The organism is Pseudomonas sp. MB-090624 (genome assembly GCF_003205245.1).
GTDB classification, from domain to species: Bacteria; Pseudomonadota; Gammaproteobacteria; order Pseudomonadales; family Pseudomonadaceae; genus Aquipseudomonas; species Aquipseudomonas juntendi.
This window is the reverse complement of sequence record NZ_QJRK01000025.1, coordinates 1-94,808: the sequence shown is the minus strand read 5'-3', so window position 1 is coordinate 94,808 and position 94,808 is coordinate 1. Positions and strand designations below refer to the sequence as shown.

General features: G+C 64.1%; 94 protein-coding genes and 1 pseudogene. 42 read left to right on the top strand and 53 right to left on the bottom strand.

Features of this window, described 5'->3' with window-relative positions; translation table 11 throughout:
• Positions 1–232: 232 nt before the first annotated feature.
• The 5 genes and pseudogenes from DMX12_RS15635 to ribBA all read right to left on the bottom strand — a co-directional run bounded on the left by DMX12_RS15635 (position 233) and on the right by ribBA (position 5,538).
• Positions 233–1,381: pseudogene (locus DMX12_RS15635) on the bottom strand (ABC transporter ATP-binding protein).
• Positions 1,382–1,398: 17 nt separating this feature from the next.
• Positions 1,399–2,205 carry an ABC transporter permease gene (locus tag DMX12_RS15630; protein WP_009686434.1) on the bottom strand — a complete coding sequence of 269 codons (807 nt, stop codon included), beginning with the start codon at positions 2,203–2,205 and terminating at the stop codon, positions 1,399–1,401.
• Positions 2,206–2,211: 6 nt separating this feature from the next.
• Positions 2,212–3,129: an ABC transporter permease gene (locus DMX12_RS15625; RefSeq protein WP_177411269.1), complete on the bottom strand. Its 918-nt coding sequence runs from the start codon at positions 3,127–3,129 to the stop codon at positions 2,212–2,214.
• Positions 3,126–4,151 (bottom strand): ABC transporter substrate-binding protein, encoded by a 1,026-nt coding sequence (locus DMX12_RS15620; RefSeq protein WP_009686436.1) that lies wholly within the window; start codon positions 4,149–4,151, stop codon positions 3,126–3,128. The genes DMX12_RS15625 and DMX12_RS15620 overlap by 4 nt, the downstream gene beginning before the upstream one ends.
• A 265-nt stretch (positions 4,152–4,416) precedes the next feature.
• Complete coding sequence (ribBA, locus tag DMX12_RS15615) at positions 4,417–5,538, bottom strand: bifunctional 3,4-dihydroxy-2-butanone-4-phosphate synthase/GTP cyclohydrolase II (protein WP_029887298.1); 1,122 nt, start codon at positions 5,536–5,538, stop codon at positions 4,417–4,419.
• Between the two features lie 77 nt (positions 5,539–5,615).
• Between ribBA and DMX12_RS15610 the strand changes: the two genes are divergently transcribed.
• Complete coding sequence (locus DMX12_RS15610) at positions 5,616–5,909, top strand: DUF1330 domain-containing protein (RefSeq protein WP_110678535.1); 294 nt, start codon at positions 5,616–5,618, stop codon at positions 5,907–5,909.
• 64 nt (positions 5,910–5,973) lie between these two features.
• Here the strand turns inward: DMX12_RS15610 and DMX12_RS15605 are convergent, their stop codons facing one another.
• Both DMX12_RS15605 and DMX12_RS15600 read right to left on the bottom strand, forming a co-directional pair.
• Positions 5,974–7,209: a hypothetical protein gene (locus DMX12_RS15605; RefSeq protein ID WP_174824171.1), complete on the bottom strand. Its 1,236-nt coding sequence runs from the start codon at positions 7,207–7,209 to the stop codon at positions 5,974–5,976.
• Positions 7,210–7,530: 321 nt separating this feature from the next.
• Positions 7,531–8,550: an alpha/beta hydrolase gene (locus DMX12_RS15600; RefSeq protein WP_029887295.1), complete on the bottom strand. Its 1,020-nt coding sequence runs from the start codon at positions 8,548–8,550 to the stop codon at positions 7,531–7,533.
• Between the two features lie 146 nt (positions 8,551–8,696).
• On the opposite strand from DMX12_RS15600, the gene DMX12_RS15595 reads away from it, so the two are divergent.
• The 6 genes from DMX12_RS15595 (at position 8,697) to DMX12_RS15570 (ending at position 12,767) form a co-directional block, all read left to right on the top strand.
• Complete coding sequence (locus DMX12_RS15595; RefSeq protein WP_047149663.1) at positions 8,697–9,581, top strand: LysR family transcriptional regulator; 885 nt, start codon at positions 8,697–8,699, stop codon at positions 9,579–9,581.
• A 66-nt stretch (positions 9,582–9,647) separates the two neighbouring features.
• Entirely contained in the window at positions 9,648–10,049 is a 402-nt protein-coding gene (locus tag DMX12_RS15590; RefSeq protein ID WP_033691107.1) for a hypothetical protein, read from the top strand.
• A 92-nt stretch (positions 10,050–10,141) separates the two neighbouring features.
• Positions 10,142–10,363 carry an MbtH family protein gene (locus tag DMX12_RS15585; protein ID WP_110678531.1) on the top strand — a complete coding sequence of 74 codons (222 nt, stop codon included), beginning with the start codon at positions 10,142–10,144 and terminating at the stop codon, positions 10,361–10,363.
• Positions 10,360–11,079 (top strand): thioesterase II family protein, encoded by a 720-nt coding sequence (locus tag DMX12_RS15580; protein WP_110678529.1) that lies wholly within the window; start codon positions 10,360–10,362, stop codon positions 11,077–11,079. The genes DMX12_RS15585 and DMX12_RS15580 overlap by 4 nt, the downstream gene beginning before the upstream one ends.
• Before the next feature lie 57 nt (positions 11,080–11,136).
• The gene (locus tag DMX12_RS15575; RefSeq protein WP_110678527.1) at positions 11,137–11,688 is read left to right on the top strand and encodes a hydrolase; all 552 of its coding nucleotides are present in this window, start codon (positions 11,137–11,139) and stop codon (positions 11,686–11,688) included.
• Positions 11,689–11,711: 23 nt separating this feature from the next.
• The gene (locus tag DMX12_RS15570; protein ID WP_282961915.1) at positions 11,712–12,767 is read left to right on the top strand and encodes a DUF1615 domain-containing protein; all 1,056 of its coding nucleotides are present in this window, start codon (positions 11,712–11,714) and stop codon (positions 12,765–12,767) included.
• 100 nt (positions 12,768–12,867) lie between these two features.
• On the opposite strand, the gene DMX12_RS15565 is transcribed toward DMX12_RS15570, so the two are convergent.
• From DMX12_RS15565 to DMX12_RS15530, 8 genes are read right to left on the bottom strand one after another with little or no spacing between them, the layout of a single operon-like run.
• Entirely contained in the window at positions 12,868–13,731 is an 864-nt protein-coding gene (locus tag DMX12_RS15565; RefSeq protein ID WP_110678525.1) for a metal ABC transporter solute-binding protein, Zn/Mn family, read from the bottom strand.
• The gene (locus DMX12_RS15560) at positions 13,728–14,627 is read right to left on the bottom strand and encodes a metal ABC transporter permease (RefSeq protein WP_110678523.1); all 900 of its coding nucleotides are present in this window, start codon (positions 14,625–14,627) and stop codon (positions 13,728–13,730) included. Before DMX12_RS15560 ends, DMX12_RS15565 begins: the two co-directional genes overlap by 4 nt.
• Entirely contained in the window at positions 14,627–15,373 is a 747-nt protein-coding gene (locus DMX12_RS15555; RefSeq protein ID WP_054905050.1) for a metal ABC transporter ATP-binding protein, read from the bottom strand. Before DMX12_RS15555 ends, DMX12_RS15560 begins: the two co-directional genes overlap by 1 nt.
• A complete protein-coding gene (locus tag DMX12_RS15550) occupies positions 15,370–16,272 on the bottom strand; it encodes a metal ABC transporter substrate-binding protein (protein WP_110678520.1) in 903 nt (300 codons plus the stop codon). Before DMX12_RS15550 ends, DMX12_RS15555 begins: the two co-directional genes overlap by 4 nt.
• Before the next feature lie 16 nt (positions 16,273–16,288).
• Positions 16,289–16,858 carry a DUF6162 family protein gene (locus DMX12_RS15545; RefSeq protein WP_110678518.1) on the bottom strand — a complete coding sequence of 190 codons (570 nt, stop codon included), beginning with the start codon at positions 16,856–16,858 and terminating at the stop codon, positions 16,289–16,291.
• The gene (locus tag DMX12_RS15540) at positions 16,855–17,175 is read right to left on the bottom strand and encodes a hypothetical protein (protein ID WP_054911725.1); all 321 of its coding nucleotides are present in this window, start codon (positions 17,173–17,175) and stop codon (positions 16,855–16,857) included. Before DMX12_RS15540 ends, DMX12_RS15545 begins: the two co-directional genes overlap by 4 nt.
• Positions 17,172–17,711: a hypothetical protein gene (locus DMX12_RS15535; RefSeq protein WP_054911726.1), complete on the bottom strand. Its 540-nt coding sequence runs from the start codon at positions 17,709–17,711 to the stop codon at positions 17,172–17,174. Before DMX12_RS15535 ends, DMX12_RS15540 begins: the two co-directional genes overlap by 4 nt.
• Positions 17,708–18,901 (bottom strand): PepSY domain-containing protein, encoded by a 1,194-nt coding sequence (locus DMX12_RS15530; protein ID WP_110678516.1) that lies wholly within the window; start codon positions 18,899–18,901, stop codon positions 17,708–17,710. The genes DMX12_RS15535 and DMX12_RS15530 overlap by 4 nt, the downstream gene beginning before the upstream one ends.
• 277 nt (positions 18,902–19,178) lie before the next feature.
• Between DMX12_RS15530 and DMX12_RS15525 the strand changes: the two genes are divergently transcribed.
• On the top strand, positions 19,179–19,625 hold the full coding sequence (locus tag DMX12_RS15525) for a hypothetical protein (RefSeq protein ID WP_110678514.1): 447 nt from the start codon (positions 19,179–19,181) through the stop codon (positions 19,623–19,625).
• A 30-nt stretch (positions 19,626–19,655) separates the two neighbouring features.
• Here DMX12_RS15525 and pbpG read toward each other — a convergent pair whose 3' ends face one another.
• On the bottom strand, positions 19,656–20,582 hold the full coding sequence (gene pbpG, locus DMX12_RS15520; protein WP_029887028.1) for a D-alanyl-D-alanine endopeptidase: 927 nt from the start codon (positions 20,580–20,582) through the stop codon (positions 19,656–19,658).
• A 281-nt stretch (positions 20,583–20,863) separates the two neighbouring features.
• A complete protein-coding gene (locus DMX12_RS15515) occupies positions 20,864–21,538 on the bottom strand; it encodes a polysaccharide lyase family 7 protein (protein ID WP_110678512.1) in 675 nt (224 codons plus the stop codon).
• Between the two features lie 227 nt (positions 21,539–21,765).
• Here DMX12_RS15515 and DMX12_RS15510 point away from each other — a divergent pair, with 227 nt between their 5' ends.
• Positions 21,766–22,086, top strand: coding sequence for a DUF1654 domain-containing protein (locus DMX12_RS15510; protein WP_177411268.1), 321 nt, complete (start codon positions 21,766–21,768; stop codon positions 22,084–22,086).
• A gap of 38 nt (positions 22,087–22,124) precedes the next feature.
• On the opposite strand, the gene DMX12_RS15505 is transcribed toward DMX12_RS15510, so the two are convergent.
• Positions 22,125–22,949 carry a S24 family peptidase gene (locus DMX12_RS15505; RefSeq protein WP_054905059.1) on the bottom strand — a complete coding sequence of 275 codons (825 nt, stop codon included), beginning with the start codon at positions 22,947–22,949 and terminating at the stop codon, positions 22,125–22,127.
• A gap of 159 nt (positions 22,950–23,108) precedes the next feature.
• Between DMX12_RS15505 and DMX12_RS15500 the strand changes: the two genes are divergently transcribed.
• Positions 23,109–23,420 (top strand): chemotaxis protein, encoded by a 312-nt coding sequence (locus DMX12_RS15500; protein ID WP_110678509.1) that lies wholly within the window; start codon positions 23,109–23,111, stop codon positions 23,418–23,420.
• Positions 23,421–23,517: 97 nt separating this feature from the next.
• On the opposite strand, the gene DMX12_RS15495 is transcribed toward DMX12_RS15500, so the two are convergent.
• Positions 23,518–23,700, bottom strand: a complete 183-nt coding sequence (locus tag DMX12_RS15495) for a hypothetical protein (RefSeq protein WP_110678507.1) — start codon at positions 23,698–23,700, stop codon at positions 23,518–23,520.
• Between the two features lie 94 nt (positions 23,701–23,794).
• On the bottom strand, positions 23,795–24,142 hold the full coding sequence (locus tag DMX12_RS15490; RefSeq protein ID WP_110678505.1) for a hypothetical protein: 348 nt from the start codon (positions 24,140–24,142) through the stop codon (positions 23,795–23,797).
• 159 nt (positions 24,143–24,301) lie between these two features.
• Between DMX12_RS15490 and DMX12_RS15485 the strand changes: the two genes are divergently transcribed.
• The gene (locus DMX12_RS15485; protein ID WP_009686468.1) at positions 24,302–25,123 is read left to right on the top strand and encodes a shikimate 5-dehydrogenase; all 822 of its coding nucleotides are present in this window, start codon (positions 24,302–24,304) and stop codon (positions 25,121–25,123) included.
• 73 nt (positions 25,124–25,196) lie between these two features.
• Here the strand turns inward: DMX12_RS15485 and DMX12_RS15480 are convergent, their stop codons facing one another.
• The 3 genes from DMX12_RS15480 to DMX12_RS15470 all read right to left on the bottom strand — a co-directional run bounded on the left by DMX12_RS15480 (position 25,197) and on the right by DMX12_RS15470 (position 26,637).
• Complete coding sequence (locus tag DMX12_RS15480; protein ID WP_009686469.1) at positions 25,197–25,439, bottom strand: hypothetical protein; 243 nt, start codon at positions 25,437–25,439, stop codon at positions 25,197–25,199.
• An 84-nt stretch (positions 25,440–25,523) separates the two neighbouring features.
• Positions 25,524–26,051, bottom strand: a complete 528-nt coding sequence (gene gloA / locus DMX12_RS15475) for a lactoylglutathione lyase (protein ID WP_110678503.1) — start codon at positions 26,049–26,051, stop codon at positions 25,524–25,526.
• Between the two features lie 226 nt (positions 26,052–26,277).
• Positions 26,278–26,637 carry a histone-like nucleoid-structuring protein, MvaT/MvaU family gene (locus DMX12_RS15470; RefSeq protein WP_110678501.1) on the bottom strand — a complete coding sequence of 120 codons (360 nt, stop codon included), beginning with the start codon at positions 26,635–26,637 and terminating at the stop codon, positions 26,278–26,280.
• A gap of 360 nt (positions 26,638–26,997) precedes the next feature.
• Here DMX12_RS15470 and DMX12_RS15465 point away from each other — a divergent pair, with 360 nt between their 5' ends.
• Positions 26,998–28,287 carry an OprD family porin gene (locus DMX12_RS15465; RefSeq protein ID WP_110678499.1) on the top strand — a complete coding sequence of 430 codons (1,290 nt, stop codon included), beginning with the start codon at positions 26,998–27,000 and terminating at the stop codon, positions 28,285–28,287.
• Between the two features lie 68 nt (positions 28,288–28,355).
• Positions 28,356–29,105 carry a precorrin-6A synthase (deacetylating) gene (cobF, locus tag DMX12_RS15460; protein ID WP_110678497.1) on the top strand — a complete coding sequence of 250 codons (750 nt, stop codon included), beginning with the start codon at positions 28,356–28,358 and terminating at the stop codon, positions 29,103–29,105.
• 61 nt (positions 29,106–29,166) lie between these two features.
• On the opposite strand, the gene DMX12_RS15455 is transcribed toward cobF, so the two are convergent.
• The gene (locus tag DMX12_RS15455; protein ID WP_110678495.1) at positions 29,167–29,517 is read right to left on the bottom strand and encodes a response regulator; all 351 of its coding nucleotides are present in this window, start codon (positions 29,515–29,517) and stop codon (positions 29,167–29,169) included.
• 82 nt (positions 29,518–29,599) lie between these two features.
• Complete coding sequence (locus tag DMX12_RS29300) at positions 29,600–29,767, bottom strand: hypothetical protein (protein ID WP_154211004.1); 168 nt, start codon at positions 29,765–29,767, stop codon at positions 29,600–29,602.
• Between DMX12_RS29300 and DMX12_RS15450 the strand changes: the two genes are divergently transcribed.
• The 5 genes from DMX12_RS15450 to DMX12_RS15430 are packed head-to-tail and all read left to right on the top strand — an operon-like array spanning position 29,766 to position 36,266.
• The gene (locus tag DMX12_RS15450) at positions 29,766–33,233 is read left to right on the top strand and encodes a response regulator (protein ID WP_047149658.1); all 3,468 of its coding nucleotides are present in this window, start codon (positions 29,766–29,768) and stop codon (positions 33,231–33,233) included. The two genes, DMX12_RS29300 and DMX12_RS15450, sit on opposite strands and share 2 nt — an antisense overlap.
• Positions 33,230–34,051, top strand: coding sequence for a protein-glutamate O-methyltransferase CheR (locus DMX12_RS15445; RefSeq protein WP_009686478.1), 822 nt, complete (start codon positions 33,230–33,232; stop codon positions 34,049–34,051). The genes DMX12_RS15450 and DMX12_RS15445 overlap by 4 nt, the downstream gene beginning before the upstream one ends.
• Positions 34,048–34,623, top strand: a complete 576-nt coding sequence (locus DMX12_RS15440) for a chemotaxis protein CheB (RefSeq protein WP_110678493.1) — start codon at positions 34,048–34,050, stop codon at positions 34,621–34,623. The genes DMX12_RS15445 and DMX12_RS15440 overlap by 4 nt, the downstream gene beginning before the upstream one ends.
• Entirely contained in the window at positions 34,617–35,843 is a 1,227-nt protein-coding gene (locus tag DMX12_RS15435; RefSeq protein ID WP_110678491.1) for a hybrid sensor histidine kinase/response regulator, read from the top strand. The genes DMX12_RS15440 and DMX12_RS15435 overlap by 7 nt, the downstream gene beginning before the upstream one ends.
• Before the next feature lie 45 nt (positions 35,844–35,888).
• Positions 35,889–36,266 carry a response regulator gene (locus DMX12_RS15430; RefSeq protein WP_009686481.1) on the top strand — a complete coding sequence of 126 codons (378 nt, stop codon included), beginning with the start codon at positions 35,889–35,891 and terminating at the stop codon, positions 36,264–36,266.
• A gap of 48 nt (positions 36,267–36,314) precedes the next feature.
• On the opposite strand, the gene DMX12_RS15425 is transcribed toward DMX12_RS15430, so the two are convergent.
• Genes DMX12_RS15425 through DMX12_RS15415 form a run of 3 tightly spaced genes read right to left on the bottom strand, consistent with a single transcriptional unit; the run spans position 36,315 to position 38,954 of the window.
• Entirely contained in the window at positions 36,315–36,896 is a 582-nt protein-coding gene (locus DMX12_RS15425) for a TetR/AcrR family transcriptional regulator (RefSeq protein WP_110678489.1), read from the bottom strand.
• A gap of 12 nt (positions 36,897–36,908) precedes the next feature.
• Positions 36,909–37,757, bottom strand: a complete 849-nt coding sequence (locus DMX12_RS15420; protein ID WP_110678487.1) for a 3-hydroxybutyryl-CoA dehydrogenase — start codon at positions 37,755–37,757, stop codon at positions 36,909–36,911.
• A 12-nt stretch (positions 37,758–37,769) separates the two neighbouring features.
• On the bottom strand, positions 37,770–38,954 hold the full coding sequence (locus DMX12_RS15415; RefSeq protein ID WP_110678485.1) for an acetyl-CoA C-acyltransferase family protein: 1,185 nt from the start codon (positions 38,952–38,954) through the stop codon (positions 37,770–37,772).
• A 170-nt stretch (positions 38,955–39,124) separates the two neighbouring features.
• Between DMX12_RS15415 and DMX12_RS15410 the strand changes: the two genes are divergently transcribed.
• Complete coding sequence (locus DMX12_RS15410; protein WP_110678483.1) at positions 39,125–40,135, top strand: AraC family transcriptional regulator; 1,011 nt, start codon at positions 39,125–39,127, stop codon at positions 40,133–40,135.
• 45 nt (positions 40,136–40,180) lie between these two features.
• Here the strand turns inward: DMX12_RS15410 and DMX12_RS15405 are convergent, their stop codons facing one another.
• Positions 40,181–40,621 carry a carboxymuconolactone decarboxylase family protein gene (locus DMX12_RS15405; protein WP_029887041.1) on the bottom strand — a complete coding sequence of 147 codons (441 nt, stop codon included), beginning with the start codon at positions 40,619–40,621 and terminating at the stop codon, positions 40,181–40,183.
• 200 nt (positions 40,622–40,821) lie between these two features.
• Between DMX12_RS15405 and DMX12_RS15400 the strand changes: the two genes are divergently transcribed.
• Positions 40,822–42,015, top strand: a complete 1,194-nt coding sequence (locus tag DMX12_RS15400; protein ID WP_110678481.1) for a CynX/NimT family MFS transporter — start codon at positions 40,822–40,824, stop codon at positions 42,013–42,015.
• Here DMX12_RS15400 and DMX12_RS15395 read toward each other — a convergent pair.
• From DMX12_RS15395 to glcD, 6 genes are all read right to left on the bottom strand, one after another.
• A complete protein-coding gene (locus DMX12_RS15395; protein WP_110678479.1) occupies positions 42,008–43,441 on the bottom strand; it encodes a PLP-dependent aminotransferase family protein in 1,434 nt (477 codons plus the stop codon). The two genes, DMX12_RS15400 and DMX12_RS15395, sit on opposite strands and share 8 nt — an antisense overlap.
• 84 nt (positions 43,442–43,525) lie before the next feature.
• Positions 43,526–43,864, bottom strand: coding sequence for a hypothetical protein (locus tag DMX12_RS15390; protein WP_033691133.1), 339 nt, complete (start codon positions 43,862–43,864; stop codon positions 43,526–43,528).
• Positions 43,865–43,995: 131 nt separating this feature from the next.
• The gene (locus tag DMX12_RS15385; protein ID WP_054905076.1) at positions 43,996–44,394 is read right to left on the bottom strand and encodes a heme-binding protein; all 399 of its coding nucleotides are present in this window, start codon (positions 44,392–44,394) and stop codon (positions 43,996–43,998) included.
• A complete protein-coding gene (gene glcF / locus DMX12_RS15380) occupies positions 44,387–45,622 on the bottom strand; it encodes a glycolate oxidase subunit GlcF (protein WP_110678477.1) in 1,236 nt (411 codons plus the stop codon). Before glcF ends, DMX12_RS15385 begins: the two co-directional genes overlap by 8 nt.
• Before the next feature lie 9 nt (positions 45,623–45,631).
• Positions 45,632–46,684, bottom strand: coding sequence for a glycolate oxidase subunit GlcE (gene glcE, locus DMX12_RS15375; RefSeq protein ID WP_110678475.1), 1,053 nt, complete (start codon positions 46,682–46,684; stop codon positions 45,632–45,634).
• Entirely contained in the window at positions 46,684–48,183 is a 1,500-nt protein-coding gene (gene glcD, locus DMX12_RS15370; RefSeq protein ID WP_110678473.1) for a glycolate oxidase subunit GlcD, read from the bottom strand. Before glcD ends, glcE begins: the two co-directional genes overlap by 1 nt.
• 195 nt (positions 48,184–48,378) lie before the next feature.
• On the opposite strand from glcD, the gene glcC reads away from it, so the two are divergent.
• Positions 48,379–49,143, top strand: a complete 765-nt coding sequence (glcC, locus tag DMX12_RS15365) for a transcriptional regulator GlcC (protein WP_110678471.1) — start codon at positions 48,379–48,381, stop codon at positions 49,141–49,143.
• Positions 49,144–49,203: 60 nt separating this feature from the next.
• On the opposite strand, the gene DMX12_RS15360 is transcribed toward glcC, so the two are convergent.
• Positions 49,204–49,521, bottom strand: a complete 318-nt coding sequence (locus DMX12_RS15360) for a DUF2388 domain-containing protein (protein WP_009686497.1) — start codon at positions 49,519–49,521, stop codon at positions 49,204–49,206.
• A 189-nt stretch (positions 49,522–49,710) separates the two neighbouring features.
• On the opposite strand from DMX12_RS15360, the gene DMX12_RS15355 reads away from it, so the two are divergent.
• Complete coding sequence (locus tag DMX12_RS15355; RefSeq protein ID WP_009686498.1) at positions 49,711–50,343, top strand: glutathione S-transferase family protein; 633 nt, start codon at positions 49,711–49,713, stop codon at positions 50,341–50,343.
• A 61-nt stretch (positions 50,344–50,404) separates the two neighbouring features.
• Here DMX12_RS15355 and mrdA read toward each other — a convergent pair whose 3' ends face one another.
• A complete protein-coding gene (gene mrdA / locus DMX12_RS15350) occupies positions 50,405–52,300 on the bottom strand; it encodes a penicillin-binding protein 2 (protein ID WP_110678469.1) in 1,896 nt (631 codons plus the stop codon).
• A 562-nt stretch (positions 52,301–52,862) separates the two neighbouring features.
• Here mrdA and DMX12_RS15345 point away from each other — a divergent pair.
• Together DMX12_RS15345 and DMX12_RS15340 are read left to right on the top strand one after the other, a co-directional pair.
• The gene (locus DMX12_RS15345; protein ID WP_110678467.1) at positions 52,863–54,200 is read left to right on the top strand and encodes an MFS transporter; all 1,338 of its coding nucleotides are present in this window, start codon (positions 52,863–52,865) and stop codon (positions 54,198–54,200) included.
• Between the two features lie 56 nt (positions 54,201–54,256).
• Positions 54,257–54,997 (top strand): GntR family transcriptional regulator, encoded by a 741-nt coding sequence (locus DMX12_RS15340; protein WP_110678465.1) that lies wholly within the window; start codon positions 54,257–54,259, stop codon positions 54,995–54,997.
• Here DMX12_RS15340 and DMX12_RS15335 read toward each other — a convergent pair.
• Together DMX12_RS15335 and DMX12_RS15330 are read right to left on the bottom strand one after the other, a co-directional pair.
• Positions 54,977–55,927, bottom strand: coding sequence for a PDR/VanB family oxidoreductase (locus DMX12_RS15335; RefSeq protein WP_110678463.1), 951 nt, complete (start codon positions 55,925–55,927; stop codon positions 54,977–54,979). The genes DMX12_RS15340 and DMX12_RS15335 overlap by 21 nt on opposite strands.
• 12 nt (positions 55,928–55,939) lie before the next feature.
• The gene (locus tag DMX12_RS15330; protein WP_110678461.1) at positions 55,940–57,007 is read right to left on the bottom strand and encodes an aromatic ring-hydroxylating dioxygenase subunit alpha; all 1,068 of its coding nucleotides are present in this window, start codon (positions 57,005–57,007) and stop codon (positions 55,940–55,942) included.
• A 204-nt stretch (positions 57,008–57,211) separates the two neighbouring features.
• Here DMX12_RS15330 and DMX12_RS15325 point away from each other — a divergent pair, with 204 nt between their 5' ends.
• From DMX12_RS15325 to DMX12_RS15305, 5 genes are all read left to right on the top strand, one after another.
• The gene (locus DMX12_RS15325; RefSeq protein ID WP_110678459.1) at positions 57,212–57,880 is read left to right on the top strand and encodes an ABC transporter ATP-binding protein; all 669 of its coding nucleotides are present in this window, start codon (positions 57,212–57,214) and stop codon (positions 57,878–57,880) included.
• On the top strand, positions 57,877–60,339 hold the full coding sequence (locus tag DMX12_RS15320; protein ID WP_110678457.1) for an FtsX-like permease family protein: 2,463 nt from the start codon (positions 57,877–57,879) through the stop codon (positions 60,337–60,339). Before DMX12_RS15325 ends, DMX12_RS15320 begins: the two co-directional genes overlap by 4 nt.
• Entirely contained in the window at positions 60,329–61,384 is a 1,056-nt protein-coding gene (locus DMX12_RS15315; RefSeq protein ID WP_110678455.1) for a lipocalin-like domain-containing protein, read from the top strand. Before DMX12_RS15320 ends, DMX12_RS15315 begins: the two co-directional genes overlap by 11 nt.
• A 184-nt stretch (positions 61,385–61,568) precedes the next feature.
• The gene (eutH, locus tag DMX12_RS15310; protein WP_110678453.1) at positions 61,569–62,801 is read left to right on the top strand and encodes an ethanolamine utilization protein EutH; all 1,233 of its coding nucleotides are present in this window, start codon (positions 61,569–61,571) and stop codon (positions 62,799–62,801) included.
• Between the two features lie 114 nt (positions 62,802–62,915).
• A complete protein-coding gene (locus DMX12_RS15305) occupies positions 62,916–63,713 on the top strand; it encodes a helix-turn-helix transcriptional regulator (RefSeq protein ID WP_110678451.1) in 798 nt (265 codons plus the stop codon).
• 90 nt (positions 63,714–63,803) lie between these two features.
• On the opposite strand, the gene DMX12_RS15300 is transcribed toward DMX12_RS15305, so the two are convergent.
• The 3 genes from DMX12_RS15300 to DMX12_RS15290 all read right to left on the bottom strand — a co-directional run bounded on the left by DMX12_RS15300 (position 63,804) and on the right by DMX12_RS15290 (position 66,879).
• Positions 63,804–65,075, bottom strand: coding sequence for a D-arabinono-1,4-lactone oxidase (locus DMX12_RS15300; RefSeq protein ID WP_110678449.1), 1,272 nt, complete (start codon positions 65,073–65,075; stop codon positions 63,804–63,806).
• 28 nt (positions 65,076–65,103) lie between these two features.
• Positions 65,104–65,871, bottom strand: a complete 768-nt coding sequence (locus DMX12_RS15295) for an SDR family NAD(P)-dependent oxidoreductase (RefSeq protein WP_110678447.1) — start codon at positions 65,869–65,871, stop codon at positions 65,104–65,106.
• Positions 65,872–66,006: 135 nt separating this feature from the next.
• Entirely contained in the window at positions 66,007–66,879 is an 873-nt protein-coding gene (locus tag DMX12_RS15290; RefSeq protein WP_110678445.1) for a LysR family transcriptional regulator, read from the bottom strand.
• A gap of 135 nt (positions 66,880–67,014) precedes the next feature.
• On the opposite strand from DMX12_RS15290, the gene DMX12_RS15285 reads away from it, so the two are divergent.
• From DMX12_RS15285 to DMX12_RS15270, 4 genes are all read left to right on the top strand, one after another.
• Entirely contained in the window at positions 67,015–68,136 is a 1,122-nt protein-coding gene (locus DMX12_RS15285) for a muconate cycloisomerase family protein (protein ID WP_009686515.1), read from the top strand.
• Between the two features lie 98 nt (positions 68,137–68,234).
• Complete coding sequence (catC, locus tag DMX12_RS15280) at positions 68,235–68,525, top strand: muconolactone Delta-isomerase (RefSeq protein WP_110678443.1); 291 nt, start codon at positions 68,235–68,237, stop codon at positions 68,523–68,525.
• A 35-nt stretch (positions 68,526–68,560) separates the two neighbouring features.
• On the top strand, positions 68,561–69,493 hold the full coding sequence (catA, locus tag DMX12_RS15275; RefSeq protein WP_110678441.1) for a catechol 1,2-dioxygenase: 933 nt from the start codon (positions 68,561–68,563) through the stop codon (positions 69,491–69,493).
• A gap of 173 nt (positions 69,494–69,666) precedes the next feature.
• A complete protein-coding gene (locus DMX12_RS15270; RefSeq protein ID WP_110678440.1) occupies positions 69,667–71,757 on the top strand; it encodes a bifunctional diguanylate cyclase/phosphodiesterase in 2,091 nt (696 codons plus the stop codon).
• Here DMX12_RS15270 and DMX12_RS15265 read toward each other — a convergent pair.
• Together DMX12_RS15265 and DMX12_RS15260 are read right to left on the bottom strand one after the other, a co-directional pair.
• Complete coding sequence (locus DMX12_RS15265; RefSeq protein WP_009686520.1) at positions 71,754–72,014, bottom strand: DUF1652 domain-containing protein; 261 nt, start codon at positions 72,012–72,014, stop codon at positions 71,754–71,756. The genes DMX12_RS15270 and DMX12_RS15265 overlap by 4 nt on opposite strands.
• Positions 72,015–72,288: 274 nt before the next feature.
• Positions 72,289–72,936, bottom strand: coding sequence for a DUF1345 domain-containing protein (locus DMX12_RS15260; RefSeq protein WP_110678438.1), 648 nt, complete (start codon positions 72,934–72,936; stop codon positions 72,289–72,291).
• 204 nt (positions 72,937–73,140) lie between these two features.
• Between DMX12_RS15260 and pgm the strand changes: the two genes are divergently transcribed.
• From pgm to DMX12_RS15240, 4 genes are all read left to right on the top strand, one after another.
• Positions 73,141–74,778: a phosphoglucomutase (alpha-D-glucose-1,6-bisphosphate-dependent) gene (gene pgm, locus DMX12_RS15255; RefSeq protein ID WP_054912736.1), complete on the top strand. Its 1,638-nt coding sequence runs from the start codon at positions 73,141–73,143 to the stop codon at positions 74,776–74,778.
• Between the two features lie 77 nt (positions 74,779–74,855).
• Positions 74,856–75,368 carry a sigma-70 family RNA polymerase sigma factor gene (locus DMX12_RS15250; protein WP_009686523.1) on the top strand — a complete coding sequence of 171 codons (513 nt, stop codon included), beginning with the start codon at positions 74,856–74,858 and terminating at the stop codon, positions 75,366–75,368.
• Positions 75,365–76,309, top strand: a complete 945-nt coding sequence (locus tag DMX12_RS15245) for a FecR domain-containing protein (protein ID WP_110678436.1) — start codon at positions 75,365–75,367, stop codon at positions 76,307–76,309. The genes DMX12_RS15250 and DMX12_RS15245 overlap by 4 nt, the downstream gene beginning before the upstream one ends.
• A 66-nt stretch (positions 76,310–76,375) precedes the next feature.
• Positions 76,376–78,781, top strand: coding sequence for a TonB-dependent receptor (locus tag DMX12_RS15240; protein WP_110678434.1), 2,406 nt, complete (start codon positions 76,376–76,378; stop codon positions 78,779–78,781).
• Positions 78,782–78,952: 171 nt separating this feature from the next.
• Here the strand turns inward: DMX12_RS15240 and DMX12_RS15235 are convergent, their stop codons facing one another.
• Positions 78,953–79,369 (bottom strand): RidA family protein, encoded by a 417-nt coding sequence (locus DMX12_RS15235; RefSeq protein WP_029887064.1) that lies wholly within the window; start codon positions 79,367–79,369, stop codon positions 78,953–78,955.
• Positions 79,369–80,688: an NAD(P)/FAD-dependent oxidoreductase gene (locus DMX12_RS15230; protein ID WP_054912739.1), complete on the bottom strand. Its 1,320-nt coding sequence runs from the start codon at positions 80,686–80,688 to the stop codon at positions 79,369–79,371. Before DMX12_RS15230 ends, DMX12_RS15235 begins: the two co-directional genes overlap by 1 nt.
• 386 nt (positions 80,689–81,074) lie before the next feature.
• On the opposite strand from DMX12_RS15230, the gene DMX12_RS15220 reads away from it, so the two are divergent.
• Positions 81,075–81,752, top strand: a complete 678-nt coding sequence (locus DMX12_RS15220; RefSeq protein WP_029887066.1) for a DUF1028 domain-containing protein — start codon at positions 81,075–81,077, stop codon at positions 81,750–81,752.
• A complete protein-coding gene (gene argE / locus DMX12_RS15215) occupies positions 81,745–82,905 on the top strand; it encodes an acetylornithine deacetylase (RefSeq protein WP_110678430.1) in 1,161 nt (386 codons plus the stop codon). The genes DMX12_RS15220 and argE overlap by 8 nt, the downstream gene beginning before the upstream one ends.
• Positions 82,906–82,975: 70 nt before the next feature.
• On the opposite strand, the gene DMX12_RS15210 is transcribed toward argE, so the two are convergent.
• Positions 82,976–84,244 (bottom strand): carbohydrate porin, encoded by a 1,269-nt coding sequence (locus tag DMX12_RS15210; protein WP_009686532.1) that lies wholly within the window; start codon positions 84,242–84,244, stop codon positions 82,976–82,978.
• Positions 84,245–84,372: 128 nt separating this feature from the next.
• Positions 84,373–86,790 carry a glucose/quinate/shikimate family membrane-bound PQQ-dependent dehydrogenase gene (locus DMX12_RS15205; protein ID WP_110678427.1) on the bottom strand — a complete coding sequence of 806 codons (2,418 nt, stop codon included), beginning with the start codon at positions 86,788–86,790 and terminating at the stop codon, positions 84,373–84,375.
• Positions 86,791–87,107: 317 nt separating this feature from the next.
• On the opposite strand from DMX12_RS15205, the gene DMX12_RS15200 reads away from it, so the two are divergent.
• Both DMX12_RS15200 and DMX12_RS15195 read left to right on the top strand, forming a co-directional pair.
• The gene (locus DMX12_RS15200; RefSeq protein WP_110678425.1) at positions 87,108–88,013 is read left to right on the top strand and encodes a LysR family transcriptional regulator; all 906 of its coding nucleotides are present in this window, start codon (positions 87,108–87,110) and stop codon (positions 88,011–88,013) included.
• Between the two features lie 104 nt (positions 88,014–88,117).
• Positions 88,118–89,320: an MFS transporter gene (locus tag DMX12_RS15195; protein WP_110678423.1), complete on the top strand. Its 1,203-nt coding sequence runs from the start codon at positions 88,118–88,120 to the stop codon at positions 89,318–89,320.
• Positions 89,321–89,361: 41 nt separating this feature from the next.
• Here DMX12_RS15195 and DMX12_RS15190 read toward each other — a convergent pair whose 3' ends face one another.
• Positions 89,362–89,973, bottom strand: coding sequence for a LysE family translocator (locus DMX12_RS15190; protein ID WP_054912745.1), 612 nt, complete (start codon positions 89,971–89,973; stop codon positions 89,362–89,364).
• Positions 89,974–90,078: 105 nt separating this feature from the next.
• Between DMX12_RS15190 and DMX12_RS15185 the strand changes: the two genes are divergently transcribed.
• A complete protein-coding gene (locus DMX12_RS15185; RefSeq protein WP_110678537.1) occupies positions 90,079–91,053 on the top strand; it encodes a GlxA family transcriptional regulator in 975 nt (324 codons plus the stop codon).
• Positions 91,054–91,087: 34 nt separating this feature from the next.
• Here the strand turns inward: DMX12_RS15185 and DMX12_RS15180 are convergent, their stop codons facing one another.
• The 4 genes from DMX12_RS15180 to DMX12_RS15165 form a co-directional block, all read right to left on the bottom strand.
• Positions 91,088–91,939: a CAP domain-containing protein gene (locus tag DMX12_RS15180; RefSeq protein WP_110678421.1), complete on the bottom strand. Its 852-nt coding sequence runs from the start codon at positions 91,937–91,939 to the stop codon at positions 91,088–91,090.
• Positions 91,940–92,170: 231 nt separating this feature from the next.
• A complete protein-coding gene (locus DMX12_RS15175) occupies positions 92,171–92,782 on the bottom strand; it encodes a cell wall hydrolase (protein ID WP_110678418.1) in 612 nt (203 codons plus the stop codon).
• A gap of 32 nt (positions 92,783–92,814) precedes the next feature.
• Positions 92,815–93,732, bottom strand: coding sequence for an AEC family transporter (locus tag DMX12_RS15170; RefSeq protein WP_054903942.1), 918 nt, complete (start codon positions 93,730–93,732; stop codon positions 92,815–92,817).
• A gap of 124 nt (positions 93,733–93,856) precedes the next feature.
• Positions 93,857–94,555, bottom strand: coding sequence for a pirin family protein (locus DMX12_RS15165; protein WP_110678417.1), 699 nt, complete (start codon positions 94,553–94,555; stop codon positions 93,857–93,859).
• Positions 94,556–94,808 lie beyond the last annotated feature (253 nt).

Sequence of the window (94,808 nt, the reverse complement as noted above, 5' to 3'; positions counted from 1 at the left end):
CCTTCAGGAGCGATCGGCCTCCCCGGAAGTGCTTCTTCAGCCTGACGAGAATAACTTCTCCCGCCAGGCCAGTCACAACATACAAGGAGCGAGCGCAGCTCGCGATGCGCCGCGCGGGCGGCGCTCGCTCTAACAGGCGCTGCATACCTTGTGGCAAACACATGTCAGCCCTGATGCGATCCCTGTGGGAGCCGGCTTGCCGGCGATGGGCCGCAAGGCGGCCCTGGCGGTCTCAATGCGCGCCGGCCGATTTGCTCAGGTCGCTCTCGGCCCATTCGGTGTAGATGCAGGCATCTGCCACTGCCCAGCGCACCTTCACGCTGTCCCCTGGCTGCATCGGCATACCCGCTGCAGACAGTGCCTTGACCGTCAGTTCGGTACCACCAGCAGTGACCACATGGCAGGTTTGGCTTTCCCCCAGGAACAGTACCTCGCCAACCTTGGCGCTGACCTCGTTCCAGCCTGCCGGCAGCGGCTGGCGCGCGGCTTGTTCGGCAGTCAGGGCCAGGGCTTTTTCCGGGCGGACCATGATCAGCGCATCCTACGAGGCTGCCAGCCCCGGGGTCAGGCGGATGGCCACCGGCTGGCCTTCGAAGCTGGCTGCGCCGTTGCTGCTGGCCTTGATCCGCAGGAAGTTGGAGTTGCCCAGGAACGACGCCACAAACGCATTCGGCGGGTTCTGGTACAGGTCGTAGCCGGTGCCCAGGCCAACGATCTTGCCGTGGCTGAAAATGGCAATGCGCTGCGACAGGCGCATGGCCTCTTCCTGGTCGTGGGTCACGTAGACAATGGTGATGCCGAGGCGGCGGTGCAGTTGACGCAGCTCGTCCTGCAGGTCTTCTCGCAGCTTCTTGTCCAAGGCCCCGAGCGGCTCGTCCATCAGCAGAATGCGTGGCTCGTACACCAACGCGCGGGCAATCGCCACACGTTGCTGCTGGCCGCCGGACATCTGCGCCGGCTTGCGGTGGGCGAACTGTTCCAGTTGCACCAGCTTGAGCATGGCATCGACGCGCTTGCTGGTTTCGCCCGCATTGAGTTTGCGAATGGCCAGCGGAAAGGCGATGTTGTCGCGCACGTTCAGGTGCGGGAACAACGAGTAACGCTGGAACACCATGCCGATATCACGCTTGTGCGGCGGCACGTTGACCAGCGACTGGCCGTCGACCAGGATCTCGCCGCTGCTCGGCGTTTCGAAACCGGCCAGCATCGACAGGGTGGTGGACTTGCCCGAGCCGCTGGAGCCGAGGAAGGTCAGAAACTCGCCGTCCTGGATCTCCAGGTCGAGGTTGTCCACGGCGGTGAAGTCGCCGTAGTGCTTGTTCAGGCCACGCAGGCTGACCAAGGTTTTGCCGTGCGCGTTGTCTTTGATCACTGCACTCATTGTTGTTATCTCCGCGCTCAGGCGTTTTCGGTGCGCCGGCGCAAGGCGGCGGCAATGAACATGACCAGCAGCGAAAGGCCGATCAGCAAGGTCGAGGCCACGGCGATCACCGGGCTCAGGTCCTGGCGCAGGGTGGTCCACATCTTCACTGGCAAGGTCTGCAGGTCGGGGCTGGCCATCATCACGCTCAGTACCACTTCATCCCAGGACACCAGGAAGGCGAACAGGCCCCCGGCAATCATCCCCGGGCGAATGGCCGGGAAGGTGACCTTGAAGATTGCCTGCAGGCGCGACGCGCCGCAGATCACGGCGGCATCCTCGATCGACTGGTCGAACAGCTTCAGCGAGTTGATGATCGAAATGATGGTGAAGGGCAGGGCAACGATCACATGGCTGACCACGAACGCGAACAGCGTGCCGGTATAGCCCAGCTTGAGGAACAGCGCGTACACCGCCACCGCAATGATCACCAGCGGCACGATCATTGGCATGGTGAACAGCCCGTACAGCAGTTCACGGCCCGGGAAGCGGCCACGCACCAGGGCGAACGCGCTGGGTAACCCCAGCAGCACCGCTGCAACGGTGGTCAGCACGGCCACCTTGAAGCTGGCCAGTGCAGCCTCCATCCACTCAGGGTTGGAAAAGAACTGGCCGTACCACTTGAGCGTCCAGCCGGGCGGCGGGAAGACCAGCCACTGCGACGACCCGAACGACAGCAACACGATGAACACTACCGGCAGCAGCAGGAAGGCTGCGATCACCCCGGTGGTCAGGTACAGGCCTGTGCGCAGCGGGCGGCCCATGGCATTGGGGGAAAGGAGCATGGCGGTTTACCTCGGGTTGCCAACCGGGGACTCCGGCTGCAGCTTCAGGTACAGGTAGAAGAGCACCAGGGTGATCAACACCAGCAGTGCGGCGGCGGCGCTGGCCAGGCCCCAGTTGAGGAACGACTGCACCTGCTGGATGATGAATTCCGGCAGCATCATGTTCTGCGCCCCGCCCAGCAGTGCCGGGGTGACGTAGTAACCGAGCGACATCACGAACACCATCAGCGCCCCGGAAAACAGCCCCGAGCGGCACAGTGGCAGGAACACCTTCCAGAAGTTGGTCCACGGGCTGGCGCCACAGATCGAGCCTGCCTGCAGCACCATCGGGTCGATGGCGTGCATGGTCGCCTGCAGCGGCAGCACGATGAACGGGATCATGATGTAGCTCATGCCGATCACTACACCGGTCAGGTTATGCACCATCTCCAGCGGGGCATCGATGATGCCCATGGCCATCAACGCCTTGTTGATTACCCCCGAACTCTGCAGCAGCACCAGCCACGAGTAGGTGCGTGCCAGCAGGCTGGTCCACATCGACAGCAGCACGATGTTCAGCAGCCAGCGGCCCCAGCCTTTGGGCACCAGGGTGATGGCCCACGCCAGCGGGAACCCCAGCAGCACGCTGATCAGGGTGACCACACCGGCCACCGAGAAGGTGTTGAACAGCACCCGTGCGTAAGCCGAGTTGGCGAACAGCTGCTCGTAGTTGCCCAGCCCGGGCGTTGGCTCCAGTACCCCGCGCAGCAACAGGCCGATCAGCGGCGCGAAGAAGAACAGACCCAGGAACAGCAAGGCCGGCAGCAGGTTGCGGCTGCCTTTCCAGCGCTGGCTCAGGCCCACGCGGCGCGGTACGGTGCCCGGAGCGCCGGCTCCCGTGGGGGCAACTTGCGCGTTATGCAGGGCGTTGATGGCGACTTTCATTTGACCAACCACTCATTCCAGCGCGCGGCGATGGCCTGGCCGTTCTTGGCCCAGTAGGCGAAGTCGAGGGTGACCTGGTCCTGGGCATGGGCGGTAGGCAGGTTGGGTGCAAGGTCCTTGTCCAGCTTGGCCACGCTGTCGACGTTGACCGGCGCGTAGGCGGTCTTGTTGGCGAACTCGGCCTGGCCTTCGGCGCTGCTGGCGTTGGCCAGGAACTTCATGGCCGCGTCCTTGTTCTTGGCGCCCTTGGGGATGACCAGGAAATCGGCCATGACCAGGTTCTGCTTCCAGCTCACACCCACCGGGGCACCGTCTTGCTGCAGGGCGTAGACGCGACCGTTCCAGAACTGGCCCAGCGCAGCTTCACCAGAGGCCAGCAATTGCTGCGACTGAGCGCCACCGCCCCACCAGACGATATCCTTCTTGATGGTGTCGAGCTTTTTGAAGGCGCGGTCCAGGTCCAGGGGGTAGAGCTTGTCGGGGGCTACACCGTCGGCCAGCAGGGCCAGTTCCAGCACGCCTGGGCTGGGCCATTTGTACAAGGCGCGTTTGCCAGGGTAGGTCTTGGTGTCGAACAGCGCGGCCCAGTCGACTGGCTTGTTGGCACCGAGCTTGCCTTCGTTGTAACCGAGCACGAAGGAGAAGAAGAACGAGCCGACACCGTGGTCGGACACAAAGCGTGGGTCGATCTTGTCGCGCTTGATCTGGGTGAAATCGAGGGGTTCGAGCAAGCCTTCGCTGGCGGCGCGCAGGGCAAAGTCGGCTTCCACGTCGACCACGTCCCATTGCACGTTACCGCTCTCGACCATGGCCTTGAGCTTGCCATAGTCGGTCGGGCCGTCCTGGACTACCTTGATGTCGGTCGCTTTGGTGAAAGGAACGGCCCACGCTTCTTTCTGGGCGTCCTGGGTGGTCCCGCCCCAGCTGACGAAGTTGAGGCTGTCGGCGGCTTGGGCGGCCTGACATGCCAGGGTCAGCAGGCTGGCAGACAGCACTGCGGTTACACGTTTGCTCAACAGCATGGTTACGCCCTCGTTGCTTTTGTTATTCGAGGCTGGGCTTGTGGTGCGCCCGCCAATAGTGTTCGGGGAGCAGCTAAAACAAAGTGTCGATGGCCATCTGGCGTTGTGGATGCCGGCCAGCAGATTTAAGGTCTACGGGATATCATATTATGGTATTCCAAACTTTTGGCAAGAGGTACGAGGCGACCGGCCATCACTCTGTCCTCTGCATGCTTGCGCGAACCCCTGTAGGCGCGACGCAAGGCCGCGCCTACAAGGCACTGCGTCAGCCCACCAGGCCTGGCTCAAAGGGAATGCTCTGCACCACCTCCAGCTCATAACCCGCCAGCCCCGCATATTTCAGCGGCGGCCCCAGGTGGCGCAGCTTGCCCACCCCCAGGTCCTGCAGAATTTGTGCTCCGGTGCCCACTTCCGAGTACACCTTGGACTGCCCGCGCTGGTAAGGCCGCACCGGTTGGGTCAGCTGTGGTACCCGCTCCAGCAATGCCTGCGAGGATTCATGGTTGGCCAGGACCACCACCACGCCGCTGCCTTCCTCGGCCACCTTCTGCAGTGCCGCCCACAGGGTCCAGTTGGCGGGGCCGGCGTACTCGGCACCAACCAGGTCGCGCAGGGGGTCGATCACATGCACCCTGACCAGGGTTGGCTGCTCGCGGCGGATGTCGCCCATTACCATGGCCATGTGCACGCCACCTTCGATACGGTCTTCATAGGTAACCAGGCGGAAGGTGCCATGCACGGTCGGCAGTTCACGTTCGCCGATGCGCTTGATGGTCTGCTCGGTGCTCAGGCGGTAGTGGATCAGGTCGGCGATGGTACCGATCTTGATGCCATGCCGTGCAGCGAACACCTCTAGGTCCGGGCGACGCGCCATGGTGCCGTCGTCGTTGAGCACTTCGACGATCACCGAGGCCGGGCTGAAGCCGGCCAGGCGCGCAAGGTCGCAACCCGCTTCGGTGTGGCCGGCGCGGGTCAGCACGCCGCCTTCGCGGGCACGCAGGGGGAATATATGGCCGGGTTGGACCAGGTCTTCGGGGCGGGCCGTGGGGGCCATGGCGGCGGCCACGGTACGTGCCCGGTCGGCGGCAGAGATGCCCGTAGTGACGCCCGTGGCAGCTTCGATCGACACGGTGAACGCGGTGCTGAACACACTGCCGTTGGCCGGTACCATCTGCTCCAGCCCCAGGCGTTGGCAGTGATCGTCGGTCAGGGTCAGGCAGATCAGGCCCCGCGCTTCGCGGGCCATGAAGTTGATGGCCTGGGCGTCGCAACGCTCGGCGGCGATCAGCAGGTCGCCTTCGTTTTCGCGGTCCTCGTCATCCACCAGCAGGACCATCTTGCCTTGCCGGTAGTCCTCGAGAAGTTCCTCGATGGTGTTGAAAGCCATGTTGCACGCTCGCTGTGGTGGTGTCATTTTTATGGTATACCATCATACACAAGTATCGGCTAATCAGGAGAAGGCGCATGAAGGCCTATTGGATCGCCCATGTGGACGTGACCGACCCGGAGCAGTACCAGCAATACACCCAACGCGCCCCGGCTGCCTTCCAGGCGTTCGGTGGCCGCTTTCTGGCCCGTGGCGGGCGCAGCGAGGCGCTGGAAGGGCGGCCCACACCTCAGCGTAGCGTGGTGATCGAATTCGATTCCTACGCGCAGGCGGTGGCGTGTTACCGGTCTGAGCTGTACCAGGAGGCGTGCAGCCATCGCCAAGGGGTAGCGAAGGCCGACGTGATCATCGTTGAAGGGGTGGGGCCGTGAGTGTTGGTTGATGCCCCTGACGCCGGCGAGCCGGCGATAGGGCCACTACTGGCAAAACAGAAGCTCAAGGCGCTTGCGTAACGTGCACGTTGTCGATGACCATGCGCGGATTTTCGCCGTCTTCAACCATGTGAAGGTGCAGGATTTCAGGGCCGTTCACCGTTAGCTCATCGGACCCATAATGCATACCTTCACGGTCACTGAGCCGTTTGTGGTTGTCCGTGAAGGTGAGATCTCTGGTACATAGATCACTGCACCCCCAGTCGTAACTTACGCGGCGGGTACCTGTGCCAGGCAGCAGAATTTCGGTTGAACCGTCGAACGTAAGATGTTTTGCCTTTATGGCGCTTCCATCGCCGCTGTGCGAATCGTCGCTGACCCCACCCGTGCCATGTAGTTTGAATGTCGTCTGGTCAACCTTGAATTCCTTGCGGTCACCGACCTGCTCGGACTCGAAATCGACCTCCGAAGTCACGATGGGGCGACCTACCGCTTGGTCTTGCTCATCGTAGGTTAGCTGCATAACCTGATCCTTCGCCGTGGGCAGCTTGATTCGGATTACAGGCACCGCCTGGCCATACGCTGCGTGATACCGGAACTGGTCGAACTGCGCCAGCAAGCCAGCCTGCGTCTGACCCTCGACATAGAAAAATGCAACAACAGGCAAGTTGGCGCCCACGCCGACTTGCCAGGCTGGAAGCAAAATCTCGTTGTAGCCCATCCACGCATCGGCGCTCAAACCTGCCCTGACTTTTATCGGCATCTCGAACCACCGGGCCCTCATGTTCGCGGGTGCTTCGCGAAGGTCCCACCCGCAGACTCTTGATTTTCTGATGTCATCTTCGCTGTACGTTGCCAACCACGCTTCGGCATCCTTCACGCCGACCTTCTGGCACGCATCCGTGGTGCTCTCAAACCCATCATGCGGGCCGCACCCCTGCGCGGTTTCGCGGTTGTCCGTGCCACCATCGATGGGGAAGGTGCACAGTACTTCGAGCTCGCGCAGCTTGCCGTGCGGGATGGCCTGCAGCGGCGGGAACAAATAACCATTGAAGCGTTCCGCCGCCCTGCCGAAGTTGGTGTCACGGCGCACCCAGGAAAACGCTATGGCGCCTTTATCCAAGTGCTTGCGGCTCGGGTCCCAAGGTAGCGATTCTGGGCTGAAACCGGTGGCACGCATTTCAAAACCGCTGCACAGGTAGCTGGGTTTGTCAGGCCCACCACAGTCTTCGGTGACCGAGTCGTACCAGACTTTCAGTTGCGTAACCGCCTGTTCACCCCGCTTGTTCAATTCGATCAACTGCTGTGACTTGGCTGTTGCGCTTGTGAGTGCCTGAGTCTGCGCGGGCGGACGGGCAGGCAGCACAGGGGACGTGTGCGACACGCAACCGATCAAACTTGCCTGGGTTAGAAGCGACAGGGCTATTCGTGTCCACATTGGCGAGCACCTTTTTCTGAGTGGAGTAGCACAGCCGCACGCATAGCTATCGTGGGCTTTGGTGCAATTTGCGCACAGGAAAAAAGTGGCGGCTACTGGCAGTTTTATCAGCATTCGGGCCAAGCCCAGGTGACCGAGCGCCAACATCTCGATTGGGCCTGGGCAGGTCTTCCGGGCATGGGCTCAGTTCAGGTGCGCTTTGAGTTCGGCGCCAGCCTGGCGCATTGCCGCCTTGACCGCCGGTACCTGGCTCAGCGGGTTGAGCAGCCCATAGTCATGGATCATGCCGTTGTAGCGCACCGAGGTCACCGGCACGCCGGCGGCATTCAGCTTGCGGGCATAGGCCTCACCTTCATCACGCAGCACGTCGAACTCGGCTGTTTGCACCAGCGCTGGCGGCAAGCCTTGCAACTGTTCGGTGGTAGCTCGCAGCGGCGCGGCGTAGATCTGTTCCCGCGCCTTGGCATCCGTGGTGTAGTTGTCCCAGAACCACTTCATCATGCCGGTGGTCAGGAAGTGCCCTTCGGCAAACTGTTTGTACGAAGCGGTTTCGAAGCTGGCGTCCGTCACCGGCCACAGCAACAGCTGGAAGCGCAGGGCCGGGGTGCCAGCTTCTTTGGCCTTCAGCGCCACGACCGCCGCCATGTTGCCACCGACGCTGTTGCCAGCCACGCCCAGCCGCTTGCCATCCACGCCGATCTGCTGGCCGTGCTCGGCCACCCAGCGGGTCGCGGCATAGGCCTGGTTGATCGCGGTCGGGTAGTGCGCCTCCGGCGACGGGGTGTAGTCGACATACACCGCCACTGCCCCAGAGCCAACCACCAGGTCACGGATCAGCCGCTGGTGGGTCGGGAAGTCGCCGAGCACCCAGCCACCGCCGTGGAAGAACATGAATACCGGCAACGCCCCTTTGACATTGGCCGGGCGAACCACCTGTAGCTTGATCGACTGGCCGTCGGCCTCGATGGTGCGTTCCTTCACCTCGATCCCGGAGAGGTCAACCTTGACCGAGGCCTGGGCGCCGGTCAGCACCGCGCGGGCATCTTTCGGGCTGAGTTGCTCCAGTGGCTTGCCGCCGCCTTGCTCCAGGGCTTCGAGGAAGGCCTGGGTGCGTTGCTCCACGCCGGGGCTCCCCGCTGCGAACGCGCTGGAAACGGACAGCGCCAGAAGCGAGGCGGTGAGTGTTTTGTGGACAATATTCATGGGCGAATCCTTTTCTGTGCAAGTGTCGGGGGTGGGCGTCTTGCCTGGCCTGCTGGGCCATCGCTGCGACCTGTGCGTAGATTAGGCAGGTGCGCTCGTGGGAAAAAGCCGCTATAAAGCGTTTTACTGTCACCAAGAGCGAGACAATGAACCCCTACGAAGACATGCGAATCTTTGCCCAGGTGATGGAGGCCGGCAGTTTCACCGCCGCCGCCGACCGCCTGGGGATGTCCAAGCAATCGGTGAGCCGGCGCCTGATGCAACTCGAAGCGCGCCTGGGCGTGCGCCTGCTCAACCGCTCCACCCGGCGCCTGGACGCCACGCCGCTGGGCCAGCAGTACTACCAGTCGGCCATGCGCCTGCTCGGTGAAGTGCAGCAGGTGGAGCACGACATCAGCGGCCAGGCCCAGGCCTTGCGCGGCACCTTGCGCCTGAGCGCGCCATTGTCGTTCGCCATGGCGCACCTGGGCTGTTTGCTGACCGAGTTCCTGCAGTTGCATGCGCAGGTGGATGTGGAGGTGGACCTCAGTGATCGGGCGGTGGACCTGATCGGCGAAGGCTATGACCTGGCGTTGCGGATTGGCGCGCTGGAGGACTCCAGCCTGATCGCCCGGCGCATCGCCGATGTGCAGCGGGTGTACTGCGCGAGCCCGGCCTACCTGGCGGCGCGCGGTGTGCCGGCCAGGCCGGAGGACCTGGCCGGGCATGACTGCCTGCCGTATGGGCATTCGCGGCAGGTGCAGTGGCAGTTTCGGCAGGCTGGCAAGGCCCAGGCGATTCAGGTGGCCGGGCGCATGCGCGCGAACAATGGTGAAATCCTAAGGGACGCGGCGATTGCCGGCATGGGTGTGACTTACCTGCCGACCTTCATCGTAGGCCAAGCGCTGGCCGATGGGCGCCTGGTCACGGTGCTGGATGACTGGCGGCCGCCAGCTTTGCAGCTGTCGGCAGTGTACCCGCAGCACCGGCAGGTGGCGCGGCCGGTGCAAGGGTTCGTGAACTTCCTGCGTGAGCGCTTGCTGCAGTTGTAAAGCCAGGGCACGGGCGACAAAAGACCGCTTCTACAAGCACCCGCAAAAACTGGCTATGCTTGGCCCATGACCAGCTCTCCACCGTTGCGCCAGCCTTGCCCCCCTGGCGCCTGCATTTGTGGCCGCGAACAACTGGCCGACCACCCGCAGACCGCCCAGCGCATCCTCCTGCTGACCCGCCAGGAAGAAAAGCGCCTGCTCGAGCGCCTGGAAAACCTGAAAGACCTTGAAGACCTGCAGCGCCTGCAACAACGCCTGTTCGACAATCTCGGCATTCGCGTGCACATCGCCCCGGGCTTCAATGAAGTGCGGACCATGCGCGGCATCGTCATCGAACTGGATAACCAGCCCGGGCTGTGCCGCAAGACCCGGCAGGCGATCCCGGCGGCGATCCGCCGCGGGCTGGAACGCAATCCCGAGGTTGCGTTCCGCCTGCTCGATACCCACGACCTGCTGCGCGATGCATGAGATGAAGTTAATTTTCCGCCGGCTTGCTACGTCTACTTGAAAGCCTCCTGCGCCAAGCGCGCAGCGGTACTCATCATTCAAGGAGACAGGCAATGACTTCTGTATTCGACCGCGAAGATATCCAGTTCCAGGTAGTGGTCAACCACGAAGAGCAATACTCGATCTGGCCCGACTACAAAGCCATCCCCAACGGCTGGCGTGCAGTGGGCAAAAGTGGCCTGAAAAAGGACTGCCTGGCGTACATCGACGAGGTGTGGACCGACATGCGCCCCCTCAGCCTGCGCCAGAAAATGGCCGAAGCCGCCGCCCAGTGACCGCACTGAACCTGCTGTGCCTGCCTTACTCGGGCGCCAGCGCCATGGTCTACAGCCGCTGGCGGCGCAAGCTGCCGTCGTGGGTGCAGGTACGCCCGGTGGAGCTGCCCGGGCGCGGCGCACGCATGGCCGAGCCGCTGCACACCGACATGCAGGCGCTGGCCCGGCAACTGGCCAGCGAGCAGCACCTGGCCGCCAATGCACCCTATGCGTTGCTGGGCCACAGCCTGGGTGCCTTGCTGGCCTTCGAGCTGGCGCATGAGCTGCAAGCGCTGGGCTGCCCGGCGCCGCTGGCGTTGTTTGCCTGCGGCACGGCGGCCCCGACCCGGCGCGAAGATTACGATGGCAGGCACTGGCGCGAGCCAAAAACCGACGCCGAGCTGATCAGCGAGCTGCGTGAGCTGCAAGGTACGCCCGAGGAAGTGCTGGCCAATGCCGAGTTGATGAGCCTGACCTTGCCGACACTGCGCGCCGATTTCCTGCTGTGCGGCACCTACGCCTACCGTCAGCGGCCGGCCCTGAGCTGCCCGCTGCATGTGCTGGCCGGCACTGATGACCGGGCCAATGACGAGCAACTACGGGCCTGGGGCAAAGAAACCCACGGCGAGTTTTCGCTGCAGATGTTCCCCGGCGGGCACTTCTTCATCCACGAGCATGAAGACCGTGTGCTCGACGCCCTCACTGCCTTGCTGCAACCGTTGCGCCTGTCCGCCTGATTGACGTCACCGCTTGCCTGGGGGAGGCTAGGCCTTTTCCCAGACAAGGGGCAGAGCATGCTGATCGATCCACACAAGGCCACGCTGCTGGTCGTCGACATCCAGGAAAAGCTCATCGGCGCCATGAGCGACGCCGAAGGCACCCGGGCGCGGGCCCGCTGGCTGCTGGCGGCGACCGCCGAGCTGGAGCTGCCGGTGGTGATTTCCGAACAGTACCCCAAGGGTCTGGGCCACACCCTGGCCGAGTTGCTGGCGTCGGCACCGGCCGCCCAGGTGGTGGAGAAAAGCCATTTTTCCTGCGTTGCCGCCCAATGCTTGCCCGACAGCCTGATGGCCCGTGAACAGGTGATCGTGTGTGGCATGGAAACCCATGTCTGCGTGCTGCAGACCGTGCTCGGCCTGCTGGCGCTGGGCAAGCAGGTGTTCGTGGTCGAAGATGCCTGTGACAGCCGCACGGCGGCCAGCAAGGCGGCGGGCCTGGCGCGCATGCGCGAAGCCGGTGCGCAGGTAGTGACCCGGGAAATGGTGCTGTTCGAACTGATGGGGAGTGCGGCGCATCCGTTGTTCCGCCACATCAGCAAGACCTACCTGGTCGGTGAACAGCCCTGAACGGCTGGTTATGGGCGGCAGGCATGATGGCCCTTGTACTGCTGCAAGGTTGCGCTGGGCGCCGCGAAGAATTGCCCGCAGCGGACCCGGCCGAGGTTCGCGCCCAACTGCTGCGGTTGCTGCCCACGCAAGCCCGCGACCGCGAGGGCTGGGCCAAGGACATCCAGGTGGCCTTCGAGGCCCAGCGCATCACCCCCAGCAAGAGCAACCTGTGTGCGGTGTTGGCGGTCACCGAGCAGGAGTCGACCTTCACGGCCGACCCACAGGTGCCCAACCTGGGGCGTATCGCCCGAGAAGAAATCGACCGCCGCGCCGCGCGCCTGCACATCCCCAGGCTGCTGATCGATGGTGCGTTGAAAACGCCGTCTGGCAACGGCCAAAGCTACCAGCAGCGGCTACAGGCAGTGCGCAGCGAGAAACAGTTGAGCGAATTGTACGACGAGGTCATTGCCCGGCTCCCGTTGGGCAGGACCTTGCTTGGCGGGCTGAACCCGGTGCATACCGGCGGGCCGATGCAGGTCAGCATCGACTTTGCCGAACAGCATGCGCAGGGGTACCCCTACAGCCATGACGGCAGCATTCGCCAGGAGGTGTTCACCCGGCGCGGTGGCATGTACTTCGGTATCGCCCACTTGTTGGGTTACCCAGCCAGCTACGAACGCCCGCTCTACCGCTTCGCCGATTTCAATGCCGGCTGGTACGCCAGCCGCAATGCGGCGTTTCAAGCGGCGCTGAGCAAGGTCACGGGTGTGCGCCTGGCGCTGGACGGCGACCTGATCGCACCGGGGTCGATCATGCCGGGCGCGACCGAAACGGCGGCGCGCAAAGTGGGCGGGAAGCTGGGGCTGCGCAACCCGCAGATTCGCCGCCAACTGGAGGACGGCGACAGCCTGGCGTTCGAGGACAGCAAGCTGTACGCCGGGGTATTTGCCCTGGCCGACGCCGCCGCTGGCAAGCCGCTACCGCGAGCGGTGCTGCCGGGAATCGAACTGAAGAGCCCGAAGATTACCCGCAAGCTGACCACGGCGTGGTTTGCAGGGCGGGTGGACGAGCGTTATCAACGGTGCATGAAGCGCTAGCGCCCAGGTGCACTGTCAATGTCGCCCCTGCCGAGGCAGGCGCGGCCTTGCAGCGCGAAAGGGCCGCATAGCGGCCCCAGGATTTGCGACGGACTGTTGATCAGCTTTCGCCAAGTGCCCCGACGACTTGTTCGACACTGGCCTTCAACCCGGCAAACGCATCATCCGGGTCGCTGTCCACCACCACCAGTTTCGCGCCGGCCGCCTGGATCGCTGCGGCCAGCGCCGGCTCCGGTTGGCGATGGTCCAGCACCAACGCCACATCCTGTGCCTTCAGGTTGGCCTCCAGCGCCTTCAGCGCGGCAGCATCCCACGCCGTTGGCAGCGGCTGCTGCACCACATCCAGGTTCAGGCCGCTGGCCAGGTAACCCAACCGCGGCGACAGGCTGACCACTGTGAGATTGTCGACCTTGGCCAACTGCGTCTGGCTGCTGGCGGCAAGTTCCAACAGCTGGCGCTTGAGGGCGGCCAGGTTGCCCTGGATTTTCGTTCTTTCGCTCGGCGCAAGGCGTTCCAGGTCGTTGGCCACGACGTCGGCCATGCGCCCCAGATTGGTCGGGTTCAGCCACGGGTAGGCGTTGTAGGCATCGTCGCCACTCACCGCGATACCTGGCAAGGCGCCGTCCACCGGTCGTGCGGCATCGATCTCGACAATGCGGATATTGCTGCGCCGGGCCATCGGGTACAGCGGGTCGTCGCGCCAGATCGAACGTACGCCGATCACCGCATCGGCCTGTTGCGCAGCCTTGTCCAGGCTGGCGCCACCACGGCCGCTGAAGTACGACGGCTGGCGACTGGCCGGCAGGTTGGCCGGGGCTGCGCGCTTGAGTTGTACGCCGGTCCCCTCGAGCAGGGCGCTGGCCAGGCTGTGGGTGATCGGCAAGGTGGTCAGCACCTGCGTGGCGAAAGACAGCGACGGCAGGCTGGCCAGGGCCAGTGCCAGGGTCAGGTGTTTCAGGTTCATGCCGGGTTTCCTTGCAGGCGGGGAACGAGGGCGCGGGCGAGCGCAGCGAGGGCGAAGCAGAGACCGGCAACCAGGATGATCGCGGCACCCGACGGCACCGGCAGGTCGAACACGATCGGTAGCAGGATGCCGAACAACGTGCTGATGGTGGCGATGAGCACCGAGAGGAAGAAAAAGCCCTTCAGTGACTGGCTGACCAGGCGCGCGGCGGCAGCCGGGATCACCAGCAACGCACCGACCAGAATGGCCCCGATCACCTTCACTGCAGCCACGGTGACCAGGGTCACCAGCACCACGAACAGGTAGTCCAGTGTTTTCACCGCCACGCCGCGTACAGCAGCCAACTGCGGGTTGAAGCTGGCCAGCATGATGCGGTTGTACAGCGGCAGCGCCAAGGCCAGCACCAGTACGGCGACGATGCCCAGTACCACCAGGTCCTGCCCGCTCACGGTCAGCACCGAACCGAACAGCACGTTCTCGAGGATGTGCACATTGATCTTGCCCGCCAGCATCAGCAGCAGGCTGGCGCCCAGCGCCAGCGACACCGAGAGGAATACGCCGATCAGTGTGTCCGGTGACAACCCGGTGCGGTTACGCAGGAAGTTCAGCAGGATGCCGAACAGCAGGCAGTAACCGAACAGGCTGCCATAAGGCCCGGTGTAGGGCTCGCCCAGCAGGATGCCGATAGCCACGCCGGTCAGTGCGGCATGGCCGACCGCTTCGGAAAAGAATGCAAAGCGCTTGACCACCACCAGGGTGCCCAGGCCACCCAGCACCGGGCCAATCATCAGGCCGGCGAGCAAGGCATTGACCACGAAGCCATAGGCCAGCGCCTCGGGCAGGTAGCCGGCAGTGGCCCAGTCCTGGACCGTTTGGCGAAAGGTTTCGAAACTCATCAGGCAATGCTCTCGCTACGCGGGTGGACGGAAAACAGGCCCAGCAGGCGCTCCGGCGTCAGGGCCTGGGCTGGCGGGGCGTCGAACAGTACCTGGCGGCTCAGCCCGGTAACCCGGTCGGCCAGGCGCAGCACCGCTTCCAGGTCGTGTTCGATCCACAACACAGTGGTCCCCGCCTGGCGCCAGGCCAGCAGCAGTTGTTCGAACACCTGAATGCCGGCTTCATCGAGCGCCGACATCGGCTCGTCCAGCACCAGCAGTTGTGGTTCGGGGATGAGCCCCTGGGCCAGCAGCACCCGCTGGCGCTCACCGCCCGACAAGGCCCCCATGCGCCGCTTGCGCTTTTCCAGCATGCCAACCCGCGCCAACGCAGCATCGATGGCAGGCTGCACCCTGCGCGACAAACCCAGGAAGGCCGGGCGCCGCTGGCACATGGCGGCCATGAAATCATCCACGGTCATTGGCAGCCCGCGGTCGAACTCCAGCGCCTGCGGGACGTAGCCGATCACCTCGCCTTGCCCTGGCCAGTGCAGGGTCAGTTCACCATGGTGGGGCATTTGCCCGAGCAGGGTCTTGATCAGCGAACTCTTGCCGCCGCCGTTGGGGCCGACGATGGCGTGCACGCTGCCCGGGGCAACGGTGAAGCTGACCTGTTCGAGGATACGGGTGCGGCCCAGGGTCAGGTCGATATCGGCAAAGGTGATGCGCGGCCCGCAGGCCGTTGCCAGGTTGGCAGCGGCGGTCATGCGCGGTTCTCCTGAATGGCGCGGACCACGGTGTCGAGGTTGCGCTTCATTTCCACTTCGTACTTGTCCTTGGTGTATTCGCCATAGGAAATGTGGGTAAGGGGGTAAAGGCGCACACCAGACTCACGCTGGATGGTTTCGACATAGGCTGAGGGGAAGTCCATTTCCGAGAAGATCACCCTCACGTCCAGTGCCTTGAGCTGGTCGATGGTCTTCTTCAGCTGCGCCGGGCTCGGCTCGATACCATGGGCGGGTTCGACCACGGCGGTCACTTCCAGGCCGAAGTCGCGGACCAGGTAGTCGTAGGCAGCGTGGATGGTGGCCACGCGGAAGGTAGCGCTGGGGGCCTCGGTGACCTTGGCCAGTGCCTGGGCACGCAAGCCACGCAGGCGTTTGGCGTAGGCCCGGGCGTTCTGCGTGTAGAACCGGGCATTGTCCGGGTCGAGCCTGCCCAGCTCGCGGGCAATGTTGTTGACCTGGGCAATGGTCGTGCTGATCGACAGGAAAGTGTGCGGGTTGACCACCTTGCCGGCACCGCGTGCGGCAATGCCGGTAGCTGCCAGCAGCGGTACGTTCTGGTTGGCCTCGATCGTGGCGATATCAGGTTTTTCACTGGCAGCGATCATGCGGTCGGCAAAGTCGTCATGGCCAACGCCATTGAGCACCACCACGTCCAGGGTGCCGATGCGCTTGATGTCTTCGGCCCGGGGCTCGTAGGCGTGCGGGTTGAAGCCCGCCGGAATCAGCGGCACCACCTCGGCCTTGTCGCCAACGATGTTGCTCACGTAGCTGTAGTAGGGGTGCAAGGTGATGCCGATACGCAGCGGCTTGCCGTTATCGGCCAGAGCCATTGCCGGCAGGGCCAGGGCCAGGAGCAGGGCGAGGGCGGAGCGAAACATGGGCGAGTCCTTCGGTTCAGTGGCGGTGTTCGCGGGTAACCCCGGCGTCGTAGTGGCTGACCACCTGTTGCCAGCCAGCGGCGATCAGTGCCGCCTGGCCGAGGTCATCCGGGATGATTGCGGCGCTGTCGCGGCGCAACCAGATATCGGCCTGGCCGGTGCTGTCGGGTGGCAGGATCAGCAGCAGGCTGCCGGCAATTTCGGGTGCCTGGCTGCGGCCCAGGTAGGCGCCAGCCTCCAGCCAGGTCCATTGGTGGCTGCCCCGGCTCTGGCTGCCGGCGTCGACCACGAATGGTGGCAGGCCTTCATCGGCCAGGGCCTGTACCCCAGGTGCAGCGGCGTTTTCTTCACGCAGCAACTGGATCTCGTCGAATGCCACCCGCAGGTCGGTGTAGAGGCCTTGCTCGGCCGCAGTGAGGTCGCGGCGGGCGTCGATCTGGTGGCTGGCGATGGCCTGTTCGTCCTCGCGCTCGCCGCGCAGCGACACCACGCCAGCCGCCAACGCCACTATCAGCAAGCTGGCCAACAGCACGTACAGGGTTTCGTGCCCGGCCCCGGCCGGGCGAATCACGTGAGCGCGGCTCATGGCTGGGCGATGTCGGCGTAGTCGACTTCCACCACGTGCCCGGGGCCGGCGTCGAACAGTACGTAGAATTCGCCGTCCGGGCGCTTGAAGGTCAGGGTCGAATCGTCGCCAAGCTTGCCGCCGACCAGCACTTGCTCGTCATAGCCGATCACATCCAGGGTTACCCCGGGGGCGCCACTGCCGTCCGAGAAACCACCGGTGCACTTGACTTGGCCGCTGGCCAGTTCTTCGCATTCGCACATGGGGTTGTGGGCCAATGCCGGGCTTGCGGCCAGTGCCAGCAAGGGCAGGGCGAGGGTGCGCAGCAGGTAGTTCATTTCTTGCCTCCTTTGTTCTCGAGCCAGGCCACGGTGGCTGGCGATGCCTTGGCCAGCGGGACAGACGCCTGGTGCATGCTGCCGTCCCAGCCTTCCACGGTGATCCAGATCTGGGCGTCGGGTTTGGTGCGCGGAGGGACCGGCAGGTTGGTGGCCATGGCGTAGGGCGCGCCGAAGAAAATCGTGCCCGCCGCCCGCAGGCTGCGCGGTTTGCCGATGCGCAGGTAAACGGCCTTCACGTCGTTGAGGCACGCCTTGCACAGCGCTGCCCTGAATACTTTGAAGTCGCCTGCCGGGCCGTCTCTGCGGGGCGCTTCGTCACGCAGTTCCGCCAGGTCCAGGGTGTAGGGGCCGGCCTGGATGCCGGTGATCACATTCGCCCCCAGCCCTGCCTCGCCGCGGAACAGCTTGGCGTCGCTGAAATACTTGGGCATGAAACCCAGGGGGATCAGGATCAGCAGGATGTTCAAATGGAAGCGCCACTTCAACCACCACTGTTTAAGCGGGCTGACGGGCACGGCCTGGGTGGGGCTCATCGTTGCATCTCCAGCGAGGTCCGGGTGGGCACAGTGCGGGGGGCGCGTTCGCTGCGCTTCAGCGCGGCAGCGGTGGCTTGTGCGGTACGTTTGGTCCAGATCAGCAAGCCGCTGAACACCATCAGGGTGAGCACCAGGCCGAAGAAGAACCAGATCAGCTTGATCGGCAGGCCGCCGAAGTCACCGGTGTGCAGGGGGCGCATGGACTCGGTGACGAACTCCAGGGCGGAGCGGTCGCCCAGCAGGAACTGGCTGTCCACCTTGCGCGTGTAGGGGTTGACCTCGGCGCTTTGGAACATCAGTGGATACCAACCCCGCCCGCCCATGGAAATATGGCTGTAAGCGGTGGCAGGCAACGCAATGAAGTTGATTTCCAGCCCTGGAATCGCCAGGCCAGCGATGCGTGCCGCTTCATCGAGGTCGATCCGTGGGGCTGGGCTGCCATCGGCGGTCTGGGGCACTTCGTCGCGAGCGATGACCGGCACGATCGGCTCGCTGGAAATGCTGATGTGGTTGTCGAACAGAATTGCCTGGATCAGGAACCAGGTACCGGTGATGGAAATGACCGCGATGAACCAGATCGACCAGACACCGGCCAGGCGGTGCAGGTCGCCCCAGAAGATGCGCGAACCGTGCCCTGTACGTACCGGTTTGAAGAAGCCTTTCCAGAACTTCTTGTACACCACCAGCCCGGTTACCAGTGAAGCGAGCATGGGCAGACCGAGGATCGACACCAGGTACCAGCCCCAGCTGAACCCGTTGGTGAAGGGCACCAGCCACCAGCCGTGCAGGGCGCGGGTGAAGGCTTCGAAGTTGAAGTCAGGGGATTTGCCCTGAATCGCACCGGTGTAGGGATTGACGTAAAGGGTCGGGGTGGTGCCGTCCGGGAAGGTCACATTGGCCGTGAGGGCGAAGTGTGAGCCGTCGGGCTGGATGATGGACTGCACGACCATATCCGGCTCTGCGTTGTGCAGGGCGTTCAGCACCTGCTGGAAGCTGAGGCGTTCGGCGTCGGTGTCCGGCTTGCTGGCACGTACATCCGGGTTGGCCAGCCAGACGATTTCCTGGCTGACCACCGCGAGCATGCCCGTGAAGCAGACGATCAATACAAAGAACCAGATCGGCAAGGCAAGCCAGCTGTGCACCAGGAACCACAGCCTGGATTTGGATTTTTTCAAGGGTTTGGCCATCAGACGGTCTTCTGCAATGGGTGGTCGAGCGTGCGCCCAACCAAAGAGGGCTGTACTGATAAGGACGAATGAGAATCGAAATCCTGCCGATTAAAATGAAAGCAAATGTTTCAAGCGATAAAGCCGACCTGCGCGGAGGGCGGCAGGTCGGCCAGGGGGGGGCTCATGATGAGGTGTAACGAAACAGCCGGCAGGGAATTTAATTGGGCTAAAGCGCGGCGCGAAGTGGCCGATAGGATGGTTAGCGCAAAGACCGATCTTTCAGAAAGGGACCGACATGGCCGTCATCACAGCTGGCAACCTCATGATCAATGGCGTCTCGGCGCAGGCGCGCAGCGCCAATGCCGCCGCTGAACGCGACCAGGCCAAGCAGGCCGGCGAAGCGGTGGGCCCGCTGCAAATCAGCAGCGACAGCCTGAAGGTATCCGCGGGTAGCCAGGCACAGGCAACGGATACAGCGGGCAGTGGCGGGTCGGAGGCGGTAAGCGCCCTGCAACAGTTGATCAAGGACTTGCAGAAGCAACTGGCCGAGCAGCAGAAGCAGCTTGCCGCGTTGCAGAACAGCAAGATGGATGAGACATCCAAGGCGGCTGCGGTCGGTGCCAAACAGGCAAGCATCGCCACCCTCAACGGTCAGATCATGGCCGCTACCGCGCAATTGCTGGCGCTGCTGCAGCAAGAGGGTGGCAGCAGCTCCGGCTCAATGGTCAGCGCCACGGCCTGACGGCGCCATGGCCTGTAAGTTCGGGCCAGCTTACTCGGCCGCTACTCGCCCTTTGCCCTGGCGATCTGCCTTGTACTGCATGGCCACCGCCGGCGCTGGCTTGGCTGCACCGGTTTCCAGCCATTGGCGCAGGCGGCTGGCATCGGCGAAATGGGTGTACTTGCCGAAGGCATCCAGGATGACCATCGCCACAGGGCGGTTATCCATTCGGGTCAACAGCACCAGGCAGTGCCCGGCTTCGTTGGTAAAACCGGTCTTGGTCAGCTTGATGTCCCAGTTGCTCTTGTTCACCAGGTGGTCGGTGTTACGGAAACCCAGGGTGTAATTGGGCTTGCGGAAGGCCACGGTCTTCTCGCGGGTGGTCGACAGCTCGCTCAGCATCGGGTATTTGCGCGAGGCCATCAGCAGCTTGGACAGGTCGCGCGCAGTCGACACGTTCTGCGTCGAAAGCCCGGTAGGTTCTACGTAGCGGGTATGGGCCATGCCCAGGCTGCGGGCTTTGGCGTTCATCGCCTTGATGAATGCCGGGTAGCCACCGGGGTAGGCATTGGCCAAGCTATTGGCTGCACGGTTTTCCGAAGACATCAAGGTAATCAGCAGGGTCTCGCGGCGATTCAGCTGGCTGCCGGGGCGTACCCGTGAATACACGCCCTTCATCTCCGGGTTGTTGGCGATGGTCATGGTGAGCATCTCATCCATGGGCAGCTTGGCGTCCAGCACCACCATCGCGGTCATCAGTTTGGTCACCGAAGCGATCGGTACCACGCGGTCAGCGTGGTTCGAGTACAGCTCCTGGTTGGTATTGAGGTCGATCAGCAGCGCGCTGCCCGAAGCCAGGTGCAGTTTGGAGGGGTCGCGTTGCACCTTGGCCGGGGGTTGTGCAGCAGCGGTCGACGGCAGCGTCGCGGTACCTGTGAGCAACAGCAGCAGGCTGAGAATGGACAGGGATGTTTTCACGTTGAGGCTCACTAAAGGTTGGTATGTCGTTGGCTGTGCAAGGGTTTTCCCCCAAAAACCGCTGCATTCTGGAGTATGGCTGAACGGCTGTCGAATGCCTTATATCTAAAGGGCGCAACGTGAACGAAATTTAATCCCGTACCCATTGTGTACCCTTCATGTGCTGTTCATGAAGTGCGCCGAACGGTGATAGGGGCAGGGGCAAACTGAGCGCTCAGTTCTGATCAGGTCCGGTACCGACCCGTGAACAGGAGGGCCGGCACGCAAAGGGCGTTGTCGCCTCAGCCATGTATCAACGTCAGGTCGCTGATAATGCAGATCGAGCCATCGTCGACCGGCGTTTGGTCGTTGTAGTCGACTTGGTTGTAAACGCCGCCGTGGAATTCGAACAGGCGCGAAGCCCAACTGCCGTCGAGTTGCAAACCACCTGAAGTACCGGTTGCTCCCTTGCAGGTTGCGGTGACCGTGACCAGGCCCTGTGCCGTGACGTGCAGGCTGATGCCGAACTGCGCGCCCAGCGGTACGCCCTTGAGCACCGTCGAATTCACTGGGTCAGCCTGGTCATAGGTTTGGCGAAAGCCCAAGGTGATATCGCCTTTCTTCCAGAACACCTTGACGGGCGGGCCGTCGTCGCCGCGCACGTGCATCTGGGCAATGACCACCTTCTGCGCTGCGTTGACCTTGGTCAACGTCATGCTTTGACGGCTCCAATGGTCCGCGGCACTGGCCAGCGTCCAGGAACGGGTCTCGGTCCATTCACAGCGGGTGCGGTGGGTACTCTTGCTCGACGCCCCTTTGGTCGGCGCAGAAAACTGGATCGAGCCGTCACTGAGTAACGTGACCACCTCTGGGAGGCGGGCAATGGCTTCGTCACCGTCAAGTTCCAGGGCAACGGGGTTGGTTGCGGATACTGCCACCGGGGTGGCGATCAACAGGTTGCTGATGTCTATGGCCATGGTAACTCCTCATGAACAGCCAGGTTTGAAGGGCAGACTGAATGCTGCCTGGTTGAGAAGTTAGCCAATGGCTAAATTAAATGTCAATAGCTTAAAGCTAAAAATTGCGCTGTGGGTGAAATTACCTGTTGGCGAAAATTTTCAGGGCTAGGCCTTTACGCTGGATTTGGCTGTGCGATAAGCTTTTGCCATGTACTGTACAAATATACATATATCAGGATGACAATATGCCTATGCAAACAGCGTCGACTACCCTTCAGCCCCCGGGAATGTCGGGTGTAGAGCGCCTGAGCCTGCGGGTATCGTCGATGATCAACCACCCTGTGGCCCAGACCCAGCGCTGGGTGCTGGTGCATCGCCTGCACAGCGATGGCGACGCGGAATGGGAAGAGGTGATGGGGCTGCTAATGGAAACACCCGAGTTGGACCTGACCTTCAACCCTGATGGCAGCGTGCTGGTGCGCTGGCAGCGCCACACCAGCCAGCAGTTTGACGAAGTGAGCGTCGAGCAGGGATGTGGGCCACTGGCGCCGGCTGCGCCGTTCTGAAATACCGGCGCCAGGCCGCTGCCGGGGCAGGTGGCGCCTTACACGAGGTGGGCATTCCACACCAGCAGGACCCTGGCCTGGATATAGGTTTCTTCGCGGCGAATCAGGCGGTCCTTGTGCCGTGAGTTGTCGGAAATCATCTCGAAATGATCGTCATCGGCAATCTGCAGGCGCTTGATGTAGATATGGTCACCCCACGCGAAAAAGTAGATCCCGTCGCCCACGAATTCGCGAATGCTTACATCGACGATCAGTGGGTCACGGTGCCTGATGGTGGGCTCCATCGACTGGCCCCAGCCAGTGACCATCTTCAGGTGGTGGTGCTCGCTGAATTCCACACCCAGTTCACGCAGGTGGCTGGGGCTGACCCGCACATCCTTGAACATTTCCGGGTAGTCATGGGGGATCTGGCCGCCGCCCATGGCTGCGCGCACATCATAGTGGGCAATCCATACTTCATCGCCCACCAGGCCGGGCCGGCCGTGGTCGGCCTGCAGCAATACGGTTTCCGCGGGCTCGGCAGCCGCGGCCAGCAGCCTCTGGCGGGTTTCTTCGGGGATGCCTTTGCCACTTTTTGCCAGCATCTGCTTGACCAGGTCGGCGGCGCACAGCGCGCCGTCGGCAGGCCCGCCCGAGGCCTGCGGGTGATCGCCGGGCGCCAGCGCGTCGAACCAGCCGCGTGGCAAGCCTTCGATACCCTCGATCCGCCGCGCCACGTCGTCGCCCAGGTTCTTGGCGGTCCTGTTGGAGAGAATCTGGCTCAGGTGCGCAGGCGCCATGCCCCAGCGCTCGGCGCAGGCGCCCTTTTTCTGGTCGGCTATCAGCTTGACCAGGTTCTGCTTGCGGATTTCATAGATGTCCATAAAGCGAAGCATGCCAGTGTTTAGCTCACTGCTAAATGTGCGCATGGCTAAATTTCTCTTGAGGTAAATTTACCCCTAGGCTAAATTAAACCTTCAGACAATAAAAGCCATGGCGATGCAATGCCGTGGATTGCCCATCTCGTCAGTAAAGAGGTTTACATGGACCCCACCGACCTCGGCCCAGGCACCCTCACGTGGCTGGGTGGTACAGGCACCGTGTTGCTCGGGGCCTTTCTATGGCTGCGCAAATGGCTGTCCAGAGATGCGGCAGACCGCGCGCTGGACAATGCAGACATTGCCGTGATTCGCCGCCTGACGGAGCTGCTCGATAGCGAGCGCGATGCCCGCCGTGAGGCGGAGGCCAAGGCTGACCAGTTCGCCAAGGAGCGCAATGAACTGGTGGTCACCGTCGGCCGCTTGCAAGGCAGGGTCGTAGCCCTGACCAGTCAACTGGCCCGGGCCAAGGCGTGAAACGACCGACGACCCGCAGCCACCATGGCCAGACAAAAAAAAGCCCGCCATTTCGGCGGGCACAAGGGCGTAGGGAGCAACGCACAACAAATTCGGGTCAGGCTGCCAAAGTGCCTGGTTGCAACAGTTCAGCCAATGCGCGGGCTTGGGCAAGGGTCGGCACCGGCCCACTCACAGCCTCGCCGTTGCGCACCAGGTACCAGCAGGCCAACAGGCCTTGTTCACGCAGTGAAACCGGTACAGCGCTGCCGACAACGGACATGATCTTGATAGTGGCCATGGGGACCTCCTGTGAAACATGGGCCTACCATACCCAGCCGCTACCAGGGTTTGAAATCAACGTTGTCGATAGTGGTCATTACTTCTATCAACCCTTACCAGCGTGGCGGGCCGTAATACACCCGTGGCGGGCCGTAGTAGGCCCGGTAGGCTGGCGGTGGCGGGGCCGGCGCATAATAAGGCTGGTAATAGACGGGCTGCGGCGGCGGCTGCACGTACACCGGTTGCGGCGGGTAGTACACCGGCTGGCGTTCCACGTACACCGTACGGTCGTGCCCGCCAGACACCGTAGCGCCAACCACCGCGCCAACCACGGCAGCGCCCAGTAGCGGGCCCGGTCCGTACCAACCGCCGCCATGGCCGTAACCACCGTGGGCAGCTGCAGGCCCGCTGATGGCCAAAGCGCCGACCAGCAGGGCGATTCCGGGAATGAGACGGTTCATATCAACCTCGCGAGTAAACCCCCAAAGTGGGGTGTCACTAATATGACTCCGGTATTTGTCAATTGCGCGCAGGGCAATGGTAAAGGTTGTGTAAGGGACGACCAGCGGTTGCCTCTGGTACGCTGCACAAACGTTTCAGTCATGACTCAGGAGCAGGCTATGTCGACAACTCCCGGCAGGGATACCGTGCTGTGCATTTCCCTGGCAGGCCGACCCGGTACATTCGGCGTGCGCTTTCACAACCACCTGTACCAACAGTTGGGCCTGGACTTTTACTACAAGGCCATGCGTACCGACGACCTGCCGGCCGCGGTAGCGGGAATTCGAGCCTTGGGCATACGCGGGTGTGGGGTATCGATGCCATACAAGGAAGCGTGCATGGCGCTGGTAGACGAGATCGACCCGTCGGCAGCGGCCATTGAGTCGGTCAACACCTTGGTGAACACCAACGGTCGCCTCACAGCCTACAACACCGACTATCTGGCCGTACGCCAGTTGTTGACCCGGCACCAGGTCGACCCGGCAACCGCTTTCGCCCTGCGCGGCAGCGGCGGTATGGCCAAGGCTGTTGCCAGCGCCTTGCGCGATGCCGGCTTTGCCGAAGGCACCATCGTCGCGCGTAATGCCCAGGCGGGGCAGCAGCTGGCGGATATGTGCGGCTACCGCTGGCTGCCAGAACTCGGCGATATCTGCCCGCCGATGCTGGTGAATGTCACGCCAATCGGCATGGCGGGGGGCGCAGAAGCTGAAGAGCTGGCGTTTTCGGACATCGCCATCGCTGCTGCAGAGCGGGTGTTCGATGTGGTGGCCATGCCCGCGCAAACACCGTTGATTCGCCGCGCCCAAGCGCTGGGCAAGCCCGTGATTACCGGGCTCGAGGTGATTGCGCTGCAGGCGCTGGAGCAGTTCGTGCTGTACACAGGTGTGAGGCCGACGCCAGCGCAAGTCGATGCCGCCGTGGCGTACGCTCGCGATATCTGATTGCACCAGCAGCGGCCTCTTCGCGGTATGGCAGCGGTGCTGGCGAAGAGGCCGTTACAGGCCAAGGGGGCAATCAGAACACCTTGGTGCCGGCGTCCAGTTGCTGGTCGACCAGCGCTCGACCGTGGGCCAGTGACACATGCTGGGCACGCTCCAGGTCGGAGAAGAACTTCATCGGCATCGACAGGCGCCTGCTGGTATGGCCATCAGGGGCGGTGATCAGGCAACCGGCGGCGTAGGGCAGGGGCGAGTCAGGATGGGGCATCACGCTGGCGGTGATGGTGTGCTTGCGGTATTCACAGTGAAGGGATTGCATGGTTCTTACCTCGCTGTGGCATGGGAAGCAATTACCTTCATATACCACAGCAAGGGGGCGGTGGTTCCCGCCCCCGACGAACGCTTAGCCTGCCAGGTCGGCCGGCTGAATCACTTCGACCCAGTAGCCATCCGGGTCCTTGATGAACGCCAGGTGGTTCATGCGCCCGTCCTGCAGGCGCTTCTGGAACGGTACACCCAGCGCCTCGAAGCGCGCACAGGCGACGCGTACATCGGGTACCGACACGCAGATGTGACCGAAGCCGCGTGGGTCGGTATTGCCATCGTGATAGGCGAAATCGGCGTCGTTTTCGGTGCCGTGGTTGTGGGTGAGCTCCAGCACGCCAGGGATCGATTTCATCCACTGGTGACGGGCGGCATCATCGGCGGGGATCTGCGCCGGGTCGACCAGGGCCAGGAAGTACAGGCTGAAAGCGGCTTCGGGGAAATCACGCTTGTCTACTACGCGAAAGCCCAGCACACGGGTGTAGAAGTCCAGCGACTTTTGAATGTCCTTGACCCGCAGCATGGTGTGGTTGAAGACGAATTGGGCGGTGGCGGCGTCAGGTTGTGCGGTGACACCAGGCAAGGTTTGCAGATCGTGCAGGCTCATGGGAACTCCTGAGGCAGGGCCGGGCACGGGGCGCCGGCAAAACAGACAGGCTGGCCATGATACGTCAGTGCGCCGATTGCGCAAATGAAAGCGCCCTGCACGAGTGCAGGGCGCTGGAATTAGAGGCCCGCATGTGCGGGCGCGTGATGGGGTCGCTAGTCCTTTAGCTGCCTCGATACTGAGCCAGCCCTTGTGAAAAAAGTGTGAAGCACATGTTGATGTTTCATCAGCGAGCCCAGCTTTCCACCTCGGCGGCGCCATACTGCTCTTTCCAGGCTTTGAGGCCGCGGTGGTTGCCGCCTTTGGTCTCGATCCGCTCGCCGGTCTCGGGGTGTGTGTAAACCTTCACCACCCGCGGGCGACGGTGCTGTTTGGGGGCAGGGCTGGTGGTGCGCGCCCCGGCTTTGGGGTCAAGTATGGCAATGACATCGCGCAGGCTTTTGTCGTAGCTCTTCATCAGGTTGACGAGTTTCTGCTCGAACTCGATTTCGCGTTTTAACCCGGCATCCTTTTTCAACGCTTCCAGTTGCGCCATCTGTTCCTGGAGCGCTTTTTCCGCAGCACGAAACTCTGCAAGTCTGGACACTGTAATCACTCCTGTACGTCGGCTGTGGCAGGGCGTGACGAACATTGAAACGCATGAATACGCCGGCCACGCAGGTGGGTTTTACTGTTCGTTGATAGCGAGTGTAGTCACACATTGGGGCGGGGTGAACTGCTAACTTATTGCAAATAAGCGGGGAACTTTCCTAGTTGCCCATGCGCGATACAGGCGACTCGCCGAAGCGGCCTGGCAGGGCGCTTAGACCATAGTCCAATGGCCCGTGCCAGAGCCATTGCGCGATCATTTCAAAGTATGGCTGGCTGTTGCGCGGTCATGTCTCATTACCGTGGCAAGTCTGTGCCGCCGGTTGTCAACCCGCTTTGAATCTGGATGTTTCCCTGCATGTTTTCCCCCTATCCTCTCGCCCCGGGGCGTCGTGTTGCCGGCCTGTTCCTGTTATGTGCCGGTGCCAACGCCCAGGCTGGCGGTTTTCTTGAAGACAGCAGTGCCAAGGTTGAAGCACGCACTGTCTACTTCAACCGGGATTTCCGTGACGGCCACAGCAGTTCCGGCCAAGGGGCATCCAAGCGAGAAGAGTGGGCCCAGGGCTTTATCCTCAATGTACAGTCGGGTTACACCGAAGGCTTGGTAGGGTTCGGTGTGGATGCGCTGGGCATGTTCGGTGTGAAGTTGGACTCCAGCCCCGCCGACAGTAACAGCGGCTTGCTGCCGTCTTCCGGGCACAACCCGCGGCACTCCGCCGACCAGTATGCAAAGATGGGCCTGGCGGCCAAGGTCAAAGTTTCCAACACGGTGCTCAAATACGGTTCGATGATGCCGGATGTGCCCCTGCTCAAGTACAACGATGGCCGCCTGCTGCCGACGATGTTCCAGGGCGCCATGCTGACCTCCGAGGAACGCCGCGATCTGAAGTTCACCCTGGCACGCCTGGATCGGTACACCGCAAGGGATTCAACCGACCGCCAAAACATTCGCGTGCATTGCAAGAACAAGCGTTACGCCTGCGACATCGAAGCCGACCACTTCGACCTCGCCGGGGTCGATTACCGGGTCAACGAGCGTTTCGGAGCCCAGTATCAAGTGGCCAGGCTGGAGAACATCTATCGCCAGCAGTATTTCGGCCTGGTGGCCAGCCAACCGCTGCCGGTGGGCAGCCTTGCTGCCGACCTGCGGCTGATCAAAAGCGACGACATCGGCAACGCCCGCGCGGGTGCGATCGACCACCGCGCCGTCAGCGGCATGCTCGGCTACAGCCTGGGTGGTCACAAGCTCAGTGCTGGCTGGCAGCGCATGTATGGCGACAGCGCCATGCCCTACCTGGATGGCAGCAACCCGTACCTGGTCAACTATGCACAGGTCAATGATTTTGCCGCGGCCCAGGAGCGCTCCTGGCAAGTGCGCTATGACTATGACTTCAAGGCGTTGGGTGTGCCTGGCCTTACGTTCTTCACCCGGTACATCAACGGTGACCATATCCAGGTGCCAGGCAGCCATGCCGAAGGCAAGGAGTGGGAGCGCGACAGCGAGCTCAAGTACCAAGTGCAAAGTGGCACGTTCAAGGACGTCAGCGTGCGTTTGCGTAATTCCACCTACCGCAGCAACTATGAGCGCTGGGCGCGGGATATGGACGAAACGCGGGTGATCGTCAGCTACAACTTCTCGCTGCTCTGAACGGGTGCTTTGCCAGCGGCCTGGTGGCGCCCGACAATGGCTGCTGAACAGCACCGGAGGGCAGCACAATGAAACAGCTGTTGTTGATCGGCATCGGCCCGGGTGACCCACGCCAGGTCACGTACGAAGCCGTCGACGGGTTGCGCCAGGCCCACGTGTTCTTCGTGCTCGACAAGGGCAGCGTCAAGAACGAGCTGGTGCAGCTGCGCAAGGCCATCCTGCAGCGGTACCGCCCCGAGGGCGGCTATCGGCTGGTTGAGGTCGCCGACCCGCTGCGCGATGGGCAGGCCGACGCGTATGTGCAGGCGGTACAGGACTGGCACGTACAACGTGCAGCGCTGTATGCGCAACTGATCGAACAGGAACTCGGCGACGGCGAAACCGGCGCCTTTCTGCTGTGGGGCGAGCCCACGCTCTATGACAGCACCTTGCGCATCCTCGACCTGGTCTGCGAGCGAGTTGGCGCCCTGCACCTGCAGGTCATTCCGGGCATCAGCAGCGTGCAGGCACTGGCGGCGCGCCACCGTGTTGCGCTCAACCGCATTGGCGAACCGCTGACCGTGCTGCCTGGTCGGCGTCTGGCCGGGCAGGGGAGTATCGACAATGTGGTGGTGATGCTCGATGGGCAGTGCGCGTTCGCGGCTATCGATGACCCGGCCTTGACGATTTACTGGGGCGCTTACCTAGGCACGGCTGACGAACGGCTGATCGCCGGGCCGCTGCAGGCGGTGAAGGCGCAGATTCTTGAAGTGCGTGCGCGGGAAAGGGCGCGCAAAGGGTGGATCATGGACACCTACCTGTTGCGCAGGGAGCTGTAACGGGCACCGTATTTTCTGCCCCTGCGCTGCCTGCGCGCTGGTCAAGCGGGCGTCGCCGATTTCAGGCAGGGGCGAGAATAGCCGTCACCTTGTCGCGCAGCTGGTCGATGCTGAACGGCTTGCCGATCATGTGCATGCCCTCCGGTACATCAATGTTTTCGGCGTAGCCACTGGCGAACAGCACCGGCAACAGTGGCCGCAGTTCGCGTGCCTTGGCTGCCAGCGCCTCGCCGCGCATGTCCGGCAGGCCCACGTCCGTCATCATCAGCGCCAACGGCTGGCGCTGGTCTTCCAATACCTCGAGCGCCGCGGTGGCATTTTCCGCCTCGATCACCGAGTAGCCCAAATCGCCGAGCACTTCGAGCATCAGCATACGTACGATCTCGTCGTCTTCGACTACCAAAAGGTGCATGGTTCGGGTCCTGTGCAATTGAATGTCTATGATCTGTGCACAAGGCGACAGCAGAAGTTCCCGAGGATACCGATACTTGCAATCAGATGGAACGATTGGCACACAGCACTTTCAAATACTGGCTAAATGCCCTGCCAGAGCCGCTAAAGCTGGTTAGACTTCGCTTGTCGGCACGGCGCAGCGGCACATAACCATAACGATTGTTCCGCCATTCTTTTCCATGGATTTTCTTGCTCGGGCGTTTTCTCATGATTCAAGCAGCCTCGATGGACCAGCGCAGCTTCCGCAAGCTGTTGAGCCGCAACATCGGCCTTCCTTTGGGGGTGGGCCTGCTGGGTGCCGTGGCGTTCGTCGCGGTGATCAACTACCTGCTCTCGGCCATGCAATGGGTCGAACACACCGACCGGGTCATTGGCAATGCCAACGAAGCGGTGAAGCTGTCGATCGACATGGAAACCGGCATGCGCGGCTTCCTGCTGACGGGTGACGAGCGCTTCCTCGACCCCTATGAGGTGGCCAAGCCGCGCATTCTCAGCAGCTTGCAGGGCCTGAAAGGCATGGTCGAGGACAACCCGCAGCAAGTTGACCGTATCGACCGGCTGATCGCCTTGCAGCAAGCCTGGAATGACTTCGGCAGCGGCATGATCACCCTGCGCCGCAATGACGGCCCCTACCGGGAGCTGATCGGTAACGGCCGCGGCAAGCGCCTGACAGACGAGATTCGCAAGGAATTCGCCGACCTCATTGCCACCGAGCAGCAGTTGCGCATGGCACGCAACGAGAAGGTCAGCACCGTCACCGTAACCTCCATTTCGGCGTTCGTGCTGCTGATCGTTGGCCTCAGCGCCTTGCTGGCGTACCTGGGGCGCCGCGATCTGTTGGCGTTGTCCAGCAGTTACGACGACAACCTCAAGGCCCAGCAACGTTCTGCCGAGCGCCTGGAGCACCAGGCCTGGCTGCGCAACGGCCAGACCCAGCTGGCTCAACAAGTGCTTGGGCAGCTGACCCTGAACATGCTCGGCGACAACATTCTGCGGTTCTTTGCCTCTTACCTGGGCAGTGTGGTCGGGGCGTTGTACGTGCGCGACGAGCATGGCCGCCTGGTACGCGTTGCCTGCTATGGTCTGGATGCCGAAGAGCAGGCGCGCGAGCAGGTGCTGGGTGATGGTGAGGGCCTGCTGGCCCAGGCCGTGCGTGAAGGGCGGCTGCTGCGCCTGGACGACCTGCCGCAAGACTACTTCCAGCTCAGCTCCGGCCTGGGCAAGGGCTTGCCGCGCAGTGCACTGTTGATGCCGGCCAGCGACGGCGGGCAGATCAACGGCGTGCTCGAACTGGGCTTCCTGCGGCCGCTGCAGGCGCGGGACGACGAACTGTTGCAGCGCGTGGAGGGCAACCTGGGTATGTCCATCGAAAGCGCCCGTTACCGCCAGCGCTTGCAGGAAGTCCTGGCCGAAACCCAGCAATTGAACGAAGAATTGCAGGTGCAGCAGGAAGAGCTGAAAACCGCCAACGAAGAGCTGGAGGAACAGTCCCGCGTGCTCAAGGAGTCCCAGGCCCACCTGGAAACCCAGCAAGCGGAACTGGAGCAGACCAACGAGCAGTTGTCCGACCGCACCGAAGCGCTGGACCGCAAGAACGAGGAGCTGACCCAGGCCCAGGAAGAGCTGCAGGCGCGCGCCGATGAGCTGCTGCGTTCGAGCAAGTACAAGTCCGAGTTCCTCGCCAACATGTCCCACGAATTGCGCACGCCGCTGAACAGTTCGCTGATTCTGGCCAAGCTGCTGGCCGAGAACGTTGAAGGCAACCTCAGCGGTGAGCAGGTCAAGTTCGCCGAGTCGATCTACTCGGCCGGCAACGACCTGCTCAACCTGATCAACGATATCCTCGACATCGCCAAGGTCGAGGCCGGCAAGCTTGAAGTGCGACCTGAAACCACCCACCTGGACCGCCTGGTCGAAGGCCTGCGCGACATGTTCGAGCCGTTGGCCGGGCAAAAGGGGCTGGCCTTCGAGGTCACCGCCCAGGCTCAGGTGCCTGCCACCCTGTTCACCGACCGCCAGCGACTGGAGCAGATCCTCAAGAACCTGCTGTCCAACGCCATCAAGTTCACCGAGCGCGGCCAGGTCAGCCTGAACATCGGCTACCAGCCAGACAGCGGCATCGTGTTTTCCGTGCGCGATAGCGGCATCGGCATCGCTGCCGACCAGCAGCAGGCAATCTTCGGTGCGTTCCACCAGGTCGATGGCACCAGCAACCGCCGGTATGGCGGGACTGGGCTGGGGCTGTCGATTTCCCGCGACCTTGCCCATTTGCTTGGCGGGCAGATCAGTGTCGAGAGCAGCCCCGGGCAGGGCAGTGTGTTCAGCCTGGTATTACCCGAACGCTACGAGAATCTGGAGCAGGAGGTCGAGCCCCTCAGCCTGCGCCCGGCTGTCGATACCCTGCCGCCAGTACCGCAACTCGCCACTGCCCAGGCGCCGAAGCTGCCGCAACTGGCCTTCACCGACGACCGTGACCGGGCGCCTTTCAGTAACCGCTGCATCCTGGTGATCGAAGACGAGCCGAACTTCGCCCGCATTCTCTTCGACCTGGCCCACGAGCTGGGTTACAGCTGCCTGGTGGCGCATGCGGCCGACGAAGGTTTCGAGCTGGCGGCCCGGTTCATACCCGATGCGATCCTGCTGGACATGCGCCTGCCTGACCATTCCGGCCTGACCGTGCTGCAACGCCTGAAGGAACAGGCCGATACCCGGCACATTCCGGTGCATATCATTTCCGTCGAGGACCGTGTCGAGGCCGCCATGCACATGGGGGCAGTGGGCTACGCCGTCAAACCCACCAGCCGCGAAGAGCTCAAGGAAGTTTTCGCGCGCCTGGAGGCCAAGCTGACGCAGAAGCTCAAGCACATTCTGCTGGTGGAAGATGACGACCTGCAGCGCGAAAGCATCGCCCGCCTGATCGGTGACGACGACGTCGAGATCACCGCCGTAGGCATGGCGCAGGAGGCCTTGGCACTGCTGCGGGAAAACATCTACGACTGCATGATCATCGACCTCAAGCTGCCAGACATGCTCGGTAACGAACTGCTCAAGCGCATGACTGCCGAAGATATCCGCGCCTTCCCGCCGGTGATCGTGTATACCGGCCGCAACCTGACCCGCGAAGAAGAAACCGACCTGCTCAAGTACTCGCGCTCGATCATCATCAAGGGCGCCCGCTCACCCGAGCGGCTGCTCGACGAAGTGACGCTGTTCCTGCACAAGGTCGAATCGCAGTTGTCCAACGAACGCCAGCGTATGCTGAAGACGGCGCGCAGCCGCGACAAAGTGTTCGAGGGGCGCAAGGTGCTGCTGGTAGATGACGATGTGCGTAATATCTTCGCCCTGACCAGTGCACTGGAGCACAAGGGCGCGATCGTCGAAATCGGCCGTAACGGCCGCGAGGCCATCGAGCGCCTGGAGCAGCATGACGACATCGACCTGGTGCTGATGGATGTGATGATGCCGGAAATGGACGGCTTCGAAGCCACCCGGCTGATCCGCCAGCAACCGCGCTGGCGCAAGCTGCCGATCATTGCGGTGACTGCCAAGGCCATGAAAGATGACCAGCACCGTTGCCTGCAGGCCGGCGCTAACGATTACCTGGCCAAACCGATCGACCTGGACCGCCTGTTCTCGCTGATCCGCGTATGGCTGCCGCAACTGGAGCGAATTTGACTAGCGAACGTAACACCGATATCGAGATCCGCTTGCTGATCGAGGCCATCTACCTCAAGTACAGCTATGATTTCCGCAATTACTCCGGCGCTTCGATCAAGCGCCGGATCCTGCATGCGCTGCGCCAGTTCGGTTGCCAGACGGTATCGGCCTTGCAGGAGCGCGTGCTGCACGACCCTGGCATGTTCATGCAGTTGCTGCAGTACCTGACGATTCCGGTCAGCGCGATGTTCCGCGACCCGGGCCATTTCCTGGCGCTGCGCACCGAGGTGGTGCCGCTGTTGCGCACCTGGCCATCGATCAAGGTGTGGATCGCCGGCTGCAGCACGGGCGAGGAGGTGTATTCGATGGCCATCCTGCTGCGCGAAGAAGGCCTGCTCGAGCGCACCATCATCTACGCCACCGACATCAACCCGCACTCGCTGGACAAAGCCAAGCAGGGCATCTACTCGATGCAGAACATGCTCGACTACGCCGAGAACTACCGCATCGCCGGTGGCCGCCGGGATTTCGCCGAGTACTACACGGCAGCCTATGGCAACGCGATCATGGACAGCACCCTGCGTGAAAACGTGACCTTCGCCGACCATAGCCTGGCCACCGACAGCGTGTTCTCCGAGACGCAGTTGGTGTCTTGCCGCAATGTGCTGATCTACTTCAACAAGGAGCTGCAGGACCGCGCCCTGGGCCTGTTCCATGAATCGCTGTGCCATCGCGGTTTTCTGGTGCTGGGCAGCAAGGAGTCGGTCGACTTTTCCGCTTACAGCGACGGTTTCGAGCCGCTGGTCAAGCCTGAACGGATCTATCGCAAATCATGAAGGGCGTACAAGCGGTGGTGATCGGCGCCTCGGCCGGCGGGGTGTCCGCGCTGTTCACCGTGCTAGGCGGGTTGCCGTCGGGGTTCGCCATTCCGGTAGTCTGTGTGTTGCACCTGCCGGATGACCGCCACAGCCAACTGGCCGAGGTGCTGCAACGCCGCCTGCTTCGTCCCGTGTCTGAGGCACGTGACAAGCAACCGCTGCGCCCTGGCCAGATCTACGTGGCCGGGCCGGGCTATCATTTATCGGTAGAACGCGACTTCACCCTGTCGTTGAGCCAGGAACCACCGGTGCATTTTTCCCGGCCGGCCATCGACTACCTGTTCATTTCCGCGGCCGATGCCTACGGTGCCGGCCTGCTTGGCGTGCTGCTCACCGGTGCCAATGAAGACGGTGCCCAGGGGTTGGCTTACATCAAGAACAGCGGCGGCCGGACCATCGTCCAGGACCCTCGCGACGCACAGGTGGCGCTGATGCCCGAGGCCGCCCTGGCCCTCCATCAGCCCGACCATATTCTTACCTTGAGTGGGATCGAGCAGTTGCTCGCCGCCCTGGAACCCAGCGCATGCTAAGCAACACTATCGCCAAACTGCTGATCGTCGACGACCTGCCAGAGAACCTGTTGGCCCTCGATGCCCTGATACAGGGCGAGGACCGTGAGGTGCACCAGGCCCAGTCTGCCGAAGCCGCCTTGTCGCTGTTGCTCGAACACGAGTTCGCGCTGGCTATTCTCGATGTGCAGATGCCGGGCATGAACGGCTTCGAACTGGCCGAACTGATGCGCGGTACGGAAAAAACCCGCCACATCCCTATCGTTTTCGTCACCGCAGCCGGGCGTGAAATGAACTACGCCTTCAAGGGCTACGAAAGTGGCGCCGTGGACTTCCTGCACAAACCGCTGGATACCGCTGCGGTGAAGAGCAAGGTGTCGGTGTTCGTCGATCTTTACCGCCAGCGCAAGGTGCTTGACCGCCAGTTGCAGGCGCTGGAGCGTAGCCGCCAGGAGCAGGAAGTGCTGCTGGGCCAGCTGCAGGCGGCGCGCGGTGAGCTGGAGCATGCGGTGCGCATGCGCGACGATTTCATGTCGATCGTGTCCCACGAGGTGCGTACCCCGCTCAACGGGCTCATCCTGGAAACCCAACTGCGCAAGCTGCACCTGGCGCGGGGCAACCTGGCGGCGTTCAGCGCCGACAAGCTGCAGGCCATGGTCGAGCGCGACGAGCGCCAGATCAACAGCCTGATCCGCCTGATCGAAGACATGCTCGATGTTTCGCGCATTCGTACCGGCAAGCTGTCGCTGCGGCCCAAAGCGTTCGACCTGAGCGAGCTGGTGCAGCGGTTGGTGGAGAATTTCACCGCCCAGGCCACGGCACTGGATACGTTCATCGAGTTGCAGCATTGCCAGCCACTGCAGGGGGAGTGGGACGAATTTCGGATTGAACAAGTACTGGCCAACCTGTTGTCCAATGCCTTGCGTTATGGTGAACGCAAACCGGTGCAGGTAAGGCTGTACGAGCAGGACGGCCTGGCGTGCGTGGAGGTGCAGGACCATGGCATTGGTATCGACATGGCTAACCAGCAACGTATCTTTCAGCAGTTCGAGCGCGTCGCAACTCAGCAAGCTACGGGTGGCCTGGGCTTGGGCCTGTATATTTCCGACCAGATCGTGCAAGCCCATGGCGGTCGGATTGTGGTGCAAAGCGAGGTGGGCAAAGGTGCGACCTTCACCCTGCAACTGCCCCTGGCTGCAGTGGAACAACTAAACGACCAGGCGTGGGCAACCTCTGCATAAGCCTGGGGTCTGATGGCCAACTGGAAGAATTTTCAAGGCGTTAACATGAGTGAAGATGCACAAGACGTAGTGCTGGTGGTCGAGGACGAACCAGCGATACGCATGATTCTGCGGGACTACCTGGCGGGCGAGGGCTACCACGTGCTGGTCGCCGAGGACGGTGAACAGGCGTTCGCCATTCTGGCCAGCAAGCCGCACCTGGACCTGATGGTGACCGACTTCCGCCTGCCGGGCGGGATCTCCGGGGTGGAAATCGCCGAGCCGGCGGTGAAGTTGCGGCCCGACCTGAAAGTGATCTTCATCAGCGGCTACCCCGCAGAGATCCTCGAGTCCGGAAGCCCGATCACCCGCAAGGCACCGATCCTGGCCAAGCCGTTCGACCTGGACACCTTGCACGAGCAGATTCAGGCACTGCTGCGCTGATACCCGTCAAGGCCCTGTCACCGGCGCGCGCTGACGGGCCGGTGCTGATCAACGCAAGGTCCGTTCCAGCCCACCCAGCAACATGCTCTCCATCAACACCAGCGCTTGCGCTTCAGGCAATGCCTGCAGCGCGCCGGGCAACTGGTTCAGCAGCGTTGCAACCACCTGCGCGGTGGCCACCAAGGCTGGCCCCTGCAGTTTCGCCTGCGGTGCAATCAGCCGCAACAGCCCGGCCTCATAACGCCCGCGCAACTGCGTCAGGCGTGCCTGCTGGGCCTCGCTCAGGCAACAGAAATCACGCTCAGCCAAACGAAACTGCAGCGGCCGTTCGGCATGCAACTGCCAATGCGCCGCGATCAGGCAATTCAAGGCTGAAGCGCCGCGGGCCATGGCCCGCCGCCCCTGGTCCAGCAGGGCCTGCAACTCCTCGTACAGTTCCTCGATCAAGTCGAACAGCAGGTCCTGCTTGCTGGGGAAGTGGTGGTACAGCGAGCCGGCCGTCAGCCCGACATGCGCGGCCAATTCGCGCATGCTGACCTGGCCAAAGCCTTTTTCGGCAAACAGCGCCATGGCCTGTTCACGTCGCTCTTCGAAATTGGCACAACGCATCGCGGCATTGATCGGGGGCATGGCGCCTGGGCCTCAGTAGGTGAAGAAGCCGCGGCCGCTCTTGCGCCCCAGCCAGCCGGCCGCCACCATCTCCTTGAGCAGCGGGGCAGGGCGGTACTTGCTGTCGTTGAAGCCCTCATGGAAGGCCTCCATGATCGCCAGCAAGGTGTCCAGGCCGATCAGGTCGGCCAGCGCCAGTGGGCCGATCGGCTGGTTGCAGCCAAGGCGCATGCCGGTGTCGATGTCCTCGGCGCTGGCCAGGCCTTCCTGGCGTACGAATATCGCTTCGTTGATCATCGGCACCAGGATGCGATTGACCACGAAGCCCGGCCGGTTGCCAGCAGTGATCGGGGTCTTGCCCAGCTTCTCTGTCACCAGCAATGCCTGGGCGTAGGTACCGTCGCTGGTCTGCAGGCCACGAATGATCTCGACCAGCGCCATCATCGGCACCGGGTTGAAGAAGTGCACGCCAATGAAGCGCTCGGGGTGCTCGATGCTGGCGGCCAACTGGGTCACCGACAGCGACGAGGTATTGGTCGCGATCAGGCAATCGGCGGCGACGTTGCTTGCCACCTGCTGCAGGATGCGTTGCTTGAGCTGCAGGTTCTCGGTGGCCGCTTCGATCACCATCTGCATCGTGGCCAGCTGGCCGTAGTCGGTGCTGGTGCGGATCCGGGTTTTGGCTGCCGCTGCCTGCTCGGCGGCGAGGGTCCCTTTGCTGACCTGGCGCTCGAGGTTCTTGCCTAGCGTTGCCACCCCGCGCTCCAGGGCGGCGTCGGCCACGTCCACCAGCAGCACCTGGTAGCCTGCCACCGCACACACTTGGGCGATGCCGTTGCCCATGGTGCCGGCGCCGATCACGGCGATCTGTTCAATGTTCATCTTTCAGTTTCCTCAAACCCGCTCGAAGACCACGGCGATGCCTTGGCCGCCACCTATGCACATGGTGGCCAGGGCGTAGCGCCCCTGAATGCGCTGCAATTCATGGATGGCCTTGGTGGCGATGATCGCGCCGGTGGCACCCACCGGGTGGCCCAGGGAAATGCCCGAACCGTTGGGGTTGACCTTTTCCGGGTCGAAGCCCAGTTCGCGGGCCACCGCGCAAGCCTGGGCGGCGAAGGCTTCGTTGGACTCGATCACATCCAGGTCCTGCACCTTCAGGCCGGTCTTCTCCAGCACCTTGCGGGTGGCGGGGATCGGCCCCAGGCCCATCAACTCGGGTTCCACCCCGGCGTGTGCGTAGCCCACCAGCCGGGCCAGTGGCTTGAGGCCCAGGCGCCGCACCGCGTCACCGCTGGCCAGCACCAGACCAGCGGCGCCGTCGTTGATGCCACTGGCGTTACCGGCAGTCACGGTGCCGTCTTTCTTGAACACCGGCTTCATGCCGGCCAGTTGCTCGGCCGTGACCTCACCGCGCACATGTTCATCGACACTGAACTGCACGCTGCCTTTGCGGGTTTTGAGTTCCAACGGCACGATCTGGCTGGTGAAGCGGCCCTCGGCAATGGCGCGAGCGGCCCGGCGCTGGCTGGTCAGGGCCAGCTCGTCCTGCATTTCGCGGGTAATACCCTGGCTGGCCGAGACGTTCTCGGCGGTGATGCCCATGTGGAAGTGCTGGAAGGGGTCGTGCAGTACCCCGACGGTGTAGTCGATGCCTTGCAGGTCACCCATGCGCGCGCCCCAGCGTGCCTGTGGCAGCAGGTAAGGGCCGCGGCTCATGGACTCGGCGCCAGCGGCAATGGCCACGTCGGTGTCGCCCAGCAGCAGCCCTTGGGCCGCCGAAACAATGGCCTGCAGGCCCGAGCCACACAGGCGGTTGACATTGAACGCCGGCGTTCCCTTGGGGATGCCGGCGTTCATGGCCGCAACCCGCGCCAGGTAGGCATCACGGGGTTCGGTAGGGATCACCGTGCCCATTACCACGTGGCCGATCTGTTCGGCGGCCAGCCCCGAGCGCTCGATGGCGGCGCGGGTGATGGCGCTGGCCAGGTCGGCCAGCGGCAGGTCCTTGAGGGAGCCGCCAAAGCCACCGATGGCTGAACGGACGGCACTGACGACGTAGATTTCTGCGCTGCTCATAGAGGCTCCGATTGCATAGGCATGGCGGGACTGGGCCAGGCTCTGCGAGAATGGCCGGCGAGGTCCCGAAGTGGGTCCGAGTCTAGGCAAAGGCTCTGTTGCAGCCTATGCCGGAACTGTTCAAACAACCTGGCACTTTTTGCCACTCAGCATAGACAGCGAACACCGCCATGCGCGATAGCGATTCGGTCGCCGTGTACTTCCTCAACGCCATGCTGCATGCCCTGCGCGATTGCCCCGCCGAGCGTGACGCGCATTTGCGTGCGGTGGGCATCGACCCGCACCTGCTCGACCAACCGCAGGCGCGGGTGCCGGCCCGGGCCTTCGCCGAGCTATGGCTGGCAATGATCCGGCGCCTGGACGATGAGTTCTTCCGCCTCGACAGCCATGGCATGCCGTTGGGCAGTTTCGCCCTGATCTGTCGGGGCCTGATCCTGGAACCCAACCTGGAAAAGGCTCTACGCCAGTGCCTGGCAGGCTTTGGCCTGTTCCTGCACGATCTGCGCGGCAGCCTGACCGTGCGCGGTAGCCGGGCGCTGATCAGCGTGCAGTCGAGTATCGCCGACCCGTTGACCCGGGTATACGCCGAGGAAACCTACCTGGTGCTGATGGTCGGCCTGCTGTGCTGGCTGGGCGGGCGCAGGGTGGCGATTGACCGGACCGAACTGGCAGTGGCCCGCCCAGCCCAGGAGGATGACCTGCTGTTGTGGGGGCCGGACCTGCGCCTGGGCAGCGGGCGTACCGAGGTGGAGTTCGACAGTGCCTGCCTGCGCCGGCCGGTGGTCCAGGACGTGGCGGCGCTGAAAACCTTCCTGCGCAGCGCGCCGCAGGGGCTGGTCATTCGCTTTCGCAACCAGAACGGCCTGGTGGCCGAGGTGTACCGGCATTTACGGGCGCGTGGCTATGGGCAGTGGCCCACGTTGGCGTCGCTGGCACAGCAGCAGGGTATCAGTGCCAGCACCTTCCGCCGGCAGTTGGAGCGCGAGGGGCGCTCCTACCAGCAGATCAAGGACGAGGTACGCCGGGCGATGGCTTTCGAGCGCTTGCGCGAAGGCGTGCTGAGCATTGCCGAGGTCGCCGAGCAGGCCGGCTTTCAGGAGCCCAGCGCGTTCCACCGGGCGTTCAAGAAATGGACCGGGCAGAGCCCCGGTAGCTACCGCGCGCGGTTGGCCGGGCGCTGATCTTGGCCAGTGCCGACCCTTGCGCGGGTGCCACCGCGCCAACACTCAGCCCGCCGGCACCATGGCGAAGCCGACCCCGAAGCGGTTCCAGGCATTGATGGTGGCGATCGCCAAGGTCAGGTTGACCACTTCGGCCGGCTCGAAGTGCTGCAGCAGGGCTTCGTACTCGCCCTGCGGCGCACCCCGTTCAGGCAGGCGGGTAAGGCTCTCGAGCCAGGCCAGTGCTGCCCGTTCACGCGGGGTGAAGTACGCGGTTTCCTGCCACACGCACAGTGTTTGCAGGCGTGCCTCGGTCTCACCGGCCTTGCGCGCATCGTTGGCATGCAGGTTGACGCAATAGGCGCAGCCGTTGATCTGCGAGGCGCGCAGGCGCACCAGTTCCAGCAGCGAGTTTTCCAGGCCGCACCTGGCCAGCGCCTGTTCCAGGCCGACCATGGCTTTGTAGGCTTCGGGCGCGTGCTTGGCCCATTCGATACGGTTGTGCATGGCTGTCTCCAATGCGGATGTGGGGGGTGATGGCGCTACTGTAGCGCCGTTGATTGGCCACCCCGATAGCCAATTGCACGCTTGCGCAGGAGGCCAATGTCCATTCAGCTGGCCACTGACAGGCATCCAATCTCTTCATTTCTGCGCAGCCAGCCAAGCCGGGATAATGGTCGATCTGGCACGAAGAGAAATGAACGACCATGAGACCTGCGCTGAACCTGTTGCTGGTGATTTTGTTGGCCCTGAACCTGCGGCCCATCCTGACCAGTATCGGCCCCTTGCTCGAGCCCATGCGCGCCACTACCGGGCTGGGCTACCAGCAGGCCGCCCTGCTGACCGCTTTGCCGGTGCTCTGCATGGGCCTGGTGCCGTTGCTGCAGCCGTGGCTGCGGCGCTGGCTCAGCGAGCACGGCGGTATGCTGGGCGGCCTGGCGGCGATTGCCATGGCTTGCCTGTGGCGCCTGCAACTGGACAGTGCCTGGGCACTGATCGCCAGTGCGGTGGTCGCTGGCCTGGGCGTAGCGGTGGTGCAGGGCATGATGCCGGGGCTGGTGAACCGCTGGTTCCCCCGCCGCCTGGCGGCGGCAATGGGCCTGTATTCGGCGGCGCTGATGAGTGGCGGTGGCCTGGCGGCAGTGCTGGGCCCGCACATCAGTGCGCACTTCGGCCACTGGCAGGCTGGCCTGGGCCTGTGGGCGGTGCCGGCCGTGCTGGCGTTGCTGGCCTGGGCCGTGCTGCGGCCACGCCATGGCACAGCGAAGCTGGCAGGGGCATCCGGTGGGCACTGGTTCGGCACGCGCCGGGCCTGGTTGCTGGCCCTGTACTTCGGCTTGATCAATGGCGGTTACACCAGCATGGTGGCGTGGTTGCCGGCCTACCACACCGAGCACGGCGGCAGCGCCCAGGGTGGCGCCGACCTGGTGGGCCTGATGACCATTTTCCAGGTGGCCGGCGCGCTCGGTTTGCCGCTGTTGCTGCGGCGCTATGCTGACCGGCGCCCCGGTTTGTGGCTGGCGCTGGCAATCCAGCTGGTCGGCTTTCTCGGCCTGTTACTGGCCCCCACCGTGGCCCCGGGGCTGTGGGTGGCGCTGATCGGTTTCGGCCTGGGCGCTTGCTTCAGCCAGTGCCTTACGCTGACCCTGGAGCATTTGCAAACGCCAGCCGAGGCGGGCAGCCTGGCGGCATTTGTGCAGGGCATCGGCTTCATCATTACCGGGATCGTGCCCTACATCACCGGTTGGCTGCGGGATGTCAGTGGTGACTTCCAGGCGTCGTGGACCCTGTTGACGGTCACCGTGCTGGCCATGCTGTGGGTCACCACGTTTTTCAACCCGCGCGGTTACTCGGCCGCCATCGCCCGCCCGGCAACCGGCAAGGCGGCACCGGTCAGTTGAGGTGCTGCAGGGTGTCGCGCACACGATCCAGTGCGGGGTCGATATCCAGCAGCTCAATGGCACCAAAACCCATCAGCAAGCCCTGCCGCGCAGGCGCTTCGCTGAAGAACGGCGCCAGTGGGTACAGGCCGACCTCGACCTTGCGCGCCAGGTTGGCCAGTAATTCCACGTCGACCCCTGGTCTGGCCATCGCGCTCAGATGAAAGCCGGCGCTGGCCGGAACCGCGCTGAACCAAGGGGCCAGGTCGCCCTGCAGGCGCGCCAGCATGCGTTCGCGGCGCGCGCTGTAGACCTCATGGCAACGGCGAATGTGCTTGTGCAGGTGGCCCTCGGCAAGAAAGCGCGCCAAGGCCCACTGCAGCAAGCTCGGGCTGTGCCAGTCACTGAGGTGCTTGGCCACACAGGCGGCCTGCAGTACGGCAGGCGGCAGCACGGCGTAGCCCAGGCGCAGCTCAGGCAAAAGAGTCTTGGAAAACGTGCCCACGTAGGCCACCAGCCCCTGTCGGTCCAGGCGCTGCAAGGCATCCGCAGCGGGCCCGTGGTAGCGGAATTCACAGTCGTAGTCGTCTTCGATGATCAGCGCCCCCAGCTGCGCAGCCCGCGCCAGCAGCGCGTGCCGGCGCGCCTCGCTCATCGGCATGCCCAGCGGGAACTGGTGAGACGGCGTGACGTAGATCAGCCGGGTGCCGTCGGCGATGTGCTCGACGCACAGGCCTTGGTCGTCGACCGGTACCGACTGCAGCTGCGCGCCCAGGGCCAGGAACAGCTGCCGTGCCGGTGGGTAACCGGGGTCTTCCATGGCCACCTGGCAACCTGGCTCGACCAGCACGCGGGCGATCAGGTCCAGGGCCTGCTGGGCGCCGTTGCACACCAGCAGGTCGGCTGCGCTGCAGTGCACGCCACGGGTGTAGGCGATGTGGTGGGCGATGGCCTGGCGTAGTTCAGGCAAACCCTGGGCCGTAAAATGCCGTTCGGGGTGGCGCTGGCTGCGCCGCAGGGCGTAGTTCAGGCAACTGCGCCACTGGTCGAAGGGGAATTGGGCCTTGCTCGATACGCCGCCGATGAAATCGTAGCGTGAAGGGGCCTGCGCCTGGCGTTGGCTGAGCACCGTGGCGCGCGCTTGCCAGCGTTCGAGCGATGCACTGGCGGCCAGGGTGATGGCGGCAGGTTCGCTGCTGCGCAGCGGCTGGCGCGGCGTGACGAATGTGCCACGGCCCACCACACCGCTGAGCAGGTTGTCATAGGTCAGGCGTGAGTAGGCTTCGGCTACCGTCTTGCGCGACACACCCAGTTGTTCGGCCAACAGACGGGTGGGTGGCAGCTGGGTGCCCGCTGCCAGGTGGCCACTGTCGATGCCAGCGCGCAATTGCTGGTAAAGCTGGTCGGTGAGGCCTTTGCGGCCATCCAGGCGAATGTGCAGTTCCATGGAACGGTCCGGAGCGGGGGTGCCCACAGGATAGCGGATTGGCTGCGCCGTGTGCGCCGGGCCGCGCGCCTTGCGCTACGGCTGTCAGAGCCGGGCGGTGCTGATGGTGATGTAGCCTTTGCCCGCCAGCGCAATGCGTATCTGGGTTTCGTCTGTGGCTGCCTTGCGGTTGCGTTTGATGCATACGCCGTCGATTGCCGCCGCGCGCATGTGCTCGGCAATGGCGCGCCCGTTCGGGTCGAAAAGCACCTCGCTGGCCAGCAGCTCGATGCGCTCGATCAGCAAACGGGTCTGTTCGTCTGTAGCGCAGAAGAACATCACCCCCGACAGGTGCGGGTCGTCATCAGGGTTGCTGATGTCATGGGCGAGCATTTCGCGCAGGCTGCTGCGCAGTTCGGCAATGGAGCGTGCGTACGGGTGCATGCGGCGTTTCCCCTGGCTGGTCATGCTGCGCCGATCTTGTTTTCTCAACGCTGAGGCGGCAAGTAAGACGCGTCCGAACATTTTGTAGGGGAATTCTGAGTCTGCCCGAGTGGCAACCGTCTGTGCAGCCTTCACAACGCTGCTGCGCCCGCCTTGGCCACTTGTGCGTCCTGGTCGGGCTTGACCCCCGACACGCCAATGGCACCCACTACCTGGCCCTGCACCTGCAGCGGTACACCGCCCTCCAGGCAGGTCAGCAGCGGTGCGGTGACGAACGCGGTGCGCCCGCGATTGACCATGTCTTCGTAGTCCCGGGTTTCCTTGCGCCCCAGCGCCGAGGTGCGGGCCTTTTCCATGGCAATGTAGGCACTGGCTGGCGCACAACCATCCAGGCGGTGCAGGGCCAGGGGGTGCCCGCCGTCGTCGACCACCACGATGGTCACAGGCCACTGTTCGGCCAAGGCATGCTGGCGTGCAGCCTCAAGTACACGGGTAACCTCGGCCAGGCCGATCACGGGTTTGCTATGCATGGGTGCTCTCCGGCCGCAAGGCGGCTTCGACGATTTCCACCCAGTGCCTGACGGGGGTGCGCCCTGCACCGCCGAGGTGGGTCTGGCAGCCGATGTTGGCCGTGGCGATGATGTGCGGCTTGCCGCTTTCCAGCGCGTTCAGGCGGTTGTCGCGCAGTTGCAGGGCCAGGTCCGGCTGGGTCAGCGAATAGGTGCCCGCCGACCCGCAACACAGGTGGCCATCGGGCACGGCGGTCAGGGTGAAGCCCAGGCGGGTCAGCAAAGCCTCCACCGCCCCGCCCAGTTTCAGGGCATGTTGCAGGGTGCATGGGCAGTGAAAGGCCAGGCGCTGTTCAGCGCACAGGCCCAACTGCTCGACGGGCTCTGCAGCCAGCACCTCCACCAGGTCGCGGGCCAGCGCGCTGACGCGCGCCGCCTTGGCTGCGTACTGGCGGTCTTGTGCCAGCAGGTGGCCGTAGTCGCGCACGAACGCGCCGCAGCCACTGGCCGTTTGCACGATGGCTTCGGCACCCGCCTCGATGGCGGGCCACCAGGCGTCGATGTTGCGCCTTGCACGCTGCAGGCCCTGCGCCTGGGCGTTGAGGTGGTAGTCCACGGCGCCACAGCAGCCGGCCTGGCGGATCGGCTGCACACTGATCCCCAGCCGGTCGAGCAGGCGCGTGGCAGCGGCGTTGGTATTGGGCGAGAACGCCGCCTGCACGCAGCCTTCGAGCATCAGTAACCGGCGTGCATGGCGCGGCGCCGGGCGCTCGCCGGGCGGTGTCACCGATGCCGGCAGCTTGCCCTTGAGTGTGGTCGGTAGCAGCGCTCGCAGGGCCTGGCCGCTGCGGGTCAGCGCCTTGAACAGTGCCGGGCGTGGTACCACTGCGCGCAGGCCCTGGCGCAGCAGGCGCTGGCCAAGTGGTCGCGGCACCTGCTGCTCGGCCACGGCGCGGCCAATGTCCAGCAGGTCGTGGTAGCGCACCCCGGACGGGCAGGTGGACTCGCAGCTACGGCAGCTCAGGCAACGGTCCAGGTGCAGTTGGGTGCTGGTGCTGACCGGCTCGCCTTCGAGCATCTGCTTGATCAGGTAAATGCGGCCGCGCGGGCCATCCAGTTCGTCACCCAGCAACTGGTAGGTGGGGCAGGTGGCGGTGCAGAAACCACAGTGCACACAGGCGCGCAGGATGCTTTCGGCTTCGTCGGCGCGGGGCAGGCGGCGGGCGCTCTCGCTGAGGTTGGTTTGCATGGTCTGGCCTCACAGGTCCGGGTACAGGCGGCCGGGGTTGAATACCCCCTGGGGGTCGAGCTGTTGCTTGAGCGCCTGGTGGTAGCGCATCAGCGCAGCGGGCAGTGGCGGGCTGCTGGCTGCACCGGGGGTGTAGGCGGTCGCGTGGCCGCCCACCCTGGCAACGGCCTCGCGAATGTTGTGCGCCTCCGCGTCAGACTTGAGCCAGCGCTGGGCCCCGCCCCAGTCGATCAATTGCTCGCCGGGCAATGCCAGCTCGCCGCAGGCAATGGGTACCGATAGCCGCCACAGCGGGGTGGGGCCGTTGAAAAAGGCCATGCGCTGTTCGCGCAGGTCGTTCCAGAACTGGCTGTCCAGCGCCTCACCGCCCAGCCGCAGACGCGCCGATTGCACCGATCCCTCGCCGCCTTCCAGGCGCAGGTACAGGGCATCGCCGTGGTGGCAGGCGGCGCTGATCGGCAGCGGCTGCTGGCCCCATTCGGCCAGTTCGGCCAACGCCTCGTGGCGGCCCATCGGCAGCCGCAGGCTCAGGCACTGGCGCGGGCGTGGCAGCACCTTCAGCGACACCTCGGTCAACAACCCCAGGCAACCGAAGCTGCCCGCCATCAGGCGCGACACATCGTAGCCAGCGACATTCTTCATGACCTCGCCGCCAAAGCGCAGCAGCTTGCCGTGGCCGGTAACCACGCGTGTACCCAGTACGTAATCGCGCACCGACCCCGCCCAAGGCCGCCTGGGGCCGGACAACCCGGCCGCGACCATGCCACCCAACGTCGCATCAGGCCCCAGGTGGGGCGGTTCGCACGGCAGCATCTGGCCGGCCTGGTGCAGCGCTGCCTCGATTTCGCGCAGCGGCGTGCCAGCGCGGGCGGTCAGTACCAGTTCGGTCGGGTCATAGCTGACGATGCCCCGGTGGCGGCGGGTGTCCAGCACCTCAGCCACCACCGGGTTGCCGAGCATGGCCTTGCTGCCGCTACCCTGAATGCGCAGTGCCGTCCCTTGGTTCAGCGCCTGGTTTACCTGTTCGAGCAGGGCCTGGCTGTCGTCGTGGTCCATGCTCATCAGAAACGCTCCAGCTCGGGAAAAGGCAGTTGCCCGTGGTGCACGTGCAACGCGCCGAATTCGGCGCAGCGGTGCAAGGTGGGGATGTTCTTGCCGGGGTTGAGCAGGCCTTGTGGGTCGAACGCAGCCTTGACCGCATGGAACAAGGTGATTTCGTCGCTGTTGAACTGTGCGCACATCTGGTTGATCTTTTCCCGGCCGACCCCGTGTTCACCCGTGATGCTGCCGCCCACGGCCACGCACAGTTCGAGAATCTTGCCGCCGATGGCCTCGGCGCGCTCCAGTTCACCCGGCAGGTTGGCATCGAACAGGATCAGCGGGTGCATGTTGCCGTCGCCGGCATGGAACACATTGGCCACGCGCAGGCCGTATTCGCTGGATAAGTCGCTGATGCCTTTCAGCACGCGCGGCAGCTCGCGGCGTGGGATGGTGCCGTCCATGCAGTAGTAGTCGGGTGAAATGCGCCCCACGGCCGGGAAGGCGTTCTTGCGCCCGGCCCAGAAACGCACCCGCTCGGCCTCGTCGCAGGCCAGCCGCACGTCGCGGGCGCCGGCTTGCGCCAGCACGGCGGCGACCCGTTCGCAGTCAGCGTGCACATCGGCCTCGACACCGTCCAGCTCGCACAGCAGGATGGCCGCCGCCTCCACCGGGTAGCCCGCGTGAATGAAGTCCTCGGCGGCGCGGATCGCCAGGTTGTCCATCATCTCCAGGCCGCCGGGGATGATGCCGGCAGCAATGATCTGGGCCACGGCGCGGCCGGCATCCTCGACACTGTCGAAGCTCGCCAGCAGCACCCGTGCGACTTGCGGCTTGGGCAGCAGCTTGACGGTCACTTCGGTGACGATGCCGAGCATGCCTTCGGAACCGGTGAACAACGCCAGCAGGTCGAAGCCAGGGCAGTCGAGGGCATCGCTGCCAAGGGTCAGGCGTTCACCCTCGACGGTGAGTATTTCGACCTTGAGCAGGTTGTGCACGGTCAGGCCGTACTTCAAACAGTGCACGCCGCCGGCGTTTTCAGCCACGTTGCCGCCGATGGAGCAGGCTATTTGCGAAGAGGGGTCAGGTGCGTAGTACAGGCCATGGGGGGCTGCAGCCTGGGAAATGGCCAGGTTGCGTACCCCGGGCTGCACCCGGGCGAAGCGACCCTGCGGGTTGACCTCCAGGATGCGGTTGAAGCGCGCCATGACCAGCAGAATGCCCTTGGCCAGTGGCAGGGCGCCACCGGACAGGCCGGTACCGGCGCCGCGCGCCACCACCGGTACGCCGCGTTGATGGCACAGCTTGAGCAGCGCCTGCACCTGTTCCAGGCGTTCGGGCAGAGCGACCAGCAACGGTACGGTGCAGTAGGCCGACAGGCCGTCGCACTCGTAGGGCTTGAGGTCTTCTTCGCGGTGCAAAACGTGCAGGTCGGGCAGGGCAGCCTGCAATGCCTGCAACAGCGCCTCGCGGTCACTGCTGGGCAGCGCACCATCGACGCGTTCGTCGTAGAGAATGGTCATTGGCTCACTCGGCAACGGTTTTTATTGTTGTTGGCAAAGCGGTCACGCTTGCAGCCTGCGCGCGGTGCTAGTCTGGGTCGAGTGGGCTCGCCACTGGTCCTACCAGTTTTTCGGCTGGGTACTGGCCGTTGGTGGCGTGGCTTGGCTAGATTGCAGGCGGGTGTGCAAGTGGTCCTACCAGCAGGAGGGTGCGCAATGGCGAACGAGGGCAGGGCGAAGGTGGCCGACCAGGTGGCCGAGCGGGTCGAGCGGCTGATTGTCGAAGGCGTGCTCAAGGTGGGCCAGGCATTGCCTTCGGAGCGGCGGCTTGTCGAGAAGCTGGGGTGTTCGCGCTCTGCACTGCGTGAGGGGCTGCGGGTGCTGCGCGGGCGCGGCATCATCGACACCGAGCACGGCCGCGGCTCCTTTGTCGCCGACCTCACCGGGCAGGCGGGCCATACGCCGTTGATGCATCTGTTCAGCTCACAGCCGCGCACATTGTTCGACTTGCTGGAAGTGCGCGCCTTGCTGGAGGCCGAATCTGCCCGGCTGGCAGCTTTGCGCGCCACCGACGTGGACCGCTTGCTGATCCGCCGCCGTTATGAGGACATGCTGGCGGCACACCAGGCCGCCGAGGCCATCGATGCCCGTGAGCATGCCCGCCGCGACCACGCGTTCCATCGGTCGGTCAGCGAGGCCTCGCACAACCCGGTGCTGGTACACACCCTGCAATCGCTGAGCGATCTGACTTTGAGCACAGTGTTCGCGTCGGTCAACAACCTGTACTGCCGGCCGGCGCAGAAACGCCAGATCGATCGCCAGCATGCACGCTTGTATCACGCGGTGATGGAGCAGTTGCCCGAACAGGCGCAGCGCGCGGCGCGCGAGCACATCAATGGCATTCGCGACAGTTTGCGGGAGATCGAACAGGAGGACCAGCGCCTGGTCAGGGCGACCATGCGTATGGATGGTTGGGGGTGAGCCAAACCTGCACCGGCCCCGGCGTGGGTAGATTCACGCAGAGGCGGGTGCAAGTCTGATTCAACGATCAGCGATGCGGTCATCCTGCGATAGAATGGCCCTGGCCAGCTCTTCGTCGTCGGCCTGGAGCCCTGGGTGGTCCTTGCGGGCCTGTTCCAGTGCGGCTTCGACATAAGCGCCGCGGATTGCACCCCCACTGGCAACGAACGCCGAAAGCTCGTCGCGGGCAGGAATGATCCGTTTGTCATCTTTGAAGGTGGAATACAGCGAAGCGGAAACACCGGCCGAGGTGGCGACGTCGCCCGCATCGACGCGGGCCAGTGCGGCACCGGCAGGCAGCAGGAGCAGCAGCGCAGGTGCGATGAGTAGGTGGCGCATGTCGTGTTCTCCAGAAGGGTGAAGCCCAAGGAATAAACCACTCAGAGGTTAAGAAAGCATCAGTGTGAAAGTAGTTCCGTTGTTCATTGGCAGAATGCATGCCCGCAGGTGGTACCGGGCATTGACCGCCTCGCCGTGCGCGTGGTCTGCTCTGCCATTCGCTCATCACAGCCACCGCAAGGTTCGCCCATGCCTGACTACAAGCTGCATTGCTTCGCCGAATCCGGCAACGCCTACAAGGCCGCTCTGATGCTGCAATTGACTGGCCAGAACTGGCAGCCGGTGTTCGTCGATTTCTTCAACGGCCAGACCCGCGAGCAAGCCTGGCGCGATGAGGTCAATGAACAGGGTGAGGTGCCGGTGCTGGAGCACGCTGGCAAGTCCTTGACCCAGTCTGCGCTGATTCTGGAGTACCTTGCGCAGCAGACCGGGCAATTCGGCCCCCGCGACGCGGACGAAAAGCGCGAAATCTGGCGCTGGATGCTGTTCGACAACCATAAGTTCACCAGCTATTACGCGGCGCTGCGTTTCCTGTTCTGCCTGAAGAACACGGGCGAAACCGACGTGACGCAGTTCTTGCGCGAGCGTGCCACCGCCGCGTACCGCATTGTCGATGCCCATCTGGCGAAGGCCCCGTTCATGGTGGGCGGGCGGTTGACCATCGCCGACCTGTCGCTGGCGGGGTATGTGTTCATGCCGGAGGACACCGGTATGGCGTTGGCCGAGTTCACCCACATCGAGGCATGGAAGGCACGCATCCAAGCCATGCCAGGGTGGAAGCACCCCTACGAGCTGATGCCTCGTACCGGTGGGCAGCACTGAGGGCACGGGGCTGCTCTGGGCTTGAAGCACGGGCCCGCTCAGCCGGCAGGCCCGCGCAGCATCAGGTATGCGGCGTAGTGCGCGGTGGCACGGCACCCGCATACTCGGGCTTCAGGTGCCCCTGTTCGTCCAGCAGGTAGGCGTCCATCACTTCACGCACCACAGGCCCCGCCACCCGGCCACCGGCTTCGCCGTTCTCGATCATCACCGCCACCACCACGGCCGGGTGGTCAGCCGGGGCAAAGCCGACGAACAGGGCATTGTCGCGGTGCCGTTCCAGTGTCTTGTCACGGTTGTAGCGTTCACCCTGCTTGATCGCCACCACCTGTGCGGTGCCGCTTTTGCCGGCAATCCGGTACTGCGCGCCGGCCGCGGCCGCACGGGCGATACCCCGCGGGTCGTGCATGACCATCTGCATGCCCTGGCTGACCTGGTCCCAGGCGTGCTTGTCATGCAGCACGATGTCGGGCATCGGGTGGGGGTCGACCGGTGCATCGCCGCCTACGGTCATGGCCAGGTGCGGGCGGTGCCACACGCCCTTGCTGGCCAGCAGGCTGGTGGCCTGGGCCAGCTGCAACGGGGTGACCTGCATGTAGCCCTGGCCGATGCCAAGGATCAGTGTTTCGCCAGGGAACCAGGCCTGGCGCCGGGTGGCCCGTTTCCATTGGGCAGAAGGCATCAGGCCGGCGGCCTCTTCGAACATGTCCAGCGACACCTTCTGGCCCAGGCCGAACTCCGCCATGTAGTCGTGCAGGCGATCAATGCCCAGTTTGTGCGCCAGGTCGTAGAAGTAGGTGTCGTTGGAGCGCATGATGGCTGTGTACATGTCTACCCAGCCGTCACCGCTGCGGTTCCAGTTGCGGTACTTGTGGGCGTAGTTGGGCAGCTCGTAGTAGCCCGGGTCGAACACCCGGCTTCCGGGGGTGATCACGCCGCTGTCGAGGCCGGCGATGGCCACTTCCGGCTTCACCGTCGAGCCGGGCGCGTACAGGCCGCGCAGCACGCGGTTGAACAGTGGGCGGTCGATCGAATCGCGCAATTGTGCGTACTGCTTGAAGCTGATGCCCTTGACGAACAGGTTGGGGTCAAAGCTGGGGTTGCTGACCATGGCCAGCACGTCACCATTGGCCGGGTCCAGCACCACCACCGAGCCACGGCGGTCGCCCAGGGCCTTTTCTGCAGCGACTTGCAGGCGGGCGTCCAGCGTCAGCACGATGTCCTGCCCGGGTGTTGGGGCCTTGTGGTTGAGCACGCGCATCACCCGGCCCTGGGCGTTGGTCTCGACTTCCTCATAGCCCACATGGCCATGCAGCTGGCTTTCGTAGAAGCGCTCGATGCCGGTCTTGCCAATCGACTGGGTGCCCCGGTATTCGGTGCTGTCGACTACTTTGGCCTCCTTCTCGTTGATACGCCCCACGTAGCCAACCGAATGGGCGAAATGCGCGCCCAGCGGGTACTCGCGGATGAACTGTGGTTCGACCTCCAGGCCCGGCAGGCGGAACTGGTTGACCGCCACCAGGGCGATCTGCTCTTCGCTCAGCCCCACTATCAGGGTGACCGGCTCGAACGGCTTGCGGCCCCGGCGCAGGTCCTTGTCGAACTGCTTGCGGTCGTCCTCGTTCAGCCCCAGCACCTGGGTCAGGGTGTCGAGCACCTTGGCCGAATTGCCGCCGGTCCGCTCGCGGGTGATGGTCAGGTCGAAGCTGGGCTTGTTGTCGGCCAGCACCACGCCGTTGCGGTCGTAGATAAGCCCGCGCTCAGGGGCGATGGGCAGCACATGCACGCGGTTGTTTTCCGACACGGCACTCTGCTGGTCGTGCTGCAGCACCTGCAGCACATAGAGCCGACCCACCAGCACGGCACACAGGCTGAAGACCAGGGCGGCGCAGGCCAGAAGCCGGCGGTTGACCAGGTGCTTTTCCTTTTCGTGGTCCTTGAGGGGGATAGGTTGCGGCATTCGGGGCTCTTTTGTGCGGGTTACGCGCCGATGTGCAGGCGCGCGAACGGGCGGGGGATGCTACGCAACCCGCCCGGCAGCCTCAAGCCGGGTGGTGGCTGGCGGTAGCCTGGCTTGCGCTGTGCGCCGCATGGTCAGGGCGCTGGGGCGCTATATGAAGATTTGTTCATGGCGCCGGGTGCGATGACAGGCCTATGCGGTAATGCCGTGATCGATATGGATCCATTTACTGAATCTGTTCGATAAACGAACGCGAATTAACGGGAATCATGAATATGTAATGTATTGATAATTAACATTTAAATTTTTGTAATTTTGGCTGATCAGACTGTCATCACCGGTCTCAGCCGTGCTTGCGATAGCCCCATGGATTGTTTGTGGATCCATTATTTGTTTGATTAGCGCCTGACATCGGCTGGAGGCCTCCAGCCTGATGCGCCGACAATTACAAGAAGGGTTCAGTCATGAATGGCTTTTCCAGGGTATGGAACCGTCAGGGTTCCTTGCGCTTTGCCTGCGCGTGCGTTGCCGTTGTGCCACCTGCAAAGCGGCAGGTGGCGCTATGAGTAACAACCTCAAGCAGCGCCTGGACAACGACCCGATGGGGCGCTTTCAGTGCCTGGCCATCGGCATATGCATCCTGCTCAACATGATCGACGGCTTCGACGTGCTGGTCATGGCCTTTACCGCTGCCTCGGTGTCTGCCGAGTGGGACCTCAACGGGGCGCAGGTGGGCTTGCTGCTCAGTGCCGGCTTGTTTGGCATGGCGGCGGGCTCGCTGTTCATCGCACCCTGGGCTGACCGCTTCGGGCGGCGCCCGCTGATCCTGCTGTGCCTGGTGCTGTCGGGGGTCGGCATGCTGCTCTCGGCGTTGAGCCAGAGCCCGATGCAACTGGCCCTGTTGCGTGGGCTGACGGGCCTGGGCATTGGCGGCATCCTGGCCAGCAGCAACGTCATTGCCAGCGAATATGCCAGCAAACGCTGGCGCGGCCTGGCGGTCAGCCTGCAGTCCACCGGCTATGCCCTGGGGGCAACGCTGGGCGGTTTGCTGGCGGTGTGGCTGCTGGGGCAGTGGGGTTGGCGGTCGGTGTTTCTGTTCGGCGGTATCGTCACCGTTTGCGTGTTACCGCTGGTCTGGTTGTGGTTGCCGGAGTCGCTGGACTTTCTGCTGGCACGCCGGCCCGCCAACGCCCTGGTGCGGGTCAATCGCTTGGCGGCAAGGCTAGGCCACCCGGCACTGGCGCAGCTGCCAGCGCTTGCGGCCAGGGTGCCGGGCAGTGCCAGCGGTTTCCGGCAACTGTTGGCGCCGGCCATGCGCCGGACCACGCTGGTGATCTGGCTGCTGTTCTTCCTGGTCATGTTCGGTTTCTACTTCGTCATGAGCTGGACCCCGAAGCTGCTGGTGGCGGCCGGGCTGTCCGCGCAGCAAGGCATTACGGGCGGTGTTCTGTTGAGCGTGGGCGGCATCCTCGGCGCGGCGCTGATCGGCGGGCTGGCTTCGCGCTGGCCGCTTACCCGCGTGCTGGCGCTGTTCATGCTGACCACTGCGGCGCTGCTGGTGCTGTTCGTGGCCAACGGCACCTCGGCTAGCGCGGCATTGGCCCTGGGCCTGTTGATCGGGCTGTTCGCCAACGGCTGCGTGGCCGGCTTGTATGCCTTGTCGCCGGTGGTCTACGACCCATCGGTGCGCGCCACCGGCGTGGGGTGGGGCATCGGCATCGGGCGTATGGGCGCCATTGTGTCGCCCACCGTGGCGGGTGTGCTGCTCGATGGCGGCTGGCAGCCGCTGCACTTGTATGGGGTGTTTGCCAGTGTGTTCGTGCTGGCGGCGGGGTGCCTGCTACTGCTGCGCGCACCCAGGCCGGCCCCAGTGGCGGCCAGCGATGCGCTGAGCCACTGACTACTCGAGCCCGGCATGCGCTAAGATGCCGGCTCGTTTCCCTGGAAGTTGCCTGGATGAGCAAGCCCGGTCAAATGGTGCTGGTCGCGTTGCGCAAGATGATCGCCTCAGGCGAGCTGGCGGCCGGCGAGCGCCTGATGGAAGTTCCCACTGCCGAACTGTTCGGCGTTTCACGCATGCCGGTGCGCATGGCCTTTCGCACGCTCGAACAGGAAGGCCTGCTGGTCCGCTTCGGCGGCCGGGGCTTTCAAGTGCGTTCGGTGAGCGCCGATGACATTGCCGGTGCAGTCGAGGTGCGCGGTGTGCTCGAAGGCCTGGCCGCCCGCCAGGCTGCCGAGCGCGGCTTGGCCGCGCCAGCTCGTGCGGCACTGCAGCAGTGCCTGATAGAGGGCGACCAGCTGTTCGGCAAGGGCTTCGTGACCGAAGAAGACCTGCAGGCCTACCACGATCTGAACATGCGCTTTCACCAAGTGATCATCGAAGCCAGCCACAACCCGGCCATTGCCGTGGCGCTGGCGCGCAACGACCACCTGCCATTCGCCTCGGTCACGGCGCTGGCGATAGACCGCCACGACCTGGCCCGTGAATACCGGCGCTTCAACTTCGCCCACATGCAGCACCATGCCGTGTTCGATGCGCTGGTCAACCGCCAGGGTGCCCGCGCCGAAGCGATCATGCGCGAGCATGCCAATGCAACCTTGCGCTATGCCGAAACCTTCGGCGCAAACGCCTCGGGCACCGGCATGCAGGTGATCCTCCCCAGCGCGCTGGCCGCTTCAGATATCCAGCACCAGTAACGGTGTTTTCGCGCGCGAGCAGCAAGGCGTGAACTGATCGTTGAGGGCTTGTTCCTCTTCGGTCAGGAACAGGTCGCGGTGGTCTGGCGTGCCCTGCAGTACGCGGGTCAGGCACGTGCCGCAAATACCTTGCTCGCACGACATGGCGATCTCGATGCCGTTTTGCTCCAGTACCTGTACCACGGTCTGGTCGGCTGGCACCTCGAACACTTGGCCGGTGCTGTTGACCTGTACCGAGAAGCTGCCGTCGTTGCTGGCGTCCACGGGTGCGGCTGCAAAATATTCGCGGTGCAGGTTGGCCTCCTGCCAGCCCAGCTCCCTGGCGCTGCCCAGCACATGCTGCATGAACCCGCCCGGCCCGCACACATACAGGTGCACGTCAGCTTGCGGGTTGCCCAGCACCTGGCGAGCGTCCAGCGCCGTTTCCGGCTGCTGGTCAAAATGCACGAACAAGCGGTCGGCAAAGGGCGCGTTGCGGATACGCTCGACGAATGCGGCACGCTCACTGGAGCGGGCGCAGTAGTGCAGCTCGAAATCGTGGCCACTGTGGGCCAACTGCTCGGCCATGCACAGGATCGGGGTAATGCCGATGCCGCCGGCAAACAGCAGGCTGCGCCGCGCCCCATCGGCCAGCGGGAACAGGTTGCGCGGTGCACTGATCTGCAGCCGCGCGCCGACCTGCACCTGCTCGTGCAGGCTGCGTGAGCCGCCCCGCGAAGCCGGGTCATGGAGTACGCCGATCAGGTAGCGGTGGCGCTCTTGCGGGTGGTTGCACAGCGAATACTGGCGCACCAGGCCATCGGGCAGGTGCACGTCAATGTGGGCCCCGGCGCTGAATGCCGGCAGCAGGCTGCCATCTGCCGAGGCCAGTTCGAAACTGCAGATACCCTGCGCTTCATCGTTACGGGATACCACGATGGCATCGATCATGTCGGTGGCTCCTCAGGCAGGGGTGGCGCTGGTGGCGATCAGTTGCGGCTGTGCTGCACGCTCTTTGGCGATGACCCGCTCCAGCACCTTGCGCGATTGCACGCCACCGGCATCGATGTTCAGCTTCAGCAGGTTGCGCCCAGGGTTGGCCAGCAGGTTCTGTTGCTGGCGCTCGAGCATTTCCAGGTCCTCGCTGAAAATCTTGCCCTGGCCCTCGCGGATGTCGGCGGTCAGGTTCTGGTCGTGCGCGGCAAAATTGCGCGCCATGCCCCAGAAGTACCAGATCGAGGTCTCGCTTTCCGGGGTGATGAAGTCGACCACGATGCTCGCGGCCTTGTGCTGCGCTGCAGCGTGGTAGCCACCCTTGCCGGCATGTGCCACACCCACTTCGATCAGGACGTGACTGGGTGGGGTGAAGCGGCAGATCTGCCAGCGGTCCACCGGCACATCGTCGGCCAGGCCGTTGCCGCGCAGGGCCATGCGCCAGAAGGGCGGGGCCATGATGTTTTCCATGTGCCGGGCGGTGACCACCTCGTCGCCGGTGACGGTGGTGACGGGCGGGGCTTCGTCGATTTCCTTCTGGCCGATGCTGGAGGCATGCACGTAGGTTTCGTGGGTCAGGTCCATGAGGTTGTCGATCATCAGGCGATAGTCGCAGCCAATGTGGAACAGCCCTCCGCCGTAGGCCCACTCTTCATTGTCTGCCCATTCCAGGTGCGGGATAAGCGCTGGGTCGGCTTGCGCCTGGTCGCCAGGCCAGACCCAGATGAAACCATGGCGCTCCACAACGGCAAACGCCTTGTTGCATGGAAAGCCGCGAACCCGCTGGCCAGGCATCGACACCGTCTTGCCGTCGCAGCCCATGACCAGGCCGTGATAGCCGCAGACCAGATTGCCGTCCTCCACGTAGCCCAGGGATAACGGCGCGCCTCGGTGCGGGCAGAAGTCCTCGACAGCGGCTACACGGTTCTGCTGGCCACGGTAAAAGACGATTTTTTCGCCGCAGATCTGTCGGCCCAAGGGCTTGTCGGCAATTTCGTCGGGGGTGCAGGCAACGTACCAGGTGTTTTTCGGGTACATGAAGGCTCTCCAGGTTTTGTTTTTGTTTAATGGATCCATTAGAGCCATATGCCCGTCCGTGGTCAATCTGCATTTACGCAATTAGTAGTGCTATTTGTGCGATTATCGAATCGCCTGTGGATCCATTGATGGGCGCGTCTCTCCTATGTGTCCGTGACCTGCTATTACTGGATAGTCACCCGATACCCCAAGGCCCCCCCCCCGATGCTGGCCATCGAAAACCTGCACAAATCATTTGCCACCCCCCAAGGGCCGTTGCCGGTGTTGCAGGGCGTCGACCTGTGCCTGCCGCGCGGCAGCAGCCTGGCCTTGATGGGCGAGTCTGGCAGTGGCAAGAGCACCTTGCTGCACCTGGTGGCCGGCCTGGACCGTGCCGACAGCGGGCGCATCCTGATTGACGGCAGTGCCCTGGACAGCCGCTCGGAGGCGTCCCTGGCACTGTGGCGGCGACAGGAGATTGGCCTGGTGTTCCAGCAGTACAACCTGATCAGCAGCCTGGACGTGGGCAGCAACCTGGCATTCCAGGCCCGGCTGGCCAACCGGCACGACCCCGAATGGGGCGCCCACCTGGCTCAACGCCTGGGCCTGGCTGACCTGCTCGGGCGTTACCCTGAACAACTGTCGGGCGGCCAGCAGCAACGCGTGGCCATCGGCCGCGCATTGGCTGGGCGCCCGGCCTGGTTATTGGCTGACGAACCCACCGGCAGCCTTGACGAAGCCACCAGCGACGAAGTGCTGAGCCTGTTGCTGCAACTGGTCAGCGAGGCTGGCAGTGGCCTGCTGATGGTCACCCACAGCCCCCGGCTGGCGGCGCGGCTGCAGCAACGTTGCTACCTGCAGGGTGGCCGTGTGCGCAGCGGGCAGGGCGCATGAGGCTGCTGTCGCTGGCCCTGTTGGCTTTGCTCAGCCACTGGCGGCGCCACCGCGTGCAGTTTTTCAGCATCTTCACCGGGCTGTGGCTGGCCACGGCGCTATGGACCGGGGTGCAGGCCTTGAACAGCCAGGCACGCAGCGACTACGCCAGGGCCAGTGCGGTACTGGCCGGGCCACTGCAGACGCAACTGCTGCCACGCCACGGCGAACGCTTTGACCAGGCGCTGTACGTGCAACTGCGCAGGCTGGGTTGGGCGGTGTCGCCGGTGCTGGAGGGGCGCCTGCGCCTGCCAGGCGAGCCCGGGCGCAGTGTGCGCCTGATCGGCATCGAGCCATTGAGCCTGCCGGCGGCCAGCAGTATCGCCGGGGTGCAGCCCCAGGCGTTCGACCTGCAGGCGTTCATCGGCGTGCCCGGGCAGGCCTGGGTCGGGCCAGACACCTTGCGCCTGTTGAACATGACCGCAGGGCAGGTGGCCCACGACCGCGATGGGCAACCGCTGCCACCGTTGCTGGTGCAAGCCGAGCTGGCCCCCGGGGTGATCGTGGTCGATATCGGCCACGCGCAGGCCTTGCTGCAGGCACCGCGGCAGTTGTCACGCCTGCTGGTAGCGGCAAGCCCGGGGCCTTTGCCTGCCGACATTGCGGCTGACCTTGTCGTGCAACCCCGGCAGGATGATGGCGGTTTGCAGCGCCTGACCGACAGCTTCCACCTCAACCTCACTGCGCTAGGCCTGTTGGCCTTCGTCGTCGGCCTGTTCATTGCCCATGCCGCGATTGGCCTGGCATTGGAACAGCGGCGCGGGCTGATTCGCAACCTGCGCGCCTGTGGTGTCAGCCTGGCTACCCTGCTGTGTGCCCTGGGGCTGGAGCTGGGGCTGTTCGCAGTGCTCGGCGGGCTGGCCGGGGTTGCCAGTGGCTATGCGCTGGCGGCCTGGTTGCTGCCCGATGTCGCCGCCAGCCTGCGCGGGCTGTATGGCGCGCAGGTCGCAGGCACGTTGAACCTGCCTGCGCAGTGGTGGTTGTGGGGCGTGCTGGTGAGCGTAATCGGTGCACTGCTGGCCGGGCTGGGCAGCATCCTGCGCGCCGCACGCTTACCCTTGCTGGCGTTGGCGCAGCCGCAAGCATGGCGCCTGGCACAGGGGCCGTGGCTGAGGCGTCAGGCTTGGGTGGCGGGCCTGTTGCTGGTGCTGGCGTCAGCTTGTGGGGTGTTCGGTGACAGCCTGCCCAGCGCCTTCGGTATGCTGGCGGCGCTGTTGCTGGGGGCGGCTTTAGCGTTGCCAGCCTCGCTCGACAGGGTGCTGGCCTGGTTGGCGCGCCGTTGTCAGCGGCCGTTGGCCCAGTGGTTCGTTGCCGACAGCCGCCAGCAGTTGCCTGCCTTGAGCCTGGCGCTGATGGCGTTGCTGCTGGCGCTGGCCGCCAGCGTGGGCGTGGGCAGCATGACCGAGGGCTTTCGCAAGACCTTTGTCGGCTGGCTGGACCAGCGCTTGTCCGCCGACCTGTACGTGAGCCCAAGCGATACCGCGCAAGGCCTGCAGATAGCCCAGTGGCTGGGGCAGCAACCTGCCGTGCGGGTGGTTCTGCCTGGCTGGCGCGTCGAAACGCAGGTGCAAGGCTGGCCGGTCCAGGTGCAGGGCATTGTCGACCACCCCGTTTATCACAGCCGGTGGCCGTTGCTGGAACAGCAGCCGCAGGCCTGGCAGCTATTGGCCCAGGGGCAGGCCGTGATGCTCAGTGAGCAGCTGGCGCGGCGGTTGCGTTTGCACCTGGGGGACCACCTGAAGCTGCCCACGGACCCGTCTCGCGGCTTGCTCGTCGTTGGCCTGTACGCCGACTATGGCAACCCCAAGGGCCAAATGCTGGTGAATGCCCAATCGCTGCGCGCGCATTGGCCGGATGCTGCGTTGACGGGCTTGAGCGTCGACCTGCTCGACCCCCAGGGGGCCGCCTTGAAAACCGCGTTGCAACAACGCTTTCACCTCGACGACAGTCGGGTCGTGCAGCAGGCGCAGTTGAAGCGGTGGTCGACCGAGGTATTCAACCGCACCTTCGCCGCCACCGCCGCGCTCAACAGCCTGACCCTGGGCGTGGCCGGTGTGGCGCTGTTCATCAACCTGCTGACCTTGGGCCAATCCCGTCTGCGCCAGCTGGCGCCGCTATGGGCCCTGGGGGTACAACGTACCCAACTGGTGTGGCTGAGCCTTGGCCAGGCACTGCTGCTCAGCAGCCTCACCGTGCTGTTGGCGCTGCCGTTGGGCCTGTTGCTGGCCTGGTGCCTGGTCGCGGTGGTGAATGTTCAGGCATTCGGCTGGCGTTTGCCGCTGCATGTGTTCCCCGCCCAGTTGCTGCAACTGGCCCTGCTGGGCCTGCTCACCAGCCTGTTGGCCAGCGCCTGGCCACTCTGGCAACTGGCCCGGCGTCAGCCGCGCGAACTGTTGAGGCCGTTTGCCGATGAAACGTAAAGCCTGGCTGTTGCTCTGCAGCCTGTTGTGCGGCTGTGATCAGCCGGCACCGCAAAGCTATGCCGGCCTCGGCCAGCCGGCAGGCGGGTTCAGCCAGGTCACCCGCGGCCATCGCCTGGAATTCCCACGGGACCATGCGGCCCACGATGGTTTCCGCATCGAGTGGTGGTACGTCACCGCCAACCTCAAAGACACCCAAGGGCGTGACTGGGGCGCGCAGTGGACGCTGTTCCGCTCGGCCCTGCGCCCCGGCCCGGAGACCGGCGATTGGCAGAGCCCGAACCTGTGGATGGGCCACGCCGCGTTGACCGGCCCCGGCGGCCATCGGTCAGCTGAAACCCTGGCCCGTGGCGGGATTGGCCAGGCGGGTGTGCAGGCCCAGCCGTTTCGGGCGTGGATCGACGATTGGTCGCTGCAGGGGCCGGGCGGTATCGACAACCTGCGCATGACGGCCGCTGGCAAAGGTTTTCGCTACGACCTGCAGTTGCGCAGCGAGCGGCCTCTGGTGCTGCACGGCCAGCAGGGCTACAGCGAAAAGTCGGGCAAGGGCCAGGCTTCTTACTACTACAGCCAGCCGTTCTACCGGGTGCGCGGCGAGGTCGAGCGCGACGGCCTGTGCATCGCGGTGACTGGCCAGGCCTGGCTGGACCGGGAATGGAGCAGCCAGCCGCTGGCTGCCGGGCAAACGGGCTGGGACTGGTTCTCGCTGCACCTGGACAGCGGCGCCAAGCTGATGCTGTTCCAGGTGCGCGAAGCGCACGGGGAGGCGTATCGCGCCGGCACCTGGATCGACCCGCAGGGCCAGGGGCTAGCGCTGCTGCCGGCACAGATCCGCTTGCAGCCGCTGGCCTGGGCCCCACAGGGCAATGGCAAGCAGCTGCCGACCCGATGGCGGGTGCAGGTGCCTGAGCACGGGGTGGATGTGCAGGTCGATGCTGTTCAGCCGCAGGCGTGGATGCAGACGCGCTTCCCGTATTGGGAAGGGCCGGTGCGTTTGAGCGGCAGTGCCGGTGGCCGTGGGTACCTGGAAATGACCGGGTATTAAGCATTTCGAACCGGGCACGGCACTCTCTTTTGCAGGGGCATATACCTCCCGGTATATGGACAGCCCACCCCCCGCCGCTTAGCTTGAATGCTCGACGGGGCACGCCTTGCTCAGCATAAAAACAACGATGCCCCTGTGACCTTTCAGACCTGCCAACCCCACAACTCCAAAAATGAGGCGGCAAATGGAAAGCATCGGTACCTATGTCATCTACGTGATCATGGTGTGTGCGGTACTGGGTGCATTGGCATCCATCTATAACCCCGAAGGCGAGCTGGGCCAGGAGTTCATCGCCGGGCTGCACAGCATCGGCCCGATCTTCATCCCGGTCGCTGGCATCATGGCCGCGATCCCGTACATTTCAGCCGGCATCAGCCAGGTGATCGCGCCGCTGTTCCAGTTGATGGGCGCCGACCCTGGCACCGCGGGGCCTATCTTCATCGCCTCGGACATGGGCGGCTACCAGTTGGCCAAGGCTTTGGCGCAAAGCCCGGAAGGCTGGATCCTCGGCCTGATCACCGGGTTCCAGAGTGGTTCGACGATCATTTTCGTCATCCCGGTCGGGTTGGCCATGCTGCGCAAGGTCGATCACAAGTACATGGCACTGGGCATCATGGCTGGGCTGCTGGCCATTCCCTTGAGCATCATGATCATCGCCATGGCCATGCAGGGACTGGACCTGGGGGTGCGCCCGGATATCGCAACCACCGGTGCCGCCACCCAGGCCTTGCATTTTTCCTGGGCGATGCTGCTGCGCAACCTGATGCCCTTGATCCTGTTCTGCATTGCCCTGGCGGCGGCGCTGCGTTACTGCCCGGCACTGATGGTGTACCTGTTCCTCAAGCTCGGGCAGTTCATGTACATCGCGGTGGTGCTGGTACTGGTGGCGTCGATCGTGCAGTACTTCACCGGGCTGTTCAGCCATGTATTCGGCAGTTGGGGCTTCGCGCCGATCATCGCCGATGCCGATGACCAGTTCCGCGCCCTGGAGATTGCCGGCTACGTCGGCCTGATGCTGTGCGGGGCATTCCCCATGGTGCATTTGCTCAAGCGCTTTCTGGCGCGGCCGATCGAGCGCGTGGCATCGCGCTTCGGCATGTCTGGGGTCGGGGCTGCGGGTGTGCTGGCGGCTTCGGCCAATTTCCTCGCCATGTTCCGCCTGGTCAGCGAGATGCCGCCCAAGGACAAGGTGTTGGTGATTGCCTTTTCGGTGTGCGCGGCCTTCACCTTCGGCGACCACATGGCCTTCTCGGCAAACTTCCAGCCCTCGCTGATCCTGCCGCTGATGATTGGCAAGCTCAGTGGCGGCCTGATTGCCATGCTGCTGGCCAGTTGGCTGGCCGTGCCCAAGGCGCAGGAAATGGGGCGCCAGGACGACGCCGCAGGCGCCTTCGCGGTGGCGCCCGAGCCGTCCTGAGCGCAAAGCGTCGTGCATTTGATCCGGAGCGCCCAGGGCGCCCCGGATTTTGTGCTTTTGGCTGGCCAAGGCGGTAAGGTCATGAGGCTTTGGTGCATGAGAGCGTGGTGAACAATGACAAAAGACGAAGCGAACGGGCTGGCTGCGCTGATCGAAGCGATCGGCAGCGAACACTTCGGGCCGGCGCTGGACAAGGTGATAGGCGACAAGCTGGCGTTCGACATGAGCTGCGCGTACCTGTTCCAGTTCAACCAGCCGGCCGTGCTGGTGCATAACGGCTACAACCACAGCGTCAGCGAGCGCACCCTGAACGCCTATGTGCGCGGCGGTTACTTGCTGGACCCGTTTTATGTGGCCTGCGTCAACGAGCACCCAGCCGGGCTGTGGCGCATGAGTGAACTGGCGCCTGACTGCTTCTTCTCTTCAGGTTTCGCCATCTCCCGTGATATCCACCCTTGCGTGGCCTCCGGCTACGGCACGGCAGTGGAAGAGGTGGGGTTCATCATGCCGCTGAAGCCCCAGGTGGCCATGGTCTATTCGCTGATGCGCCATCAGCGCAGTGGGGACTTCAGCGCGGCCGAAATGGCGCTGCTGGCGGACCTGGCGCCATTGCTGGCCGCGCTGTTTGGCCAGCACTGTCGGCTGCGCTTTGCCGAGTGCCTGCGGGCATCGCCGGAAGGCGCCGTGCTGGAGGATGCCTTCGTGGAAATCCTGCAGGGGCAGTTGACCGAGACCCAGCGTTTGATCGCCAAGCTGTTGCTGCAAGGGCACAGCAACGCCTCGATTGCCCGGCAGTTGAATATCTCGGAGGGGACGGTGAAGGTGCACAAGCACAACATCTACCAGCGGCTGGACATTTCCACCAACGCCGAACTGTTTCGCCTGTTCATCGATTATCTGGCCAAGGCATAGCACCGCGTTGCCGGCAGTGGGCCGCTGCGCGGCCCGTACGCGGTGCAAGCCCGCCCCGGCACGTTGCCAGGTGCGCCAGGAGCGGGGTGCTTATTTGAACAGCGGGCTGAGGTGTTCGCTCAGGTAGGTGCCCTGCGGGTCCAACTGCCGGCGCAGCTTGCGGAAGTCCTCGGCACGCGGGTAGATGGCGCTAACATCCTCGCCCGTCAGGAAATGCAACTTGCCCCAATGCGGCCGGGCGCCATACGACCGCAGGATCTGGTCCACCGCGCGCAAGTAGTCCCAGTAATCGGTGCCCGGCTCGCCGGAAACCGAAATGGTCACGCTGTCCTGTTCGAAGAACGGGCTCATCCAGGCGCCGTCACCTGCCGTGAACCGGTACTCGATGGGGTAGATGGCTTGCGGGAAGTCTTCCAGCATCAGCTTGCGCACTGCCCGCAGGGCTTCCTTGCTGTGGCGCAGCGGCACGGCGTACTCCAGTTCATGGAAATTGGGCAGGTACTCGATCGGGTACACATCCGAGCTGTACGCGACCTTCTCGAATGCGCTTTCCCAGGCGGGGCGATCCGTAATGTCCATGACCTTGACTTCGCACACGTCGGTGGTGCGCCCGCTGCTACTGGTGGCCGCGGTGTCGGGCAGGCAATAGCAGTGCCGGCTCTGCTCGGTGGGGCACCAGAAGAAACTGAAATGGCGATGCTTGCGCGCCAGTTCGTCGTGCCTGTCCATCACGCTCTCGAAGTCTTCGCGCCAAATGCGCTCGTGCAGGTTGAAGCTGTCGGTCACCTGCAAGGTCAGTTCGCTGACGATGCCCAGTACACCCAGGGAAACGCGGCCCGCCTGCAGCAGGTCAGGGGTGCTTTCATCGACGACGAGAATGTCGCCGTTGGGCTGCACCAGCTTCATGCCCACTATCGACGAGGCCAGGTTGCCCAGGGTAAGGCCTGTGCCGTGAGTACCGGTGGTGAGTGCCCCGGCAATCGACTGGCTGTCGATGTCGCCCTGGTTGACCATCGACAGGCCAGCCGCCCGCAGGGCCTTGCCGAAGGCATTGATGGTGGTGCCGGCAGCGGCGGTGACGCGCTTTCTGGCGTGGTCGACATGGCGTACGCCGCTCATGTTGGCCAGCGTCAGGTGCAGGCCATTGGTCAGCGCTACCGGGGTGAACGAATGCCCGGAACCGGCCACCCGAACGTTCATGCCGTTGCGGCTGGCCTGGTTGACCAGCGTGCACAGTTCGTCTTCGCTGGCCGGCGCCCCGCGTGCCGCGCGAATGCAGGACTGGTTACCGGCCCAGTTGCGCCAGTGCGCGTGGTCCAGGCCGAATTCGTTGATGTGCATGTTGTTGGAGGAAGTGCTCACGTCATTCTCCTGCTTGGCGTGCTTGAGGTCAGACCGCGGTGTAGCCGTTATCCGCGAACAGGTGCGCGCCGTTGACGAAACTGGCGTCGTCACTGGCCAGGAACAAGGCGGCGCTGGCCACCTCGGCGGGTTGGCACAGGCGCCCCTGGGCGGCCGCGATGGCCTGTTCGCTGACGTCCACACCGTGCTTGCGCAGCATGTCGATTTCCCGCAGGCCGTGGGCTGTGGCAATGAAACCCGGGCAAATGGCATTGGCGCGGATACCGCGGTCACGGAACTCCACGGCAATGGCCCGGGCGAACATATGGGTGGCGCCCTTGCTGGTGCAATACAGGACTTCCATCGGCGTGCCGACCACGGCCGATATGGAGGAGGTACACACGATGCTGCCGCCGCCGGCTGCGAGCATGCCCGGCAGCACCGCACGGGTGACCAGGAACATGCTTTTCACGTTCACGGCCATGATCCGGTCCCATTCTTCTTCGCTGGTGTCGAGGAAGGGGACAGCCGAAAGGATGCCGGCGTGGTTCATCAATACGGTGATGTGGCCGAAGGCTGCCTCCACGGTGGCGACAGCGGCCTTGACTTGCTGTGCGTCCGACACATCGGCTGCGGCGAAAACCGCTTGGTGGCCAGCTTCGCGCAGTTGTCGCGCAACCGCTGCGCCGTCGCTGCCGGGCAGGTCGATAATGCCGACCCGCGCCCCCTCTGCCGCGAACAGTTGCGAGGCGGCCAGCCCGCAGCCACCCGCGCCACCCGTGATCAGCGCTACCTTGCCGTTTAGACGTCCCGCCATGTTCGACTCCCGAAGATCTTTGTTGAAGTGTTTGTTGCCCGGGCGTTTCGCGATTCGCGTGGCCGAGCATGAAACAGATCAAAGGGAACATCCATATACCGATGGGTATACGGGGGCGGGCTGCACGCAGTGGGCTCAGCCAGCCTGTCGTGCGAGCAAGGCCAGGCAACGCTGCACCATCGGGCTGATATCCCCCTGGCGGCGGCTGAGAATGATCGGGCTGACCGCGCTGCTGTCCAGCAGGCCCACGTATTCAATGTCGGTGCGGTGCTGCTGCTGCACCGATGCCGGCACCAGGGTGATACCGACACCTACTGCCACCAGGCCGATCGCTGTCTGCAACTCATTGGCCCACTGGCTGACCCGGATGCTCATGCCGTGCTGGGCAAACAGCGCCAGCACATGGTCGGCATAACTGGGCCGGGGGTTGGCCGGGTAAAGGATGAACGCCTCCGCCGCCAGTTGCGCCAGGCTCAATGGGCTGCCAGACAGCGGGTGGCCCTTGGGTAGCACCGCTACCAGTGGGTCCTCGCACAATACCTGCTGCTCAATGGCCGGGTCGTCGATGCGGATGCGGCCAAAGGCAATGTCGATACGCCCGCTTTTCAGGGCTTGCACCTGCTGCAGCGTGGTCATTTCGCTCAGGCCCAGCTCCAGGTCGCTGTCCTGGCGCAGCTCGCGGATCAAGTCGGGCAGCACGGTGTACAGGGTGGAGGGGGCAAAACCGATGCCCAGCCACTGGCGCTGGCCCTGGCCGATACGCCGGGTGTTGTCGTTGATGCTCTGCAACTGCTGCAGCACGGTGCAGGTTTGCTCATAGAAAAAACGGCCTGCATCGGTCAGCCGCAGCGGGCGTTCGCGCGCGACCAACAGGGTGCCGAGCTCGTCTTCGAGCTGGCTGATCTGCCGGCTCAGCGGTGGCTGGGCAATGTGCAGCAGCTCAGCGGCGCGGGTGAAGTTCAAGGTTTCTGCCAGGACCTTGAAGTAGCGCAGGTGGCGTAGCTCCATCAGACCTCCAGGGTATGGTGAGAGATTCATATGATATTGGACGCTGCGCAGGGTCTCGCGCAATCTTCGCACAAGCAAGCACATGCACCATTCGGGCTGGCCTTCGCCCGCCCGACCTGACGAGACCTGGCAACAATGACAAGCGCGCTGATTGAACGTATCGAGGCAGTCATCGTCGACCTGCCCACCATTCGCCCGCACAAGCTGGCGATGCACACCCTGCAGCAGCAGACCCTGGTGGTATTGCGCGTGCGCTGCAGCGATGGCGTGGAAGGCCTGGGCGAGGCCACCACCATTGGCGGCCTGGCCTATGGCTACGAAAGCCCCGAGGGTATCAAGGCCAACATCGACGCATACCTGGCCCCGGCGCTGCTCGGCCTGCCGGCAGACAACATCAACGCGGCCATGCTCAAGCTGGACAAATTGGCCAAAGGCAACACCTTTGCCAAGTCCGGGCTCGAAAGCGCGTTGCTCGACGCCCAGGGCAAGCGCCTGGGCCTGCCGGTCAGCGAACTGCTGGGTGGCCGTGTACGCGACAGCCTGGAGGTGGCCTGGACCCTGGCCAGCGGCGACACCGCGCGTGATATCGCCGAAGCCCAGCACATGCTGGAAATACGCCGCCACCGGGTGTTCAAGCTGAAGATCGGTGCCAACCCGGTGGACCAGGACCTCAGGCATGTGGTGGCGATCAAGCGCGAACTGGGCGACAGCGCCAGCGTGCGGGTCGACGTCAACCAGTACTGGGACGAGTCCCAGGCGCTGCGGGCATGCCAGGTGCTGGGCGACAACGGCATCGACCTGATCGAGCAGCCGATTTCGCGCATCAACCGCGCTGGCCAGGTGCGCCTGAACCAGCGCAGCCCGGCCCCGATCATGGCCGATGAGTCGATCGAAAGCGTCGAAGACGCCTTCAGCCTGGCTGCCGACGGCGCCGCCAGCATCTTCGCCTTGAAAATCGCCAAGAACGGTGGCCCCCGCGCTGTGCTGCGCACCGCGCAGATCGCCGAGGCTGCCGGCATCGCCCTGTACGGCGGCACCATGCTGGAAGGCTCGATAGGCACGCTGGCCTCGGCCCATGCCTTCCTCACCCTGCGCCAGCTGACCTGGGGTACCGAATTGTTCGGGCCATTGTTGCTGACCGAGGAAATCGTCAACGAGCCGCCGCAGTATCGCGATTTCCACTTGCACATAGCGCGCACCCCCGGGCTGGGGCTGACCCTGGACGAAACGCGCCTGGCGCGCTTCGCCAGGCGCTGAGCTGCAGGCTACAGGAGCACGCGCACACCCCGGCGGGGAGCCCACTTGGGCAAAGCCCTGCCAGCTTTTGAAGCTGACGCAAGAAAGGAGAAACCTGCATGCTGTTCCACGTGAAGATGACGGTGAAACTGCCGGTCGACATGAGCCCGGCCACCGCTGCGCAGCTCAAGGCCGATGAAAAAGCGTTGGCCCAGCGGCTGCAGCGCGAAGGCACCTGGCGCCACTTGTGGCGCATTGCCGGGCACTACGCCAACTACAGCGTGTTCGATGTGCCTAGCGTCGAGGCCCTGCACGACACCCTGATGCAGTTGCCGCTGTTCCCGTACATGGACATCGAGATTGACGGCTTGTGCCGGCACCCCTCGTCGGTCCACAGCGACGACCGCTGATTGCTGCTGAACAAGAACAATACGAGGTGAGTACGATGACCGTGAACATTTCCCACACTGCTGACATCCAGGCGTTCTTCGACAAGGTCGCCGGGCTGGACCATGCCGAAGGCAACCCGCGTTTCAAGAAGATCATCCGCCGCGTGCTGCAGGACACTGCACGCCTGATCGAAGACCTGGAGGTCAGCGAGGATGAGTTCTGGCACGCCATCGACTACCTCAACCGCTTGGGCGGCCGTAACGAGGCAGGACTGTTGGCCGCCGGCCTGGGCATCGAGCACTTCCTCGACTTGCTGCAGGATGCCAAGGATGCCGAGGCCGGCCTGGGCGGGGGCACCCCGCGCACCATCGAAGGGCCGCTGTACGTTGCCGGTGCCCCGCTGGCAGAAGGGGAGGCGCGCATGGATGACGGCACCGACCCCGGGGTGGTGATGTTCCTGCACGGCCAGGTCTTTGCTGCCGACGGCCGGCCGTTGGCGGGCGCGACCGTCGACCTGTGGCACGCCAACACCCAAGGCACGTACTCGTACTTCGATTCGAGCCAGTCTGCGTACAACCTGCGCCGCCGCATCGTCACCGATGCCGAGGGCCGCTACCGGGCGCGCTCGATCGTGCCGTCGGGCTACGGCTGCGACCCACAGGGGCCTACCCAGGAGTGCCTGGACCAGCTCGGTCGTCACGGCCAGCGCCCGGCGCACGTGCACTTCTTCATTTCGGCACCTGGGCACCGGCACCTGACCACCCAGATCAATTTTGCTGGCGACCGGTACCTGTGGGATGACTTCGCCTATGCCACCCGCGACGGGTTGATCGGCGAGCTGCGCTTTGTCGAGGATGCCGCGGCAGCGCATGACCGTGGCGTGCAGGGTGGGCGCTTTGCCGAGCTGGCCTTCGACTTCCACCTGCAGGCGGCGACGGCGCCGCAAGCCGAGGAACGCAGCCACCGCCCGCGCGCCTTGCAAGGTTAGCCGCAAACACCCGCAAAGCCGGTGCCACCCGCCGCGGCATCGGCTCCGTTGGCAAACCCGCTACGGGCTTTTTTGGATCCATTCCCATTCGCAAAAACCCCGTGCGTTTCGCCAAAGCTTGAGTACAATCGTCAGCTTTTTCCGGGACTCCCGTCCCAGTGCTGGAAACCCCCATGCTGACCGGTAGCTACTCCTCTTCGCTGGTGTTGATTTCGCTGTGCGTGGCGATCCTGGCGTCCTATACCGCCCTTGACCTGGCCGGCCGCATCGCCACGGCCAAGGGCCGGGCTGCCCACTTGTGGATGTTCGGTGGCGCACTGGCCATGGGGATGGGCGTCTGGTCCATGCACTTCGTGGGCATGCTCGCCTTCAGTCTGCCCATCGACCTGGGGTATGACCTGGGCCTGACCGCGTTCTCGCTGTTGATCGCCGTGCTTTCATCGGGCTTTGCCTTGTGGCTGGTCAGCCAGCCAAGCCTGCCAGGGCCGCAATTGGCGTTTGGCGCGCTGATCATGGGTGCAGGCATTGCCTGCATGCACTACACCGGCATGGCGGCGATGCGCATGCTGCCAGGCATCGATTATGACCCGACACTGTTCGGCGCCTCGCTGCTGATCGCTGTCGGTGCCTCGGCGGCGGCATTGTGGATCGCCTTCCGCCTGCGTGCGCACACTCCCTATGTGCGGCAGATTCGCGGCCTGGCAGCAGTGGTAATGGGCTTGGCCATCGTGGGCATGCACTACACCGGCATGGCAGCGGCGAACTTCCCGGATGGCAGCTTCTGCGGGGCGCTGGCGGGCGGTGGCCTGCAAGGCGATGGCCTGGTCTACCTGGTGCTTATCACCACCTTGTCAGTGTTGGCGGTAGCCTTGTTGACCTCGGTGCTGGACGCGCGCCTGGAGGTGCGCACCGCAGAGCTGGCCCGTTCGCTGACCTTGGCCAACCAGGAACTGACCCAGCTGGCCCTGCACGACACCCTCACAGACCTGCCCAACCGCACCCTGCTGGCCGACCGCATCGAGCAGGCGATTGCCAGGGTGGCGGAGCAGGGCGGCTGTTTTGCCCTGATGTTTATCGACCTGGACGGTTTCAAACCGGTCAACGATGCGTTTGGCCACCACATTGGCGACCTGCTGCTCAAGGCCGTGGCCGCCCGCCTGCGCGGCCACCTGCACAGCCAGGACACCCTGGCACGGATCGGTGGCGATGAGTTCGTGCTGCTGGTGCAGTTGCAGGAACCCGACGATGCCATGGACGTGGCGGTCAAGCAGGTCAACCTGGTGTCACGGCCATTCCGGGTGGCCGAGCACGACCTGCAGCTGTCGGCCAGCCTGGGTATCGTCCTCTACCCGGGCAATGGCCAGGACCAGCACGAGCTGCTGCGCAATGCCGACGCGGCCATGTACCACGCCAAGAGCGCCGGCAAGAATGGCTACAGGTTCTTCGACGTGTCGATGAACAGCAACGCCCGCCAGCAGTTGCAGCTGCTGCAGGACTTGCGCCAGGCCGTGGCGCAGCGCCAGTTCCGCTTGCACTACCAGCCCAAGTTCGACGCCCAGGCTTGCCAGCCCATCGGTGCCGAAGCCTTGTTGCGCTGGGAGCACCCGCAGCAGGGGTTGCTGATGCCTGACCGCTTCATCGCGCTGGCAGAAAAAACCGGCCTGATCATCCCGATTGGCGAATGGGTGCTCAACGAAGCCTGCCGGCAGATGCGTCTCTGGCTGGACCAAGGCCATCATCAGTGGCGCATGGCGGTCAACCTGTCGGCTATCCAGTTCAGCCATTGCGGGTTGGTCGACAGCGTGGCCCAGGCCTTGCAGCACAATGGCCTGCCAGCCAACTGCCTGACCCTGGAAATTACCGAAACCACCGCCATGCATGACGCCGATGCCAGCCTCACAGTGCTGCAGCGCTTGTCCGACATGGGCGTGGACCTGTCGATTGATGATTTCGGTACCGGTTATTCCAGCCTGATGTACCTCAAGCGCCTGCCCGCCAACGAATTGAAGATCGACCGCGGCTTTGTGCGTGAACTGGAACAGGACAGCGATGACGCCGCGATCGTGTCGGCGATTGTCGCGCTAGGCCAGGCACTGGGGCTGCGAATCGTCGCCGAAGGGGTAGAAACTGACCGGCAGCAGGCGTTTCTGACCCGCCTGGGCTGTGACTCGCTGCAGGGCTACCTGTTGGGGCAACTCGTACCGGCCGAGCAATTTCTGAGCAAGCTGCAAGCGATGGGCCCGGGGGCCCTGGCAGCCGGTTAACCGGCGTCGCGCAAGGTAAAGGCGGGGGCGAAGGCATCCATCTCGGCCTCGACGGCCTCGATGATGCGTTCGACATCGGCGGCGGCCATGATTGCCGCACACGGGATGCCGGCAATCGCCAGCACGGTTTCTCCGGTGGCCCGGTCGAACAACCGCGCGACCATGCTGCGTGGCGCATCCATGCTGGCCTCGAAGCCCAGCGGGTGGAAATGCCAGCGCATCACCTGGCAGGCGTTGGGGAACGTCATCTTGTTCATGCCAGCCTCCTGGTCCGTGCCTGGACGTAGTGGGCGGGTGGCCACATCGATGCGGCCGCCGGGTAAGTAAACATAGCACCTGCAATGCGCGATTCTCAGCGGCGAACATGACAAATGTACTGTTGCATGACCACGGTCACACCTGTGGTCCCGCTGGTGCAATGCCAAAGCCCTCGGGGCAAACGTTTTCGCCTGCTGGATGCACGCCCCGGCGCACCTTTTATGCGGGTTGCACTGTCGGCCCTGGCCCCAGGCTTTCAGACGAACGGCGTGCTCAACCCAGCAAACCGGCCGCGATGTTGATGGTGAACCCCAGGATTGCCGTGTTGAACACGAACCCCACCAATGAATGCGCCAGCACTACCCGGCGCAAGCCACGCCCGGCCACCCCCACGTCGGAGGTCTGCACGGCCACGCTGATGGTGAACGAGAAGTAGTGGAAGTCCCAGTAGTCGGGGTTGCGTTCGCCATCGGCAAATCGCAGGGGGGGTTCATGCTGCCGCCCGGTGTAGAACAACCGCGCATAGTGCAGGCTGAAGATGCAACCGATCATCAACCAGGACCCCGCCACCGTCAGGCCGGTGTACAGGTAGTGCAGGGCCTGGGCGCTGCCCTGCAGGCCGCGGCTGGACACCAGTTGCAGCGTCACTGCGGCCAGGCTGGCGATGGCGGCAATGCACACCGTCAGCAGCACCAGGCCGGCATTTTCATCTTCGATGCGGGCCACCTGGCGGACTTTCTCCGGGTTGGCGCTGCAGCTCAGGGACAGCACCAGCAGCAGATACAGCCAGACCCCCAGGTTCCAGCCAGCGAGGATATGCTGCACGCTGTCGCCAGCGGGTATCAGCCAGCCGCCCAGCAGGCCGACCACGGCGGCGATGCTCAGGCGGGGGTGTGTACGGGTCAGGCGGTGGAAAGCCATGGAGCCTCTTTCTCGATCGATATGGCTATCACTCTAGCCTGTCGTGGCCAACCCGGTGGCAGGTCACCGGGCGCTTCAGGCCGGCAGCGGCAGGGTGGCCTGCGGCAACGCCGGTGTTGTTTGCTGGCGCCCATCGCACACCCTTGCAACTCTCAGTACACTGCACGTTCCAACACCAACATCTGTTGAACTCGAGGTTTTTGCATGAAGCTCAGTCCTTTGGCAGGCAAGCCGGCACCAGCCAGCGTGCTGGTCGATATTCCCCGGCTGCTCACCGCCTACTACACCGGCCGCCCAGACGCCGCCGTGGCGGCCCAGCGGGTGGCCTTCGGCACCTCGGGGCACCGTGGCACTTCGCTTGAATTGAGTTTCAACGAGTACCACGTCCTGGCCATCACCCAGGCGATCTGCCTGTACCGCCAGGAAAAAGGCATCGATGGCCCGCTGTTCATCGGCGCCGACACTCACGCCCTGTCGGCCCCAGCCGCCGCCAGCGCCCTGGAAGTGCTGGCCGCCAACGGCGTGCAGGTCATGCTGTCCAAGGATGACGAATACACGCCAACCCCGGCCGTGTCGCACGCCATCCTCTGCCATAACCGTGGCCGTACCCAGGGCCTGGCCGACGGCATCGTCATCACCCCGTCGCACAACCCGCCGCAAAGCGGTGGCTTCAAGTACAACCCGCCCAATGGCGGCCCGGCCGACAGCGACGTGACCAAGTGGATCGAAGCCAAGGCCAACGACTTGCTGGCGGCCAACCTGGCCGGCGTCAAGCGCATGGACCATGCCCAGGCCCTGCAGGCGGCCACCACCCAGCGCCATGACTACGTCAGCCACTATGTGGCCGACCTGGAAAACGTCATCGACTTCGACGTCATCCGTGCTGCCAAGCTGCGCCTGGGCGTAGACCCCCTGGGTGGGGCAGGGGTGCGTTACTGGTCGGCGATCGCCAAGCATTACCAACTCGACCTGGAAGTGGTGAATACCGAGGTCGACCCGACCTTCCGCTTCATGACCGTCGACTGGGATGGCCAGATCCGCATGGACCCATCCTCGCCGTATGCGATGCAGGGCCTGATCGGCCTGCGCGACCGCTTCGACGTGGCGTTCGCCTGCGACCCGGACCACGATCGCCATGGCATCGTCACGGCCGATGGCCTGCTGCAGCCGAACAACTACCTGGCCGTGGCCATCGATTACCTGTACCGCCATCGCCCGCAATGGCGCAGCGATGCCGCCGTGGGCAAGACCGTGGTGTCCAGCGGCCTGATCGATCGGGTTACCCAGCGCTTGGGCCGCGAGCTGTATGAAGTGCCGGTGGGCTTCAAGTTCTTTGCCCAAGGCCTGTTCGACGGCACACTCGGTTTTGGTGGCGAAGAAAGTGCAGGGGCATCGTTCCTGCGCCGCGATGGCTCGGTGTGGGCCACCGACAAGGACGGCCTGATCCCCGCGCTGCTGGCTGCCGAGATGACCGCCCGTACCGGGCGCAACCCGAGCCAGGCCTATGCCGACCTGACCGAGGCACTGGGCAAACCGTATGCCACCCGCGTCGAGGCCAAGGCCGATGCGCGGCAGAAGGCGCTGCTGAGCAAGCTGGCACCGGAGCAGGTGAAATCCACCGAGCTGGCCGGTGAGCCGATCGTGCAGATCCTCAGCCACGCCCCGGGTAATGGCCAGGCGATTGGCGGGCTGAAGGTGATGACTGCCAACGGTTGGTTCGCCGCACGCCCGTCAGGCACCGAAGACATCTACAAGATCTACGCCGAAAGCTTCATCGACGAGGCCCACCTGCAGCGCCTGGTGCAGGAAGCGCAGGTGCTGGTGGACGCTGCCATCGCCTGACCGGCAACAAAGCACTTGGAACTGCGGCGCGATGTAAATTAGAATTAATCCTATTTACGCCGCCGCAGGGCCTTCCCATGATCGACGCCGCGCCGCCACAAGAGCCTAGCCTGCCTGCCCTGTACCGGGAGCATCGCAGCTGGCTGGAAAGCTGGCTGCGCCGGCGCATGGGCAATGCCTGGGATGCCGCCGACCTCAGCCAGGATACGTTCCTGCGGGTGCTGGCCAGTGCTCAGCCGCTGGCAGACATCCGCGAGCCACGCGCCTACCTGCTTACCGTGGGCAAGCGCCTGCTCAGCAACTTCCACCAGCGTCGCAGCCTGGAGCAGGCCTACATGGATGCCTTGGCGCAGTTGCCTGAACAGCATGTACCGTCGCCCGAGCAGCGCTGGATCGTGCTGGAAACCCTGCAAGCACTGGATGAACTGCTCGACGGCCTGAAGCCGCCGGTGCGCAGGGCGTTTCTCTGGAGCCAGCTGGAAGGCCTGGGCTATGCCGAAATCGGCAAGCGGCTGGGTGTGTGCGAGCGCTCGGTCAAACGTTACATGGCGCAGGCTTACGAGCATTGCCTGTTGGCCGATCTGCAATGACCCAACCTAGCGCCGAAACCCGCGAGGCCGTGCGTGCCGCTGCCCGTTGGCTGGCACTGCTGGATTCCGGCGACGCCAGCGACAAGGACCTGCAGCGGCTCGCGCAATGGCGCGCCAGCAGCAGCCTGCATGAGCAGGCGTGGCACAAGGCAGCCTTGTTGCGCGCGCGCTTCTCCGGGCTGCCAGGGGCGTTGGCAATGGCCACGCTGGACCGCCCGGATGCCGGCCGACGGGCGCTGCTCAAGCGCGCCCTGGGCGTGGCGGCGGTGCTGCCGGCGGCGTGGCTGGCAAGCCGTGAGCTGCCCTTGGATGCCTGGGCGGCCGACCTGCGTACCGCGGTGGGGGAGCAGCGCCAGGTACTGTTGAGCGACGGGACGTTCCTGCAGTTGAATACCGACAGCGCGGTCGATCTCGACCTCGGTGCACGGCGCCTGACCTTGCTGCGCGGGGAGGTTGCCGTAAAGGTGCCTGCGCATCTGCAACTGGCCTTGCACGTGCCCGAGGGCCAGGTGCTGCTAGGCGATGCCGAGGTGTGCTTGCGCCTGTTGGGCGACGCCTGCCGGGTGTCGGTGCTCAACGGCAGGGCCCAGCTTCAGCCGGCCCATGGCCCGGCACGCACGCTGCTGGCAGGGCAGCAGGCCAGCTTGCAGGCAACTGGCGTCGGCGCGGTCAGCGGGCTGGACCCTTGGCGGCTGGGCTGGCGCGAAGGGATGCTGCGGCTGGACGACCGGCCGCTGGGCGAACTGTTGCACGAGCTGCGTCGCTACCGCCCCGGGGTGCTGCGCTGGGCGCCCGCGCTGGAGCGGCTGCGCGTCACCGGCACCTTCCGCCTTGACGACACCGACCGGGTGCTGGCCTTGCTGGCTGCAAGCCTGCCGTTGCAGGTGCAGTCACGCACCCGTTACTGGGTCAGTTTGTCTGCGCGAGAAAATCGTGCATGAGGCTGTCCCCTTTTTTTCACTCGCCGGTCATTACCGGTAGGAGAAAATAAAGGGGAGCCTTGTTCAATGCCAGCAGTAAAGTCTTGCCGCCTGCGCCCACTGGCGCGCGCCGCGCATCCGTTGTTCGCCATGAGCCTGTTGCTGTGTTCACCGGCCTGGGCCGATGAGCCCGTGCGCCGCACATACCAAGTAGCGCCCGCCAGCCTGGGGGCCGCGTTGACCCGCTTCGCCGACCAGGCGGGCGTCAGCCTTTCGCTGGACCCGGCACTGGTGCAAGGCCGGCAGAGCGCTGGCCTGTCTGGCGCCTACAGTGTTGACGAAGGGTTTGCCCAATTGCTGCTTGGCAGCGGCCTGCAATGGCTCCCGGTGGGTGAAGGGGCCTTCACCCTGGTGCCGGCCCCCCAGGCCGGTAGCGCCCTGGAAATCGCCCCTACCAGTATCGTCGGCGGGCTGGTCGCCCCTGGCCAATCGCAGCCCTACGCGGGCGGCCAGGTGGCACGCCAGGGCGCACAAGGCCTGCTCGGCTCGCGGGACTTCATGGAAACCCCCTTCAGCATCACCAGTTACACCAGCGAGGTGGTCAAGAACCAGCAGGCCCGCACCCTGGGCGAGCTGATTGCCAGCGACCCCTCGGTACGCGCCACCAACCCCGCCGGCGGGCGCTTCGAACAATTCACCATTCGCGGCTTCAGCCTGTTCAATAGTGATGTCGCCTACAACGGCTTGTACGGGATCTTACCGACCTATTCGATCGACATGGAAATGGCCGAGCGGGTCGATATCATCAAAGGCCCCAGCCAGTTGCTCAACGGCATATCGCCCCGGGGCAGCGTAGGCGGTGGCATCAACGTGCAACCCAAGCGCGCTGGCGACAAGCCGATTACCACGTTCACCGGCAGCTATGCCTCCGACAGCCAGGTGGGGGGTGCCGTGGATATCGGCCGGCGCTTCGGCGAAGGTGACCAGTTCGGTGTGCGCTTCAACGGCGTCAAGCAAGCCGGCGATACTGCATGGGACCACCAGTCTGTCGATCGCCAGATGGCGGTGCTGGGCCTGGATTTTCGCGGCGAGCGCCTGCGCCTGTCGGCCGACCTGGGCCACACCGAGCGCGATACCGATGCGCCGCAGGAGCGTGTGCTGATCGGCGCCAACGCCAAGGTGCCGGATGCCGATGACGTGCGCCACAACTATGCCCAGGCCTGGAGCAAGGCGCGCACCAATGACACCTTTGGCGCACTGAATGCCGAATACGATATCAGTGATTCGCTGCTGGCCTACGGTGCGGTCGGCGCGCGCAAGAGCAACCATGACTTCCTGCGCCACAACGTGTCGATCATCAATGACGCCGGCGATTTCAGTGTGCAGCCCCGCGACTTTACCCGCGATGAATCTGTGCGTACCGCCATGGCTGGCCTGCGCAAGTGGTTGCAGACCGGGCCGGTCAGCCACGAACTGAACCTGGCCGCCAGCTATTACTACATGGACTTCACCAACGGCGGCGCCCGTTATGCCGCCGCACCCAGCAACCTCTACCACCCGGTGGCCACACCCACGCCGGGCACACCCACCCGCTTCGATTCGAAGGTCTACACGGAAAACCGCTTCTCCGGCGTGGCCCTGGCCGACACCCTGGGCTTTTTCGACGACCGCCTTCTGCTGACCCTGGGCGCGCGCTGGCAGCGGGTGCAAGTGGATGACTGGAGTGATGGCGTCAAAGGCGACACCGCCTATGACGAAGAAAAGGTCTCGCCCTCTGGCGGGGTGCTGCTCAAGGTCACCGAGCAGTTGTCGCTGTACGCCAATTACATGGAAGGCCTGAGCCAAGGCAAGATCGCCCCGTCGACCTCGGTCAACGAAGACCAGATATTTCCGCCATTCACCAGCCGCCAGGTCGAGGTCGGGGCCAAGTATGACTTTGGCCAGGTGGCCTTCACCGCCAGCGCGTTCCGCATTCGCCAGCCGGCCTACGAAACCAACCCGGCTTCGCGGGTGTTCGGCCCCAATGGCAAGCGTGACAACCGCGGCATCGAGCTGAGTGTGTTCGGTGAGCCTGTGCAGGGTGTGCGGGTACTGGGTGGGGTGATGTACATCGACAGCGAGCTGACCGACACCGTCGATGGCGCCTACGACGGCAACCGCGCCCCGGCCACGCCGGAGTACAACGTGAACCTGGGGGGCGAGTGGGACGTGCCGGGGGTCAAAGGCTTGACCCTGACAGCACGCGGTATCCACTCCAGCTCGCAGTACCTGGACCAGAACAACAGCAAGAAGATCGATGGCTGGGAGCGCTATGACCTGGGGGCGCGCTACGCGTTCAAGGTGGATGAGACCGAGGTCACATTGCGTGCCAGTGTCGAGAACGTGCTGGATGACCGCTACTGGAGCTCGGCAGGGGCCTCGGATGACAGCGAGCCGGGCCTGACCCTGTCGACCCCACGCACCTATCTGCTGTCTGCCACGGTCGGCTTCTAAGCCTTGCACGGTCCCCTGTAGGAGCGGCCTTGTGTCGCGATGGGGCGCGAAGCGGCCCCAAATTTTCAGCTTCGCCGCAACTTCAGCTTCGCCGCAAAAAAACCGGGGCCGCTTCGCGCCCCATCGCGACGCAAGGCCGCTCCTACAGGGCAAGCGCCTGGCAACTGCCGGTCACGCCTGGTCCGGCACCACGGCGATCACGTCGATCTCCATCAGCCATTCGGCCTGGGCCAGGCCGGCCACTACCAGGCCGGTGGAAATCGGGAACACGCCCTTGAGCCATTTGCCCACTTCCTTGTACACCGGCTCGCGGAAACGTGGGTCGGTGATGTAGGTGGTGGTCTTGACGATATGCGACAGGTCCGAGCCGGCTTCTTCGAGCAGTTGCTTGACGTTCTTCATCGCCTGTTCGGCCTGCGCCCGCGGGTCACCCAGGCCCACCAGCCTGCCTTCGAAGTCGGTGCCGACCTGGCCACGCACATAAATGGTGTTACCGGCCCGCACCGCCTGGCACAGGTCGTTGTCCAGGGTCTGGTTGGGGTAGGTGGCCTTGGTGTTGAACATGCGGATGCGGGTATGGGTAGGCATCAGTGGGCTCCGAGGGTGCTGACGTTGCTGAATGTGGCGGGTTGCTGCCGGTCGGCCGCGCGCTGGTCGCGGTCGCGGTAGGCGCTGTAGGTGCGTTGCGTGGCAATGTGGCCGGCGACGTGTTTGGCGTCGTGCCATACGCCCCAGATGAACGACGAGCCACGGCGCGACAGCCACGGCAGGCCAAGGAAATACACACCTGGTTCGCGAGCGACACCGCGCTGATGCTGGGGCTTGCCATTGGCGTCGAAGGTGTCCACCTGCAGCCAACTGAAGTCCACGCCGTAGCCGGTGGCCCAGATGATGCTGCGGACACCGGCCTTGGCCAGGTCCAGCTGCTGCAGTGGGTCGAGCATGCAGGCCGGGTCGGCCAGGCGCCGGCGCGCTTCAGGCTCTTGCGGCAGGTCGAGGCCGTTGCGCTCCACATAGGCATCGGCGGCGTCCAGCAAGGCCAGGTAGTTCTCATCGCCCCGCGTGATGTTCTCGACCAGGTTGTCCTGGAAGTGCGCCACGCCGTTTTCGAACGACCGGGTCAGGCCAACCAGGGTCATGCCCTGGTGGGCGAGGGCACGGAAGTCGACCGTATGGCCCCCACGGGCGCCGCTCACGGCAATGGTCACGTGCTCGCGGCCAGGCTTGGCAATCTCTGCGTCCCATTCACCCAATACGCCAAGCCACCAGCAGAAGTCGCGGTTGCGGTAAGCCCGTGGCGGGCGATCGTGAGCGCCGACCGACAGGTACACCTGACGGCCGGCACGCATCAGCTCTTCGGCGATCTGCACGCCGGACGAGCCTGCACCCACCACCAGCACTGCACCTTCGGGCAGTTGTTCGGGGTTGAAGTAGGCGGCCGAGTGGATCTGGTGCAGGTTGGCGTCTTTTGGCGCAATCGCCGGTATCACCGGCTTCTGGAACGGGCCGGTCGCCGCCACCACGCGGTTGGCGCGGATCACGCCTTCATTGGTTTCGATGGTGAAGCCAGGGCGGTCGCTGTTGCGCTGTACTTTCTTCACTTCGATGCCGGTGCGCACCGGCAGGTTGAACTTGCGTACGTACTGTTCGAAGTAGTCGGCCACCTGGTCTTTGCCGGCGAAGGCGTCGGCATCGAGGTTGAATTCCAGCCCCGGGAAGCGGTCGTGCCAGGCCGGCCCATTGGCCACCAGCGAATCCCAGCGGCCGCTGCGCCAGGCCTCGGCAATGCGGTTGCGCTCCAGCACCAGGTGCGGCACGCCCAGCTTGCTCAGGTGTTCGCTCATGGCCACGCCAGCCTGGCCGGCGCCGACCACGAGGGTGTCGATTTCGAAGTTGTTCAGTGTCATGTCCGAGCCCTTGTTCAGGCGGTTTTTGTCAGGTCGGTTTGGGGACCGCCGTTGCCTGGGGCCAGACTAGGGATGCTGCGCAAATGGCGAAAATAGTATTTAGCTGGGGCTTGCCGATAAAACGGCGAAGGCCCCGGATCTTGTGAACGCAACTGTCGTGTTGGAACGTTGAAAGCTCGCGCACTCGCTGTGGGAGCGGGCATGCCCGCGAACACCGGCAAAGCCGGTGCCAGCCACTGCGTCGCCTGGTTCGCGGGCTCGCCCGCTCCCACAGGGCCTCAGACCCTAGTTTTTTCCTGCCTAGCCCCTCGGAAAAAGGTGGTTTCGCCTGCCCGAAGGTTCCACCCAGAATGGCCTGCATTGCACAGCACAACAGGAACCATGCCATGACCTTCTCCATCATTGGTCGCTGCCAGGAAACCGGCCAGGTCGGTATCGCCATCAGTTCGTCGAGCATCGCCGTAGGGGCCCGTTGCCCGTGGGTGCGTGCCGGCGTGGGCGCGGTCGCTACCCAGAACATCACCCTGCCGGCGCTGGGCCCGCAGATTCTCGACGCCATGGAGCAGGGCCAGTTGCCACCCGCCGCAGCGCTGGACCGGGTGTTGAGCGCCAATGGCTGGAGCGAGTACCGCCAGGTGACGGTGATCGACAGCACCGGCCAGGTGGCCTTGTTCACGGGGCGCGAGGCGCTTGGCACACACCATGCCGTGGCCGGCGAGCAATGCGCGGCGGCGGGCAATTTGCTGTCCTCCACCGTGGTGATCGAAGCGATGGTGCTGGCCTTCGAACAGGCCGGTGGGCACCTGGCCGACCGCCTGCTGGCGGCCATGCACGCGGCGATGGCTGCGGGCGGTGAGGCGGGGCCGGTGCACTCGGCGGCGCTGAAAATTGCGGGCGAGCTGACCTGGCCACTGGTGGACCTGCGCGTCGACTGGGCCGACAACGACCCGATCGGAGCGCTCGATGGCCTGTGGCAAGCCTACCGCCCACAAATGCAGGACTACGTCACCCGCGCCCTCAACCCGACCTCTGCGCCAAGCTACGGGGTGCCGGGCGATGAGTGAGTTTGCCAGCCGCACGCTGCTGGCCAGGCTGGTCGGCTTTGCCACGGTCAGCCGTGACTCCAACCTGGCGCTGATCGGCTTCATTCGCGATTACCTGGCCGGGTTGGGCGTGGAATGCGAGCTGTTCCACAACCCGGAGAGAACCAAGGCTAACCTGTTTGCCACCATCGGCCCCAAGGATATTGGCGGCGTGGTGCTGTCCGGGCATACCGACGTGGTGCCGGTAGACGGCCAGGCCTGGACGGCCGAACCGTTCGCCCTCAGCGAACACGATGGCCGCTTGTATGGCCGTGGCACAGCCGACATGAAAGGCTTCATCGCGTCAGTGCTGGCAGCGGTACCCGCATTTCTCGCCCAACCGCTGCGCATGCCTGTGCACCTGGCATTTTCATATGACGAAGAGGTCGGCTGTCTGGGTGTACGCTCGATGCTCGCAGCGCTCGAACAACGCCGGCACAAACCGCGGCTGTGCCTGATCGGTGAACCCACTGAACTCAAACCCGTGTTGGGGCACAAGGGCAAACTGGCGATGCGCTGCCAGGTGCATGGCGCTGCTTGCCATTCAGCGTATGCACCGTATGGCGTGAATGCCATCGAGTATGCCGCCAGGCTTATCGGCAAGCTGGGTGATATCGGCGACGCGCTGGCCTTGCCGCAGTATCACGACGAGCGTTTCGACCCACCGTTCTCCACGGTGCAGACCGGGGTGATCAAAGGGGGCAGGGCGCTGAACATCGTGCCGGCCGAGTGCGAATTCGATTTCGAGGTGCGTGCCTTGCCGGGGTTCGAGGCACAGGCGGTGGCTGACCAACTGCAGGCCTATGCTGAGGCTGAGTTGCTGCCGCGCATGCGCAAGGTCCACGCCGACAGTGCCATTCGTCTGCAGCCGCTGAGTGCCTATCCGGGGTTGGCTACACCGCAGGACAGCGAAGCTGCGCAGCTGGTGGCGCTGCTCAGTGGTTCGGATAAATTCGGCACCGTGGCGTTTGGTACTGAAGGCGGGCTGTTCGAGCAGGCGGGCATCCCGACCGTGGTGTGCGGACCCGGGAGCATGGAGCAGGGGCACAAGCCGGATGAATTCGTCAGTGTCGAACAGCTGCAGGGCTGTGATGCCATGCTGCTCAGACTGGTGGATCACCTCAGGCAGGCTTGACGGTTGAGCTGCCGGGGCTCTGTGGGCGCGGGTGCACCCGCGAATGGGCCGCAGTGCGGCCCCCGGCGACTCAGAAGGTTGCTTTTACCTGCAGGCCCACCACCAGCGCGTTGTCGATGTCTTTGCCAGTGAACGCCCCTGGCTCGATGATGTACTGCACATCCGGGCGCAGGTTCAGCCATGGCGTGGCCTGGTAGCCGTAGCTCAGCTCGATCAACTGCTCGGCGCTGTCGATATCGGGGAACGGCTGGCCGGCGTTGAATGCAGCATCTTCCAGCACATCGCGGCTACGCGGGTTGGGTACGGCGCGGCCGTAACCCAGTGCCACGGTATCTCTCGGGCGGCCTTCGAACGGCTTGTACAGCACCACCCCGGCGCCATACCACTTGGTGAACGGCGAAGCGGCCTTGCTCGACGCCGAATACTGGCCGAAGGCGTGCAGGCTGCGGCCTGGCGAGGCCTGATCGTTCCACAGCGCCTGGTCGACCAGCAGGTAGTGCCCGCCGCGCCCCGACACTTCGTCGTCGCTGCCGATGCGCTTCACGTCGGAGCTGTCGTAGTAGTACCCCAGCTTGTACTCGCCCGGCAGTTCGCCCTGCAGCTTGTACACCAGTTCCACCGGGACCACGGTGCCAGTGGTGTGCTTGGGCCCCAGGTGCCAGGCACGGCTGGAATTGCCGTTGCTCTCGGGGTCCACATTGAACGCTGCCACACGCAGTTGCCAGGCGGGCGACAGGTCGTACTTCACGCGCACGCCGAGGTGGGCGTTGGGGTAGTTGGTCCAGCCGCTGCCCCCCGACATGTTCAGCGGGTGGCCACAGAAGCCGGCGTTCATGAAATTGCACAGGATGCCGCTGTCCAGGCCGCCGACGTCGTTGCCCATGGCCATGTAGCCCAGCTTGACGTTGAGCGCAGGGGTGAACAGGGTGCGTTCGTAGCTCAGCTCGGTCAGGCGGGTGTACAGGCCGCCGTAGTTTTCCTGGATCGGCAGGCGGTTGCCGACCAGGTCGTCCGACGCGCTGTTGCCGCGACGGTCGTTGATGGTCAGCTGGACTTTGCCGCCGTTGTCCAGGCCGTACAGCTTCGACAGGTCGAACTGCACGCCCAGCTTGACGTTCTGCGAGTAACGCGCCGAGCGGTGCAGGCCGCCATGCGCGTTGTAGGCGGTTTCACCGCTGTAGTCGCCGGTGATTTTCACCCCGTCCTGTTCCAGCTGGTGGCGCAGGCCGCCCCAGTCACCGGTGAGGGTGCTGCGGGTGAGGAGGTCGTCGTTGGCGAGTGCAGTGCTGCTGGCCAGCGCCAGCAGCAGGGTGGGGGTGAAGCGAATTACGGATGGCATTGCTGTGTCTCGGGTTGTCTGTTCGGGCCTCTTCGCGGGCGAACCCGCTGCCACAGGGGCTGCACCATTTGCCGGGGCAGTGATCCGCCTGTGGCGGCGGGTTCACCCGCGAACGGGGCGACGCTGTGTTACGGCAAGGCGTAAGCGATCACGTAGTCGCCACGGTCGGTCGACTGGCGCGCACCGCCCGCTGTCACGACCACGTACTGCTTGCCGGTTTTCGGCGAAACGTAGGTCATAGGGCCACCCTGGCTGCCCACTGGCAGGCGCGCCTTCCAGATTTCGTCACCGTTGCCGCTGTTGTAGGCGCGCAGGTAGAAGTCCTGGGTGCCGGCAATGAACACCAGGCCGCCTTGGGTCGACAGGGTGCCGCCCAGGGTGGGCAGGCCGATCTTGATCGGCAGGTGCATGCGGATACCCAGCGGGCCGGTGTCTTCAACGGTGCCCACCGGTACCTGCCAGGCCACCTGACGGGTCTTCATGTCGATCGCGGTGAGGGTGCCGAACGGCGGCGCCTGGCATGGAATACCGGCTACCGACAGGAAGCGGTTCTTGTTCACCGCATACGGGGTGCCCTTGAGCGGTACTGCACCCATGCCGGTGTTCAGGGCTTCGCCGCCGGACGCTGCATTGCCTTTGTTCTGCGACGGAATCATCTGGATCCACAGGCCCAGGCGCATGTCGTTGACGAAGATGAAACCGTGTACCGGGTCGGTGGAAAGGCTGCCCCAGTTCATGCCGCCCAGCGAACCCGGGAAGCTCAGCGACAGGTCGGTGCCGGGCGCTGTGTACAAGCCGTCATAGCGCATCTTCTTGAAGTCGATGCGGCACAGCAGCTGGTCATACGGGGTGGCACCCCACATGTCCGACTCGGTCAGGGTCTGCGCGCCGATCTGCGGCATGCCCACCGACTTGGGCTGGGTTGGCGAGTACGGCTCGTTTGGAATGTTACCTGGCTTGACCGGAACTTCGTCGACCTGGGTCAGCGGTTTGCCGGTGGCGCGGTCGAGCACGTAGATCTGCCCGGCTTTGGTGCCGATCACTACCGCAGGTACGGTCTGGCCGTCGTCCTTGGTGAAGTCGATCAGGCTCGGCTGCATCGGCAGGTCGAAGTCCCAGAGGTCGTTGTGCACGGTCTGGTACACCCACTTCTGGTTGCCGGTGGTGGCGTCCAGGGCCAGCACCGAAGCGCCGTAGGTGTGGTCCAGCTTGCTGCGTTCAACACCGTAGATGTCGGTGGACGACGAGCCCATAGGAAGGAACACGGTGTTCATCGCCGGGTCGTAGGACATCGGTGCCCAGCTGTTCGGGGTGCTGCGCACGTAGGTGTTGTCGCCCTGCGGGGCCTGGCGGTCTTCCGGGTTGCCCGGGTCGAAGGCCCAGCGCATTTCCCCGGTGATCACGTCGAAGCCACGGATCACGCCGCCTGGCATGTCGGCCTGGACGTTGTCGGCAACGCGGCCGCCGACCACCACGGTGGTGCCGGCCATCAGCGGTGCCGAGGACAGCTGGTAGTAAGAGTCTGGCACATCGCCCAGGCCGGCCATCAGGTTGACCTGGCCGTTGTTGCCGAAGCCCTGGCAGAACTCGCCGGTGTCGGCATCGACGGCAATCAGGCGGCCATCGATGGTGTTGGTCAGCAGGCGACGCTGGCAGTTGGCGCCGGCCGGCACGCTACCGCCGGTGACCGGCGAGCTGTTGGGCTGGGTCGGCTGGGCGATGGCCGCAGTGGCATCGAAATAGGCCAGGCCACGGCAACGCTGCCAGACCTTGGACTGGGCATTGATGGCGTTCTTCCACAGCTCTTTGCCGGTGTCGGCATCCAGCGCGATCAGGTTGTTGTGCGGGGTGCAGATGAACACCTTGTTGCCGATCTGCAGGGGTGTCAGCTGGTCTTCGGCACCGTTGCCGTCGCTGATGGCGACGTCGCCGGTGTGGTAGGTCCAGGCCACCTTCAGCTTGTTCACGTTGTCACGGTTGATCTGGTCCAGCGCGGCGAAGCGGCTGCCACCTTCGGTATTACCGTAGTGGGCCCAGTCCTTCTGTTCCTTGCCGGCCTCGACCGCGGTCATGCCCGGGCCTTTGCCAGTAGGGGCTACACTTGGGTGGGCGACGAACATGTTGCCGGCGGCAACCGCCAGCACCACGGCCATCACCGCGGCAACGCCGTAGGCACCGCGCCCGGCGCTGGCGCCATTGGCGCGGGCCAGCAGTGGGTACACCAGCGCTACCACCATGCCGATGACACCGAACATGAACAGGCGCGAGAACAGCGGCCAGAACACCAGGCCGGCGTCGACCAGCGCCCAGAGGGCAGTGCCAACCAGGAACAGCGCGTACAGCCAGGCGCCCGCTTTTTTACGGCGGGCAATGAGCACACCGGCGATGGCCATGGCCAGGCCGCCGATCAGGAAGTACCAGGAACCGCCCAGGCCGGCGAGTTTGACGCCGCCGGCAGCCAGGAGCAGGCCAAGCAGGGCGATGATCACGCCCAGGCCAATCAGGATGATGTTTGAGGCGCCAGAGGCGCGCGGTGTTTCGTTCATGCCAGGGATCTCAGCAGGTGGAATGCGCGCAGTTTAAGCCCTTAGCTTGCTAATTAACAAGTTGGTACATAATTTTGTGAGGCTGATTGTCGCAGGGCTGAACTTAACGCGGTGTGTCTAAAATTCTAGATCGTGTCTGGAAAAATGCATGAAAACACCGGGTATGGCGGGCAAGGTTTTTTATCGCGGCTACGTTCATTTGTAGGCTTTACGCCGGTTGGGCGTGCGCCCGCCATGGCCCTGTTTGCTTGGCGCCATGCTTCTTGACCGGGCTGGCGGTTTGTAAGACCTTTGCGAGTTTTCGAGGACGGCCTGACATGGACAAACTTTTGGCGATGAAAATGTTCGTGGCCACCGTCGATGCCCAGGGTTTTTCAGCGGCTGCACGCCGGCTGGGGGTGGCGACCTCGTCGGTGACGCGCCTGGTCGATGCCCTTGAGTCGGCGCTGGGCGCCACCTTGCTCAATCGTTCGACGCGCCAGGTCAGTCTGACCGAGGCAGGCGCGCGCTACTACCAGCGCGCCCGGGGCATCTTCGAGGCGCTGGACGAGGCCGATGCCAGCATCTCGGACCGCGGTGAGGAACCGGTCGGTGTGCTGCGCCTGTGCTTGCCGGTGGAGTTCGGCAGGCGGGTCATCGCCCCGCACCTGGGGCCTTTTCTGGCGCGCTACCCGGCGCTGGAGCTGGACATCGACCTTAGCGACCGCATCGACGACCTGCTCGACGGGCGTTATGACCTGTCGATCCGCCTGGGTGACCCAGCGCCCAGCGATGAAATGGTGTGCCGCCCACTGGGCCGCTTCCAACGCTGGCTGGTCGCCAGCCCGGGCTACCTGGCCGAGCGCGGGCCGCTCCTGCATCCCCGGCAGCTGCTTGAACACGCCTGCCTGCGTTTTCGCTATGGGCAAAAAGCACGGCCCTGGCGGCTGACCTGTGGCCAGGAAAGCCTGGAGCTGGACGTAAGCGGGCCGCTGCGCAGTGCCAACGCCGACATGTTGCGCGAAACGGCGCTGGCGGGCAGCGGTATTGCATTGCTGGCCGACTGGCTGGTACGCGAAGACGTTGAAGGCGGTCGGCTGCAGCGCCTGCTCCCTGAATGGCAAGCCAACCCTGGCACCGCCAACGACTGTATCAACGCCCTGTACCTGCCCAACCACCGGGGTTCGCGACGGGTCAGCGCTTTCATTGGGTTTTGCGAAAATGTGCTGAATACTGGCCGCTAGCGTTGCGCTATACGCAAAGGCGCGTTGCGTAGCTGCCCAATTCTCGGCGCCGCTGCCCGCAGGTAAGGTGGCCGTCATACCCATACCTTGTCGAGGAACCTCGCATGAACCCTTCCGTCGCTTCAGCGCAACCGGCCACTGCCAGCCTGAGCCGGGCCCTGGTGGTACTCCTGGCGTTCTGCTGCGGCGCTATCGTCGCCAACATCTACTACGCCCAACCCATCGTGGGGTTGATCGCCCCGGACCTGGGGCTGTCTACCGAACATGCCAGCCTGATCGTTTCCCTCACCCAGCTCGGCTATGCGTTGGGCCTGTTGTTGCTGGTACCGTTGGCCGACTTGCTGGAAAACCGTCGTCTGATGGTGGCCACCGCCGTTCTGGCCTGCATCAGCCTGCTGTTGGCAGGTACCAGTGGCAGTGGCCAGGGGCAGTTGTTCCTGGGTTACGCCCTGCTGATCGGCTTCAGTTCAGTGGCGGTGCAGATGCTGATTCCGCTGGCGGCGCACCTGGCGCCCGAGCACCAGCGCGGTCGGGTAGTGGGCAACATCATGGGTGGGTTGCTGCTGGGCATCCTGCTGGCCCGGCCGTTGTCCAGCCTGGTGGCCGACCACTTCGGCTGGCGTGCGGTATTCATCGGCGCAGCCGGGGTGATGTTGGCGATCATCCTGCTGCTGGCGTCGACCCTGCCGCAGCGTCGGCCCGAGCACAAGGCCAGTTACGCAGGGCTGATGCTGTCGCTGCTCACCTTGCTGCGCCATTACCCGCTGCTGCGCCAGCGCTCGCTGTACCAGGCCTTGATGTTCGCCGCATTCAGCCTTTACTGGACGGCGGTGCCGCTGGCCCTGGCTGCAGGGCATGGCCTGTCGCAAAGCCAGATTGCCTTGTTCGCGTTGGTCGGCGCAGTGGGTGCGGTTGCGGCACCCATTGCCGGCCGCCTGGCCGATGCCGGGCATGCCCGGGCGGGGTCGTTACTGGCGCTGTTACTGGCGCCGGCCGCCTTGCTGCTGGGTTTGACGGTGCCCGGCTACAGCGTGATCGGCCTGGGCCTGACGGGTGTGCTGCTGGATTTTGCGGTGCAGATGAACATGGTGATCGGCCAGCGTGAAGTGTATGCACTGGACCCGGCCAGCCGTGGGCGTTTGAATGCGGTGTACATGACCAGCATCTTCCTTGGCGGGGCGCTGGGTTCGGCAGTGGCCAGTGCGCTGTTCAGCCAGGTTGGTTGGGCAGGGGTGGCATTGGTGGGCGCCGCCTTGCCGGGGGTGGCGCTGCTGGTCTTCGTTTTCCAGGCACGCCAGGCTCGATAGGCGCTGCAACGCCAGTGGCAGTGGCCTGCCTGTGCCAGGGGCTAGCGGCTCAAGGGCAAGGCCACGCCAATCAGGGCGAACAAGCTCCCGCAGCAGCGATTGAAGCCTTTGCCTGCTTTGCTCAGCCAGGGCCGAACCCGGTACGCCAGCCGCGCCAGCAGGTATTCGACCAGAAACTCGACGCTGGCGAAGGTGGCCGCCATGACCACGAACTGCAACAGCAGCCCGCGCTGTGGGTCGATGAACTGTGGCAGGAACGCGCCGTAGAACAGCAGCACCTTGGGGTTGGCCATGGCCGACAGCAGCCCTTGGCGAAACAACCCTGCGTTGTTCAGCCCAGCGTTGCCCGCATTGAGTTCCAACTGCAGGCCTGGGCTGCGCCACAGCTGCACACCTAGCCAGACCAGGTAGGCACCCCCTAGCCATTTCAGTACGCCAAGCACCGACGCCGAGGCCTGCAGCAATGCACCAAGGCCGAACATCGCCAGGGCGATGAGCGCGCTGAAGCCGAACACGCCGCCGACAATGGTGAACAGGGTTCGCCGGGCGCCATATAGAGCGCCGTGGGTCAAGGCCAGCAGGCTGTTAGGGCCTGGGGTGAGCGACAAACCGATGCTCGCCAGCAGGTAGATGAGCCATGTGTCGAGGTTCATGCCGGGTAACGCCATGTGATGAACAGGGCGCCAGTCTAGGGCGCAATGGTGGCGCTGGCAGGGTAATATCCGGACATTCGATGGTACTTTCTGGACGTGAATACCGTGTATCCCGATATTCGCTTGCTGATCTTGCCGCTACCGGATTTTGCCTTGCTGCCGTTTGGCGCCTTCCTCGACAAGTTGCGCTTCAGCGCCGATGACGAGGACTACAGCCAGCAGCGTTATTGCAGCTGGACGGTGGCGGGGCTGGGTGTTGAACCGGTGCCTTCCAGCAGCGGTGCAGTGCTGCAGGTCGAGGCCGTGGCCGGCGACCTCGAGCTGGCCAGTTTCGACTACCTGGTGCTGTTCGGCGGGCGCAATGCCATGGCCACCGCCGCACTTGCACCGCGCTACCAGGCTTTGCTCAAGCGCGCCAGCAAGGCGGGCGTCAAATTGGTCGGGGTCGACAATGGTGTTTTCCTGCTGGCGGCGTGCGGCCTGTTGCGTGGGCACAAGGTGGTGGTGCACTGGCGCCACGAAGCCGAATTCCGGGCGGCGTTCCCGCATGTGCAGCTACTGCCTGAGCAACTGTACTGCATCGATGGCAACCGTATTACCTGCGCCGGTGGCACGGCGGCCATCGACCTGGCTGTCGCGCTGCTGTCACGTGCCTGCGGTCGCACGCGGGCACTTAAGGGCTTGGCCGACATGCTGGTGGATGAAACCCGCGACAGCCGCCATGCCTTGCGCTCCCTGGAGCCGGGCAGCGGGCCGGGGCGCCAGGTGCAGAAAGCGCAGGCACTGATGCGCCATCATCTGGGGGCGCCGCTGGCAGTGGAGCAACTGGCGGCAGCGTTGGGCATCAGCCGGCGCCAGCTGGACCGGCAGTTTCACGCCAGTCATGGCCTGAGTGCCAAGGCCTGGTGGCGCGAAATGCGCCTGCAGCAAGCACGCTGGCGCTTGCTCAACTCCACGCACAGCCTGGCGCAGATTGCCGACGAAGTCGGCCTGGGCGATGCCAGTTACCTGGGCAAATGCCTGCGGGCGCGGTTTGGCTGTACCGCGCTCGAGCTGCGAGCAGCTACACACCAGGGCTGAAGCGCGCCTGACAGGGTTGCAAGGGGGCTCGAATTCACTGTGGTATGCCGAACAGTGCGGTCCAGTAGATGCCCGCATCGCTCTTCGGGTCCACTGCGTAGGCAGCCCCCAGGTCGCGGAACTCGGGGTTCATCAACGTGGCACAGTGCCCGGGGCTGTCCAGCCAGCCTTCGACCACCTTGTGCGCAGTGTCGCGCCCAGCAGCAATGTTCTCGCCGATCTGCTGATACAGGTAGCCGGCCAGCTCCGCCCGGTCGCCGGGGGTGCGGCCATCCTTGTCGATGTGGTCGAAGAAATTCTGGTTGGCCATGGCCCGCGTGTGGTTGGCGGCAGCCCCCGCCAGCACCGTGTTCCAGCTTAACGGCGGGGCGGCAGCGAAGGGTTGCCCGCCACACTGCCGGGCCACCTTGCGGGCCGCATTGATTTCCTCCACCACTTTCTGCCCTTCGGCTTGCCAGTCACCGAGGCGGCCACTGAGCAGTGGCCGGGCCAGCACGATACGCCAATCGCGGCCTTCCTGGCTGACGCCAATGTCGACGAACTGCGGGTCCAGCACCACCTGGCAGAAACTTTCCTCGATGGCATGCATGGCCGCAGGCGCATCGCGCGGCCCTGACAGGCTGATGGCCTGCACATTGACCATAGGGTAGGCCGCCCGGGTCATGGCCTGCTGCAGATCGCGGGTGCCCTCCGGCGACAGCGCCAGGCGGGTATCGCTGTTCAGCGGTGGCAGTTCCAGCGATGCCTCGCCACCGCAAGGTTGGGCCTGGCTGCGGTAGGCATTGATCGACGCGATCAGTTGCGCTTCTTCGCCGGTAACGGCCAATGCCCCGGTCGAAATCAACAGGCCAAGCGACAAGGCGGCAACGGATGACAGCACGCGCATGTGTATCTCCCTATGACTGGCAGCGGCGTGGTAGGCGCTGCTCATCCTACACAAGCTCGGGGCTTTTGGCCCAGGCGGGTGCAAGGCAAATAAAACGCCGGCAAACAGTGCCGGCGGTACACGAAGGGAGGTAGACCATTGCCCGCCGCAAAAGTGCGAAGCGTAGGCAAACAAACCTAAAAGCCGGCGACAAGTCGGGTGACAGGGCAGTGTGCGCTAACACGTGCCTTGTCAGCGGGCCAACGCCTGGTTGGGTTTGTAGAACAAAAAGTGCGTGGTCTTGGCCGTTCGGCGATAAGCCTTGGCCCAGGCTGGATGCACGCTGCGGTCATGGAAGTAGAGCGCGCCGCCAGTGGAATCCTGCAACTGCTGGTTGAGGGCTTTGCGCGCAATTTCCTTGGCAACCTCGTAGCGCTGCGGCTCCTCGACCTGGTCGGGGCGCCCGTCGCACCACCAGGAAAACTGGCAGGCTTTGCTTTCAACGCCCTGCTTGACCACACCACAGATGGTATCCGGAAAGCCATCCTGGCCCAGGCGGTTCAGCACCACGCTGGCCACGGCGGCCATGTCTTTGGCATCGGCCCCCTTGGCTTCCCAGTAAAGGGTGCGCGCCAGGCAGGTAAGGCTGTCATCCAGCGGTGCCTTGCCAGCCGGGTCCACGGCCTGCGCTTCGCTCGGGGTCAACTTTTCGGCGGGCTTGGGCGGGGGCGCTGCCTCGACCACTTTTTCTTCAAGGGCCTCGGCCTTGCCCTCGGCCACGGCAGCTTTGGCGGGGTCGGCAGCGTGCAAGGGGGCGGCAAGCAGGGCAGTGGTCAGGCCGATCAGCATCCACGAAAAGCGCATGGTCGAACTCCGAACGGTGGGCTGATGCCAGTCTAGCCAAGCGTAAGCATTAATACCAAAGGCAGGGTGGCGGCGGCGGCCACGGTTTGCAGGGCGATGATGGTGGCCATCAACGGTGCATTGCCGCCCATTTGCCGCGCCATTACGTAGGAGGACGAGGCTGTCGGCAGTGCCTGGAACAGCACCGCCACCACTGCGGCCTGGCCGCCCAGGCCCAGCAGCCGGCACAGGCCCCAGGTGGTCACGGGCATGACCAGGAACTTGAACGCCGAAGCCGCCAGTAATGGCCGCGCCTGCTGGCCGAGGCGGGCGCCGCCCAGCGCTGCCCCCACGCACAGCAGCCCCAGCGGCAGGGCAGCCTGGCCCAGGGCCTTGACCGTGGGCTCGATGCCCGGCGGCAGGCCCAGCCCGGTCAAGCGCAGCAGCAGGCCGCCCGCGCAGCCGACAATCAGCGGGTTGGCGAAGATCGCCTTCAGCACGGTTGCTGGCGAACTGTGGCGGGCGCTGAAGCGGGCGAACACCAGCACGCAGAGCAGGTTGACCAGGGGCACGATGGCCGCGTTGGCAACCGCGGCCAGGGCTATGCCGGCGCTGCCGTAGAGGCCGGCAGCCAGGGTGGCACCAATGTAGTTGTTGAAGCGGATACCGCCCTGGAACACCGAGGTGAAATCGGCACCCTCGTGGTCTGCCATGCCTTGGTAGAGCACCAGCATCACCGCGCCCGCCAAGGTAGAAAGCATCAGCGCGCCGACCATGCCCAGCACCGGCACACCCTCCAGGTTGGCGGTGGCCAGGCCATGCAGGAACAGCGCTGGCAGCAGTACGTAGTAGCTCAGGCGTTCAGCGCCAGGCCAGAAGGTTTCGGCCAGAAACCCCCGCAGGCGCAGGAAAGTACCCAGGGCAATCAGCAGAATGATCGGGAGCAGGGTGGTCAGCAGCAACTGCAGCATGTCAACGTTCCGTGGTCGGGTACCGGCAAAGACTACGGCTACGCAACGATTTGTGAAACGGTATTGACTGCACTCGCTGCTGAAAATGACAGCCCGGCTGACCACCAAGCCTGCCGGGTGAAGGTCAGGCCACGTCCACCAGCACGATCTCGCTGTCTTCGATGGCGGTCACGCGCAGAAGCTGCTCCTGCTCGATGGCCACACCATCACGCCCCTTGACCCGCAGGCCGTTGACTTCCACCTGGCCCTTGGCGGGTACCAGGTACCCCCGGCGATCGGCATCGAAACGGTATTCGGCGGTCTCACCCGCTTTCAGGGTGGCAGCCACCAGGCGTGCATCGGTGCGGATCTGCAAGCTGTCTTCATCGCCGGCGCGGCCGCTGGCCAGGGTCACGAAGCCTTCGCCACGTTCACCTTTGGGGAACGGTCGGCTACCCCATTGCGGTGCTTCACCGGTGCGTTCCGGCACGATCCAGATCTGGAAGATACGGGTATCGACGTCTTCCAGGTTGTACTCGCTGTGCACGATGCCGGTACCGGCACTCATCACCTGGACATCACCGGCCTCGGTCCGGCCTTTGTTGCCAAGGCTGTCCTGGTGGGTGATCGCGCCTTCGCGCACATAGGTGATGATTTCCATGTCGCGGTGTGGGTGCGGTGGGAAGCCGCTGCCGGCCGCGATCAGGTCATCGTTCCAGACCCGCAGGTTGCCCCAGTGCATGCGCGCTGGGTCGTAGTACTCGGCAAAGGAAAAATGGTGGTGGGCGTCGAGCCAGCCGTGGTTGGCATGGCCGAGGCTATCGAACGAACGAAGTTGCAGCATGGTCGCGCTCCTTGAATCAGTGGATGAGGCCATGATGCGCTAAAGAAACATCGAAAATAAGCGTAAATATCGGCTTAAAACAATCGAATTAGTGGTTCTATAACCTGCAAGTACTTATCCGCTTCATCGCCTAATCCCCTGATCTGCAAGCATTCGCTGGCCATTTTCGGTCGATGCGGCGAACATGCCCATTGTTTCTGTTCAGCAAGGAGTGACCGTGGCCCAAGAGCTACCCCAGGCCCCCGCCGACCTT

Coding starts and splice junctions, on each gene's coding strand:
- DMX12_RS15295 (WP_110678447.1), bottom strand. CDS start 65,871: ATGGCGGGACGTCTAAACGGCAAGGTAGCGCTGATCACGGGTGGCGCG.
- DMX12_RS15180 (WP_110678421.1), bottom strand. CDS start 91,939: ATGCGCGTGCTGTCATCCGTTGCCGCCTTGTCGCTTGGCCTGTTGATT.
- DMX12_RS15250 (WP_009686523.1), top strand. CDS start 74,856: ATGATCGACGCCGCGCCGCCACAAGAGCCTAGCCTGCCTGCCCTGTAC.
- DMX12_RS15345 (WP_110678467.1), top strand. CDS start 52,863: ATGAGTAACAACCTCAAGCAGCGCCTGGACAACGACCCGATGGGGCGC.
- gloA (WP_110678503.1), bottom strand. CDS start 26,051: ATGAGCCTGCACGATCTGCAAACCTTGCCTGGTGTCACCGCACAACCT.
- DMX12_RS15610 (WP_110678535.1), top strand. CDS start 5,616: ATGAAGGCCTATTGGATCGCCCATGTGGACGTGACCGACCCGGAGCAG.
- DMX12_RS15625 (WP_177411269.1), bottom strand. CDS start 3,129: ATGAAAGTCGCCATCAACGCCCTGCATAACGCGCAAGTTGCCCCCACG.
- DMX12_RS15555 (WP_054905050.1), bottom strand. CDS start 15,373: ATGACCGCCGCTGCCAACCTGGCAACGGCCTGCGGGCCGCGCATCACC.
- DMX12_RS15500 (WP_110678509.1), top strand. CDS start 23,109: ATGGACCCCACCGACCTCGGCCCAGGCACCCTCACGTGGCTGGGTGGT.
- DMX12_RS15510 (WP_177411268.1), top strand. CDS start 21,766: ATGCCTATGCAAACAGCGTCGACTACCCTTCAGCCCCCGGGAATGTCG.
- DMX12_RS15545 (WP_110678518.1), bottom strand. CDS start 16,858: ATGAGCCGCGCTCACGTGATTCGCCCGGCCGGGGCCGGGCACGAAACC.
- DMX12_RS15415 (WP_110678485.1), bottom strand. CDS start 38,954: ATGAGCAGCGCAGAAATCTACGTCGTCAGTGCCGTCCGTTCAGCCATC.
- DMX12_RS15540 (WP_054911725.1), bottom strand. CDS start 17,175: ATGAACTACCTGCTGCGCACCCTCGCCCTGCCCTTGCTGGCACTGGCC.
- DMX12_RS15495 (WP_110678507.1), bottom strand. CDS start 23,700: ATGGCCACTATCAAGATCATGTCCGTTGTCGGCAGCGCTGTACCGGTT.
- DMX12_RS15455 (WP_110678495.1), bottom strand. CDS start 29,517: ATGCACCTTTTGGTAGTCGAAGACGACGAGATCGTACGTATGCTGATG.
- DMX12_RS15240 (WP_110678434.1), top strand. CDS start 76,376: ATGCCAGCAGTAAAGTCTTGCCGCCTGCGCCCACTGGCGCGCGCCGCG.
- glcE (WP_110678475.1), bottom strand. CDS start 46,684: ATGAGCATGGACCACGACGACAGCCAGGCCCTGCTCGAACAGGTAAAC.
- DMX12_RS15170 (WP_054903942.1), bottom strand. CDS start 93,732: ATGCTGCAGTTGCTGCTGACCACCCTGCTCCCGATCATTCTGCTGATT.
- eutH (WP_110678453.1), top strand. CDS start 61,569: ATGGAAAGCATCGGTACCTATGTCATCTACGTGATCATGGTGTGTGCG.
- DMX12_RS15175 (WP_110678418.1), bottom strand. CDS start 92,782: ATGCGCTTTTCGTGGATGCTGATCGGCCTGACCACTGCCCTGCTTGCC.
- DMX12_RS15600 (WP_029887295.1), bottom strand. CDS start 8,550: ATGAATATTGTCCACAAAACACTCACCGCCTCGCTTCTGGCGCTGTCC.
- DMX12_RS15320 (WP_110678457.1), top strand. CDS start 57,877: ATGAGGCTGCTGTCGCTGGCCCTGTTGGCTTTGCTCAGCCACTGGCGG.
- DMX12_RS15400 (WP_110678481.1), top strand. CDS start 40,822: ATGAGACCTGCGCTGAACCTGTTGCTGGTGATTTTGTTGGCCCTGAAC.
- DMX12_RS15205 (WP_110678427.1), bottom strand. CDS start 86,790: ATGAACGAAACACCGCGCGCCTCTGGCGCCTCAAACATCATCCTGATT.
- DMX12_RS15285 (WP_009686515.1), top strand. CDS start 67,015: ATGACAAGCGCGCTGATTGAACGTATCGAGGCAGTCATCGTCGACCTG.
- DMX12_RS15200 (WP_110678425.1), top strand. CDS start 87,108: ATGGACAAACTTTTGGCGATGAAAATGTTCGTGGCCACCGTCGATGCC.
- DMX12_RS15325 (WP_110678459.1), top strand. CDS start 57,212: ATGCTGGCCATCGAAAACCTGCACAAATCATTTGCCACCCCCCAAGGG.
- DMX12_RS15360 (WP_009686497.1), bottom strand. CDS start 49,521: ATGCGCCACCTACTCATCGCACCTGCGCTGCTGCTCCTGCTGCCTGCC.
- cobF (WP_110678497.1), top strand. CDS start 28,356: ATGAAACAGCTGTTGTTGATCGGCATCGGCCCGGGTGACCCACGCCAG.
- DMX12_RS15550 (WP_110678520.1), bottom strand. CDS start 16,272: ATGTTTCGCTCCGCCCTCGCCCTGCTCCTGGCCCTGGCCCTGCCGGCA.
- DMX12_RS15230 (WP_054912739.1), bottom strand. CDS start 80,688: ATGACACTGAACAACTTCGAAATCGACACCCTCGTGGTCGGCGCCGGC.
- DMX12_RS15395 (WP_110678479.1), bottom strand. CDS start 43,441: ATGGAACTGCACATTCGCCTGGATGGCCGCAAAGGCCTCACCGACCAG.
- glcD (WP_110678473.1), bottom strand. CDS start 48,183: ATGACCATTCTCTACGACGAACGCGTCGATGGTGCGCTGCCCAGCAGT.
- DMX12_RS15450 (WP_047149658.1), top strand. CDS start 29,766: ATGATTCAAGCAGCCTCGATGGACCAGCGCAGCTTCCGCAAGCTGTTG.
- DMX12_RS15420 (WP_110678487.1), bottom strand. CDS start 37,757: ATGAACATTGAACAGATCGCCGTGATCGGCGCCGGCACCATGGGCAAC.
- DMX12_RS15390 (WP_033691133.1), bottom strand. CDS start 43,864: ATGCACCCGTACGCACGCTCCATTGCCGAACTGCGCAGCAGCCTGCGC.
- DMX12_RS15590 (WP_033691107.1), top strand. CDS start 9,648: ATGACCAGCTCTCCACCGTTGCGCCAGCCTTGCCCCCCTGGCGCCTGC.
- glcF (WP_110678477.1), bottom strand. CDS start 45,622: ATGCAAACCAACCTCAGCGAGAGCGCCCGCCGCCTGCCCCGCGCCGAC.
- DMX12_RS15165 (WP_110678417.1), bottom strand. CDS start 94,555: ATGCTGCAACTTCGTTCGTTCGATAGCCTCGGCCATGCCAACCACGGC.
- DMX12_RS15515 (WP_110678512.1), bottom strand. CDS start 21,538: ATGGCCATAGACATCAGCAACCTGTTGATCGCCACCCCGGTGGCAGTA.
- ribBA (WP_029887298.1), bottom strand. CDS start 5,538: ATGGCTTTCAACACCATCGAGGAACTTCTCGAGGACTACCGGCAAGGC.
- DMX12_RS15260 (WP_110678438.1), bottom strand. CDS start 72,936: ATGGCTTTCCACCGCCTGACCCGTACACACCCCCGCCTGAGCATCGCC.
- catC (WP_110678443.1), top strand. CDS start 68,235: ATGCTGTTCCACGTGAAGATGACGGTGAAACTGCCGGTCGACATGAGC.
- DMX12_RS15595 (WP_047149663.1), top strand. CDS start 8,697: ATGAACCCCTACGAAGACATGCGAATCTTTGCCCAGGTGATGGAGGCC.
- DMX12_RS15435 (WP_110678491.1), top strand. CDS start 34,617: ATGCTAAGCAACACTATCGCCAAACTGCTGATCGTCGACGACCTGCCA.
- DMX12_RS15440 (WP_110678493.1), top strand. CDS start 34,048: ATGAAGGGCGTACAAGCGGTGGTGATCGGCGCCTCGGCCGGCGGGGTG.
- argE (WP_110678430.1), top strand. CDS start 81,745: ATGAGTGAGTTTGCCAGCCGCACGCTGCTGGCCAGGCTGGTCGGCTTT.
- DMX12_RS15210 (WP_009686532.1), bottom strand. CDS start 84,244: ATGCCATCCGTAATTCGCTTCACCCCCACCCTGCTGCTGGCGCTGGCC.
- DMX12_RS15270 (WP_110678440.1), top strand. CDS start 69,667: ATGCTGACCGGTAGCTACTCCTCTTCGCTGGTGTTGATTTCGCTGTGC.
- DMX12_RS15525 (WP_110678514.1), top strand. CDS start 19,179: ATGGCCGTCATCACAGCTGGCAACCTCATGATCAATGGCGTCTCGGCG.
- DMX12_RS15620 (WP_009686436.1), bottom strand. CDS start 4,151: ATGCTGTTGAGCAAACGTGTAACCGCAGTGCTGTCTGCCAGCCTGCTG.
- DMX12_RS15315 (WP_110678455.1), top strand. CDS start 60,329: ATGAAACGTAAAGCCTGGCTGTTGCTCTGCAGCCTGTTGTGCGGCTGT.
- DMX12_RS15575 (WP_110678527.1), top strand. CDS start 11,137: ATGCTGATCGATCCACACAAGGCCACGCTGCTGGTCGTCGACATCCAG.
- DMX12_RS15405 (WP_029887041.1), bottom strand. CDS start 40,621: ATGCACAACCGTATCGAATGGGCCAAGCACGCGCCCGAAGCCTACAAA.
- catA (WP_110678441.1), top strand. CDS start 68,561: ATGACCGTGAACATTTCCCACACTGCTGACATCCAGGCGTTCTTCGAC.
- DMX12_RS15425 (WP_110678489.1), bottom strand. CDS start 36,896: ATGCCCCCGATCAATGCCGCGATGCGTTGTGCCAATTTCGAAGAGCGA.
- DMX12_RS15530 (WP_110678516.1), bottom strand. CDS start 18,901: ATGGCCAAACCCTTGAAAAAATCCAAATCCAGGCTGTGGTTCCTGGTG.
- DMX12_RS15465 (WP_110678499.1), top strand. CDS start 26,998: ATGTTTTCCCCCTATCCTCTCGCCCCGGGGCGTCGTGTTGCCGGCCTG.
- DMX12_RS29300 (WP_154211004.1), bottom strand. CDS start 29,767: ATGAGAAAACGCCCGAGCAAGAAAATCCATGGAAAAGAATGGCGGAAC.
- DMX12_RS15220 (WP_029887066.1), top strand. CDS start 81,075: ATGACCTTCTCCATCATTGGTCGCTGCCAGGAAACCGGCCAGGTCGGT.
- DMX12_RS15340 (WP_110678465.1), top strand. CDS start 54,257: ATGAGCAAGCCCGGTCAAATGGTGCTGGTCGCGTTGCGCAAGATGATC.
- DMX12_RS15565 (WP_110678525.1), bottom strand. CDS start 13,731: ATGAACCTGAAACACCTGACCCTGGCACTGGCCCTGGCCAGCCTGCCG.
- DMX12_RS15235 (WP_029887064.1), bottom strand. CDS start 79,369: ATGCCTACCCATACCCGCATCCGCATGTTCAACACCAAGGCCACCTAC.
- DMX12_RS15265 (WP_009686520.1), bottom strand. CDS start 72,014: ATGAACAAGATGACGTTCCCCAACGCCTGCCAGGTGATGCGCTGGCAT.
- DMX12_RS15570 (WP_282961915.1), top strand. CDS start 11,712: ATGATGGCCCTTGTACTGCTGCAAGGTTGCGCTGGGCGCCGCGAAGAA.
- DMX12_RS15480 (WP_009686469.1), bottom strand. CDS start 25,439: ATGCAATCCCTTCACTGTGAATACCGCAAGCACACCATCACCGCCAGC.
- DMX12_RS15190 (WP_054912745.1), bottom strand. CDS start 89,973: ATGAACCTCGACACATGGCTCATCTACCTGCTGGCGAGCATCGGTTTG.
- DMX12_RS15630 (WP_009686434.1), bottom strand. CDS start 2,205: ATGCTCCTTTCCCCCAATGCCATGGGCCGCCCGCTGCGCACAGGCCTG.
- DMX12_RS15485 (WP_009686468.1), top strand. CDS start 24,302: ATGTCGACAACTCCCGGCAGGGATACCGTGCTGTGCATTTCCCTGGCA.
- DMX12_RS15410 (WP_110678483.1), top strand. CDS start 39,125: ATGCGCGATAGCGATTCGGTCGCCGTGTACTTCCTCAACGCCATGCTG.
- DMX12_RS15490 (WP_110678505.1), bottom strand. CDS start 24,142: ATGAACCGTCTCATTCCCGGAATCGCCCTGCTGGTCGGCGCTTTGGCC.
- DMX12_RS15585 (WP_110678531.1), top strand. CDS start 10,142: ATGACTTCTGTATTCGACCGCGAAGATATCCAGTTCCAGGTAGTGGTC.
- DMX12_RS15560 (WP_110678523.1), bottom strand. CDS start 14,627: ATGAGTTTCGAAACCTTTCGCCAAACGGTCCAGGACTGGGCCACTGCC.
- DMX12_RS15305 (WP_110678451.1), top strand. CDS start 62,916: ATGACAAAAGACGAAGCGAACGGGCTGGCTGCGCTGATCGAAGCGATC.
- DMX12_RS15385 (WP_054905076.1), bottom strand. CDS start 44,394: ATGCATAGCAAACCCGTGATCGGCCTGGCCGAGGTTACCCGTGTACTT.
- DMX12_RS15505 (WP_054905059.1), bottom strand. CDS start 22,949: ATGGACATCTATGAAATCCGCAAGCAGAACCTGGTCAAGCTGATAGCC.
- DMX12_RS15195 (WP_110678423.1), top strand. CDS start 88,118: ATGAACCCTTCCGTCGCTTCAGCGCAACCGGCCACTGCCAGCCTGAGC.
- DMX12_RS15355 (WP_009686498.1), top strand. CDS start 49,711: ATGCCTGACTACAAGCTGCATTGCTTCGCCGAATCCGGCAACGCCTAC.
- DMX12_RS15245 (WP_110678436.1), top strand. CDS start 75,365: ATGACCCAACCTAGCGCCGAAACCCGCGAGGCCGTGCGTGCCGCTGCC.
- DMX12_RS15535 (WP_054911726.1), bottom strand. CDS start 17,711: ATGAGCCCCACCCAGGCCGTGCCCGTCAGCCCGCTTAAACAGTGGTGG.
- glcC (WP_110678471.1), top strand. CDS start 48,379: ATGGCGAACGAGGGCAGGGCGAAGGTGGCCGACCAGGTGGCCGAGCGG.
- mrdA (WP_110678469.1), bottom strand. CDS start 52,300: ATGCCGCAACCTATCCCCCTCAAGGACCACGAAAAGGAAAAGCACCTG.
- DMX12_RS15430 (WP_009686481.1), top strand. CDS start 35,889: ATGAGTGAAGATGCACAAGACGTAGTGCTGGTGGTCGAGGACGAACCA.
- DMX12_RS15335 (WP_110678463.1), bottom strand. CDS start 55,927: ATGATCGATGCCATCGTGGTATCCCGTAACGATGAAGCGCAGGGTATC.
- DMX12_RS15290 (WP_110678445.1), bottom strand. CDS start 66,879: ATGGAGCTACGCCACCTGCGCTACTTCAAGGTCCTGGCAGAAACCTTG.
- DMX12_RS15330 (WP_110678461.1), bottom strand. CDS start 57,007: ATGTACCCGAAAAACACCTGGTACGTTGCCTGCACCCCCGACGAAATT.
- pgm (WP_054912736.1), top strand. CDS start 73,141: ATGAAGCTCAGTCCTTTGGCAGGCAAGCCGGCACCAGCCAGCGTGCTG.